Raw genomic sequence first — 115,343 nt, 5'->3', positions numbered from 1 at the left:
ATGAGTAAGAATATAATTGACCATAACGGAAGTATAGTTTTAAAATCTGTAATATTTGAAGAAAATGGAAAAGAATATATATTTCATGTAGATGATACAAATAAATTCTTTTACACAATACAAGTTAAAAAGGCTCTGGTTGAGAATTAAATAAAAAGTCAAAAGACTCATTAAAAAGCTTTTATTGAGCGAATTAGCAAGAGTTTAATTGTGAATAAAGGGTTTTGAAAGTAAAGGTTTACTTTTAGAACCCTAAAAATTTGCTTTGAAATCAATAAATTTTCTAAGTAGAATATATATACTTTTATCTAGATGATTTATATAGTAAAATATAAATTGACATGTTCAGATAAAAAGGGTATAAATAGATTTGGACTTTGATAAAAAATAAAATTTAAAATATAGCATACAACTTTATAATAATAGATGATGTGGGACAATTAGAGTCCGGCAGGTTAAAAATGGATGAAAAAAGCGATTTATATTTGGAAAATCGAAAGGAATGAACAATTTGGCTCATATTCTAGTGAGAAAAAGCGGACCATTAAAGGGTAATGTAAAAATCAGTGGAGCAAAGAACGCAGTTCTTCCAGTAATAGCAGCTACACTTCTTGCAGACGGTGTATCTACAATTAAGGGAGTACCAAACTTAAGAGATGTACATGTAATGAGTGATTTACTTCGCCACTTAGGTGCAAAGGTTGAGTTTAAAGATGAAACTTTGGTAGTTGATGCTACTAACATAAATAGCTATGATGCTCCATATGAGCTAGTTAGCAAAATGAGAGCTTCATTTTTGATTATGGGGCCACTGCTTGCGAGATTTAACAGATCAAAAATTTCAATGCCTGGAGGATGTGCTATAGGTACAAGACCTATTGATTTGCATCTAAAAGGGTTTAAAGCTATGAATGCACTTGTAGATATGGAGCATGGCTATGTAGAAGCACACACTAAAGGGCTAGAGGGTCATAAGATTTATCTGGATTTCCCTTCTGTTGGAGCTACAGAAAATATAATGATGGCGGCAGCTCTTGCAGATGGCGTTACTGTTATTGAAAATGCTGCAGAAGAGCCAGAAATAGTAGATCTTTCTAACTTTATCAATGAAATGGGTGGTAAGGTTAAAGGAGCTGGAACAAAAACCATAAAAATAACTGGAGTAAAAGCCCTTCACGGCGCTGAGCATATAGTAATTCCTGACCGTATAGAAGCAGGAACCTACATGGTAGCTGCAGCTATTACCAAGGGTGATATTGTGCTGGAAAATGTTATTCCAGATCACCTTAGACCGGTAATGGCAAAACTCATAGAAATGGGTTGCGTGGTAGAAGAAGGTGAATCTACTATAAGAGTTATTGGGCCGAAAAACATAATGCCTACAGATATCAAAACTATGCCTCATCCAGGTTTTCCTACAGATTTGCAGTCTCCATTTATGGCACTGCTTAGCATTGCTGAGGGCAATTCTATGGTTATAGAAACTGTATTTGAAAACAGATTTATGAATGTTCCTGAGCTAAACAGAATGGGAGCAGATATAAAAATAGAGGGAAAATCAGCAGTAATTCAAGGCGTAAAAAATCTTGAAGGCTCAAATGTTGTAGCTACAGATTTAAGAGCTGGAGCAGCGCTTATTCTTAGTGGAATGGTAGCAGAAGGACAAACTAGAGTTACTGAAATTTATCATGTCGAAAGAGGATATGTAGATATAGTGAAGAAGCTTTCCTCATTAGGGGCAAATATTGAAAAAATAGAGGACTAATTCTTTCCAAATAATGTTAAAATGATTAGAGAATAATTTATTGATGAAAAGGAGAATATAGAAATGGGATTTTCGCCAGATATTGGAATAGATTTAGGTACCGCGTCAGTACTAGTATATGTAAAAGGCAAGGGGATAGTACTTCAGGAGCCATCAGTTGTAGCTATAGACACTAGCACTAATAAGGTGCTTGCTGTCGGTGAAGAAGCTCAAAGGATGCTAGGTCGTACACCTGGAAATATAGTTGCAATTCGTCCATTAAAAGACGGAGTTATTTCTGATTACGATGTTACAGAAAAAATGCTAAAGCATTTCATAGAGAAAGTTACTGGAGGAGTAGGTCTATTTAGATTCTTCAAGCCTCAGATTATAGTTTGTGTACCATCAGGAGTAACGGAAGTTGAAAAAAGAGCAGTAATAGATGCTACTATGGAAGCAGGAGCTAGAGACGTATTCTTAATTGAAGAGCCGATAGCAGCAGCTATAGGAGCTGGAATAGAGATTTCTCAGCCAAACGGAAGTATGGTAGTAGATATCGGGGGAGGAACCTCTGATGTTGCAGTTATATCTCTTGGAGGTATAGTTGTAAGCACCTCAATAAAAATCGCTGGAGATAAGTTCGATGAGGCGATAGTGAAGTACATGAGAAAGAAACACAGCATATTAATCGGAGAGCGTACAGCTGAAGAAATCAAAATCAACATCGGTTCAGCTTTCCCAAGAGATACGGAAGTAACTATGGATGTAAGAGGAAGAAACCTAGTTTCAGGACTTCCAGAAACAATCAAGGTATCTTCAGAAGAAACATTAGAAGCGCTTAGAGAAAGTGTAGCACAAATAGCTGATGCAGTTCACTATGTGCTTGAAAAAACACCACCGGAGCTATCAGCAGATATCAGTGACAAAGGAATCCTTATGACTGGTGGAGGGTCTCTTCTTTGGGGACTAGATAAGCTTATTGCTAAAAGAACGGGTATAAGTGTATATATAGCAGACGATGCTATTTCTTGTGTTGCAAAAGGAACGGGAGAAGCACTTAATTCTATAAAGGTATTACAGCGCTCAACTAAAAAAAGGTACTAAAGAACTATAGGTAAATTCTATAGAAATGTCGATAAAGGTTACAGGGCTATATCCTGTAATGCATTAATCTGAATTAAATTAGATGATGTACATAAGGAGTCTATTAGCCTAGCTAATAGACTTTTTGTAAACTTGGAGGGAATTATGTTTAGAGGTATTTATACAGCTACAAATGGCATGAGAACGGACTCAAAAAGAATAGATGTAATCACGAGCAACATCGCAAACTCTCAAACTACTGCATTTAAAAAAGATGTTCTAGTTACAGAGTCTTTTCCAGAACAGCTCATGGTAAAGCTAAATGGAGTAGAAAATAATCTGAGACCTACTAGGCAACTTGTAAACGTAGATCCACCAGCAGATTTTCAAACAAATGACTCGATTGTGTCCATAGAAATAACCTCGGGATATTTTAGAATGGAAGATAGACATGGCATAGGATATCATAAATCTGCTAAAATAACTAGAGATGAGGAAGGATACCTTAGAACAGCTTTGAGAGATTCAGACAGCAATACTCATGCGAAGTTTGGAGCCTACCTTTTAGATGTAAATGGCAATCCGATTTCAGCGCCAGACGGTGCGATTACCCTACTTCCAAACGGCATACTGCAAGCAGGCGGACAAGACGTAGCTAGAGTTATAACAGCTGTAAATGCTCAGGTCATAGGAACGATGAATGGTGGAGCACTAGCTGACAGGTCTATGATTAACTTTAATCAAGGTAATTTAGACCCTACAGAAAATCCTCTTCACGTAGCAATAGAGGGTAAAGGATTTTTCAAAATATTAGATATGCAGGATAATCAAATAAAATATAGCAGAAATGGTGGTTTTTCTATTAATCCAGAAGGAATTTTAGTGGATTATAGTGGAAATGTAGTGCTTTCTGCCAGCGACAATGAAATTTCAGTTCCTGAGGGAGCTTCAAAAATAGACATAGATAAATTTGGAAACATAGTGGCAACCGTAGATGGCGAGCCAGAGGAAATTGATACACTTGGAGTAGTAAACATAGCAAACACGGAGAGCATGATAAAGCAGGGAGAAAGCTACCTTACAATGGCAGATGGCATCGAAGCGGATGAAGCTGAGTTTGATGGACAGGTGCTCCAAGGATATTTAGAAGGCTCAAACGTAGATATAATATCAGAAATGGCTGAAATGATAAATTTGCTTAGAGGCTACGAAAGCGGTCAAAAAGTTATAAGATCATATGATGACATAATGTCAAAAGCTGCAAATGAAATAGGCAAAATATAATATATATTGAGGATTAATGAAGATATAGGAGAAAAAATATTTATATAACTAAAATAAGTATATATATTTAAAAATAGAGAGGAAGATACATATGAGAGCACTTTGGACTGCGGCTAGTGGAATGAGAGCACAACAGCTAAATATGGATACAATATCAAACAACCTTGCAAACGTAAATACGACAGGATTCAAAAAACAAAAAACAGAATTTAAGGATTTACTTTATACATCGATGAAAAGCGTATCAAACGACCCTGAGCTAGGAGAACCTGTAAATCTTCAAATAGGTCACGGGGTAAGACCTGTTGCTACTTCTAGATTGTTCACAAATGGAAATCTAGAAAAAACTGAAAATCCTACAGATGTTGCTTTAGAAGGCCCAGGATTTTTTGTAGTTGAGAACCCAACTGGCAATCCAGAGCAGCTGTTTACTAGAGATGGAAACTTCAAGTTTTCTGTGGATGGAGATGTTATGACTCTAGTTACTTCTCAGGGCTATACCGTACTATCTACAGACGATGATGTAATAGAAGTGGAATCTACTATGAGAAACTTCTCTATATCTGAGGGAGGGATGGTTACGGCTCAGGATGAAGCAGGCGAGATAGTAGAGCTAGGAGAGATTCAAATAGTTCAGTTTATTAATCCAGAGGGACTTCAGGCTATGGGAAATAACTTCTTCTCTCTGACTGCAAACTCAGGCGAGCCAGTAATAGAAGAAGATGAAAGTAAAGACACTAAACTATACCAAGGATTTTTAGAAACATCTAACGTTCAGCTAGTTGACGAGATGGTGAGAATGATTATGGCTCAAAGAGCCTACGAAATAAACTCAAAATCCATTCAGACAGCAGACGATATGATGCAGACAGTAAACTCACTTAAAAGATAGGAGGTAGACTATGGACATTAAGCCTTTTATACCTACTAACATCCCAGTAAGTTACAAGGATGAACAGATGAGCGAGATGGAAAAGGAAAAGCTTAAAAAAGTTGCTGGAGAGATGGAAGCGGAATTTCTAAAAATCATGCTCAAGCAGATGAAAGCTACTATTCCTGAAAATGAAGACGAAGAAAAAGCTCCAGGCAAGGATATCATGACGGATTTTATGCTAGAGAGATATGCGGAAGATGTGTCAAAGAATCAATCTATGGGTATAGCCAAGATGATATATGAGCAATACACTAAGGCCTACAAGAAATAAGAAGGATTATTAAGAATTATTAAGAAATAAGAAGAATTATTAAGAAAAATAAAAAAAGAAATATAAAGAAAATTATAACAACTAAAAAAACCATTTAGATTTGTCTTTTTTATGAGATAATAATCTAAATGGTTTTGTTTTATGTATACAAGTTTTGAAATTAAAAACAGGCTTATTTTCATGGTAGTAAAGATAATTGTGATTTTGTTCCTAATTTATAAAAAGTGACGGTGATAAAAATGGACTTTTGGACGATTTTTTCTCAAGTATTAGTGCTGTTTCTGCTGATATTAGTTGGATATATAGCAGGAAAACAGCAGATGATAACAAAGCATGGAGCTAAAGAAATTAGTACTCTAGTTTTATATATTACGCTTCCAGCTCTTATAATAAGAGCTATGCAGTTTGATTTTTCTATAGAGCTACTAGGTCAGAGCTTAAAGATGATAGGAATGGCTATAGCTGTTTATGCAGGTACGATTTCGCTTTCATATCTATTTGCCAAGCTACTTAGAGCAAAGGGTAAGGAAAAGGACGTATTTCAGACAGCTATGATATTTCCAAACGTAGGCTTTATGGGATACCCTATAACTCAGGGACTTTACGGAACTCAAGGAATATTCTATACTTCATTATTTAATATGCCGTTTGACCTTTTGATGTGGACAGTTGGAGTTCATATGCTCAGCAGATCCTCTGATAGCTCAGCATCTAAGAAAAAAGGTCTTGCAGCCTTGCTTAATCCAGGGACAATAGCAGTAGCTATAGGGTTTACTTTGTTTATACTTTCAATTAAACTTCCACCGATACTAGATAGTACGCTACTATATTTAGCCTCAGCAACCACTCCTCTTGCCATGCTGGCAGTTGGAAGCACACTAGCTAGAACTAGAGTAGATGCAATTTTTGCAAACAAAAAACTGCTACTCACAGCAGTTATAAAAGTTGCAGTAATTCCAGCGATAATGATTGTTCTTTTTACGATATTAAAGCTAGATGGTTATTTTTTAAAGATTCCTATAATAATAACTGCTATGCCAGTAGCTGCAAATGTAGCAATATTTGCTACTCGCTATGAAAGCGACGAGCTTCTAGCATCTCAGCTTATATTTTTAACAACCTTAATGTCTCTAGTTACTATACCTCTCATAGCTCTGTTTTTAGGCTAGAGCATTATAGCGTGTGAGAGCATCATCATGATAAAGCCTGCTGTCATGTTTCCAAAAAATATGGCAGGAAGAGCATACTTCATACGAATATTTAAAATGGAAGCAAGTGCTGAGCCTGTGTAGGCTCCAGTAGAAGGCAGTGGAATAGCGACGAATACATAAATTCCGAGTATATTCGCTGCCTTTAGTTTTTTTGATTTTTTGTAGATATGGTTATTCAAAAAATCAGTAAACCATTTAAAAATGTTCTTCTCTTCCATAAATTCTAAAATTTTTCTGAAAAACAGAATGAGAAAAGGAGCAGGAAGTGTAGAGCCTGCAACAGAAATCCAGTAAGCTTCCCAAGGACTCATTCCAAGCCCTATTCCTAGTGGAATAGCTCCCCTGAGCTCGATTAGAGGTACTGCTGCGAGCAAAAAAACGTAGACCTCGTGACTGAGGTTTACAAAAAAATCATTCATATATATTATCCTCCGATATACTCTAGTAGGTTTAGAGCAAGTTTTTAATATCACTATATAACAACATCTGTATTATATCATAGGAAGGCTAACTGAAACAGAACTGTAATCACTATGTAATTGTATCTTTTTTGCTTTTGACTTAAGATATAGTGCGAGAAGGTATAACTAAAACCATTAACAGATTTTTTGACATCAAAGTATGTCTTTTGTATGTAAGAAGGAGATGTAAGGCATGAAAAAACAATTTGCGGCTCTTATGCTAGCGATGCTAATTGGATTAGCTCCAGCAGTATCCTTTGCAAATGTAATAGATGAATCAAGGTATCAGATTCCCTTAAGTCAAGGGGTAAATCTAAAAAAGGTATCTAGCTTTTACGAGTGGGGAGTCCAAAACGTAAATATACTTGAAGTAGATTTAAACAATCCATCTGTAAAGCTAGATGTTTTATTTAATAAAAGTGGTTTTATAAACAGAACAACACTTAGCAATATGGTAAATCAGGAGCAAGGCGTAGTTGCGGCAGTGAATGGTGATTTTTTCTCAATGTCTACCCCAGCATTTTCCATAGGGCCTATAGTAAAAGATGGAAAGCAGCTTTCAAGTCCTCATTATGAGCTTAATAAATACGCTTCATTGCTAGTTGACTCTACAGGCAACGCACTTCTTGCTTACCTTTATTCAAATATTCAAGTAGAAAATAGCTCAAGAGGTATAAATGTAGATATATCAGCAATAAATAAACCGAGTAAAGACTATGGAAACATAGTAATATACACTAAAGAATACACTCCTAACAGCCCAGGCGCTAATAAAACTTATTTTGACCTTACAGAGATAGTAGTAGAAAACGACATCGTAAGAGAAGTAAGATGTGGACAGCCTAGTGTGGCAATTCCTGAAAATGGTTACGTGATACTAGCAGCTGGAGCAAATAGCTTTGTACTTCAAGGAGCTTTTACTCCAGAAGAAAAGGTCAAGCTAAAAACAGATATAAACTTAAATTACAACAATATAAAAACTGCAATAGGTGGAGGTACTATGCTTCTTAAAAATGGAGTAGAGACATCCATAACCCAGAGTGTGAGCGGAAAAAGTCAAAGAACAGCTCTAGGAATCACAGCGGACAAAAAAATGCTCATAGTCACTGTAGACGGAAGAAAATCTCCGTTTATAGGAATGGATGAAAAAGACATGCAAGCGTATATGAAAGCGCTAGGAGCAAAGGATGCCATGATGCTTGACGGAGGAGGCTCTACTCAGCTGATGGCAGACGGCAAAATTCAAAATACTATGGCATCTGCAGAAAGGTCACTCGTAAATGGGCTTACTATCAAAAATACAGCTCCAAAAGGTAGTATCTCTCAGATTGAAATTTCTGTGCTAAATGAAACTATTTTCCAAGGAGACAAGGTAGAGCTTGCTATAAGAGCCTTTGATGCTTCTAAAAATCCTATAGACATAACTACTCCTAGTTTTCAGGTTTCTGGAGAAGGAATATCAGGGAGCTTTGATGGCAGATATTTCACGCCGACTTCATCAGGAAGTGGAAATATAGTAGCTTCATATGGAGGAGTTACTGGAAAAATTCCAGTAGAAGTACTTAAGAAAAATGCACCTGATACTAAAATGGTTCAAACTCTTCCGGATTCAGGAACAGCAGCAGTATTTGGAAACATGTCAGGTGGAGAAAGCATAATTGATCAAGCATTTAAGGCAAAGCTCGCAAGCTCAGCCAGCTCAAACCAAGCTGTAATGACTCTAGGTGCTGGGGATAACGCATTTTTAGGAGCGGTGTCAGCGCCAAAGGAAGCCTTTAATGGGGCATATAAATATAAAACCGTTGGAAATACAACATTTATAAGCGTGGACAACAGAAATGGCGGAGTATACAAAGTAAAAGGTCAATGGGACTATTTAAAAGGACTAATGTCAAAAAGTGCTGGGAATGTAGTCATAGTGCTTCAAGGCAGTGACAAGTCCGCAGACAGTATAGACCAAAATGCATTTGACAAAATCATCCAAAAAGAAGCAAAGACTAAGAATGTATATGTCGTATATTCAGGTAAGAGTTTTTCCTCTAGAGTAGATGGAAATGTAAGCTATATCAGTGTGGTAGACTATGCATCTATGCCAAAAACCAATATATATCAAGATATAAAATACCTTCAGTTTGCTGAAGCAGATGGAAAATTGGTATATGGATTCAAGCCTGTGCTTACTCCATAAAACTGATACAAAAATAGTAAAAAATATTTTTCAAAAACATATTGACATATGGTTTTGGCTAATATAAAATAAAATCCGTTGCACAATAAATGAATAAATTCTTGAACCTTATCAAGAGAGGTGGAGGGACTGGCCCTGTGAAACCCGGCAACCAGCACAGCAATGTGAGATGGTGCCAATTCCTGCGAGATATATTCTTGGCAGATGAGGTAACTTTAGTAGTTATGCCTCTTCTGCGTATGTGTATGAAGAGGCTTTTTAATGCAAAAAAGTCTACATTATGTACGATGTGCCACCTTGGCATATACAAGTGATACGGTTTACAGCATTTAATGCTAGAGATGAGGAGGATTTATTAAATGAGAAGATTATTTACATCAGAATCTGTTACTGAGGGCCATCCAGATAAAATGTGTGACCAGATTTCAGATTCAATACTAGACGCCCTTTTAGTTCAAGACCCTAATTCACGTGTGGCGTGTGAGACAGCAGTTACTACAGGTCTTGTTATGGTAATTGGAGAAATAACTACTAACGCATACGTAGATATCCAAAAAGTAGTAAGACAGACAGTTAAAGAAATCGGATACGATAGAGCAAAATATGGATTTGACTTCGAAACGTGCGCAGTAATTAATGCTATAGACGAGCAAAGTGCAGACATAGCTATGGGTGTAGACGAAGCCCTAGAGCACAAAGAAGGGACTATGAAAGATGAAGTAGAAGCAGTAGGAGCTGGAGACCAAGGTATGATGTTTGGTTTTGCTTGCGACGAGACTCCAGAGTTTATGCCACTTCCTATTTCACTAGCTCATAAGCTAGCTAAAAGGCTTTCAGATGTAAGAAAAGACAAAACTCTTGATTACTTAAGACCAGATGGAAAAACTCAAGTAACAGTAGAGTATGAAGATGACAAACCAGTAAGAATAGACACTATAGTAATATCTACACAGCACAACCCAGAAGTAACTAGAGAGCAAATTGAAAAAGACTTAATCGAAAACGTAATTAAGCCAATAGTAGATAGCAAGTTACTTGATGAAAACACTAAGTACCTTATCAACCCTACAGGAAGATTCGTAATCGGAGGACCTCAAGGAGATTCTGGACTTACAGGAAGAAAAATCATCGTAGATACTTACGGTGGATACGCTAGACACGGTGGAGGAGCTTTCTCAGGTAAAGACTCTACAAAGGTAGACCGCTCTGCAGCATACGCAGCTAGATGGGTTGCGAAAAACGTAGTAGCAGCAGGACTTGCTAAGAAATGCGAGATTCAGTTAGCTTATGCAATCGGTGTAGCTGAACCGGTATCAGTACTAGTTGATACATTTGGAACAGGTGTTATCGCTGAGGAAAAGATTTCTGAAATCATTTCTAAAAACTTTGATCTTCGCCCAGGAGCTATAATTAGAGACCTAGGACTAAGAAGACCGATATTCAAGCAAACAGCAGCTTACGGACATTTTGGAAGAACAGATGTAAGCCTTCCTTGGGAAGAGCTAAACAAAGTAGACGACATTAAAAAAGACGCTGGATTATAAAAATATCATAAATAATAAATTCAGCAATTTAAACCATTATAAGTTGTTTATGGAGCTTAAAAGCTTATAAAAATAAAGGATTAGTACTCAGGGAAATCTGTATACTAATCCTTTTGTTATTTATATTTAAATTTTGCTTCTTCAAAATTTAAATACGATATAATTTTTAAATTCGATTAGTTGTATCTGTTGAAACATTGTTAAGATTATGAGCTTATAGTATATGTTATAATAAATCATATTCAAAATACATTTGGAGTGTATGCTTATGCCTATAGAATTAAAAGGAAAAATTTCAGATATAATATTTCAAAACGATGAAAATGGCTACACTATAGCAAACCTAATCAGCGATGAACTTGGAGAAGTTACAGTGGTGGGCTGTATGCCATCTGTCAGAGAGCTCGACAATATACAGGTCAGTGGAGAGTGGAAGACTCACGATATATATGGCAGACAGTTTAGTGTTATGAGCTTCACTCATATGGCTATAGATTCGCTAGATGGAATCATAGCCTACCTAGCATCTGGAACGATAGAAGGCATAGGTCTTAAAATGGCACATAAAATCACAGATAAATTCGGGATAAAAGCTATAGAAATCCTAGAAACTAATCCTAATAGATATTTAGAAATAGAAGGCATAGGCAGAAAAAAGCTCGATAAAATGATAAGCTCTCATATGGAAGGAAGACAGCTAAAATCCATAATAACAGCATTTTCGCCATATGGAATAAGCCCAGCCTACTGCATGAAAATCTATAAAAAATATGCAGATAAATCCATAGATATGGTCATGAACAATCCCTACGGTCTATGTAAGGATGTAAAAGGGATAGGGTTTAAAAAAGCTGATGAAATAGCAAAAAAATTAAATGCTGGACTTGATTCTTTAGAAAGAATAGAAGAAGGCATTAAATACCTGCTTCAAGAAGCTGCATATAGTGGACATACATATATGCTAATGCCTCAGCTAGTATCAAAAGCCAAGGAACTGCTATCAATAGATGAAGAAGAAATTCTATCTTGCTTGAATCAGATGGCTATAAATGGAGGCATAACCATAGAAGAAGTAGATATAGAGCAAAGAATCTATTTGGATTCCTATAACCTAGCAGAGACAAGAGCAGCTAGCAACCTAATAAAGCTGGCATATATGAACGAGCTTGAAAATCAAGAAAAAACCATAGAGCAATTAGAGCTAGAAGAAGATATAGAGCTGTCAGAGCTACAAAAAAAAGCTGTGACTATGGCACTTGAAAACAAAATGATGATATTAACTGGTGGCCCAGGAACTGGAAAAACGACTACTCTTAGCTTTATAATCAAAAGCTTTGAACAGATGAAGAGAAAAATTATCCTCTGCGCACCGACAGGAAGAGCAGCGAAGCGTATGTCGCAGGCAACCTTGAGACCAGCCTCTACGATTCATAGACTACTAGAGGCAGTATATAGTGAAGAAGCAGATGGTCTTATATTTCAAAAAGACGAAGACGACCCTATAGCCGCTGATGTAATAATAGTAGATGAGGTTTCTATGATGGACGTGATGCTCCTAGATAGCTTGCTTCTTGCCGTATCAGAGAACACGGCGGTTATATTTGTAGGAGACAAAGACCAGCTTCCATCAGTAGGAGCTGGAAGAGTCCTACAGGATATGCTAGAGAGCAATACCATACCTAGTATAGAGCTTACAGAAGTATTTAGACAGGCAAAGCAAAGCATGATAATAGTCAATGCCCACAAAATAAATAAAGGTGAGCTTCCGATCACAGACCAAAAAAATACAGACTTCTTTTTTATGGCAAAGAAAACTCCGTCTCAGATAGCAGAGCTAATAGTAGAGCTAGTTTCAGATAGACTGCCAAAGTACTATAAACTATCATCAAATAATATTCAGGTACTGTCACCTATGAGAAAATCAGAAGCTGGAGTACTTAATCTAAACCTCTTACTACAAGAAGCACTCAATCCAGCAAGACAAGGCAAAAGAGAGCATAAAGCGGGAAATAGAACTTTTAGAACGGGCGATAGGGTAATGCACATAAAAAATAACTATGAAAAAACCTGGGAAAACTTAGAAGAAAATATTTCTGGAGAAGGAATATTTAACGGCGATTTAGGATATATAGACTTCATAGAGCCTAGTGAAAAAAAACTCTATATTCAGTTTGACGATGGTAAAAGAGCGGAATATGACTTTACAGAGCTAGATCAGATAGAGCATGCATTTGCTACTACTGTTCATAAAAGCCAAGGCTCTGAGTTTGATTGCGTAGTCATGCCAGTATCAGCTTTTCCTCCTATGCTCATGAGCAGAAAGATTCTCTACACAGCACTTACAAGAGCAAAAAAACTAGCAATACTAGTAGGTGACGCAAAATACCTAAAGGCTATGATATCCAATGTCTACGAGGAAAAGAGAAATACCGCCCTATCTGATAAGTTAAAACTTTACAAAGAAACTGGTATGCTACTGGAGGAGAATAATGGAGCTACTGTACCCTTCTAATATTAAATGCATCGGGTGTAACAGCATAATCCCAAAGACAAACATATACTCGCTTTGCAGAGCGTGTTTTTATAAAATAGATTTTTTAGATATAAACTGTATGTCGTGTGGAGCTGCATGTGATGAGGATTTTTGTGAAGCATGCGCAGAAGAGACGAAGCTGAAGTCACCTATAGATAGAACCTATGCATGTACAGTATATGATGGTGTAATGGAGACAATGATTCACGGTTTTAAATACAGCAGTAAAACCTATCTAGCTAATGAATTCTCAGATATTCTTAAGGACAAATATAAATCTCTAAAGCTAGAGATGGACTACATAACTACTATACCATCCACCAAGAAAAGAATTCAAAAAAGAGGCTATAATCATACAGAGCTTCTTGCTAGTCAGCTTTCAAAAAAACTACATCTACCATACATCAAGCCTCTTATAAAAATAAAAGAAACAAAGCCCCTAGCAAGCTTAAATCCACTTGAGAGATTTCTGGAAATAAATGGAGCTTTTCAAATCGATGAGAAAACGTTAAACTTAGACTATAAAAGTATTTTATTAATTGACGATATCTTAACTACAGGAACTACAGCAGTGGAAGTAGCAAGAGCTCTAAAAGAGACTTATCCTGAGTGCAAGATTTACCTTTTGGTATTAGCAACAGCTAAAAAATAGAAAAAATATATTTTGAATCTAGTGATTCTGATATTTAGAATCTGAATCAAATATAGTATTGAAATTAATAAAATAAAAATCGAAAACCTGAAAGGAAGATAAATATGGAACTTAAAAATTGTGAAAAATGTGGGAGAAAATTTGGAGCTATGTCATCAGAAACTCTATGTACTAAATGCTCAGCTGAAAATATTGAAAGTGATTTCAAAAAAGTAAGAGATTATTTATACGATAATCCAGGAGCAAGTGTCACAGAAGTCTCAGAAGAGACAGGAGTTGCGGAAAGAATAATTTTAAAGCTACTTAAAGATGAAAGAATAGAGATAATAGATGAAAATAATGGACTGCTGAACTGTGAAAGATGTGGAGTTAGTATAAAATCTGGTAAAATTTGTGATGGATGTAAAAACGAACTTGCGAAAGATTTGATGGGAGCGGCAAAAAATCTGAAACCAGAAGATAAAGCTCCGGAGAAAAAGGAAACAAAAAATAAGGGAGCAAACTTCCATATAAAACAAAGACATTAAAATAACTATACTGAAATTGTAAAGAAACTTTAACTTAAACTCCTATTAAGACTTTGTTAATTCTTACGATATATATATTGTGAAGTCATACAAATTAAAAACAAGGAGGGCTGACAATGAAGATATACAGCAGCACAGTCGTGCAAAACGTATACCAGGCATATGGTAAAAACAAAGTAGGTAAGACCCAAAAGTCTGGGGAAGTTGGCAGTCCCGGATTTGATATACAAATATCCAATCAAGGGAAAGACTACCAGCTAGCCATTGAAAAACTAAAGCAAATTCCAGATGTGAGAGCAGATAAAGTATCTGCTATAAAGCAAAGCATTGAAAATGGAACCTACACTATAGATAAAACAAAGCTTGCAAAATCTATCTACAGTGCTATAAGTACAAGTGAAATAGGATAATGATAATATGACTACCTATCAAGAAATACTTGAGACATTACAGTTACAGCTACAGCTTAATATTGAACTATTGGATTTGGCGAAAGAAAAAACCCAAATACTTAAAGACAACGAAACATCTAGACTTATGGCTCTTTCTCAGCAAGAGGAAAGACTTGTGAGAGCTGTAATAGATGCTGAAAAAAAGCGAGGAAAGCTCGTTGCAAAGCTGAATTGGGGAAAAGATAGACTTGAAAATCTAGTAGAAATGTCTTTAAAAGATGCGCCAGAGTTAGCTAGAGAAATTCAGATGACGGGGGAGCAGCTAAAAACAGTATTAGAAGAGCTAGAACTTATCAATAATTTAAATGATAAAATCATAGGATTTGTACTAGATCAAATAGAATTCACTAAAAATGTTTTGCTATCAGATGATTCTCCTACTACGTATAAAAAAAGTAAAGGGAATTATGCTGCTGAAGCTCAAAGATTAGACAAAAAATTATTTGAGGATAAATTTTAATTTAGGAAGGATTCCTAAAATGCTTTTGATTTTCCATGACGGAGAGAAATCTCCGTTTTTTTATTGGAAAAATCCAAGGAAATATAAACAATCAATAAAATACATAATCGGTATAATGAATCGGAGCATATAAACCAAAAACAATTTATAGAGAAATATACCTATAAAATATTTATATGATGAAACCGATACATATATTGTATTTAGGAAATCTAAGCGAATAAGGCTTAAAATATATGAGGTGAGATAATGAGATCTACATTTGCAGGACTTAGTATAGCGAGCTCGGGACTTTTTGCAGCGCAAAGGGCTCTAGATATAACAGGACATAATATATCAAATACCAACACTAGAGGATATACGCGCCAAAGACTTAACCAGTCTGCTCAAGATCCAATGAACATTCAAGGTGGCCAAGGCCAGCTAGGGTTAGGAGTAAAAATGCAATTCATCTCTCAAGTAAGAGATGAGATGCTTGACATTAAATATAGACAAGAAGTTAACACATTAGGGGAATGGGAAGAAAAATATAACTCTCTTACTCAAGTAGAGTCAATATTTAATGAACCTAGCGAAACTGGAATAAGGAAAGTTGTAGATGGCTTTTTTGAAGGAATAAATTCCCTTACAAAGGATCCGTCAAATCCTACAAATAGATCTGTGTTCTTACAAAAAGCAATTGGATTAGCTCAAAATTTTAATGATATGTATTCTAGATTTGAGAAAATGGTTGTAGATTCAAACGAAGAAGTTGAGGCTTCTGTACGAGCTATCAACTCGATGGCAACTCAAATTGCAAAGCTAAATAGACAAATACTTGAATCAGAACTAGACGGAAGTAGAGCTAATGACTTAAGAGATGCTAGAAATTTACTTGTTGATGACTTATCAAAATTAGTAGATTTAGAAGTGAAAAATGTTCCTATAAATAACGGGAAATCATCTACACTTACAATATTGATTCAAGGAACACCACTAGTTAATCATGTAGATACTAATGTGCTAGAACTAGAAACTGGGATGGACCATCCTATGTTTACAGATGGACAAGATATTCAGCCTGTATCCTCTAGGAAAGACTTAGAAAATATAAAAGTAAGCAATATAAAATGGGCATCAGGATCAACACTAGTTCAAGAAAAACTTGGTGGTGCAATAGGTGGACAACTACAACAAAGAGATGGATATAAAGACGAAACTAAAGGGGCACCGTATTACGTTAGATTTTTAAGCGAATTTGCCAATACCTTTGCTCAGGCTTTAAATGATATTCATGACGATGGATATTCTTTAAATGGAGCAGCAGCTTCAGGACTACCTCTTTTTACAACTAAAAATGGTTCAACTAATTTTATAAGTGCATCAGAACTTAAAGTTAACCAAGCTTTGCTTGATGACCCAACGAAGCTCTCGCTTGGATTAGGAGACGGTGCACCTGACAATAATAAAAATGCTATTGCTATGCTTAATTTAAGAAGCAAAAAAGATTTTGAGATTAGGCTTACTTATGACACTTCAGGAGCTCAAATCGTTTTAGGAGAGGGAACGCCAGAAGACGTACTTAAAACTATGATAGCCTCATTAGGAGTTGATGCTCAAGAAGCTAAGCGTATGTTTAATAATCAGCAATACTTAACTGAAGAAGTGGATTCATTCAGATTGTCAGTTTCTGGAGTAAGCCAAGATGAAGAAATGTCAAATATGATTAAATTTCAGCATGCGTATAATGCAGCTGCGCGTATGATAACGACAGTAGATGAAATGATAGATGTAATAATAAATAGAATGGGTAGAGTAGGCCTATAACCTAATAAATAAGAGGTGAAATATGAGAATAACAAACTCGATGATGATTATGAGAACTATGCGAGATCAAAATACTAACCTAAGCAAAATGAGTAAGTGGAATCATGATTTGTCATCATTAACAAACCTTCACAGACCATCAGATGACCCTATAAGAGTAGCTAGAACACTTAGATTAGAATCCGATATAAACATGAGCCTTGAATATAAAGAAAATATCCAAGCGGCAAAGTCATGGCTTGAAAAAACTGAAACCGCTATGAATGAAATAACTTCCGTGTATCAGAGAATTAGAGAACTTGGAGTTCAAGGTGCAAATGGAATATTAAAAGAGGAAGACACTCAAAAAGTGGCTCAAGAGATAAAAGAGTTAAAAAATCACTTAATTCAAGTTGGTAATGATACCTATATGGGAAGACAAATTTTTACAGGATTTAAAACGGACATTAAATTATTAGATTCCTCTGGGAACTACAATACTGCAGACGGCTTAGTTCTAGCAACGCTTCCTTCTGAATTAATTGAATATAAAGTAGGGGATTCACAGCAGATTAGTGTTAATATTACTGGCGACAGGATTTACGGACCGCTTGTAGGAGGAAAACCTAAACTTTTTGATGATATTGATAAATTACTTACGGCATTAGGCACTGCAAATCATGAGGATGCATCTGCATCACTTGCAGATATGGATAATCAGCTTAAGACACTTCTTCAAGTTAGAGGAGAAGTAGGAGCTAAAGTTAATATGATAGACATAATGAGCGAAAGAATGACAGATGTAAGCATAAACCTTAAGGAATTACTTTCAAAGACTAAGGATACAGATGTAGCAGAAACTCAGATTCAATTAATTACAGCTGAAGCCGTTTATAAAGCGTCTTTGTCAGTTACAGCTAGAATCATTCAGCCTACACTTGTAGATTTCTTAAGATAATAAATAACTAATCAGAGCTATATTTGCAAAAATGTAGCTCTTTTTTTAACTTTTATATTATAATCGAATTAAGTAAACCGTCTATATAGACAAAAGGGAGTGAAAATAGTGAAAATAAATACGAACTATTTTGGAGAACTAGAAGTAGATGAAAATGAAATATTAGAATTTGAAAAAGGCATGCTTGGATTTGAAGAACTAAAAAAATTTGTAATAATAAAAGACAGCGATATATTCATAGAGTGGCTTCAGAGCGTAGAAGACACAACTTCATTTGCTATTATGGACCCATTTGTAGCGGATAACAATTACAGCTTTGAACTTCCTGAAAAAATAATGGAGCAGTTAGATATAAAAAGTAAAGAAGATGTGATGATTAGAACTGTAGTAATAATTCCAGAAGACATAACTAAAATAAGAACCAACCTACAAGCTCCAATAGTTATAAATGCAAAACTAAAAAAAGCCATACAAATAATTCTTGATGACTCCTATCCTATAAGATATGAATTCTATGATAAGGCGGGGGTGTAAAGATGCTAGTACTAAAAAGAAAAGCAGGAGAAAGTATAATAGTAGCAGATAATATTGAAATAAAAATAATAGAAGTAGAAGAAGGCAGAATAAAAATAGGAATAGACGCCCCTAAGGAAGTAAGCATAATAAGAAAAGAAGTACTAGACGAAACAAAATCAGAGAATAAAACTGCAGCCGAGAGTAGAAACATTGATAAATCAGCACTTACAAAAATGCTAAAAAATAAAAAATAAAAATTTATAATTTTTTTTCAAAAAAACTATAAAGTAATCAAAATTTACTTCGATATATAGAATGTAAGTGATAATCCTAAACGGCCGAAGGATATATCACATAATCCAATTAACCAATATAACTTAATCAGGCATGGATGCCGATTAACAAAATTTCAAGGAGGAATATAAAATGATAATTAATCACAATATGATGGCTATGAATTCACACAGATCTGGTGGAGTTAACTCTGCTGGAATGGGAAAATCAATCGAAAAACTTTCTTCAGGTATGAAGATTAACCGTGCTGGAGATGACGCAGCTGGACTATCTATCTCTGAAAAAATGAGAGGCCAAATTAGAGGTCTTAATATGGCATCTAAAAATGCTCAAGATGGTATTTCTCTTATCCAAACAGCTGAGGGAGCTCTTGACGAAGTACATGCTATGTTACAAAGAATGAGAGAACTTGCTGTACAGGCTGCGAATGATACTAACGTTACAATAGATAGAACTTCTATCAAAGATGAGTTAGACCAACTTTCAGCTGAAATTGAAGCAATTTCTGGAAGAGCAGAATTCAATACTCAAAAGTTATTAGATGGAACATTCACAGGAAAGAAATTCCACATCGGAGCTAATGATACTCAAACAATAGACGTTGAAATAGGAACAATGACAGCAGCTTCACTAGGAGTTACAGCAGCATCTATAGCTGTTACAACTGCTACTACAGCTGGAAAAACTGTTACTCAAGTTAACGACGCTATAACAAAAGTTTCTTCTCAAAGATCTAAACTTGGAGCAATTCAAAACAGACTTGAGCATACTATCAAAAACTTAGATAACTCTGCTGAGAACTTACAAGCAGCTGAATCTAGACTTAGAGATACAGATATGGCTAAAGAAATGAGTTCATTTACTAAGAGCAATATCCTTGCTCAAGCATCTCAAGCTATGCTTGCTCAAGCTAACCAATTACCACAACAAGTACTACAATTACTAAGATAGTTATTATATCCTATAAAGAAAATCGGCAGAAATGCCGATTTTTTTTATGTTGGATAAAAATATAAAGTAGGTGAGCGCTATATGAAATATAAGCTTAGTATTTGTATGATGGTAAAAAATGAAGAATTACATTTAAAACGTTGTTTGGACTCTATCAAAGAAGTCGTAAAAAGAGATGATGTTGAGCTTATCATTGTTGATACAGGTTCAATAGATGATACTAGAGCTATTGCAGAGCAATATACAAATAAAGTTTATTTTAAAGAATGGTTTCATGATTTTTCAGGAATGAGAAACGTTACTTTATCGTATGCCACTGGAGAATGGATATTTATTATAGATGCTGACGAAACTGTAGAAAATATAGAAGTATTTAATGATTTTTTAGATAATAAAATTAATGAGTCTATCAAGACATATTTTGTTAGAGAGAAAAATTATGTTAACATAAAGAATTTAGATGCATATTCTATGATTATAACTCCTAGATTTTTTTATAATGATGGAAGCTTTAAATATGAAGGGACAGTTCATAATCAACCAATATATAAACAACCTGTAGCATATTTAGATATAATATTAGGTCACTATGGATACATAGTATTAGATAAAAAAATTATGGATGAAAAATTTAATAGAACCACTCAGTTGCTAATTAAAGAATTAAAAAAGAAACCAGATGATATGTATTACTTATTTCAACTTGCTACATCTTATAACATGCACGGAGATACAGAGGATTCTTATGAAATATCGAAAAAAGCATATGAACTTATAATGAAATGTACTAAAAAACAACAGATAGAAGGATTTGCTATATTTAGTGTCCACTTATCAAATTGTTTAGTATTGAAAAAATATAATGAAGTCTTAGATGTTTCAGAAAAATCTATAAAATTAAGAGAAGATTATATAGATGGATATTTTTATTTGTTATTTTCATATGAAAAATTAGGAAATTTAGATATTGCAAAAAAATATGCAGAAATATTTATAGATTTAGTAAAAAGATTTGATACCTTGCCGATATCCAAAGATGATAGTATAGCTATATACAGAACTGATAGGGCAACGGTTAATAAGATTAAATTTTTTCTAGTAAAATATTATATTAATAGAAATGAGCATCGAAACGCTTTGAAGTATCTAAATGAGAATAAAATTGATTCTAAAAATATTAACGTATTTATAGATATATATATAGAGACTAATCAATATAATAAATTGAAGGATTTGTATTATAAAATAGAAGATTTAGATTTAAAATTGATATTGTTTGAAAAAATTGAAGAAAAAATCGATAATTACAAACCGAATAAGAAAAAACAAATTAGGAGTTTATTCACTGATATAAATGAAGATTATTCACAATTTTGTAGATTTTCAGTGGATATCAATATAAATACGGAAGATAAATTAATAATTGCAAATAAAATTTTTGCAAATATGAAAAAAAATACTACTAACTTATATTACGCAGAAGTGATGTCTTTTATATGCGAAAATATGACTTTGAATCTAAGCTTTTTTAATAAATTTAATCGCTCAACCACTTTTTATTATCTTAACTATTTTTACAATAATAAGTATAGTGAGGTATATTTGAAAGTCTTTGATTGGATAAAAAATATAGATGCAAATCAGCCTTCATTTAAAAATGAAGTTGCTCTGAAAAACTTGTTAGAAGGGATTATTCTTAGAATGGCATCTGAATACAAAAATACTGGTATTGAGACTGCAATTAGTAGTAATGTTTTTGTATTTGATAAATATATTCAAGTTGGATTGAGCGTTATTAATAAATTATATATAACTAAAGGAATGAGTTTGAAGTATGAGTATATTGCAGATGTTGAATCAAAATTTCTAATCCTTATGAATTTGTATTACGAAAATCTTAATAATGCAAATACTACAGCAGCTTTAAAATACTATAAATTAGCTGCAGAAGCATATCCAGAACTAGCTGATTTTTTAGCAACTTTCTTAAAAAAGGAATTTATTAATTAATATTTTATCTAATGGAAGGATATTTATTATGTACCAAAAAGATGATTTTAAGTTACGTATTAAGAATTCAATTGAAGAAAATGATATAAATCAAGCTAAGATATTAATTGATAAATATTATAAGGATTACGAAATAGATATCGAATATTTTTCGCTCTTAGGTATTATTGAAATACTGGAAGGAAACTATTCAGAAGCAAAAAAAACTATTAAATCTGGATTGGATATTAAACCAGATAATTATGATTTATTATTTAATATGAATTATCTTATGAAAAACATTTTCACTGATATTTCAGAGGAAAAAAGATATTATATTTGGAGTAGGCTCTTTAATGTTAATTTAGAATGTGAAAATCCTTTTATGAATATGCAAAAAAAAATATGTGATGTTACAACTAGTAATATTTTGCATGGAACCATAGAAATTGCAAATCAAATGAATACATTAACTAGAGGATTATCAAATATGGGATTTAGTGCAAAATCTTTAAATTATTATCCTTCTTATTTGAAATATAAAGCAGATTATGAAATTGATTTGTATAAAGGAAACGATGTTAATGTAGCGAATAATATAAGCAAGAAACTAGCCTCTAGATTTATTAATGAAAATGATATATTTCATTTCCATTTTGGGACAAGTTTGACTTTGGATTATTCAGATTTACCTTTACTAAAAGAGCTACAAAAGAAAGTAGTAATGCAATATTGGGGTTCTGATGTAAGACTATATTCAAAGGCTGTAAAGCTTAACCCTTATATAAAAGTAAAAGATATGAATGAAGATATGATTAAGAGGAAAGTAGAACTGATTTCAAAATATATCCCTGATTGTATAGTAGATTATGAGCTAGCCGAATATGTAAAAGAATTTCATGATAATATTCATTATACAAAAGTAGCAATAGATTTAGAAAAATATGAGTATACTTATGATGATAATTTAACTAATAGTAAATTTATGATAGTACATGCGCCAACATCACCAGAGCATAAAGGAACAGACTATATCATAAAAGCTTTAAGTGAGTTGAATGTTGACTTTGATTTCGAATTAAAACTAGTTCAAGGGATGTCAAACGAAGAAGCAACAAAAATATATATGAAAGCAGATTTAATTATAGATCAAATATTAGCAGGATCTTATGGAGTTTTTGCAGTTGAATCAATGGCTATGGGAAAACCTGTTATTAGTTGGATTAGTGATTTCATGAAAGAAAAATATCCTGATGACTTGCCTATTATATCTGCAAACCCTGATAATATAAAGAATACTTTAGAATATATTTTGAAGAATAAAGATATATTAGCAGAGATTGGGCATAAAGGAAGACTTTATGTAGAGAAATATCACGATATGAATAAAATATCTAAGAACATGGTTGATATATATAAAAAAATATAATTTTAAAAGGAGTTTGAAATATTATGATATTAAATAAAAGAATTTTATTGACTGGCGGAGCTGGTTTTATTGGAAGCAAGCTATGCGGATTATTGTGTGATAAAAATCAGATTTTACTGTATGACAATTTGAATAGAAATTCAATAAAAAATACAAATTTATTAAGCCATAATAATGTAAAGTTGATTCAAGGAGATATTTTAGATTACGGGAGCTTAAAAAAAATTGTTTTGGAGTTTCAACCACATATTGTTATTCATTTAGCTGCGGTAGCTGGGATAGATACAGTTATAAAAAGTCCTGTTAATACAATGAAAGTAAATATGATTGGCACATATAATCTTTTAGAATCGTTAAAAGATAATTTGACGAACCTTGAGAAAGTAATTGATTTTTCTACATCTGAGGTATTCGGATCTTACGCATATAAGGTTAATGAAATGAATACAACAAATTTAGCACCTGTTGGTGAAGCAAGATGGACGTATTCTGTATCAAAGCTTGCGGCCGAACATTTGTCTCACAGCTATTATAAAGAATATGGAATGCCAGTGGTTACAGTAAGACCATTTAATATTTACGGCCCTGGCCAAGTTGGAGAGGGTGCGATACATCAATTTGTTGTGAGGGCGATAGCTGATGAACAAATGCAAATACATGGAGATGGTGACCAAATTCGTTCATGGTGTTATGTTGAAGATTTTATCCAAGGAATTATGCTTTGCTTAGAGAAAGAAGAAGCAATAGGACAATCATTCAATATTGGAAATCCAAGAGCTACTGTTACTATAGCTATGCTTGCAGAAACTATAAAAAGAATCTCTAATTCTAATTCCGAAATAAAATATGTGAGTAAAAATTATGTGGATGTTGAGCTAAGAATACCAAGCATAGAAAAAGCAAAAGAATTATTAGGGTTTAGTCCAAAATATGATTTAACTGAAGGACTTACAAAAACGATTGATTGGTATAGAGGTGCAAAAAAATGATTAAACTTTCGATGCCTGATGTTGGATTAGAAGAATTTGAACAGATTAAGGAAGTTTTAGATTCTGGATATTTAGTACAGGGAGCTAAAGTTGATGAGTTTGAAAATTTAGTTAAAAATTATTTAAAGGCTAAGCATGTTGTTGCTGTAAGTAGTGGAACCGCGGCACTTCATTTAGCATTACTTGCATTAGATATAAAAGCGGGAGATGAAGTGATTATTCCAGATTTTACTTTTCCAGCAACTGCAAATGTAGTTGAAATATTAGGAGCGACACCTGTATTTGTAGATACTGATTTGGATAGCTTTTGCATTGATACAAAAAAAATTGAAGAAAAAATTTCATCTAGAACAAAAGCTATTATGCCAGTTCAAGAATTTGGACAATCATCGGATATGAATAAAATATTAGAATTAGCAAATCACTATAATTTAAAAGTTATAGAGGATGCAGCATGTGCGTTTGGGTCAGAATATAAATCTTATAAAGTAGGGACTATAGGAGAAATAGGTTGCTTTAGTTTGCATCCTAGGAAAGCAATAACTACTGGTGAAGGAGGATTGTTAGTCACTAATAATGATGAGTATGCAGAAAAAATCAGAATACTTAGAAATCATGGTATAAAAAGTATAAATGGGAAAGCAAATTTTGTTATGCCAGGATTGAATTACAGACTTACTAATATTCAAGGGGCTATTGGGGTAGCTCAAATGGCTAAGCTAGAATCTATAAATAAATCAAGAAAAACTATTGCAGATTTATATTATAAGTTATTGAAAAATAATACGAAGATAATCTTACCTAAAGAAATGGATTATGGAAAACATGTATGGCAAACTTATCATATATTAATTGATAAGAAATATATTAGAGATGAAGTAATAATGAAACTAAAACAAAAAGGTATTGAAACGAATTTTGGAGCAAATTCTGTTCATATGCAACCATACTATAAAGGTAAATATAACTTGGATAGCAATACATTCAATAACTCGGTTTATTCATTCAATCAAGGATTAGCGCTTCCGTTACATCCGAATTTAAATGAAGATGATATTAATTTTATTGTAAATTCTTTATGTGAAATACTTACATAAAATGAGTTTAAATTGAACAGGGGTGATTATAATGTATAAGGAGCTATTCGAATATATAAACACATCTCGAAGAGATATGAAAAATAACTACAATAGAGTTTTACCAACAAATGAGTTGTTATATGATAGATGGGACAAAGCTAAATTTTTGGGCTGTGGAGAAAAAACTAGTATATATGATTCTAGCGTGATAATGGGAGATGTAGAGATAGGCAAAAATGTGTGGATAGGACCGTTTACTTTAATTGATGCTGCACATGCCAAGCTAAAAATAGGAGATTTCTGCCATATTTCTTCTGGAGTCCATATTGTTACTCATGATACGGTTGATTATGTCTTGTCATCTGGAGGGTTGCCAATAGCATCTGGAGATGTAATTATTGGTAACAATACTTACATTGGAGGTATGGCAATAATAACAAAGAATGTTAATGTTGGAAGTTACTGTGTTATTGGAGCTAATAGTTTAGTAAATAAAGATATTCCTGATTTTTCAGTAGCTTACGGAACACCAGCTAAAATAGTGGGCAAAGTTATTTTTGATTCTGATGGCAAAATAACAATTGATTATTTTGAGTAAGTGAATAAAGGTACTATTATTTGAAATATTTAAAGAGGTGATACTTTGGATTTTAATTTTACATATAAAGACTACATTCTTCTTATTTTTAAAATGATGAAAATTTCAAAAATAAATACATTCAAATCTCATGCTGAATCAAACCCGCAAAATGGGTATATATTAAGACATGATGTTGATATTGATTTACATTGTGCATATAAAATGGCATCCATAGAAAGTGAAATGGGTATTTCTTCAACTTATTTTATTTTATCTACATCTGATTTATATAATATTAATTCAAAAAAAAATAGACAGCTTATAAAAAAGATGGATAAAGATGGATTTGAGATAGGGTTGCATTTTGATCCTACTATTTATGGAGATGTTTCAGATGAACAATTATATATGCATGTATTAAATGAAACAAAAATTATTGAAGATATTATAGGCAAAAAAATAGAATCTATAAGCTTACATAATCCATCGGTACATAACAAATATCCCATTTTTATGAATTATAATAATGCATACGATAAGCGTTTTTTTTCTGAAGAAAATTACATATCTGATTCTTGTAAATCTTTTAGAAATAAGAACATAAACAAATTTATAAAAAATGGAGACACAAATGTTTTACAAATGGTATTACATCCTATTCATTTCTCGGATAGTGGAGAAAGTTATTATTCATCATTTTTAGATATCATATGTAACAAAATTGACGAGATAGATCAAATTATGGAAGTGAACAGCAATTATTTAGAAGGTTTGAGAATTACAAGCCTAACAAATATTATTAAAAGTAAAAAGGAGATATATGTATAAGAATCAATTCGAGTTTAATAGTAAAGAACTATTAAAGTTCAATGAATATGATAAACAGATTTTTTTTGACACTACTGTTTATTCCGTATCATCTGTTAATAAGGCAATGAATTCAACACTTATTTTTGTAGATAAATTATCTGAAGAAGATTTATATAGATTAGGTAAAGTCGAGAACTCGATAATAATATTAAACAATAAATATTTAGATACTACTTTTGGGAATAATCATCTATTATATGTTGATAGACCAAGAAAAGAATATGCTAAGATTTTAGGTTATATTTTGAATAGAAATGCTAAAACAGAGATTAAATCATGTCATAACAACTCTTATTATTTTTCTGAAAGTATTGGTGAGAATACAATAATTGAACCATTTTGTTTGATAGATTCGACTGTAAAAATTGGGAAAAATTGTTTAATAAAATCGGGAGCAAAAATTAGAGGAAACGTTAATATTGGAGACTATTGTATTATAAAAGAGAATTGTGTTATTGGTGCTGATGGGTTTGGTGTAGAAAGAGATGAAACTGGAGACACTTATAAAATTCCTCATGTAGGAGGAGTTTTGATAGGAAATAACGTAGAAGTGGGCTCATGTAGCGTTATTGCTCAAGGAACAATAGAACCAACTGTTATAGAAGATTATGTTAAAATAGATGACTCGTGTTTTATAGCACATAATGTACATATTTCAAAAGGGAGTCTTATAATTGCTAATTCAGAGATAAGTGGAAGTGTATTTATAGGAAAGAATTCATGGATTTCGCCTAATGTTTGTATAAAAGATGGAGTAAATATTGGAGATAATTGTACCATCGGGATGGGAAGTGTAGTTTTAAAAAATGTAGAGCATAATACTACAATAATAGGTAACCCTGGGAGACCGTTAAAAGGTAAGAACGGAGGAAAGTGATGAAAGAAAAATTGATATCGAAAATAAATCAAAGAACAATAAAAGTTGGTGTTGTTGGTTTAGGATATGTTGGACTTCCGCTTGCTGTTGAAAAAGCCAAGGCTGGATTTAAGACTATAGGATTTGATATACAAAAAGAAAAAGTAGACATGGTAAATGCAGGGAAAAATTATATTGGAGACGTTGTTAATGAAGATTTACAGAGTATAGTTCAATCTAAATACCTGTCTGCAACATCAGATTTTTCTTTTATTAACGATGTTGATTTTATTGCAATATGTGTTCCAACGCCGTTAGACTCTCATCAGCAACCAGACATTAGTTATGTTGAGTCATCAACTAAAGAAATTGCAAAATATCTAAAAAAAGGTAGTATTGTGGTGCTTGAATCTACTACATATCCGGGTACGACAGAAGAAATCCTTAAACCTATATTAGAAACTGGTTCTGGACTCAAATGTGGAGAAGACTTTTATTTGGGTTTTTCTCCTGAACGTGTTGATCCTGGGAATTTAATATACAAAACTAAAAATACACCTAAAGTAGTGGGAGCTATAGGCAAAGATGCAGCTGAGGTTATTGCAGCTATGTATAGATCAGTTTTAGAGAGTGAAGTTCATGTAGTATCCTCACCAGCAGTAGCTGAGATGGAAAAAATTCTAGAAAACACATATAGAAATGTTAACATAGGACTTGTGAATGAGCTAGCCATGCTTTGCCATAAAATGAATATCAATTTTTGGGAAGTGATTGATGCAGCAAAATCTAAACCATATGGATTTCAAGCTTTTTATCCTGGCCCAGGTCTTGGTGGTCACTGCATACCACTTGACCCTTACTATTTATCATGGAAAGCTAGAGAATATGGATTTCATACTTCTATGATTGAAGCTTCTATGATGGTAAATGATAGGATGCCAGAATACTGCGCGGAAAGAGCAAGTAAAATTTTAAATAGATTTAAAAAGGCTATGAATGGTTCTAAGATTCTAATCTTAGGGGTAGCATACAAGCAAGATATAGATGATTACAGAGAAAGTCCAGCAATTAGAGTAATAGAAGAGCTTGAAAAAGAAGGAGCTACAATTTCTTTTTACGATCCTTTTGTTTTAGAATATAAAGAGCATGGGGTAATGAAAAAAGGAGAGACTAGTCTCACTGCTGAATTAATTGAAAGCTCAGATTTGGTTATTGTTACAACAGCTCATACTAATGTAGACTACAGCTTTGTTCAAAAACATGCGAAAGCAATCTTTGATACTAAAAATGCTATGAAGATGATAGACAAGCGAGAAAACATAGAACTTTTGTAAGGAGGGATTAGTATGAGATATGCGATTATTGGCTGCGGAAGAATTTCTCCAAATCATATAGCAGCAGCACTTGAAAATGGTTTAGATGTTGTAGCTTTATGTGATATTGAAGAAGCGAAAATGGATGAAACAATTGAAAAGTTTAATCTTTCTAAAAAAATAAAGAAATATTTAGATTATAAACTGATGCTCGAAAACGAAAAACTTGAGCTTGTGGCAATTTGCACAGAAAGTGGAAAACATGGAAAAATGGCATTAGACTGTATTGAGGCTAACGCCAACCTTATTATTGAAAAACCAATTGCACTTTCTCTTGAAGAAGCAGATTTGATAATAGAAAAAGCTAATAAGAAAAATATTAAGGTAAGTGCATGCCATCAAAATAGATTTAATAAGTCTGTTCAAAAGATTAGAGAGGCTGTTGAAGCTAATCGCTTTGGAAAGCTAATGCATGCTACTGCTCATATCAGATGGAATAGAGGAGAAGACTATTACAAGCAGGCACCTTGGAGAGGGACATGGGAGCAAGACGGCGGAGCCTTGATGAATCAGTGTATTCATAACATAGATCTACTTAGATGGATGATGGGCGATGAAATTACTGAAGTTGTAGGGATGACTGATAATTTAATTCATGGATATATAGCTGCAGAGGACCTTGGAATGGCTCTTGTAAAGTTTTCAAATGGAAGCTACGGAATAATTGAAGGAACCACTAATATTTATCCTAGGAACTTAGAAGAAACTTTATATATTTTTGGAGAAAAAGGAACAGTCAAAGCTGGAGGAAAGTCTGTAAATCTAATTGAAGAATGGCAGTTTGCAGATAATCTTGATAATTCAGATGAGGTTAAACAAAATTATTTTGAAAATCCTCCAAATGTTTATGGATTTGGGCACAAACCTTTATACAAAGATGTCATTGAAGCTATTGAAAATGATAGACAGCCCTATGTTACTGCAATTGATGGTAGAAATGCACTTGAATTAGTTCTTGCAATTTACAAATCGGCAGCTGAAGGAAAAAGCATTAAGCTACCGCTTGATAAATGCAGTACTATAGATTTCAAAGGAAGGTTTAATAGATGAGTTATTTCGTACATGAAAGCAGCTATATAGATGAAAATGTAACTATAGGAAATGGCACTAAAGTTTGGCATTTTTGCCATGTACATAAAGGTGCAAGTATTGGAGATAACTGCTCTTTAGGTCAAAATGTTAACATATCCAACAACGTAAAAGTTGGAAATGGTGTCAAAATTCAAAACAATGTATCTGTTTACGAAGGTGTTGAGCTTGAAGACTATGTGTTTTGTGGTCCATCTATGGTGTTTACAAATGATTTAACACCTAGAAGCAAATATCCAAAAGGATCCGAAGGATATAAAAGGACTTTGGTTAAATACGGAGCATCCATTGGAGCGAATGCGACTGTTGTATGTGGAAATACTATTGGAAGCTGGGCTATGATAGCATCTGGCGCTGTAGTTACAAAAGATGTACCAAGCTACGCACTTATGGCTGGAGTTCCAGCTAAACAAATTGGATGGGTATGCGAATGTGGATATCCTTTAAAAGACACTTATACATGCAAAGAATGTAGCAGAGAGTATGTATTAGAAGGCAAACTACTTAAAGAAAACAAATAAGGAAGTGCTTTATATGGAATTTAGAGATTTAAAAGCTCAATACAATAAATATAAAACTCAGATTGACTTAGCAATACTAGAGGTTATACAAGGCGCTAATTTTATTGGTGGAAAGCAAGTGACTACTTTAGAACAGCGATTAGCTGAATATGTAGGAGTTAAACACTGCATATCTTGTGCCAATGGGACAGAGGCTATGACTCTTCTTATGATGGCATGGGATATAAAAGAGGGAGATGCAGTTTTTGTTCCAGATTTTACGTTTTTTTCAACAGGAGAAGTAGTTTCTTTTAGAGGAGCAACTCCAATTTTTGTAGATGTTGATAGGGATACTTTTAATATTGATACTATAAAGCTTGAAAAGACTATACAAAAAGTGATAGCTGAAGGGAAACTCACTCCAAAGCTTATAATACCAGTAGATTTATTTGGCCTTCCAGCAAATCACATTGAGATAGAAAAAATAGCTGAAATATATGACTTGAAAATTCTGGAAGATGCAGCTCAGGGATTTGGAGGAAGCATTCATGGAAAAAAAGCGTGTAGCTTTGGCGATGCTGCAACAACTTCATTTTTTCCTGCAAAGCCGCTAGGCTGTTATGGTGATGGCGGAGCTATTTTTACAAATGATGATGAATTAGCAAAGCTTTTAAATTCTCTTAAAGTTCACGGCAAAGGCGAAGATAAATATGATAACGTTAGAATAGGAGTAAACTCCAGGCTAGATTCTATACAAGCAGCTGTTTTAAATATCAAGCTCACAGCTTTTATAGAGCATGAGCTTGAAGACGTTAATAGGATTTACAAGCTCTACAATGAAAAGCTTAAAGACATAGTAGAAACTCCATTTATACCACAAGGATATGTATCAAGCTTTGCACAGTATACAATAAAGCTAAAAAATAAAGAGCAAAGAGATAATCTTCAATCTTATCTAAAAGATAAAGATATTCCTAGTATGATTTATTATGTGAAGCCAATGCATAAACAAGGAGCTTTCGCAGATTATATTTATGATGAAGATGACTTTGAAATTACAAATGAGCTTTGCGATACGGTATTATCTCTTCCTATGCATCCGTATTTGAGTGAGAATGATATTGGTAAAGTATTGGCGTACATACTAGATTTTATAGGAAAAAATTAATTATAGTAACGAAGTTTATTATTATGTAAGCTTTTAAATTAAGGATTACTTTTATAGGTATAATGATATCTTGTTATGTTGCCGATATATTTCGTAGAAAATTGAATATGATAGGAGGTATATTTGTGAGTATAGAGCAAATAGGCAGTGCAGGGATGCAGTACAGTGGGGATACTGGAGTTAGGGTACAAAGTGCTCCTGAAAAGGCACCGGTTGTAAAGAGGGACTCAGCTTCTAATCAACAGCAACAATATAACGGAGATAGGCCATCAGAAAAACAAATTCAAGATGCAGTAGATACTACAAACAAAGAATTGATTAAATTAGAAACTAATTTAAGGTTTAGTGTTCATAAGAAGACCAGACAAATAATGGTGAAGATAATAGATACAAACACTCAAGAAGTAATAAAAGAGGTTCCGCCAGAAAAGATACTAGATATGGTGGCATCTATGATGGAAAGAGCAGGTCTTATTGTAGATAGAAGAGGTTAAGGAGGTATTAAAATGGTAAGCGGAATTAGATTTGGAGGACTAGCATCAGGCATGGATACTGAAGGTATGGTAAAACAGCTGATGCAATCAGAAAGAATAAGGGTAGATAAGTTTACCCAACAGAAAATTTTGAAACAATGGCAACAAACAGAATATAACTCTATGAATAAATTAATGGCTAATTTTATTTTAGATTCTAGAAAAAAATTAGAACTTACAAAGACTACATCTTCTGGAGCTTTAGTCTCTGGAGGAATAGATTCTGTTACTTGGGCTAAAAGCGCAGTATCTTCTAACACATCGGCATTTGATGTAACTGCTAGTGCAAGTGCTCCATCAGGAGTATCAACATTAGAAGTTGTACAATTAGCAACTGGAGCAAGTGTATCAAGCCAAACTTCTCTTGATACGGATAAAACTACAGCTGGACAGCTGTTAGGATTTAGTGGAACAACTAAGACAGTTAGAATAAATGAAAAAGATATAGTTTTACTAGAAACTGATACTTTAAGTGATATTGCTCAGAAAATTCGTACTGAAACTGGGCTTAATGCCAATTATGATGCTACAGCTAATAGGTTTTTTATTAGTTCAAAGACGACAGGAAGTGCAGATGCAAAAATAACATTTGACAATGCTGATGCTGAAAACCTTAGAGATGCTTTGAAATTTACAAATTTATCAAACACTATAGGAAAAGATGCGATTATTAAGTATAACGGTACTAATAATTTAACTTATTCTTCAAATAATATATCAATTAATGGGCTGAATATATCATTAAAAGCTACATCAGGAGTAGAAACTATTAGAACGGACACTAATGTTGATGGAGCCTACAATAAAATAAAAGAGTTTATAGATGAATACAATAAGCTTATAGATGTATTTAACGTTAAGCTAGGAGAAAAAACATATAGAGATTTTCCTCCTCTTACAGATGAACAAAAGAAAGAAATGTCAGAATCTGATATAAAACTTTGGGAAGAAAAAGCAAAATCAGGTTTAATCAGAAACGACTCTACTATTAACAATATGCTTATTAAAATGAGACAAGATATTTATCAGTCAGTAACTGGTGCAGGCTCTATATATGAGTTTGGGATAACTACTGGCGGTTGGAGAGATAACGGAAAACTTCAAATTGATGAGACTAAACTTAAAGATGCTCTTAGAAATGATTCAGAAAAGGTTCTAAATACCTTATTTAAAACTTCAAGTACACCTGAGGTGACCATAAATGAAGGCGATTCTGATGCTGACAAGACAGCAAAAAAATTATTAATTGCGCAAAGACAAGCTGAATCAGGGGCATTCATAAGAATTTATGACAATATGACAAATGGAATCAAGGACATTGTTTCAAAATCAGGTCCTGGCTCTGAATCAACACTTCTTCGTTCTATCAAAAGTAATATTTTGGTAGATTATGTAACAAAAGGTTCAAAAAGCCTTCTTGATAGTGATATAGGTGATATTGATAAAAGGATAGATAGAGAAAATCAAAGACTGATAACAATAGAACAACGTTATTGGAAACAGTTCACAGCAATGGAGCAAGCAATGTCTCAGATGAATAGCCAAAGTTCATGGTTATCTCAGCAATTCGGAGGCCAGTAATCAAGGCTGTGATAGGAGGTAGTGATATTGGCAATGAATAACCCTTATGCAAAATATAAAGAGCAATCAGTGACTACTGCTACGCCAGAAGAGTTGACACTAATGCTATACAATGGATGCATTAAATTTATTAATCTAGCAGAAGTATATATTGAAGAAAAAGATTATGCGAAATCAAATCTAAATATTCAAAAAGCACAAGGTATAATCCAAGAATTAAATATAACATTAAATATGGATTATGAGATTTCGCAAAATCTTAGACAGTTATATACTTTCGTAAATGAAAAACTATTAGATGCAAACATTAAAAAAGACAAACAAGCACTTTTCGATGCAAAAGAAATTGTCTCAGACTTAAGAGACACTTGGAAAGAAGCGATGGCACTTTCTCGAAAGGGGAAGTAATATATGGAGAATGTTATTGATATTGCAAAATCTAAGATAGATGATTTAATCAAACTAAACAATAATAAATGTAACCTTTTGAAAAAACTTTATGAGGTAACTAAACTTCAAAGTATAGATATATCTTCCAATAGCTTGAATTCTTTGCTTGATCATATAAAACAAAAGCAAGATATTATGAACGAAATCGATGATATTGATAAAAAGTTCTATACTCAATTTCAGGATTTAAAGCTTCATCTTGGAATAAAATCTTTGGAAGATGTTGATATTAACGAATATCCTGAAGTAGCAAGTCTAAAATTTTCTGTAAAAGAAGTGATGGATTTGTTAGGCGAAATAGACAAGCAAGATAAAAATAATATCAGTGAAGTTAAAACAGAGATGGATAAGCTAAAAGAAGATATGAGAGATTTACAAACTCAAACTAAAGTAATAAAGAATTATGGAACTTCTTCAGTATCATCTTATGGAAAAGATTATCAAGGGTTTTATATAGATGGGAAAAAATAAATAGAATTTAGGTGATTTTATTGAAAGCACAATCAGTTGAAGCGTTAGAAACAGCTGTGGAATATTTAGGTAATATTTCAAACGCTCTGCCATCTATAATTGAAGATTATAGAGAACAAAATATTAGTACAGTGTCTGAAAAAATGATTGACTTATCAGATGGACTCAAATGGCTTTATGATGTAGCTAAATTAACTAAAGAATATCATTCTTTAGATGAAGATGAAATGTTAGGGTGCTATACGGAAATAGTTGATGCTATGGAGATGAAGGATTATATTCTAATTTCGGATCTTATAGAGTACGAATTATTACCCCTTGTTGATGGTTGGAAAGCAAGCTTAAGTGAATCAGTAAAAAATCTTACAACCAATTAACAACTTGATTTTTTGAATGGTTTAATTTTACTATGTATATTTAAGGAGACTATTTATGGATATAGCAGGATTATCAATGAGCTTAAGCCAAATGAAAGCAGCACAGCAAGTAAGTATATCAGTTATGAAGCTTTCTATGGATACAGCGAAAAATCAAGGCTCAGAAATGGTTCAAATGATACAATCAAATACTGGAATGTTAGAGCAATCAGTAACGCCTCATTTAGGGGCGAGTATAGATATAAGACTTTAATCAGCATAATCCAAAGCGCAATCGGTTAGGTTGCGCTATTTTATTGTTTATATACCTATAGATTATAAATCCCAAAATTTCTATTAAATAATTTTTTGAAATAGATATTATAGAGTAATTTAAAATTATATTGTATAATATTTAACATAAGAATGGTAAAATATATTTAAGATGTTTTTTTAAAACGTTTTAACTAAGAGATTTAGGGGTGGGTTGTTGTTATGAAGAAGATTTCTGTTATGGTAGTAGATGATCACGTAATGATGAGAGAGGCTATAGTAAAAGGATTTGAAGGTAATCCTTGTATCGACGTAATATATCAAGCGTCAAGTGGAAAAGATGCATTGAAGTACTTAGAAAACAATAATGATAGTTTAGATGTTATCTTACTTGATGTAATTATGCCCGATGAAAATGGTACAGAAATTCTTAAATTAATTAAGGATTTATGCCCGAATATTAAAGTGATTATGCTAACCAGCATGACAACTTCTAAATACATAATTAAAGCATTAGAAAATGACGCAGATGGATATGTAACCAAAGGGGTAGATTTTAATCAGCTTCTATCTATGATAAAATCTGTTTGTGAAGGAAAATTCTGTAGTGATGAAAAAATAAATGATGAAGTTTGCAAATGTAGGGAATATATAAAACAAAAGAGTAAAATACTCAAGGATTTTGATTTATTAACTAGAAGAGAATATGAGATTGTAGGATTAATATCTCAAGGCAAAAGTAATTTGGAGATTGCAGATGATTTATTTTTAAGTGAAAGAACTGTTAAAAACCATATCCACAATATACTTAAGAAAGTAAATTTGCAAGACAGAACTCAAATTGCTATTGCAAATTTAAGATATAGAATTGTTGAAAAACAGTTAGGATGATGATTATGAGCACTGATGATAAGTTAGAAGAAGCTATGAGAAGGTTTGTGGAAAAAGATGACACACAGACTTATCAAAAAATTAGGGAGTATTTATATGAGCACCCTAATTCTACTGTGATGCAAGTTGCTGAAGCTACAAACATTCCTAGAGGAAAGATTCTAAGATACCTAAAAGAAGGTAAGCTTATAGATAACTCTGCTCCTATAAAGGAAGTAGTGGAGCCTAGAGCAATTTATAGTGACAATCCGACTGAATCAAGATATAAGCCAAAGACTAATTTTAGAAGAAGTAGCAGAAGAAAATAATTTTATAAATAAATATATTTTAAAGAGTATTTAATAAATAAAACTAAAGTCCTCTATTTTTTAATATTTCAATGTAGTAGAATGAAATTACCTGAAATATATAGGAGGATAAAAATGCAAAAGGTTGTTAATGCTGGACAAGCTAACTCTAAAGAATTTTTAAAAAAGTATGATGATTTTTTAAATACGACATTATCAAAATTATCTAATGTATCAATATATAATGATTTTCTTATTGAAGAAGTGCTTTCAGATATTGCAAAGATTACGAATGCATCACGAGCATATGTTTTTATGTTCAGAGAGTGCATGACTGTCATGGATAATATTTATGAGTATTGCAGTAAAGGAATAAGTGAAGAAAAATATAATCTTCAAAATTTAAAATGCGATTATTTTCCTTGGTGGATAGACCAGCTAAAAAAACGTCAGTGTATTATTATTGATGATATTAATAATATGTCTAGTGATGCAGAGATTGAAAAGGAAGTCTTAGAGGAACAAGGGGTAAAATCTCTCATTGTAGTTCCAGTTGTATATGAAGATGAACTATTGGGTTATGTTGGACTAGATTACGTTTTTGAAAAGAAAGAAATTGATAGTGATATAGTAAGTATTTTGAATTTATTTGCTAAATTCATGGGAAAAGTTCAACATGATTTATATAATCAATTTTCGTTTTACAATATGAAAAAAGTAATTAATCAAAATTTAAATCATATTAAAGGATTGAAAGCGCAGATACAGAATCAAGAGCAAATTATTTTGAAATCTTTACAGTGTGAAAGAGCTGATTGCAAAATAGGTCAAAATAAAGAAAATTTGAATGATATTCTTGATTATATTCTTGAAATATTAAGCGCTGATTTGAATCAAATATCGAAGTTTGAAGTAAATAAAGATACTGAGATTAAAGATGTAATCTGTAATAAAATAGAAATTGGTCAAGTGATTTTAAATATATTGAATAATTCTTTATATGAGCTTAACAAAAAGTATACTATAATTGAGCCGAATGATAAGAAAAATAATAGCTATTTATCAGTAAGAACATATGAAGATGAAAATTATGTTATATGTGAAGTTACTAATAATGGAACACCAATTCCTGAAAAACTTTGGGTCAAAGTCTTTGAACCTTTTTATACTACTAAAGAGATTGGCGAAGGAACAGGCTTAGGTTTATCTATAGCATATGATATTGTCGTAAATAAATATAAAGGAGATATATTTATAAAAGACAGTAATCATACTAGTACTACTTTTGTATTTAAGCTACCTAAATTTTAATTTTTTAGAAGGAGGTTATTATGCTTTTGAAAGATTTGCTTTCAAGAAGAGATAAATTAAAGACATACCTACACGCACTCAAGCGTTCTATCAATTATTTTGAAGTTGTACTTTTAGATGAAGAAATGGGCAAGGAACTCAGAGACCTTTATAATGAGGTTATGGCTGAATTCAAAGAGTTAGATAATTCTATGAAGCCTCTTGAAGAGATGGAAATGTAAAATATTTCTAGACACTTTATAAATAATCTGTTAGACTATTTATTGTATTTCTCAGAGTCTGTGGTTGCAAGTCCAAGCCAGATGCGGGCAAAAGGACCCACGTAAGCTGTACAAAAATGATATAGTGAGCATGGCGCATCTTAGAGGTAAGTCCTGCCGAGAAAATCGAGAGGGTCAGTAGTGAGGCGATCCCGAGCAAAATCCCCAGCAGGCGAGTGTGGGGGCAAAGACCAGGTCAGTCTGAGAAACGAAACGAAGATATATATTATATGTATCTTCTTTTTTTATACAAAGTATTATTTAACACAACTTAAATATCTTATTGGAAGAAATATTGAAGAACATATTTGCTTTATAAATTTATATATATAAGTAGCTATTTAAGATAAAGCTAATAATACAGGTTTTATCCACAAAAAAATACAGTTATTAGAGGTTATGCACAAACTTATCCACATTATCCACAGAAATGTATCCACATTGCTGTGGATTTTATAGTTGTCAATAAAAGTAAATTTATATGAATTTTAATATTTTATTGGCTAGTATTTATGAAGTTTATACGTTATTTTTCGAATTTTTAAGATAATTTGAGCTAAACTGAGATTAAGTCAGATAAAATGACTAAATCAGGTATAGAATCAAGTTTTATCAAGAATTAGAGGTTCTTTCAAATTTTAGGTCGCACGATAAAGGGTATATAATGAAGAAGTTCAGTCTTTTTTGCTAAATATTTGCTAGGAGGTGAAGTCATGGAGGAAATCATCAAGAATATTCTTCAGATTGATAAGGAAGCTATAGAAAAGCAAGAAAGAACAAAGCAGGTACTTGAGGAAAAGGAAAACCAAAAAAAAGCCTTGCTAAAAAAATTGAAGGATGACATAAGCTTGGGCATGAAGCAAGAGATTGAAAGCGCAAAGCTGTCAGCTCAAAATGAGATTGACAAGGAATCCGAAAAGATTAAATCAGAATCATCAAAAAAGCTCGAACAACTAGAAGCTAGATACAAAGAAATTTCAGAGAGTTTGGCTGATGATGCTTTTGAGATAGTGATAAGAAGTCTGGAGGGATAGTAATGGGTAATGTGGCTAGATTTGCTGCGCTGAGCACAAAGCTAGATGCTATTTCAGGCAGGTTTCTTCAAGAAGATGATTATGAAGCTCTGCTTCATAAAGAAAAGGTTACAGAGGTTGCTAGGTATCTTAAGGAAAATACCCACTATGGAAATCTTCTAGCTGATGTAGACCCAGATGATGTACATAGAGGGGATCTTAATCTTCTGCTCAGCAAAAAGGTAATTGAAATAACAGAAAAGATAGCTCATTTTACGAGTCACAATTACAAAGAGCTTATGAAGGCATTACTAATTCGCTACGAGGTAGAGGATTTGAAGTTAATTCTAAGGGCTATAAGTAGGAACGAGGATGTAAGGTCACTAGACCCACTATTTATTCACTCTAAAAAGTTCTCTCATTTAGATTACGAGCAGTTACTTAGCGTGTCTAGTATAGAGGATATGGTAGCTCTGCTAAGAGGAACTATTTATGAGGAAGCTTTTAGAAGTATAACTCAAGAGGATTTAGCGGTAAGAGAATTCCACGCAGAGATGAACTTAGACTTTGTGTATTTTAAGAATCTACTTAAGAAGTCTAAGAGTTTATCAAATGAAGACAGAAAGATTTTGGAAGAGCTTATAGGTATAAATATTGACCTTATAAATCTACAGTGGCTATATAGAGCACACAAATATTACGGTCTATCACCTGAGGAAATTTTGAACTATACTTTGCCAGGCGGCATCAGATATAAGTTTTCTCAGCTAAAAGACATAGTATATCAAGAAGATCCTGTAGAAGCTGTAATATCCTCTGCGAAATACACTTATCCAAAGATAGTTGCTATGAAGGATATATATATAGAACGGAAAATCTACCAATATCTTTATGATATGTTCAAAAAAGCAAACAGAGAAAACCGAATGAATATTGCAAAGCTAACCTCGGTGCTTCACTTTTTGGAGTATGAAATCAGAGATATCATAACGATAATAGAGGGGATAAGATATGATATGCCTGTTGAGGCTATGAAGGACTTTTTGATTAGAAATTTTGATTAAATCCCTTGCTTAGATAAATATGAAAAAAAAGAAGGTGAGTACGTGGCAGTTGAAAAGATGCAAATGATGAACCTTGTCGCTCCTTTAGATGACATGCATGATTTGCTTCAAGAAATAGTCCTGATAGAAAAAATCCATATTAAAAATGCGGTAAAGGAAATTCAGGATTCTAATTTTACCCTAGCGGTATTAGAAGAACATCTAGATTCCATTGCTGATATGGGAACTATAGTCAAATATAAGGCTAATAAGAGCAGTTACAAGACCTATCAGGATAAGCTAAGTTATCTGGCAAATGCCCTCGATATGATACTAGAGCCTAAAACGGATCTAGATAGGAAGCGAGATATTGAGGATGCAGTAGCTGAGCTTGATAGTATAACTAGGAAGGTTGCTCCTATTCAGGATAAATTAACTGAAAGAGAAGAAACGCTTCACAGATATGAGGATTTTCTTGAGAGCATAGAGTATCTCAAGGATATCAATATAGATGTATGTGCTCTTTCTAGGATGAAGCATTTTAACTATCATATAGGGACGCTTACAAAAGACAAGAGACTAAAGCTAAGAAACAACTATGAGAACATCTCGGCTATTGTACTTCATATAGGAAGCTCTGTAGATGGAGAAGCATATCTGATTTTTTCTCCTGCCCAGCTAGAATATGAAGCTGAAAGGATTTTAAAATCCCTTAATTTCAAAGAAATTCCTCTACCTGCACAGTTTGAAGGAGTTCCTAGTGAGATTTATCAAAAAATCCAAGATGTTATTATGGATGTGAAGCTAGATATTGAGGATTTAAAAAATCAAATCATGCAACTTAAGAAAGACTATGAGGATAGAGTAGACAGAATTTATTCGAGAGTATTATTGGAAGAACGTATAGAAAATTTGAAGGATCATGCAGCTATTTCAGAGCATTTCTTTTATTTTTCTGGATGGATTCCAGAAGTGGAAACTGAGAAAATAAAGCAAAAACTAGAAGAGGTATGTTCTAGAGTAATCGTTGTATTTTCAGAGGTGGATGCTGTTCCCAAAAGAGTGGTTCCGCCTACAAAGCTAAAAAACAGCTGGATACTAAAGCCTTTTGAGCTTTTAGTAAACCTCTACGGAGTTCCAAACTATAAAGAAATGGACCCTACCATATTTTTAGGAATGACTTATTTGATATTATTCGGTGCTATGTTTGGAGATGTAGGGCAGGGAGCAATATTGTTTTTAGCTGGTTGGATGATTAGGAAAAAGGAATCGCTTAAGACTCCTGGAGAAATTATGCTGAGAATAGGACTTAGCTCTGTATTCTTTGGCTTTATGTATGGAAGCGTGTTTGGATTTGAGGAATATCTGCCAGCACTTTTAGTACATCCTATAGAAAATATAGATTTTGTACTTTATTCATCCATAGTATTTGGAGTAGTGCTACTTCTTATCAGTTTTGGAATATCAATTAGCAATATGCTCAAAATCAAGGAATATGAACAGGGAGTATTTGGCAGAAATGGTATTGTAGGACTTTTATTTTATGTAGTGCTTTTAGTTGGGGTTTTGGAGCTTGTATTATCTGACAAAATCATTCCAATTAGCATGCTTATAATAGTGGGAATAGTGCTTCTAGCTATGATGTTATTTAAAAAGCCACTTACAGCGTTATTGTTTAGGCAGCCTGCTGTATATCATGAAGGCAAGAAGGAATATTATATCGAGGGTGGCTTTGATTTAGTGGAGACCCTACTTAGTCTTCTTTCTAACACGATATCCTTTATCAGAGTAGGAGCCTTTGCGTTAAACCACGTTGGACTGTTTTTAGCATTTACAACTATGGCAAATCTCAGTAATAACAGAGCCATAGGAGCTGTTATACTCATTGTAGGAAACATAATTATTATAGGACTTGAAGGCCTAATAGTTTTCATTCAAGGCTTAAGATTAGAGTATTATGAATTATTTAGCAAATACTATACAGGAGACGGGATAGCCTATTCTCCATTTAAGTTAAATTTAGAAACGGAGGAAAGAAAATGAAAATAATACTTGCACTTATGATTTTATTTGTTATGTCTACCATCGCTTTTGGAGTTAAGCTATATGTCAAAAACGAGCAAAGCTCAGGAAGCTTAAAGAAACTCCTTATAGCAAATATCACAGGATTTGCTCCTCTTGCAGCTATGGCTATTTTATTAATGGTTCCTGATTTAGTGTTTGCAGCGACAGAGGGTGCCGCAACTAGTAGTTCAGGGCTAGGCTATATAGCAGCAGCTTTATCTACAGGGATGGCTACTATAGGAGCGGGATATGCAGTTGGAGCGGTTGGTTCATCAGCTCTAGGGGCTGTATCTGAGGATGAAAAAATTCTTGGTAAGACACTTATTTTCGTAGGTCTAGCAGAAGGTATCGCTATTTATGGACTTATTATTTCTATTTTGATTTTAGGAAGACTTTAGGAGTGGATAGTTATGATGAAATCCTTCCTCATCAGTGATAACAGGGATACCTATGTAGCTATGAGACTAGCAGGTATAAACGGAGTTATCGTGCATGAAAGAGAAGAAATTTTAGAAGCTATGAAGCAGGCTCTAGATGATTCTAGTATAGGAATATTAATCCTTACTGAGCTTATTCTTGAAAAAGTCGAAAAGGAAGTTATGTCCCTTAAGCTTCATAGGAAATATCCTTTGATAGTTGAAATTCCAGATCGCCATGGACAAAGAAGAGATGCAAATTATATTACTAAGCACATCAACGAATCCGTAGGTATAAAAATATAGAGGTGATTAAATGGTAACCTTAGAACAAAAACTGAGTTTGTTTAAAAAACTAGTAGATGAGAAGGTTCAAAAAGAGATAGATGAGCAGATATTAAATAAAGATGATGAGATAAAAGAATTTTTGGAAAAGGAAAAGCAGGTTTTAGAGTCAAATGCAAACCGTACTAAAAAAGCTGCGATAGAAAGAATTAAAAGACAAAAATCAGAAGCGATTTCTACTATGATTCAGCAAGAGAGAAAGCTGTATCTAAAGAAGAACGAGGAAATATTAAGAGACTTGCTTGCAAAGATAGAAGACAAGATAAGAGATTTCATGCAGACAGATAAGTATAAGGAGCATATAGAAGCTACTATGCTTACTTCTCTTGAGGCTTTTTTAAGCGAGGAGCATATCTATGTTTCCATACCACCGACTAACTTTAATAAAGCAAAGGAAGCGGCAGAGTCAGCTCTTAAAAAAGCAGGGTTTGAAAATTACACAATAATTGAAGCAGAGCTTAATTATATAGGAGGCTTTGTACTAGAAAACGAAAGACAGACTATCAGGCTTAACAAAACCTTTGCAGAGGCTCTATATCTAAAAAGGGAAGACCTAGGGCAGATGCTTCACGATGCGATAAGAAGAGGTGAGACTCTATGATGGAAAAAACAGCTATTACCATTTCCGTCAATGGTCCTGTTGTAGGGGCAAAAAACATGACAGGATTTAAAGTAAGAGAGATGGTTATGGTAGGAGAAAAGAAGCTTCTAGGCGAAGTTATTTCTCTAGATGGGGACACAGGCACTATTCAGGTTTATGAAGAAACCGAGGGACTAAAATCTGGAGAAAACGTATATTCAACAGGCAATCCTCTATCTCTTACTCTTGGACCTGGTATGATAGGGAATGTATTTGATGGAATTCAGCGTCCACTTGAGGCTATAGAAAAAATATCAGGTGGGTTTATAGCAGAAGGAATAGGACTTTTATCTTTGGACAAGGAAAAGCTCTGGGATGTAACTATTCTAGTATCAGAAGATGATTACGTGGAAAGTGGAGAAATCTATGCTACAGTTCAGGAGACTTCTCTTATAGTTCATAAATTGCTAATTCCACCAGGAGTAAGCGGAAATCTGAAAGATGTGAAGCCTTCTGGTCAATATACTATAGACGAGGTAGTTGCGACTGTTTCATGCAGCGATAGGATGTATCCACTTAAGCTTCATCAGGTGTGGCCAGTAAGAGAAGCAAGACCTGTAAAGGAAAGAATGGCTATAGATAGATTATTGATTACTGGGCAAAGGGTTCTTGATATTTTCTTTCCTATAGCAAAAGGAGGAACTGCGGCTCTTCCTGGAGGTTTTGGAACAGGAAAAACTATGACTCAGCATCAGCTCGCAAAATGGTCAGATGCAGACATAATAGTCTATATAGGCTGTGGGGAGCGTGGAAATGAAATCACTGAGGTACTAGAGGATTTTCCTAAGCTGATTGACCCTCGCTCTGGAAAGCCGCTTATGGAGAGAACTATATTAATTGCAAATACCTCTAACATGCCAGTTGCGGCTAGAGAGGCGAGCATATACACAGGAATTACTATGGCTGAGTATTTTAGAGATATGGGGTACCATGTTGCCATAATGGCAGACTCTACATCTAGATGGGCTGAGGCTCTTCGTGAGATTTCAGGACGTCTTGAAGAGATGCCAGCAGAGGAAGGCTATCCAGCTTATCTTCCTTCTAGACTAGCTCAGTTTTATGAAAGAGCAGGCTTTGTAAGAAGCTTATCAGGAGTAGAAGGCTCTGTTACTATTATCGGCGCTGTATCGCCTCCTGGAGGAGATTTCTCAGAGCCTGTAACGGAAAACACAAAGCGTTTCGTAAATGCGTTTTTAGCTCTAGATAGAAAACTAGCTTATGCTAGGCACTATCCTGCTATAGGATACCTTACTAGCTATAGTGGATATAGCAAATCTCTTCGCAACTGGTACTATGAAAATGTAAGCGAGGATGTGCTGGAAATAAGAGAAAAGATGCTCTTTATCTTGCATGAGGAAGAAAAGCTTAACTCTATAGTTCAGCTAGTAGGTGAGGATGTGCTTCCTGATGACCAAAGGCTTACACTAGAGATTGCAAAGGTTATAAAAAGAGGATTTTTACAGCAAAATGCAATGCACAAGGATGATACCTTTGTGCCTATTCTCAAGCAGTATGAGATGCTAAAGGTAATCTACCATCTTCATACTAGAGCACTTGCGGCTGTAAAGGCAAACCTGCCGTTATCAGAAATCAGAAATCCAGAGATTTTTGATGAGGTTATAAAAATGAAATACACAGTGCCAAATGAGGATTTGTCGCTGATAGACGATCTTCATTATCGTATTGATTCGTATTTTGATGAATTAGCTACTAGATACGCATCGATTACGGAGGTGATATAGATGAATACAAAGGAATATTTGAAGCTAGATACTGTGGTAGGCTCGCTTATATCTCTTTCAGGAGCTGAGGATGTAGCCTACGGTGAGATTATAGATATAGTAGTAGATGGAAAGAATAAAAGAAAAGGCAAAGTGGTTATGGTAGATGAAAAAGCTATCATAGCTCAGGTATTTCAAGGCACTCAAGGAATATCTACAGAAAACACCTCGGTAAGATTTACAGGACATCCCCTAGAAATTCCGCTATCAAAAGATATTCTAGGCAGAACCTTTAATGGAATAGGGATGCCAGTGGATGACGGACCTCAGGTATATAGTAGTAAAAAGCACAATGTAAACGGTAGACCTATGAATCCGATTTCTAGACGTTACCCTAGAAACTATCTGGAAACTGGAATATCGGCCATTGATTCACTTATGACTCTTATAAGAGGACAAAAGCTTCCTATATTTTCTGGAAACGGTATGCCACACAACGAACTTGCGGCTCAGATAGCAAGGCAGGCTAGGGTAAGAGGAGAAGAAGAAAACTTTGCTATAGTATTTGCAGCTATGGGTGTAAAGCACGATGATGCAGATTATTTTAGAAAGAGCTTTGAATCTTCGGGAGTGCTAGAAAGAGTTGTAATGTATTTGAACCTGGCTGACGAGCCTGTAGTTGAGCGTATTACTACGCCTAGATGTGCACTTACTGCGGCTGAATATTTAGCCTATGAAGAGGGCATGCATATTCTAGTTATCATGACTGATATGACAAGCTACGGAGAGGCACTTCGTGAGATATCCTCTGCTAGAGAAGAGGTGCCTAGTAGAAAGGGCTATCCTGGATATCTATATAGTGACCTCGCTCAGCTTTATGAGCGTGCAGGAATGCTAGATGGAGCAAAGGGCTCTGTTACTCTTCTTCCGATACTCACTATGCCAAATGACGATATAACCCATCCGATACCTGACCTTTCTGGATATATAACAGAAGGACAGATAGTGCTATCAAGGGATTTATATCAGAAAAATATTTATCCGCCTATTAATATCTTACCTTCGCTTTCACGTCTTATGAAGGATGGTATAGGAGAAGGCATGACAAGAGCTGACCACGACGAGGTTTCATCTCAGCTGTTTTCTTCGTATTCTAGAGTGCAAGAAGTAAGGAGCCTTTCTCAGATTATAGGAGAAGAAGATCTTTCTGATATAGACCAGAAATTTATGGAATTTGGAAGGCAGTTTGAAACTAGATTCTTGACTCAAGATGTAGATGAAAGCAGAAGTATTGAGGAGACTCTAGATATAGCCTGGGAAGTGCTAAGAGTACTGCCAAAAGAAGAATTAGAGCGTATTTCACCTGAATTCATAGATAAATACTATGGGAGCTGATGTAAATGTCACAAGAATTTACTCCTACAAAAGCTAATTTATTGAAGTCTAAGGACGCCCTTGATTTTTCTAAAAAAGGTTTTTCTTTGCTGGATAAAAAAAGAACCGTACTTATTAGAGAAGTAATGGGGCTAGTTGAAAAAGCAAATGAAATTCAAAAATTAGTTGAGGAAAAGTTTGAAGAAGGTTATAGAGCTCTTCAGGTCGTAAATATGACTATAGGAATCAATAATGTGCAAGAGATTGCTCTTTCTATACCAAAGGATGAGACCTTTGAAATTTTGTACCGCAGTATCATGGGATTAGAAGTCCCTACTGTAGAGTATGAAAAAAAAGAAGATCATCCGACCTACAGCTTTTATCGTACGAACCCTGCTATGGATATAGCGGCAAAAAAATTTCTAGAAATAAAATATTTAATTTATGAATTAGCAGAGATAGAAAATGCCGTTTATAAGATAGCGATGGAGATTAAAAAAACCGGCAAAAGGGCTAATGCACTGGATAAGATACAGATTCCACGATATGAAGAAGCAGTCAAATATATCCAAGATGTACTAGAGGAAAAAGAGCGTGAAGATTTTTTTAGATTAAAAAAAGTTAAAGATAGGTTTTAAACCTTCGATTTTGTGGTAAATAATATCTAACCAGTAAAATATTTAACGTAAACTTAACGCACTTACTGGTTAGTATATGCAATTGAAGGGAGAGGCTTTTATGAGAGTTATCCTAAGCGGCAAGCAAATCGATGTTACAGAGGCAATGAGAAATTCAATTGATACAAAACTCTCAAGACTGGATAAGTATTTTAACGAAGAGGTGACAGCAAAAGTAACTGCTAGTGTATTTAGAAACCTTCACAAAATTGAGGTAACGCTACCTGTAGGAAAAACTGTTATGAGAGCAGAGGCTGTTGATACAGATTTATATAACGCGACTGATATCGTAGTTGATAAATTAGGCAGACAGATTCGTAAGCATAAGACAAAATTAATGGATAGAGGCAACGATACCATTAGATTTGAAAATATCGAAGCTTATATTCCTAGGGAAGAAGAGAAGGAAGAAGAACTTCACGGCAAGATTGTAAAGAGAAAGAGATTTGGTTTTAGACCTATGTCAGAGGAGGAAGCTATACTTCAGATGGAGCTACTTGGACATAATTTCTTTGTATTTACAAGTGCTGAAACAGATGCCATTACTGTGATTTATAAGAGAAAAGACGGTAACTACGGTATCTTGGAACCAGAGTAAAATATTAACCAAAAGGTTTATATAAAGGGTGAGCTTACTAAAAGAGGAACGAGAGTTCCTCTTTTTTAGTGAAAAAATTTAGAAAATATTACAAAATGGTAAAGATTGTGGAGACTTTGTATGATAGATTTCACAAAATTATTTTATGTGATATACTAAAATGTAGCGAATTAGACAGTGATTTTAGATTGAAATAGTATGAATATGTAATGTAAAAAAGATTAAGAAAAGAGGTATTTTACTTGGGATTTTTTGATAATTATCTAACCAAAAAAGAAATTAAGGCCTTACAAAAATCAGTAGATATCATAAACTCATTAGAAGATAGCATAGTTAAGCTTACTGATGCAGAGCTTACAGGCAAAACTCAGGAATTTATGAAAAGATATGAAAATGGTGAGACACTAGATCAGCTTCTTCCAGAGGCTTTTGCAGTTGCTAGAGAAGCATCAAAGCGTGTACTAGGTATGAGACACTACGATGTACAGCTTATGGGTGGTATGGTTCTTCATCAAGGACGTATAGCTGAGATGAGAACTGGAGAAGGTAAAACCCTAGTTGCGACTCTTCCTGTATATCTTAATGCTCTTTCAAAAGAGGGAGTACATGTAGTAACAGTAAACGACTACCTTGCAAAAAGAGATATGGAGTGGATGAGCAAGCTTTATAACTTCCTAGGGCTTACTACTGGGGTTATACTTCATGGAATCACTCCAGACCAAAGAAGAAATGCATACAATGCAGATATAACTTACGGAACAAACAACGAGTTTGGATTTGACTACCTAAGAGATAACATGGTAATTTACAAATCTCAAATGGTTCAAAGACCTCTTAATTACGCTATCGTCGATGAGGTCGACTCTATACTAGTGGATGAGGCAAGAACTCCTCTTATCATTTCTGGTCAGGGAGATAAATCTACTGCACTTTACACTATGGCAGATAGCTTTATTCGCATGCTAAGAAATGAAACAGATTATATTATAGATGAAAAAGGAAATTCAGTTGCACTTAATGAATCAGGTGTAGAAAAAGCAGAGAAATTCTTTGCAGTTGAAAATATAACAGATATAGCAAATATGGAAACCTATCACCATATCAATCAGGCTCTAAGAGCTCACACTATGATGAAAAGAGATGTTGATTACGTAGTAAAAGACGGAGAAATTATCATAGTAGATGAATTTACTGGACGTCTTATGTTTGGACGTAGATATTCAGAAGGCCTTCATCAAGCTATAGAGGCTAAAGAAGGGCTAAAGGTTCAAAGAGAATCAAAAACTCTTGCAACTATAACTTTCCAGAATTACTTCAGAATGTACAAAAAACTTTCTGGTATGACTGGTACTGCAAAAACTGAGGAAGAGGAATTTAAGTCTATTTACAGAATGGACGTTGTTCAAATTCCTACTAATAAGCCAGTTGTCCGTGATGATATGGACGATGTAGTATACAAAACTGAGGCAGCTAAATATAAGTTTGCAGTTGATGAAATAGAAGAAAGACATAAAAATGGACAACCTATACTAGTTGGTACTATTTCAATAGAAGATTCAGAGATGTTATCTGATATGCTTAAAAAACGTGGTATTCGTCACGAGGTTCTTAATGCAAAGAACCACGAAAAAGAGGCAGAAATAGTAGCACAAGCAGGTCGTTTTGAGCAGGTTACTATAGCTACAAACATGGCTGGTAGAGGTACTGACATCATCCTAGGTGGTAACCCTGAGTTTATGACAGTAAAAGAAATGAAAAGACTAGGCTATGCAGATGAAATCATCACTCAAGCTAGCGGATTTGGCTATACTGAGGATGAAGAAATAAGAGAAGCGAGAGAAAAATACCATTCAATCCTAGAAGAAAAGAAGGAAGAATTAAAGGAAGAGCAAGATAAGGTAAGACAAGCTGGAGGACTTTGTATCATAGGTACTGAGCGTCATGAGTCAAGACGTATAGATAACCAATTAAGAGGTCGTGCAGGAAGACAAGGAGACCCTGGTACATCTAGATTCTTCATATCTCTAGAAGATGAGCTGATGAGACTATTTGGCAGTGATAGACTCATGGCTATGGTAGAAAAAATAGGTATGGACGACGATATGCCTATCGAGCATAAGATGCTGTCTAAATCTATAGAGGGAGCTCAGAAAAAAGTAGAGGGCAAGAACTTCTCTATACGTAAGCACGTACTTCAGTATGACGATGTTATGAACAAGCAAAGAGAAATCATCTACAAGGAAAGAAGAAATGTACTTGAAGGTGAAGATGTTCATTCGGAAATCTTAGACATGATAGATAAAACTATCGACAAGGTGTTAAGCTATTACATTCCAGAAGGTTCGTATCCAGAATCATGGGATTTAAAAGCACTAGAAGAAAGATTTGTAAACATCTTCCATCCAGACAAAAAAGTCGAAGTAGGCAATGTTGAAGATTTAACTAAAGATGGCTTAAAGGAAATAATTAAAAATGAAGCGCTTAGACTATATGATGAAAAAGAAAAATTAGTAGGCGAAGAGCGTATGCGTGAGCTTGAGCGTATTATTCTGCTTCAGGTAGTAGATTCTAAGTGGATGGATCATATAGATGCTATGGATCAGCTAAGACAAGGTATAGGGCTAAGAGCGATAGGACAGGAAGACCCAGTAAGAGCTTACCAAATTGAAGGCTTTGATATGTTTGATGAAATGATTCAGTCTATCCAGGAAGAGACATTAAACTATATCTACGGCTTCCAAGTGAGAATCGAGGCTCAGACTATAGAGCGTAAGCAAATGGTAGATATGGATAAGCTTGAGCAAAAAGGTGGCTCTGAGACTGAAGAAGAAGGGCCAAAGCAAATTAAAACAGACAAGGTAGTGGGCAGAAATGATTTATGTCCATGTGGAAGTGGCAAAAAATACAAAAAATGCTGCGGAAAGGATAGGGTTTAGTTGCTAAATATCCAGGAACATAGAGAACGTCTGGACAATATGTCCAAATCTATTGAAGAATTGAGGGTTTCTCTTTGACATACCAGGATTAGCCCTTCACAAGCAGGAAATAGATAAAGAAATGAGCGAGCCAGAGTTTTGGAACGAGGTAGAAAAAGCTCAGCAGACCATGCAAAAAAATAAAGTGATAGAAGATAAACTAGAGCAGTTTGCTTCTTTGGAGTCAGAGCTAGAGGATGCTTTTGTCCTCTTTGAGCTGGCTGATGAGGATGCAAGCTTAGAAAAAGAACTTCACAGCGCCCTTAACTCTCTAGAAGAAAAAATAGATGAGCTTAAGATAGCAACCCTGCTCAGTGGGCAGTATGATATGAACAATGCAATAGTATCCATACATGCAGGTTCTGGAGGGCTTGATGCTCAGGACTGGACTAAAATGCTACTTAGAATGTACGACAGATTTGCTCAGAGTATGGGATTTAGAGTAATTGAGCTAGATATGATAGCAGATCCAGAGGCAGGAATAAAAAGCGTTACTCTAAAAATCGAAGGTGCTAATGCCTATGGTTATCTGAAAAGTGAAAAGGGAGTTCATAGGATTGTGAGAATTTCTCCTTTTGACACCTCTGGCAAGCGTCACACCTCTTTTGCATCTGTGGACGTAATTCCAGAGCTAGATGACAGCATAGAAATTGATATTAATCCAGCTGATTTGAAAATAGATACGTATAGAGCGTCTGGAGCTGGTGGTCAGCATGTCAACAAAACAGAATCTGCTATACGTATCACCCACCTTCCTACAGGAATAGTGGTGCAATGCCAGAACCAGCGCTCTCAGCATTCAAACAAAGAAACAGCAATGAAAATGCTCATGGCAAAGCTCATAGAGTTAAAGGAGCTAGAGCATAAGGATAAAATAGAGGACCTTCAAGGTGAATATTCACAGATAAGCTGGGGTTCTCAGATTAGATCCTATGTATTTCAGCCCTATACTATGGTAAAGGATCATAGAACCAATACTGAGATAGGACACGTACAATCAGTAATGGATGGAAATATAATGCCTTTTATCAATGCTTATCTTAAAGAAAACCAAGTTAAGCCTAGCTAAAGACAGATGAATTGTAACATATGAGGAGGAAAATGCATGGGTACTAGAGTTATCGCTGACAGTACCAGCTATATGGGAAAGCAGCTCCTTGAAAAATACAACATTAATCAGGTGTCTCTAAGTGTTGATTTTGGAGATGAAAGCTATAGAGAAACCGAAATTTCAAATGAGGACTTTTACAATCTCATGGATAAAAAAGGGATACCTAAATCCTCTCAGCCACCTATAGGAGAGCTAGTAAAGGCTTTCTATGATATAGTTTCTAGTGGAGATAGTGCAGTTGGAGTTTTTCTTTCATCGGATATGAGTGGAACCTACCAAAGTGCACTTATGGCAAAAAACATGGTATTAGAAAAGCTTCCTGATGCAGAAATAGAGGTAGTAGATTCTAAATCAAACTGTATGCAGCTGGGATTTGCAGTGCTTGCTGCGGCAAAGGCAGCTATAGAGGGGCTTTCTTTAGATAAAATAGTAGAAAAAGCCAAAGACAATATAGACAGAAGCAGATTTTTATTCATACCTGATAATCTGGTGTATTTAGAAAAAGGTGGAAGGATAGGAAGAGCTGGAGCTATACTTGGCAACCTTCTTAAAATCATTCCAATCTTAACCGTAGAAGATGGAATAACTAGCATATACAAAAAAGTGAGGACAAAGCAAAAAGCTGTAACTCAGATGATTGAAAAAATCCTTGAGGATGCCAAAGACTTTGGAGGGCTTGAGGAACTAGTGGTTCATCATATAAACTGCATAGATGAAGCAAAGCTAGTAGCAGAAAAGTTAAAAGAAATTCTTCCTATTAAAACCATAGCTATTCACGATATAGGCCCAGTTATAGGGCTTCATGTAGGCCCAGGAGCTATAGGGATAGCCTATTATACAAAAGAAAAAATGAGATAAAATAAAAAGCCATTTATATTGAGGAGCGTCCTCTTATAGATGGCTTGAATTATATAATTCTATAAATAGATATGAAGTTAATAATATGGTTTAGAATGGTTACATCATAATATCTAATAGCATTCCTCTGATATCGTCGATTTTTTTTAGGACTCCCATATGGTCTATCTGACCATTAATAAATTCTCTAGTTAGAGTATCGAGCTCTCTATCTACAGTTTTTACTATAGAGTAATTTCTATGACGACCTCTTCTATCTAAAAAATTCTGATTTTGGAATTGATGAGAATTTTGGGTTGCAACATTTAGAAACTCTTTTACGAGCTTTTTATATTCCAAAATATCCTTTAAATACATCTTTTCACCAATCTTATCAGCTTGCTCAGTAATTTTTCCAAATATATTTTCAAGCTCTTCTTTTACATTTTCAGATTTTATCTTCTCGAATTTTTCCAAAAAATCAGACCTAGAAGCCTCTTTGATGGCTGACTTACCTTCTAATTTTATATTAGTAGCTAGGGGAAGCTGTTGTATACCCTTAATTCCTACTCCGTTAGCTCCTTGCATGGTATCCTCCTAGTTTTAAAAATACTTTACATACATATTCGTAAATATTTATCGGCACTTTAAAGAATATTCTTTAATCCATTTATAATCAATAGTCCAATATGCCTAGCATAGGACAAAGGTTGATATCAAGAGATTTGAAAGAGTTTCCGATAAAGATAGTGTGGATTTATTCAAAACAAAAGAAGGTGATAGTTAGTGATTCAAGGATACTCGTCAACGGGCAATATCTCATCAAAAAATATAAGTGAAGCATATATGAGCTTGCCATCTAACAGGGTCATTGAGGGCCAAGTAATTTCCAAGGATGGAAAGAATTTAAGAATAGAAGATAAAAATGGAACAGTAATGGATTTAGTTCTTAAGAAAGAAGTAGAAATTTCTAAAGGACAGTTACTGGAAATTAAAAGAAGAGATATAGAATCTCTAAAAGTAGTAAGCGAGGATAAAATTACAGAAGAAAAAGAAGAAGAAGTGACTGACGAAGCTAAGCTAAAGGATTTGGGACTAAAAACAACTGACGAAAATAAAGATGCAATAAAAAACTTAAAAAGATTTGAAATCCCTATAACCAAAGAAAATATTGAAAGATATGTGGCCGTGAAAAAAACTATGGAAAATCTTAGAGCAAATCTTACTCTAGATGCTATAGCAAAGCTTCAGGGCGCAGGATACGACCTAGATAATATGTCTGTATGGGAAATAGAATCAGCTATGAATGATATATCTAAAAATGATATTACATCATTAGAAACTGAAGTTTTCAAGGCATATATGTCGAAAGATATGTCTTATGATGAAGCGAGAAAACTAGCTAAAGAGATTTATGGTGTAGATATGGGCAAGGATGTTCTAGATTCAATTAGAGCATTGTCAAAAATGGGCATTGAGATAAATAAATCGAATATTGATAATATACACGATGTATTTTCAAAGCTTCACAATATTAAAGATATTGACAATAAGACTTTGATTGATGCGATTAAATTAAATGAAGATGTGAGTATAGATGTGCTTTACAAGCTTAAAAACTATATTCAAAGCTCATCAATTGCATCAGCCTCGTCAAATAGCGTGGCTTACGGTGCATCTTCAGTGAGACCTCTAAGCGAAAATGATTTAAGTAATATGGAAAATGAAATAAAGAGATTTATAAAGGATATAGGGCTTAGTGAAGCTGATATTGATATTTCTAAGGATTTGCTTAGAAATAATCAAGGTATAACTAAAGAAGCAGTAGAGAGTATAAAAGAATTACGTGAGATTCTATCAGAGCTTCAAAAACTCATGGATAAGGATACGGCTGCTTACCTTATAAAGCAGGGATTAGATTTAGGCTCCAAGGATTTAAAAAGCTTGCTAGATATGGTGAAAGAATTTCAGCAAGAACTAGAGCTGATAAGCTTAAACCAGTTTACTCAAGAAGAAATATTAAAAGCCAATAAGCTGATTCAAGCTGTAAATAGTATTTCAAAGGATAAAATAGTAGACGAAAACGTAAAGCTAGTGAATTTAATTTCTGACAAGAAAAACAGCGATGGATATGAATTTTTATTTAGTCAAGCTAGAGAGCTAAAAGTGCTGTCTCATGCAGATACAGTAGTGCTAAGAGCAGCGGCTATAATTCAAAGTGTAGAATCTCTAGATACTGCGCAGATTAGTTCATATACCTCAAATATTAGTCTACTTGATATAGGAAGAGGAGCGAATATAGTACCAAGAGCCTTTAACTATCAAGTAAGCTTGACTTCTATGGAGTTTGAAGTAAGTACAGATACAGCAAATATTAATTCATTAACTTCAGGAGATAGCAATAAAACTGAAGCATATAAGCATTACCAGTATCTAAGAGTCAATATAAGAGCAGTTCATATTTATTCTATGGTAAACGAAGGGATTGACCCTCTAAGAAGCGATATAAGAAATATGAGTGCTTATGTCGAGCAGTACGAGTATAGAAGTAGTCAATATAGCCTTTCTACTATGAGCAGTTTTGATAGTTCTAAGCTAAGTGCAGATATAGTAAAAAACCCTAGCATAAATAGTATGCGCTCAGTAATGAGCATGGCAGATAATTTAAAACCAAAATCAATGGTTACCCAGCTAGTAGATAAAATTATTGAAGAAGCTGAAAGAAAAGATTTAGGAGATTTGACCAAGGTCATGAAGACAGTAGTTAAAACTCTTGAAAACAATAACAATCTTACGAAAGAAACTACTAAAGAGAATATGACTATGTTTTATCAGCACATGAAAGAAGCTGAAGAAATAGTTAAAACTCTAAAAAAAGAAGATAAAGAGGTTTTTGAAAAATATTTAAGACAGATGAGTGAACACATAAAAGAAAGCAGCAAAGCCTCAAAAGGAGAATCCATGCTACAGATTCCATTTTATATGAATCAAGAAGGTTCTCAGGCCAATGTTTTTGTAAAAACACCTAAGCAAAAAGATAAAATTGACCCAGAGGATATGAGCATACTCATGGATTTAAGCACTAAAGGACTTGGAGATCTCGGATTTTATTTGAAAGTGGAGCATAAAAGCGTAGCTGTAAAGATTTCAGCAGGAGAAAATGTACTTTCATCAATAAAAAATGAAATGACTTCGCTGGAAAATCTTCTGCAAAATATAGGTTATGAGCTCAAGAAAGTTGAACTTTCAGGTGATGAGGATACAGCAAAAATATCATTTGTAGAAGAAACTGCTAAGCAGCTTCCTTCAGGACTGGATTTGAAGGTGTAGCTATGAAAGCAAATAAAGAGAAACTAAAAAAAGCTGTAAGCGTAACTTATGAGGATGAGCTACGAGCACCCATAGTATCAGCAAAAGGTCAAGGCTATGTAGCAGAGAAAATAATAGAAAAAGCTCAGGAAAGCGGAGTGGCAACGTATTTTGATGAAGAACTCCTCGAATCCTTGATGGCAGTAGCTATAGGGGATGAAATACCTGTAGAGCTTTACGAAATAGTTGCAAAGGTACTCGCTTTCATAGAAAAAATAGACAATTTAAACCATATGAACGTTAAGAAATAGACTATAAATGTCGATAGATAAACCAGTGATTAAAACTTAGGAGGAAAATTAAAATGAGAATAAATACAAATATAGCAGCACTTAACTCACATAGAATGTTAGAGAGAAGCAGTATGGCTTCTGCTAGAAACCTTGAAAAGCTTTCTTCAGGAACGAAGATTAACAGAGCTTCTGATGATGCGGCTGGACTTGCTATATCTGAAAAAATGAATGCTCAGATTAGAGGCCTTAAAATGGCATCTAGAAACTCTTTAGATGGAATTTCTTTAATTCAAACAGCTGAAGGCGCTCTTAATGAGGTACATGCTATGCTTCAAAGAATGAGAGAATTAGCAGTACAGGCTGCAAATGATACAAACCAAAATGTAGACAGAGATGCTATTGCAGATGAAATAGATCAGCTTATTCAGGAAATTGATAGAATTGGAAATAATACTGAGTTTAACGGTATTAATTTATTTAATGGAAATCTAAGCATCACATCAACGGCTGTGCCATTTACAGGAATGCAAGTATTAATTCAAAATGGAGCGAATGCCAATCAGATGGTAGCTATAGATTTGTATAAAATGAATGCTGAAGAACTAAATTTAAGAACTTCTGCAGCTACAGTGCTTATACAAGTTGATTCAAATACTACAGCTAATAATGCTATTATTACGCTAGAGGCCGCAATTTCAAAAATATCTGATCAGCGTTCTAAGCTTGGAGCATACCAAAACAGATTAGAAAAAACTATTGCAAACCTTGATAACACTGCTGAGAACTTGACTGGAGCTCGTTCTAGAATTCTCGATACTGATATGGCACTTGAAATGTCCGAGTTTACTAAGTTCAATATACTTCAGCAAGCGGGAACGGCTATGCTTTCTCAAGCGAATCAGCAGCCACAGATGATGTTAAAGCTTCTTAATGCTTAATGAATTAATTTAAGATATATTAAAATGTGATAGTAAACTGGAGGTAAGTTTTAATGTCATATAAAGATGAACTGGCGGTAAAAATAGCTACCTATTCAGGCGAACAAATGGTTGCTTTGGCATATGAAGCACTTATTGAAAATCTTCAGGATGCAAAAGAAGCTATAAATTTAAAAGAAAAAGACATATTGAATGAAAAAGTAGACCATAACAGAGAGATTCTAGCTCATCTTACGGCAACGCTTGGAATAGAGGAAGATGAGGTGTCTCTTACTACAAAGCAGCTTTATCTTTATATCAACAAGTTGATGACAGACGGAGTTATGAGGTATAATATAGCTGCGATTGATGAAGCTATAAAGATAATTATTCCTCTTAGAGATGGCTGGAGAGAGCTATCTCTAAAGCTAATGGAATTAGAATCACAAAAAGTGCAAAGTAACCAATCTAAATCTGAAAAAGCCTCTGTATATACGGGTATGACTTATGGAAAGAGCGATGTTTCTGTCTATTCAGATTCTAAGGATTGGGAAAAGGGCTAAAAAATTTAAGAGCAAATCTAGCATCTGTCGCAAAAGGAGCCAGTTATGGATATAGTTAAAATATTGCAGCAAGAGTTTAATCTTAAGCCTTTTCAGGTAGAAAACACACTTGCTCTTATAGACGAAGGAAAGACGATTCCTTTTATAGCCAGATATAGGAAAGAACAAACAGGTGAAATGACTGATACTGTTCTTAGACAATTTGATGAGAGACTTAAATATCTAAAGAATCTCACCGAGCGTAAAGAGCAGGTAGAAAGACTAATCGAAGAGCAAGGGAAACTAACTGAAGAGCTACAAAAATCTCTAGAGTTAGCAACTACTCTTCAAGAAGTCGAAGATATTTATGCACCATTTAAGCAGAAAAAGAGAACTAGAGCCACTGTTGCTAGGGAAAAAGGTCTTGAGCCTCTTAGTGAAATTTTGATTCTAGGACAAAAGGATGTATATAAAGAAGCAGAAAGTTTCCTAGATGAAGAAAAAGGTGTAGCTAGTATAGATGATGCAATAGCAGGAGCTATGGATATAGTTGCTGAGACTATTGCTGACGATTTTGAGCTAAAAAAGAAGCTTAGAGCTATAGTATTTAAGGAAGCGGTACTTGAAGCATCTGCTAAAAAAGGAAGTGAAGAAAAAGAAGACTTCCTAGTATACAAAATGTATCATGAATACTCTGAGCTATGCAGTAAGATGCCAGCCCACAGAGTACTTGCAGTGAACCGTGGTGAAAAAGAAGATATCTTAAAAGTTAAGTTAAACTATCCTCTAGAAAAGATAACTGAGGTATCAGAAAGAGCTTACATAAAATCTGATATCCATAAAGCTGTCATGGCAGATACTATAAAGGATAGCTTAAATAGATTGATGCTTCCCTCTCTAGAAAGAGAGCTAAGAACTAGCATAACAGAGATGGCAGAAGAGAGAGCTATTGCTGTTTTTGGCGAGAATCTTAGAAACCTTCTTATGCAGTCTCCACTTTATGGAAAAACTGTACTTGGCTGGGATCCGGCTTACCGTACTGGCTGTAAGATAGCTGTAGTTGATGAGACAGGGAAGGTTCTAGATACCACAACAGTGTATCCTACAGTGCCACAAAATAAAGTAGCGGAAACTAAGAAAGAAATACTTAAGTTAATTGATAAACACAATATAGATATAATTGCGATAGGTAATGGAACAGCATCTAGGGAATCTGAAGCTATAGTTGCTGATATAGTAAAAGAAAGCTCAAGAAAAGTAAGCTTTATAATAGTAAGTGAAGCTGGAGCATCAGTTTACTCAGCATCTGCACTAGGAGAGGAAGAGCTTCCAGAGCTTAACGTATCAATTCGTGGAGCTGTATCTATAGCAAGAAGATTGCAAGACCCTCTATCAGAGCTAGTAAAAATAGACCCAGAGCATATAGGCGTAGGCCAGTATCAGCACGATGTAAATCAAAAGAGACTTTCAGAAGTGCTTACTGGAATAGTAGAGGACAGTGTAAACCGTGTAGGCGTAGATTTGAACACAGCATCTTATGCTATTCTTTCATATGTAGCTGGTATAAATAAAACGATAGCTAAAAATATCATAAAATACAGGGATGAAAATGGAAAGTTTTCTACTAGAAAGCAATTGCTTAAGGTTGCAAGATTAGGCCCTGCTGCATACGAGCAGTGTGCAGGCTTTTTAAGAGTAAAGGAATCTGGCGAGGTTCTAGATAGAACTGGAGTGCATCCAGAATCTTACAAGGCGGCTTATGCCTTACTTGAAAAGATGGGCATATCTAAAGAGGATGCTCAGTATCCAGAAAAAACTGAGTTTACTTCAAAAGTAGAAGAGCTAAGCCTAAGAGATATAGCGCAGGAGCTGGAAATAGGACTTCCTACACTTAGAGATATAGTAAAAGAGCTTTCTAAGCCTGGGCGTGATATCAGAGATGAGGGAGCAATGGCGCCTATACTTAGATCTGATATTTTAAAGCTAGAGGATTTAGAAATAGGAATGATACTTCAAGGTACAGTTCGTAATGTAGTAGATTTTGGAGCCTTTGTGGATATCGGTATCAAAAACGATGGTCTAGTTCACATATCCCAGCTATCTGACAAATATGTGAAAAATCCTATGGAGGTTGTGTCTGTAGGAGATGTAGTTGAGGTCAGAGTAATTGATATAGATAGACAAAGAGGCAAGGTATCACTTTCCATGAAAAAAGCTTAATAAGATTAAGTTTGACTAATGATTATCATTGACAATTATAGAGCAAATAGGTATACTATAAATATACAACTTAATATTTCTTCAGGGCAGGGTGAAATTCCCGACCGGCGGTAAAGTCCGCGAGCTGCATAGGCAGTTGACTTGGTGAGATTCCAAGACCGACAGTAAAGTCTGGATGGGAGAAGATAAGCTATTTATTACGCTATTAGTAAGCCTGGAGATAATTTTATTTCCAGGCTTTTTTAATTTTAAATAGTAAAAGGGTTTCTGACATTATTTGCAATATGTGGTTGCGTATAGGCAGAGACTTATCTTCTTAATTATATCTTACTTATATTTTTTAGGAGGAATTATAATGGAAAAAGCAGTAACAAAAAAGCAAGCTATCAGTACATCTAACATGGTAAAGATTTCTATACTTGGAGTAATGTCTTTTATACTAATGTTTATGAATCTACCACTACCTATATTTCCAGCTTTTTTAAAGATTGATTTTGCAGATATCCCATCAGTTATTGGTGGATTTGCTCTAGGTCCAGTAGCAGGAATAATGATTCAGCTGATTAAAAACATTCTACACTTTATGTTTGATAACAGCACAGGCGGAGTAGGAGAGATATCTAACTTTATAGTTGGAGGCTCATTTGTATTAGTTTCAAGCAGTATATACCATGCTATGAGAAGTAAAAAAGGTGCAATAATCGGAAGTATAGCAGGAACTATAGTTATGGCTATGGTGGGAGCACTTTCAAACTATTTCCTAATCATTCCTTTTTACTCAAATATCATGCCGATAGATGTTATTATCAACCTAGGAACAGTTGTAAACTCAGCAATCCACGATAAATTAACTCTAGTGCTTTACGGAGTAATTCCGTTTAATATCTTCAAAGGTATAGTAATATCAGTTGTTACTGCCTTACTTTATAAAAAGGTTACGCCGATTTTAAAGAAAAGATAAGCAGCTACTGGATTAATAAAGCTATTAATCACAGAATCAATAGATTTAGTAGTTGATTAAACTATAGACAAGGTTATTATTTTTAAACTTTATATTTGCACCAACAGCTCTTTTTATTAAGACTAGTTATCTACTCTCCATAGTCTAAATTAAGAAGAGCTTTTATTGTGTAAAAAATTGGTTATAAAAACTAGGTTTTAAGTATATTCTGGCTTACTAAAATTAATTATAAAGAGAGTGGATGTTATTTTTTGCCTATTTTTGTTATAATACTAAGGTTAAGGTTTAATATGTTTGATTTTTGAAAACTAGGAGAAGATATGATTTATTTAATAGATGAGCAAATGACTAAATATATAGGTGAAAAGATAGGAAAGCTTCTAAAGCCCAATGATGTTTTAGCTTTAACTGGAGATTTGGGCGCTGGAAAGACTATGATGACTCAATCTATAGCGAGAGGAATGGGGATAGAAGACTATATAACCAGTCCTACCTTTACTATAGTTCAGGAATATGAAGGAAAGCTTCCACTATTTCATTTTGATGTGTACAGAATAGCTGATGAAGAGGAAATGTATTACATAGGCTTTGATGAATATCTAGCTAGAGGAGGAGTCTGCATCATAGAATGGGCAAATTTAATTGAGAGCATTCTTCCAAAGGAAAGGCTAGATATAGAGCTTCTATATACGGAAAAAGAGGGCAGAAACATGAGACTTACACCTCATGGAGCAAGGTATGAGGATTTAGTAAAGGAGCTGATTGAGGAGTGAAGATATTAGGAATAGATACTTCATCATCGTCCTTATCTGTTGCGGTGATGGACGATGATTTATTAAAGGGTGAGTTTACTTTAAATCACAAGCTGACTCATTCTGAGCAGATGATGCCGCTTTTAGACAGCTTGCTTTCTCATTTAGAGCTTAAGATGTCAGACATAGACCTTATAGGGGTAAGCGTGGGGCCTGGCTCATTTACAGGAATTAGAATAGGTGTAGCCGCGGCAAATGCTATGGCTATGGCTCTAGATATTCCAGTAGTTGGGATATCTAGTCTAGAGTCTATGGCATATACAGCAGGAGAGACAGCTTACACAATAGTATCGACTTTCGATGCTCAAAGAGATAGGTTCTATTTTAATGCATATAGATTTGAAAATTCAGAGCTTAAGGCTTTAGAAGCTGAAGATGTACTTGAAAAGGAAGATCTAATTAAAAAGCTGGAATCCTATGATAAAGTGCTACTACTAGGAGATGCTGTTTTTATAAATGAAGAGCTACCACTCAATGTAAAAAAAGCAAAAAGAGCAGTAAGGTATGTAAGAGCATCTAGCGTATGTGAGCTAGCACAGAGGGACTATTTACTTGGAAAGACTGGTTTTGCAGTTCCTGTCTACCTAAGAAAATCTCAAGCAGAGATTCAATTTGAAGAGCGTATGAGCAAAGAGGTAAACAATGGGTGATTTTAAGATTTACGATATGAATAAGGATAATGTAGATGGAGTTTATGAAGTCGAAACTTTATCGTTTACAGATACTTGGAGCAAAAAGGCTTTTGTAGATGAGCTAAAAAATAATCTGGCATATTACAAAGTAATAGTAGACGAGGAAATTTCAAAGGTAGTTGCCTTTGGGGGACTTTGGAAGGTGCTAGATGAAGCCCATATCACGAATATTGCTGTTCATCCTGAGTATAGAGGAAAAAAACTTGGAAATATGATAGTAGAGGCTTTGATTGAAAAGGCTAGGGAAATAGATATAGCTGAGATGACATTGGAAGTCAGAGCATCTAATGAAACTGCCAAGAATTTATATGCCAAATACGGATTTAAGATAGCAGGTATTCGTAAGGAATACTATCAAGATAACAAGGAAGATGCGATTATCATGTGGAAGTCTATGAAGGAGTTAGGTTAAATGAAGGATATACTGAGTCTTGCTATAGAGACTAGCTGTGATGAAACCTCAGCTGCTGTGCTTAAAAATGGCAGAGAAGTAAAATCAAATATTATAATGAGTCAAATTGATATACACAAAAAATTTGGGGGCGTAGTACCTGAGGTTGCTTCTCGTAACCATGTTCAAGATATAAATCCAGTGATAAAGGAAGCTCTTGATACTGCAGGGGTTAGCTTTAGAGATTTGGATATCATAAGTGTAACCTATGGACCAGGGCTTGTGGGAGCACTTTTAGTGGGTCTAGCAAGTGCAAAGGCTCTAGCCTATGCCTTAGACATCCCACTGGTAGGAGTCCATCATATAGAGGGGCATATAGCGGCCAATTACATCGCTCATGAAAAGCTAGAGCCACCATTTATTTGCCTTGTGGTATCTGGGGGACATACTCATCTTGTAAAGGTCGCTGATTATGGCAAATATGAAATACTTGGAAGGACAAGAGATGATGCGGCTGGAGAGGCCTATGATAAGGTAGCAAGGGCAATAGGGCTAGGCTACCCTGGAGGACCATTAATAGACAAGCTTGCAAAAGAAGGAAATCCTCATGCTATTAGCTTTCCACGTACCTACCTAGAGGAAGGCTCCTATGATTTTAGTTTTTCTGGATTAAAGTCAGCAGTGCTAAATTATCTAAATGGTATGAAAATGAAAGCTGAGCCTATAAATGAAGCTGATGTTGCGGCATCCTTTCAAGAAGCTGTAATAGAAGTGCTATCAGCAAAGCTCATTCGTGCTTGTAAGGAGCATGGGCTAAAGCAAGCTGCCATAGCTGGAGGAGTGTCTGCAAACAGCGCTCTAAGAGAGAGGTTAGAAACTATGTGCAAAAAAGAAGAGATAGATTTTTATTATCCACCTCTTATGCTTTGCACTGACAATGCTGCTATGATAGGCAGTGCAGGATATTATGAATATGTTAATGGTTATACTTCTTCTCTAGATTTAAACGCAAAGCCAGGACTTAGGCTAGGCGACAAATAGATATTTAATCCTGCTGGGCTTCGAGTAGCATTTCCCAAGTGCTCATAAGCTCATGCAGGATTTTTTCTTTGTCTGATTTTTGCTCTGTCACTTCTTTGACTTTTTCTGGATTTGAATATATTTCCTCAAGGCAAAGCAGTTCATTTAGATTTTCGATTTCTAGCTCAGTATTATGAATAGCTTCTTCAGTTTCTGTGATTTGTTTTTTTAGTTTTTTCTCTTCTTTTTCTTTTTCCTTATCCTTCTTGCGCTGGATTTTAAGCTGAGTTTTGGTAGTAGTATCCTCGCTTTGATTAGCAAATTCTAGAGCAGCTTTTTCAGCTGCACGTTTTTCGATATAGTAATCGTAGTTGCCTAGATAGCTTTTTACGCTCTGGTCTTCTAATACTAGGATTTGATCAGGTACCTTATTTAAAAAATATCTATCGTGGGAGATTACAAACACAGTTCCTTCATAGTTAGTGATAGCATCCTCAAGAACTTCTTTAGATTCTATATCAAGATGGTTTGTAGGCTCGTCTAGAAATAAAAAGTTTGAATCTGAAAGCATGAGCTTAAGCAGCGAAATCCTAGCTTTTTCGCCTCCGCTCAAGGTTCCTATTAGCTTGTATACCTCGTCTCCTGTAAACAGGAAAGCTCCTAGCATATTTCTTACTTTTGTTTCTGTAAAGTTAGGATAGGTAGACCACACTTCTTCAAGCACAGTTTTATCAGGCTGTAAATCATCTCTTTCCTGGTCAAAATAAACTGGATACACATTGGTTCCAAAATCTATATCTCCATCAAAGCTTTTGTCTACTCCAAGAAGTATATTAAATAAAGTTGATTTTCCAGCTCCATTGGCTCCGATGAGTGCAATTTTTTCTCCTCTGTATATATCCAAATCCACGTTTTGAAATAGACATCTTTCTCCGTATGACTTACTTAAGCCTCTTGCTTTTAATACATCCTTACCGCTTTTAACTGAAGGCTCAAAAGTAATCTTAGCTCGTTTTTTCATGTAGTTTGGCTTTTCTACTACATCCATTTTATCAAGAAGCTTTTCTCTACTTCTAGCACGTTTTACTTGTTTTTCTCTTCCAAAAGCCTTTAGCTGGTCTATTACTTCTTGTTGGCGTTTTCTCTCGGCTAGATTTTCTTCGTAGGCTTTTTCATCTAGCTCAGCTTGGATTTCTCTTTGCGAAACATAATAGGAATAGTTGCCATTATATACTCGAATAGACTTGTTAAAAAGCTCAAAGGTTCTATTTGTAAGCTGGTCTAGGAAATATCTGTCATGGGATATCACGAAGATAGTTCCTCTATATTGACGTAGAAAAGCCTCTAGCCACTGCACAGAATCGGTGTCTAGGTGGTTTGTTGGCTCATCAAGCAGTAGTATATCAGGCTTTTTTAGAAGTAGCTTTCCTAGCATTACTCTAGTTTTTTCTCCTCCTGAAAGCATTCTTACCTTTTTGCTTAAATCCTCTTCTTTAAAGCCTAAGCCGATAAGTATGCCTTTTGCTTCTGAATTATATGCATAGCCGTTAATTTTTGTAAACTCATCGGTTTTCTTTGTGTACTGCTTCATAAGTCTGTCTAGCTTATCGTGGTCTTCTAAAGAACCAGCTTCAGCTATGTCGTGCTCTAGCACTCTGATTTCCTTTTCTAGAAGCATAACCTCTTCAAAAACCGTAAGCACTTCTTCTATTAAAGTGTTGTCGTTTTCTATATCCACATGCTGAGAGAGATATCCAATGGACAAATCCTTTGCATAAAAAATATCTCCTAAGTCATAATCTACTTCCTTGGTTATGATTTTAAAGAGGGTGGTTTTTCCTGTGCCGTTTGACCCTACTAGTGCCACTCGTTCGCCTTCATTTATTGTAAACGAGATATCCTCTAGTATGACATCGACCCCAAAGCTCTTTTTTATATTATTCATTGCTATAGATATCATAAAATTTAACCTAAACCTTTCAATTTGTGATAAAATATTATCAATTGCTACTAATATTTATACACTTTATAAAATATATATTTATAAATAGTTATCAGATTATTGAAAATAATAACTTTTTATTGTAAACACAATCAGGTTCCAGAAACTCATTATCCCCTTAATGAGTGAAGGTCTTATTGTACGTTTTATCAAGTAGTATATTTATTTTGTAAAAAGTTTTCGTTTTAACGTTAACGATACTATTTTACAGGGTAATAACTCTAGTATCAAGCAATATTATATCATATGGCCGGTTTATATAGTAAGAAGTCATCACTGAGAGTCATAAGTAAATGAAATTGACAAAGTTATGTTAAATCTTTATAATTGTAACAAAATAACAGAAAGTTCATATCGATATGGAGGAAAAATAAATGTCTAAAAAAGTATCAATGGCTGTTATTAGGAGACTGCCTAAATATCACAGATATTTGGCTGATCTTTTGGATAAGGAAGTGTACAGAATTTCATCTAAGGAGCTTAGTGAAATTATAGGGTTTACAGCTTCGCAAATCAGGCAAGATCTTAATAACTTTGGAGGTTTTGGACAACAAGGATACGGCTACAATGTAGAAGAGCTATATAATGAGCTAAGCAAAATTTTGGGACTTGATAAATCTTACAACACAATAATTTTAGGAGCAGGAAACTTAGGACAGGCTCTTGCTAATTACAGTGGCTTTAGAAGATCTGGCTTTAAAGTAAAAGCCTTATTTGACATCAACCCTAGATTAGTAGGAATCAAAATCCAAGACCTAGAAGTAATGGATGTAGAAAAAATGGAAGAGTTTATTAAGAAGGAAGACATCACTATAGCAGTGATTTGTACTCCTAAAGAAAAAGCTCAAGAATCTGCCAACAAATTAATCGAGTACGGCATCAAAGGTATTTGGAATTTTGCACCTATGGACATCACTGTGCCAGAGAATATCAAGGTAGAAGAAGTAAATTTATCAGAAAGTTTATATGTGCTATCATATATGCTGAACGATGGTTTAATGTAACATACTATTAAAATAAAAAAAGGACTCATTTGAGTCCTTTTTTTATGCTGTGTATTGTATACAATGATAATTATAATCACTTAAATAACTTAACTTAAATTTTAATTTTCCTATAGAAATTCTATATAGCAATCATGGTTAAATATGATATACTAAAGCTAGATATACCGTATTTAATTTATAGTAAGTGAGGTGTCGATATGGCATGCAATTGCAGCAATAAGGTAGAAGAAGTACGTGAGCTAGTGGATCTAAGCCTTATAGATCCGATTATCGAGAAATATGGTAAGATTAAAGGCGCGACTATAACAATACTTCAAGGTGTTCAGGAAGAATATGGTTATATTCCGTCAGAGTCACTTACATATATTGCTCAAAAAACCGGTATGAAAGAAGCCAAGCTTTACGGAGTGGCAACTTTTTACACGCAGTTTAGAATGAATCCAGTCGGTAAAAATCTTATTTTGCTATGTCAAGGAACGGCTTGTCACGTTAACGGTGCAAGTACAATAGAAAAAGCTATATGCGAAGAACTTGGAATAACAGAAGGTGAAACGACCCTGGATAAAATATTTACATTTACTAACGTGGCCTGTCTAGGATGCTGTAGCTTGGCTCCTGTTATGATGATTAACGGGGAAACTTATGCTAAGCTTACTCCAGAAAAGACAGTAGAGGTTCTTAGAAATTTAAGAAAAGAAGCCCAAAGCGAAATGGAGGGTAAATAAATGAAGGTTCTTGTTGGTGCAGGGAGCTGTGGTTTTGCAGCAGGAGCTCACAAAGTAATGGATGAGCTAGAGCAAATCAAAGACATACAGTTCGAATATGAAATCACTGGATGTATAGGTATGTGTCACCTAGAGCCAATCATGGAGATTCATGACAATGGCGAGATGTACAGATTTGTAAAGGTGATGCCTGAAGATGTACGCCCTATATTAGAAGACTATAAAAATTTTGCTGATAAGATGATCAGTGAAATAGATTCTGAAGGATTAGAAAAGCAGCCGAGAGTAGTGCTTAGAAACTGCGGAGTTATTAATCCAGAATCCATCGACGATTACATAAACATCGGTGGGTATGAAGCTATAAAAAATTGCTACGAATCTAAATCTCAAGATGCAGTAATAGATGAAATAAAAAAATCAGGACTTAGAGGCCGTGGAGGAGCAGGGTTTCCTACGTGGTTTAAATGGGATGCGGCTAAAAAATCAGCTGGACAAAAGAAATACGTAGTTTGTAATGCCGATGAAGGAGATCCAGGAGCATTTATGGACCGCTCTGTACTTGAGGGAGATCCACATAACCTAATAGAGGGTATGATGATTTGCGGATTTGCGATAGGAGCGGATGAAGGCATTGTTTACGTGCGTGCAGAATATCCTTTAGCAATTCTAAGACTTCAAAAAGCCATAGAGGATGCAACTGAAAGAGGCTTTTTAGGAGAAAATATCTTTGGAATACCTGGAAGAAACTTCAGTCTAAGAATAAAAGCAGGTGCAGGAGCTTTCGTATGTGGTGAGGAAACAGCTCTTATTGCATCACTTGAGGGCGAAAGAGGAATGCCTAGACTTAAGCCGCCATTCCCAGCTCAAAAGGGTTACTGGCAGCTACCTACAAATATAAACAACGTTGAGACTTTTGCTAACGTACCTTGGATTATTAAAAACGGTGGGGAAGCGTTTGCAAAGTATGGAATAGAAACAAGTAGAGGAACAAAGGTATTTGCTCTTACTGGTAAGGTTAAAAAAGGTGGACTTGTTGAGGTTCCTATGGGAATATCTCTAAAAGAGATTATCTATGGAGTAGGTGGAGGAATCGTAGGAGACAGACCATTTAAAGCAGTACAGCTAGGGGGACCATCTGGTGGATGTGTGCCTGCAGAGCTTATAGACACAAAAGTAGATTATGAATCAATTACTAAAACTGGAGCTATAGTAGGTTCTGGTGGAATGGTTGTAATGGATGATACTACTTGTATGGTTGATATGGCTAGATTTTTCCTTGATTTTACTTGCAAAGAATCTTGCGGTAAATGTACTTACTGCAGACTCGGAACAAAGCGTATGCTTGAGATTCTTGAGAGAATCACAGCAGGTGAAGGTAGAGAAGGCGATATAGAGCTACTTGAAGAACTGAGCTACAAGGTTAAGGACGGTTCTTTATGCGGACTCGGACAAACAGCACCAAATCCAGTTCTTACAACTATCAAATACTTTAGAAATGAATATGAAGACCATATATATAATAAAACATGTACAGCAAAACAGTGCAGTGCATTAATCAAATATGTGATTGATCCTGAAAAATGCGTAGGGTGTACAGTGTGTGCTAAAGCCTGTCCTGTATCTTGTATTTCTGGTGAAAGAAAAGAGCCTCATCTAATCAATCAAGATGCTTGTATTAAGTGTGGACAGTGTTACCAAAAATGTAAATTTGACGCAATCAGCGTTAACTAATGAGCGAAAGGAATGAGAATATGCCTCATATCAGAGTTAATATAGATGGGAGAGAAATAAAAACCTATCCTGGGCACACAATTCTAGAGGTTGCTAAGCAAAATCAAATAGAAATCCCTACATTGTGCCACGATGAAAAAATTAAAAACTATGGTTCCTGTGGAATCTGTGTAGTAGAAGTTGAAGGAAATCCTAGACTTGTTCGTTCATGCTCAACTGAAATAGCAGATGGCATGGTAATTAGAACTAGTACTCCTAGAATAGTAGAAAGTAGAACTACTACTTTAGAGCTTTTACTTTCAGACCATACTGGAGACTGTAAAGCTCCATGTACTCATGGATGTCCTGGACATGTTGACGTACAAGGTTATGTTGGGCTTATCGCAAACAAGCAGTATGAAGAAGCAATCAAGCTCATAAAAAAAGAGCTGCCACTTCCTGCAAGTATAGGAAGAGTTTGTCCTCATCCATGCCAGACAGCATGCAGAAGAGGCATAGTAGATGACTCTGTATCTATAGCTTGGCTAAAATATTTTGCGGCTGATATAGATTTGGCTAAAGATGAGCCATTTATGCCTGAGATAAAACCAGATACAGGTAAGTCTATCGCTATAATAGGCGGGGGACCAAGTGGTCTATCTGCTGCTTACTATCTTAGATCTCAAGGCCACAGCGTAACTATTTACGAAGCAATGCCTGAGTTTGGAGGTATGCTAAAATACGGTATCCCTCTATATCGTCTTCCAAAAGAAGTGCTATTATCAGAGATAGATATCATAAGAAACATGGGAGTAGAGCTTAAGCCTAATGTTCGTATAGGCAAAGATGTATCTCTTTCTTACTTAAGAGAAAAATATGATGCAGTTTATGTAGGTATAGGTGCATGGACAAGTACAAAGCTGGATTGTCCAGGTCAGGATTTAGATGGAGTTATAGGAGGAATTAAATTCCTTACTAACTTCGCAATAAACACACCTATCAAAACAGGAGATAGAATTGCAGTTATTGGCGGCGGAAATACAGCTATGGATGCTGCAAGAACTTCAATAAGACTAGGTGCTAAAGAAGTTTATGTAATATATAGAAGAACTAAAGAGGATATGCCTGCAGTTGACGTTGAGATAGTAGAAGCTGAAGAAGAGGGTATCACATTCAAATTCCTTCTTAACCCAATAGAGTTCATCGGAGATGAAAATGGCAGAGTGAAGCAAATCAGACTTCAAAAGATGGAAGTAGTTGGAGGAGGAGCAGACGGACGTAAGAAAGTCGTTCCTGTAGAAGGCGAAGAAGAAATCCTAGATGTAGATTCAGTAATCATGTCCATAGGTCAAAGATTAAAAGGCGACGGCTTTGAAGAGCTAGAGCTTAATAAAGGTGGAAATATAGTAAGCGACCCTGAAACCTTCATGACTAACCTAGAGGGAGTATTTGCAGGTGGAGATGCTACTAATAAAGGAGCAGCTATTGCTATTCAGGCTATAGCTGATGGAAAATACGCAGCTAGAGTAATGGATTCATACTTAAAAGGAAACCTTATTCCTCACAAAGAACCGTTCTTTGTAAAAAGAGATGATATAACAGCTGACAGCTTCCCAGAGGTAGTAAGACAAGGCAGAACTCATATGGGACACGAGGCTCCTGAGCTTAGAAGAAACAACTTTGAAGAAGTGGTGCATGGCTTTACTGAGCAAGAAGCTATAACTGAGGCTACTAGATGTCTAGAGTGCGGATGCCACGATTACTTTGAATGTGATTTAATCCGTCATTCTCAGGAATACGATGTTAAGCCTGAAAGATTTGCGGGAGAAATGCACAAGCGTTTGGATGAAGACAACCATCCATTTATCAAGCGTGACCCTAATAAATGTATCCTTTGCGGACAATGTGTTCGTATTTGTGATGAGGTAATGGATAACACAGCTCTTGGACTAGTAAGCAGAGGCTTTGACACTATAGTTAAGCCAGCTCTTGAAAAGAACTTAAGAGAAACTGATTGTATCTCTTGTGGACAGTGTATCAGCGTTTGTCCTACTGGTGCTCTAATGGAAAGAGTTCCTGTACACAAGCCAGTTCCTGTTAGAACAACTCATACAAATTCAGCGTGCTCAGCGTGCTCAGTAGGCTGTAACCTAGATTTAGAAAGTAGAGGAAGCTTACTTCTTAGATCTCTTCCTACTAGAGAAGAAAGTGTAAACAACGGACTGCTTTGTTCAAAAGGTCGTTTTGGATTTGCTTCTTATCTAGGCGAAGGAAGAATTACTAAGCCACTTATAAGACAAAATGGTGAATTGGTAGAAACTACTTTCGAAGAAGCTATACTTTATGTAGCTAGAAGAGCTCAAAGTATATCACTACTATATGGAGCTAACTCTATGGGACTTAGCATCAGTGGAAGATATACAAATGAAGAAATTTTCATGGCTAAGAAATTCGCAAAAGAAATACTTGGAACTGAGCAGATATTCTCTTTTGGAGCTAAAAGAAGTGGCTTAAAAGACAGCCTGTCATATGATGCATCTCCAAATCTAATAGAAGAGCTATCTAATACTAACTTTATCATGGCTATAGGTGGAGATTTCGAAAGAGATTACACCATAGCAGCACTTAAGATTAAAGAAGCAGTAGGTAAAGGCGCTCACTTAATTCATGTAAATAATGCTAAAAATAAACTGGATGATTGGGCTCAAAAGAGTATAATCACTGACAGTAGCTTTGAAATGTTAAAGCAAATTGCTAAGTACCTAGCTGATAACAGCCAAAATGCTATAAATGCACAGGGAATGGAAGAGCTAAAAGCATATCTTGATAAGGTAGTTGTATCAGATGAGGCTGCTGAGATAGCTTCTATGTACCTAAAAGCTAAGAAAGCTATGATAGTATATGACAGTGTTCATGTTACAGCTGATGCAGAAAGATTGATTTCTGCAATAGTAATGCTATCTGGACACATTGGTTCTGCAAGAGAAGGCTTTATAAAGCTTAGACCATACGCAAACAGCCAAGGTCTTGTGGATATGGGTATTAGTATTGACAGCGAAGCAAAGCTTGCACTTGTTAAAGACAATTCAATAAAAGGGCTTATGGTATTTGGGGAAAATATCAGTCCTGAAGAAATTTCAGCAGTAGAGTTCCTTATGGTTCATGATACTCATATGACTGATCTAGCTAAAATAGCTGATGTGGTAATCCCTGCGGCTGTTATGGTGGAATCTGATGGAACTATAACTTCTGCAGAAAGAAGAATCCAAAGAGTATCAGCTGCTATAAAACCAGCAACTGGTTTATCAAACTGGGAAGTTCTAAAGAGACTTATGAATACCTATAGCACAAACTGCAAGTATGCTAGTGTAGATGAAATTACAAGAGATTTAAGTCTTGAAATTTCAGGATATCATGGATTACTAGAAAATCTTGATAAACCTGTATTCTGGCCTATCAACGAATCACCTCAGCTATACAGTAGAGCGATGCTTGAAGCACAAGCTAAATACAGCTTGCCTCAATCAGAAATACTTTATGCTGAAAATGTAGAAACAAATTATCATAGAACTTTGTTTAACGATTTTTTAGCTAATAAAAACCTATAAAATAAGAACTTCTATATAAACAACAAAATTAAGACCGAATTTCTATATAAATAAAAAAGGAGACTGTTTAAAAACAGCTCCTTTTTTACGAAAAATTTTTTATAGGGATATTTAACTCTAAAATTAATATTTATTTACAATAAAAAGCACAGGCAAATTCGCCTGTGCTTTTTGAAATTCAATTATGAATTAATTAAATATTAATAATCTCCTTGTGCACACATAGCATCTGCTACTTTAACAAAACCAGCGATGTTAGCTCCAGCAACAAGGTTATATCCGAATCCAAACTCTTCAGCTGCTTTAGCTGCGTTGTCATGGATGTTGATCATGATTTGATGTAATTTAGCGTCAACTTCTTCTGCAGTCCAGTTGTATCTCATTGAGTTTTGAGACATTTCTAGAGCTGAAGTAGCAACTCCACCAGCGTTAGCCGCTTTAGCAGGTCCGATAAGAACTCCTTTTTCTTGTAGGAAAGTAAGAGCCTCATTAGTAGTAGGCATGTTAGCAGCCTCAACTAGGAATTTGATTCCGTTGTCAACGATTAGTTTAGCATGCTCTAAGTGAATATCATTTTGAGTTGCACAAGGCATAACGATATCAACTTTTCTGCCCCATGGTTTTTCGCCAGGGAAGAACTCAACACCAAACTTGTCAGCATAATCTTGAACTTTATCTCTACCAGAGTTTCTCATTTCTACCATGAAATTGATTTTCTCATCAGTAGTAATACCATCTGCATCATATATATATCCATCTGGACCAGAAAGAGTAACAACTTTTCCGCCTAGATCTCTAACTTTGATACATGCTCCCCAAGCAACGTTTCCGAAACCTGAAACAGAAACAGTTTTACCTTCGAAATTCATTCCTTCATGCTTTAACATTTCGTTAGCGAAGTAAGTAACTCCAAACCCTGTAGCTTCTGGTCTGATTAGAGAACCACCATAAGACATACCTTTTCCAGTAAGAACGCCGTTTTCGAAAGCTCCACGGATTCTTCTGTATTGTCCGTACATATATCCAACTTCTCTTCCACCAACTCCGATGTCTCCAGCTGGAACGTCTACATCTGGTCCGATGTGTCTGTATAGCTCAGTCATGAAGCTTTGGCAGAAACGCATAATTTCAGCATCTGATTTTCCTCTTGGATCGAAGTCAGCTCCACCTTTTCCTCCACCTATTGGAAGTCCAGTAAGTGAGTTCTTGAAGATTTGCTCGAAACCAAGGAATTTAATGATTCCTATGTAAACAGTGTGATGGAAACGGATTCCACCTTTGTAAGGTCCGATAGCTCCGTTAAATTGTACTCTATAACCTCTGTTAACTTGAATAGCTCCATTGTCATCTACCCAAGGTACTCTGAACATGATTTGTCTTTCAGGCTCAACAATTCTTTCAAGAATGTTAGCTTTAACCCACTCAGGTCTTTTTGCAAGTACTGGCTCAAGAGAAACAAAAACCTCTTCTACTGCTTGTAGGAATTCAGGTTCATGCGCGTTTCTAGCTTTAACCTTTTCGAAAACACCATTAATATACTGTTTCATTCCGATCTCTCCTCCATTTATTAAAGTATTATCATAAAGATAAATTTTTAAAGAGTGACACTTATAGCCACAAGAAGTTAATATATAACGTTTTCCCACTCTTGACTTAGATTATAACATATAGGATATGTATTTGTAACAGCTTTTTAAAAGAATTTCTTCGCCATAGTGGGTTTATGAATAAAGAAATTGCAAACTATTCAGTTAGTTAAATATTCAAAATATACAGCTGAATTAGATAAACATACTTTACTTAAATGTATGACACTTTCGGATTAAATATGAGTCATATAAAAACATAGATATGTATAAAAATTATAAGTTATTGCAAGTTTTATAAAATTTTCCTTCACTAATCCTATAAATTTAATATGGATTTATTTAATTTATTTCAAAACATAGTCACACAATTGAAACTTTTTATCGATAATCGTCACTCAAATGAGAAAAATTATCGCTAGAATACAGTATTTACAGACATTATAAGGCATGATATAATCAACCTAAGTTAATTATTCTATAGAAAATTGAAGGAGGAATTTAATATGGCATACGTAATAAATGATTCTTGTATCAGCTGTGGAGCTTGCGAGCCAGAGTGCCCAGTAAACGCAATTACTGCAGGAGATGACAAATATGTTATCGATGCAGCTACATGTATCGACTGTGGAGCATGCGCAGGTGTTTGTCCAGTTGACGCTCCTCAACCAGAGTAATATTGTTACATAACGAGGTCTTAGACCTCGTTTTTTTTGTTTATTTTTATTCATAATGGGGTAAGTAAAGGTTAGATGAATAATAATGAGGTGATATGAGATGACTCATGTGTATGACGTGCTAACTGAACATCGCTCAATAAGGAAATACAAGCAAGAACCTGTAGATGAAAAACATCTTGAGATGATTTTAAGAGCGGCTCAAGCAGCTCCTTCATCTGTAAATGGTCAGCAGTGGAGTATTATTTTAGTAAAGGACCAAGAAAAAAAGGATAAATTAGCCTCGCTTACAGGAGACCAAAGCTGGGTAGCAGAAGCACCTGTGTTTTTAGTTTTTGTGGCTGATTACAATAGGGCTAAATTGGCAGCGAAGAAAAATGATAATGAATTGAAAATCACAGAGTCAGTTGAATCCATTATGGTAGCCTCTGTAGACGTAGGACTAGCCGCAGGAAATGCAATAGCGGTAGCGGAGTCTCTAGGATATGGAATAGTTCCTATAGGAGGAGTAAGAAGAGAGCCTGAAGAAGTCATAGAATTACTTGAGCTTCCTCAGTATGTTTATCCTATAGTGGGACTGTGCATAGGAATTCCAGAAAGCAAAGAAGAAAAGAAGCCTAGACTTCCTCTTCAAGCAGTGGTTCACAACGAAGCCTATAATAAAGACCAGATGATAGACATTGATGTATATGACGATATAATCCATAATTATTTGCTTGAACGCTCAGCAGGAAAAAAAGATACCAACTGGAGTAAACAGCTATCGGATTTATATAGCAGAGTTTATTACCCTAAAGTATATCCTTCACTTAAAAAGCAAGGATTTGATAATGACAAATAACTAGGTTTAATCCTCCCCCATTCATAAGAACTGGGGGAGTTTTTCTTTGGATTTATATATGAATTACTTTACAAAATTGGTATAATAAAATCTTAGTGTATAAATTGAAATAGGAACTTTAAATAAATTTTTTTGAGTAGGAGTTTAAGTTATGAATTTGTTATCAACAGAAAGTCTCTCTAAGGCATATGGAGAAAAGAAATTATTTGATAAAGTAGCCTTTGGCATAGATGACAGCGATAAGATAGGTCTTATCGGGATTAATGGGACAGGAAAAACAAGTTTTTTAAAAGTAATTGCAGGTATAGATGAAGCTGATGCAGGAAGCTTTATAAAATCTAGCAATTTAAAAATAGAATATCTAGCTCAAAATCCTGATTTTGATTTTGAGATTACTGTTTTAGAGCAAGTATTTGAAGGTAGCTCGCCTCTTATGGTGCTACTAAGAGAATATGAAAATGTAAGCTCGAGCCTTGAAAAAAATCCAAGTGATACGAAGCTTCAAATGAGGCTTATGGAGCTAAATGCAAAGATGGATTTGAATGAAGCTTGGCAGATAGAGCGTGAAGCTAAAACAGTACTTATGAAGCTTGGGATTATGGAGTTTGATAAAAAAATAGGGAAGCTTTCTGGTGGACAAAGAAAAAGAGTTGCAATGGCAGGAGCCCTTATTAGACCTTGTGACTTACTGATACTGGACGAGCCTACTAACCATATAGACAATGAAACCATAACCTATCTAGAAGACTATCTTTCAAACAGAAAAGGTGCACTTTTGATGGTTACCCATGATAGATATTTCCTAGATAGAGTAGTAAACAAAATATGGGAGCTAGATGAAAGCAAGCTACATGCTTATCAAGGAGCCTATACTAAGTTTCTAGAGCTAAAAGCTCAAAGAGAAGCTGATGACAAGCGTATTCAAGAAAAAAAGCAAAGCCTGTATAAAAGCGAGCTTGCTTGGATGAGAAAAGGTGTAGAGGCAAGACGTACCAAGCAAAAAGCTAGAAAAGACAGATTTAAGGTACTTGAAACTGAAATAGACAAATCATCTGATGAAAAGCTAGATATATCTGTGGCAGGAAAAAGACTAGGCAGAAAAATAATTGAGATAAATGATATATCAAAATCCTTTGGAGACAAGGTAGTATTAAAAAACTTTGCTTACACAGTGCTGAAAGGTGACAGAATAGGAATAGTAGGAAACAATGGTGAGGGAAAATCTTCATTACTAAACGCAATAGCTAAAAAGCTAGACCTAGATAGTGGAACTATAGAAATCGGAGAGACTATAAAGATAGGTTACTATTCTCAGGAAAATATAGATATGGACACTAGTCTAAGGGTTATAGAATATATTAAAAATAAAGCTGAATATATAGAAACCTCAGATGGAACAAAGATTACTGCGGCTATGATGCTTGAAAAATTTCTATTTACTGGCGATATGCAGTGGTCATTTATTTCTAAGCTCTCAGGAGGAGAAAGAAGAAGGCTGTATTTATTGTCAGTGCTTATGGAAGGCCCAAATGTACTTTTGTTAGATGAGCCTACAAATGACCTGGATATTCAGACACTAGCTATATTAGAGGATTATATTGACGAGTTTAATGGACCAGTAATCACTGTTTCGCATGATAGATATTTCCTGGATAAAATAGCAGATAAAATTTTTGCTTTTGAAGGTGATGGTAATATAGAGATATCTTTTGGTGACTACACTGATTACAGTGAGAAGAAAAAACAGACTATAGAGGATACAGCATCTGAGACTGTTAAGGCCTCACTTAAGGATAAAGATAAAAGCAGTGAAGCTAAACCGAAAGCAAAAACTAAGTTTAGCTATAAAGAACAGCAGGAATTTGACACTATAGATGAGAAGATAGAGCAGACTGAAACAAAACTTGCTCAGACAAAAATAGATATGGAAAAAAATGCAGCTGATTTTGTCAAGCTAGCAGAGCTTACAAAGGAAGAAGAACGATTAAATTCATTACTAGAAGAGCTGATGGAAAGATGGGCATATCTTAATGAACTAGCTGAAGAACTAGGAATTTTATAAATTCATATAATTTGAACAATTCATAAAAATAATATTGTATGGATAAATTATTTAAAGTAATATAGTTTTAAAGCTTATAAATAAGATGTTTCTAGGAGGAGATATTATGGGATTTAAAGATTATGCTTATGAAAGACCTGATATGACAAAAATTGAAGCTGATTTTAACATTCTTTTGGACAAGTTTGTAAAGGCTGACAGCTTTGAAGAGCAAGACAGCGTTATGGAGAAAATAAATGAGATAAGAAGAGATTTTGAAACGGCAGCGAGTTTAGTTCAGGTAAGACATACGTTAGACACTACAGATGAGTACTATGAAAAACAAAATGATTATATAGACGAAATTAGCCCGATATATGAAGGACTGATTAGTAAATACTATGAAGCTTTAGTGAATTCGAAATTTAAAGCTGAGCTAGAAAAAAAATGGGGTTCATATATATTTGATATAGCTCAGACGAAATTAAAAACTTTTTCACCTGAGATAATCGAGGATATGCAAAAAGAAAATAAGCTAGCAAGTCAGTATACAAAGCTTAGAGCCTCTGCTAAGATAATGTTTCAAGGTGAAGAAAGAAACCTATCTCAGATGACACCTTTTATGGAATCCTCTGATAGAGAGGTTAGAAAGTCAGCAAATGAAGCTTACTGCAAATTTTTCTTAGACAACGAAGCAGAATTTGATAGAATATATGATGGGCTTGTTAAAGTACGTCATGAGATTGCTACAAAATTAGGTTACAAAAATTTTGTGGAATTAGGCTATGCAAGGCTAACTAGAACAGACTACGATGCCGATATGGTAAAAGGCTATAGAAAACAAGTGAAAGACCATCTAGTGTCAGTAGCTCAAAAGCTAAGAGAGCGTCAAAGAGAAAGACTAGGCTTAGAAAAATTATTGTACTTTGATGAGCCTCTTGAGTTCTTGACTGGAAACGCTACGCCTAAAGGAAATCCTCAGTGGATTATAGACAAGGGAGCAAAAATGTATCAGGAATTATCAGCTGATACTGATGAGTTCTTTAACTATATGAGAGACAATGATTTACTTGATTTAGTTGCTAAAAAAGGCAAAGATGGCGGTGGATACTGCACATTCTTCCCTAAATATAAATCGCCATTTATATTTTCGAATTTCAATGGAACTTCTGGGGATGTAGATGTACTAACTCATGAAGCAGGACATGCTTTTCAGGTATTTAAAAGCAGAGATTTCAAGCTGCCAGAATACGTGTGGCCTACATTAGAAGCTTGCGAGATTCACTCTATGAGTATGGAGTTTTTTGCATGGCCATGGATGGAGCTGTTCTTTGAGAAGGATGTAGATAAATACAAATTCTCTCACCTTGCTTCAGCGCTTTTATTCATTCCATATGGAGTGACAGTAGATGAATTCCAGCACTGGATATATGAAAATCCTGAGGCTACTGCTGATGAGAGAAAAGCAAAGTGGAGAGAAATAGAAAAAAATTATCTTCCATGGAGAGACTATGCAGGAAATGAGCTGTTAGAAAAGGGTGGGTACTGGTTTAGACAAGGACATATATTTTCAAATCCTTTCTATTATATAGACTACACTTTGGCTCAAGTATGCGCACTTCAATTCTGGATTAAGCAAAATGAAAATAAAGAAAAAGCTTGGAGCGAATACGTAAGACTATGCGAAACTGGTGGAAGCGAGTCTTTCTTAAAGCTAGTGGAAGTTGCAAATCTAAAGAATCCATTTGTGGATGGAACCATAGCTTCAGTAATTCCGCAAATTAATGACTACCTTGATAAGGTAGATGATAAAAAGCTATAAAAAGTAAGATAGGATAATGTAAAGAAGGAGAAAATTAATGAGTATTTTAAATGTAAAAAATTTGAGTCATGGATTTGGAGACAGAGCTATATTTGACAATGTGTCATTTAGGTTATTAAAAGGAGAGCATATAGGATTAATCGGTGCCAATGGAGAGGGAAAATCCAGCTTCATGAAGATAATCACTCACCAGATTGAGCCAGATGCTGGAGTCATAGAGTGGTCAAAACGTGTGAGGGTAGGTTATCTAGACCAGCATACAGTTCTTGAAAAAGGTATGACTATAAGAGATGCATTAAAAGGAGCGTTCAAATATTTATATGACCTAGAGGAAGAGATGAACCAAATCTATGGGAAAATGGGAGATGTCGATGAAAACGAGCTAAATATAATGCTTGAAGATGTAGGAAACATACAGGACATTTTGGACCATAACGATTTTTACATTATAGACTCAAAGGTTGAAGAAATAGCAAGAGGACTAGGAATAGCTGATATAGGACTAGATAAGCAAGTAAACGACCTAAGTGGTGGTCAAAGAACAAAAATTCTGCTTGCAAAATTGCTGCTAGAAAAACCTGATATTCTCCTTCTAGATGAGCCTACGAACTACTTAGATGAACAGCATATAGAATGGCTTAAGCGTTATCTTCAGGAATACGAAAATGCTTTTATTTTGATATCGCATGATATGGCGTTTTTAAATAGTGTAATCAACTTAATTTACCATATGGAGAACCAAAAGCTAGATAGATATGTGGGTAGCTATGATGACTTTATGAAAGTATATGAAGCCAAAAAATCCCAGCTAGAATCTGCTTACAAAAAACAACAGCAAGAGATAGAGGACTTGAAGGATTTTGTTCAGAGGAATAAAGCTAGAGTTGCAACTAGAAATATGGCTATGTCTAGACAGAAGAAGCTAGACAAAATGGATGTAATAGAGCTAGCAAAAGATAGACCTAAGCCAGAGTTTAACTTCAAAATGTCTAGAGCATCAGGAAAGCTTATATTTGAAACAAAAGACCTTGTGATAGGATATGATGAGCCACTTTCAAAGCCACTGAACTTGCGTATGGAAAGAGGTCAAAAAATAGCTCTTATGGGAGCTAATGGTCTTGGAAAGACTACTCTTCTAAGAAGTATACTAGGTGAGATTCCGCCTGTTTCTGGCTCAGTTGAGATGGGGGACTATTTGTATATAGGATATTTCGAGCAAGAGATGAAGGAAGCAAACTATAATACTTGTATAGAAGAAGTATGGGGAGAATTCCCTTCGATGGATCAAAGAGACATAAGAGCAGCTCTTGCAAAATGTGGGCTTACTACCAAGCACATAGAAAGTAAGATAGTGGTGCTAAGTGGTGGAGAGCAAGCGAAAGTAAGACTTTGTAAACTAATCAACAACGAAACTAATCTACTAGTTCTAGATGAGCCGACAAATCATCTTGATGTAGATGCAAAGGATGAGCTTAAAAGAGCACTAAAGGCGTACAAAGGAAGCATACTTTTAATTTGTCATGAGCCTGAGTTCTATCAAGATATAGTATCTGATGTATGGAACTGTGAGACATGGACTACAAAAATTGTATAGATATAAAAAGTATTGCATTATTATTAATAACATGATAATATATTAACATAATAAGAGCCATGAAGGCTACTGAGGATGAACCTCGTAGCCCATGGCTTTTTTGTTTATCTCCATAGCATAAATTGAGATAAAACCCCAAACCCCACAAAACAGAACCTTTGCTCAAGGTTCTGTTTTAATGTATAGGGTTATTTTTCCATAAAAAGGGTATTATAGTGTTAATATCTTATGTAAAGAGGAGGGGCTTATGATTAATCTGTTTAATAGAATGGACAAGGTGGAGTTTCTAAGGAAAAGCAATGAAGCGAGTGACTATATAGAAAAATTGAAACTATTAGAAAACAAAGCTTCTGGAGATATAAAATCCAAAATTGAAAAAGAAATAAAAATTTGCACATGGGGAATGCTCGGAGAAAAAAATATAGCATTTGAATTAAGAAATAGTGGGATACCGATGTATGTGCTTCATGATGTAAATATTGAAATTGAAGATTTGACTGCACAAATAGATTATATAGTTGTAACAAGAAAGCTTAATTTTATTATTGAGTGCAAAAACTTAATTGGGGATATAGAAATAGACAATAATGGTAATTTTCTTAGAAAATATACCTTCAAAGGGAAACAAATTAAAGAAGGTATTTATTCTCCTATAACTCAAAATCAAAGACATTTAGAAGTACTAAAGAAAGTAAAAAAAAGCTCTAATAATTCTAATATAATATCTAGAATGGCTATTGATAAGTTTTTTGATCAGTATCATAAGTCAATCGTGGTTTTATCAAATCCAAAAACTATATTAAATGCTAAATATGCTAAAAAGGATGTCAAAGACAAAGTAATAAGAGCTGACCAGCTAAATGCTTATATTAAGAACAAAATGAGTGAATCTAAAGAGGCTTCTTCTAATGACAAAGAACTTTTAGAAAGAGCAGAACGTTTTTTAAAACTTCATAATCAGAGTAAATCTTCTTTTGAAAAGCGCTATCAGGAATTTGCTAGTGCAGTTGGAGTGGATTATGCACAAAATTTTGGGATTGATAACATAACTAAAGATACTAGTATTAATAAATCAGCAAATTCAGCCTACCTTAGTAACAGTGGATATAATAACTTTTTTGATAATGCTGTTGAAGAAAATTTAAATGATATAGAGCCAAAACAAGAATTAGAAAATAAAACTATAGATATCGATAAATTACGGGCGGAACTTAAAGAGATGAGATTAAAAACTAGCAGAAAAGAAAATATAAAACCCTATTTTATTTTTAATGATAAACAAATGGATGACTTAATTGATAAATATCCTAAAAGCAAAGAGGCTTTGGTAAAAGTTTCTGGATTTGGAGAGAAAAAAGCTGAAAAATATGGAGAAGAGATTTTGAGTATCTTAGCTAAATTTGATTGTAATTAAAAATAATCTTACATATGAGGAGGACTAATTAATGAATGAGCAAAATGATAAAAATGAAATTTCATCACAAAGAAAAGGACTTTATTATACTGGATTAGTGCTTGTGGTGATAGGGATAATGATGTTTATGTCTACCTTTGTGCTATCTATGATGAATCCTTTCGGTGGAAATCCGTTTATGAATGCAGTTATAGGGATGATTATGATAATGATAGGAAATATGCTTATGGCTGTGGGAAGAAGAGGATTAGCAGGGAGTGGTATAATTCTTGACCCAAATCAAGCTAGAGAAGATTTAAAACCTTATTCTAAACAAGCTGGTGGAATGATAAATGATGCATTAGAAGAAGTGGATGTGATTCAAAATACAAGAGATGATTCGCAGGCTATAAAAATAAGATGTAGGAATTGCAAAGGGCTAAATGATGAAAATGCTAGATATTGTAATCACTGCGGCAAAGAACTATAAGATAGAGAACTCAAAAAAATAGAACCTATGTTTAAGGTTCTATTTTTTGAGATAATTTTTAATTAGATAGTTTTTATATTAATGAAATTGTTGATAAATTTTATAAACCAGTGCAGCTGTTTCTGCGCGAGTTATATTTGATTTTGGATTTATATATCCGTTATCACCAGTAACAAGACCATTATTAACCAAACAAGCAATGCTATCAATTGCGTATGGAGAAATTTCATTGCAATCATAAAAAGAAGAAAGTGATGATGTATTTATATCAGAGTCTAGTCTATTTAGCTTTTGCAGACAGTTTGCAGTCAATACCATCATGTCTTGGCGAGTGATTAGCTTATCTGGGGCAAAATAATTATCACCGATACCTGTTGTTAGACCAAGAGCTCTAGCAACATTAATTTCATTTCTGTACTTACAAGATATTTCGATATCATCAAATTGTTCTCCTTCTTTTGCATGAAGATCCATTGCTTTTACTAAGGCTGATAAATATTCGGCTCTTGTTATTGGAGAAGAAGGTTCAAAATTGTTTTCATTTCTTCCATCTAGAATACCTTTGCTTGCTAATATTTCTATAGGTTTTTGAGCCCAAAACCCTGATGCTACATCTTGAAAATGTCTATGATGTAAACTTGCTCCAAATTGACTTAGGTGTGTAGTTGTAAAGCTTATGGTGTCAGCTTCTAGATTGTATTTTGTACTAGAAATAGGTGTAGCTTTATTTTCGTCATCAATATACCAAGCTACAATTTTTTCGGGATTTTCTAGCTCCTCTTTTGTGGCTTGAAAGCTTGATACAATTTTGATTGGAGCAGATGGATTTCTCCATGAAAATTCTTTGCCATCTAATTTAATTCCAATATCTAAAATAGGTCTTTCTCCAAAAATTGATTTTAATTCTTTGGATAGCTCTATATTCGTAATAGGTCGTGCATAGAAGGTTGCTATTTTTGCATTGCCTACCATTTCTGGTGTGAACATGTTGGCAGGAAGTAAAAATTTTGCCATTCTAGTTTCAAGGGTGATAATTTCGTTACTTGATTTTGTTAGTGAAGCCACATCTATTGAGACCTCTAAAGGTTTCTCTAAAACTATATCAGGCTTCTCTTTTTTATCCCGAGTATAAGGTATTGGAGTATCAGGAATAATAGGGATATCAGGGATAACTGCAAGTGGAGTATAAGTAGTTTTATTATTTGCATTATCCTTTACGATAACATTAAAATAGCAAGGCTTTGCATTTGAAATTCTTGGAATATCAAATGAAGTTTGGTCTTTGGTATAATCCATCATTACAACTCCATTTACTTCAGCTTCATCTAAAGTTGTAATATTGTTTTCTAAAGAGTAATAAAGAATATATTCTAATTGACTAGCAGGAGTAAGAGAATCCTCTGCCTTACTCCACTCTATACGCTCCTTATCGCTACCAGAAACTACGCTTCTTTTTAAAATGCTATCTAAAACTAAAGGTCCTTGATTGTCACACAAAAAGAGCTTTCCAGTAGTTGAGGATGCATCCATAGGAGTGCCTTTGTCATCAAATAAGGAGTTACCATCTAAAGGTATAATTTCAATGGACTCTAATCCATCGCTTACACCATCTACATTTATAAATACTCTAATAGCATTTCCCCCTCCAGTCAAATCTGTTTCATTTAGATTTGTTATAGAGATGATTTCAGCATTTGATGCTATACCTTGGTTTCGATTAAACAATAGAGTAAGCATTTCTTTTGATATAGGAGTATTTTGGCTAGAGTCTCCGTATAATCCATCACTAAAGAAAATATCTATATAGCTATCATCTGTAGCTTTTTCAACTCGGATTATACCAGGAGTAGTTAATTCTGGACTCACTAAATTAACAGCGTCATAGCAAGCCTTATTTCCGGCTTCATCTTTTACAATAACAGTAAAGTAATATTCAGTTAATGATAGTAATCCAGATAAAGTCTCTTGATTGATATTTTTTCTATATCCAAATCTAGAATGACCATTTTGCTCAGCAGACTCTACAGAGCCTATGTTATCTGATATAGATTGATATACATTGTACTCTAGATTATCTGCAGTAGTACCTAAATCTGTAGCTTGCTCCCAAGTTATTGATAGACTGCTAGATGTTGTAACGTTGAGAATAGCATTATTAATACTAGGAGCTTTTTTGTCTGGGAGAGTAACGGTTTCTGATTCTTGACTTTGTGCCATTGGATCTCCATTTTGGTCAAATATTACATTATCTCCACTTGGGCGTATTTTTATAGTCTCTACACCTTCAGGCATACTACTTAAGTCAAGAGATATGCGAATAATATTTTCGCCTCCAACTAATGGAGTATTATTTGTAGTAGTTAATTCTTCTACCCCTATGCTCGTTAAGGTACTTCCATTACTATCAAAGTCTAAGTCTAAATCGTTTTTAGATAGGAGAGCCCTTGCAGCCCCATTTGAGTAAACTCCCTTGTTAAAAGTTAAGTCTATATATGATGCATCTTCAGAAATGTTTATTGATTCAATAGTTGTAGCTGTATTTGAATCTAGATTTAAATTTATTAGTGGATGTATTTTTTCTGTAGGAGTTATTGTTCCAGTAGAAGCTAAAAACATAGATTTCCTAGCATTATAAGTTAAAGCTTCATTTAACTTTACAAAAAGAGTGCATATGCCTTGGGAATCAGTTTTATAGGTTCCTTCACCACAGACATCACTTTGAGAATTGATACTTATATCAACATCTTCTAGAGGACCTTCACTTCCTACAGTTTTTATCTCTAGTAAAGATATATCAGTAATATTGCTAAGAGAGTCTTTGTATTTAAAGCTACCTTGGTCTGCTACTGGTTGGTCACCATGAGCACCTATTAAAGGGGAATTTGTAGGAACACCTTCTTTAGAAAGTAATAGTGAAGGCTTGCCTTGAATAATTATATTTGCTCCAGCTCCATTATGACCACCACCAAGGGGAACGGCACTTATAGCTTGACCGTTATAATTAATTCCTTCTGCAATAGCTCTAATAGTTCCTCCACTAAGAGTAATATCTCCACCACTCGCTCTATTCCCGCCGCCTATTGCTGCACCAAAGCCAATTCCTCTAGCTGTTATATCTCCACCGCTAATATGTATCTTACCTCCACTAGAACCAGTACTACCACCTATACCGGCGCCCCAACCATTACCTATGGAAATGATGCTACCGCCACTAATTTCTATATCAGAAGTCTCGTTTTTAGGGTTAGCAAAATTGTCAGTACCAGTTCCAATACCAGAACCATGTATTCCGCCAGTAGCTAGAATTTCTCCACCACTAATTCTAATTTTTCCACCAGAAGAGTTATATCCACCACCAATTCCTGCGGAAAAATACCCGCCTTGAGCAGTGATTTTGAGAATATCAGCAACTTTAGAAATATTAATTTCATCTACTGAACTTAGAGAATCTCCATTTCCACTACCTATCCCAGCAGCTCCAACACCACCAGTAGCTTCAATTTCTCCACCGGTAATATTGATTGTGCATCTGTTACCACCTTCTCCGCAACCGATTCCAGCTCCGCCATGAGGGTTATGTTCATCACCATAATACCCACCATAAGCAGTTACATTACCACCGCTTATATTGATTGTCCCGCCTGGAGAGCCTTGTGCTCCACCGATACCCGCATTACCATTATATGTACCACTGTTTATAACTCCTCCTGAAACTATGTTTCCGCCACTAATATTAATCGTACTACCAGGCTTGTTAATATCGTTTAATGCTCCGCCGCCGCCAATTCCCGGGCCGTAGCCTCCGCCCTCTGCTGATATTTGACCACCACTTATATTAATAGTGCATGCATCACCGCGATAACCACTTCCGATACCTGCGCCACCAAAGGAACCATTCCACGCATGACCAGTAACAGTTCCGCCAGTGATATTGATTTCACAAGGTCCTCCATGTGTAGAACCGCCAATTCCAGCACTAAAGGAATCATTATGTGCGTGTGCGAGCACCGAGCCACCGTTAATATAGATTTTACCTCCTTTTTTTGATTCATGGGCAGCTCCTATGCCAGCACCACCATGAGAGGAACTGTATCCTTCTACGATTCCACCGTTAATTATTATATCGCCAAAACCCGTTACTGAGGTTGCGCCAATCCCAGCTCCGTTTCCTTGGCCAGTTGCAATTATTGTTCCTCCTTGAATAGTTATCTTACCACTTCCATAGTAGAAATTTCCTGGCAAAAGAGGAGACCCACCAATCCCTGCGGCTCCAGTGTAAAAATTGCCAGGAACAGTTTTTTCTGTTGCTCTAGGACCTGCTTGAGCAATCAATTTAGCTGTATTATCATTTTCACCTACCGCTTTATCGATGATAAGATGGCAATTATAATCTACACCGATTCCTGAACTAAGATATCCGCCAGTAAGTTTGTTTTGCCCTTTAATATAAAGGTTAACTGTAAATGAAGTTGAACCATTGCCAATCAACATAAGTGGAGCATATTGAACATTATCTTTTAAGCTACCATTAAAATTCACATTTTCTAAAGTCAAATTAAGATTAGTTGTTGTTTTAACTAATATGACAACTTTTTGTTGTCTATCTGGATTAAGAGGGTCATAGTTTCCTCTTATTGTTACATTTTGAGCACCATCTGAAATAGTTATTGCATAAATATCTGTTTCTCCTGCTGGGAGTTGAAATACTTGGTCAGTATTGATAGTAATCTCATTTTCAGCAGCATATACCGGAATTGGTGGTATAGTAACCCAAATCAGCAATATTGATAAGATTATTATTTTTAGATTTTTAAATTTTTCCCAATTCATAAATTTCCTCCTTCTTTAGATAAAAACTTTAAGACACTAAAGACAAATGACTAAACTATGAGTAACTATGATTTTAAACACTCATACAATTATTATATTTTATTTCAAAGATTCACGCCCCACCCGAAAAGATAGAACTATCTATTAAATAAATTACTGAATTTTCAAGAGTTACTAAATATATCAAGCTAGTTAAAAACGGTTTCTGTACGTCTATACGAATAATTTTATTTTGATAAGAGTTTAATATGAGCTCCACAAAGTTTCGAAATAAAAGATTATACTAAATCTTGGAACTTGTTATTATTCACAAAAAAACACTCTACAACTTGGTAAAGTGATTTTTAGTAAGGTCTAGAAGTGTTTTGTGTTAATAAATATAGTTTTTAGCCACTAAAGTACGGTCTATAATACATTTAATTTTTCGGCTAGTTTGTTTCTTCTATCAACATCAAGTTTCTGAAATATGCTTCTAAGATGATATTTTACTGTATTTTCGCTTATCATAAGCTTTTCTGAGATTTCTGTGTTACGTAATCCTTTGCTTGCAAGAATTGCTACTTCTTTTTCTCGAGCTGTTAAATCTGAAGGGAATGTTTCTCCATATTCTTGACGCAATGAGTTATAACCTTCCAAAAATTGATTTTTAATTTCTAAGTATTTAGCTAGATGGATAGGGTAGCGGTCACGGATGAGTCTTTCAGGAATATTATTTAACCCCCAACTATATACAGAAAGAAGAAATAAAAAGTCATCTTGAATTATGAGCTGGGATGTTTCTACAAGTAGTTCTTCTGATTTTTCTATATTACCTATTCCTAGATGACCTATAGCACATAGCAATGTAAATAGAGTGCGGATATAGAAATCAGTAGGAGATAAAAGCTCTAAGAAAGCTTTTGTACATCCAACCAATTTAGCATATTCTTGTTTGTGCATTAAGTAGTTAGCATGAATAAAACAAAATCCTTGATAAAGATGAGATGGCAGTTTCTTTGATAGAGTTCCAGTTTTTATCCAGTCAGGAAGCCTATCTGGAAGATTGAGTTCATTTAAAAGACATGAACGTAAAAGCTCAACCTCGATATGTAAAAAATTATTCTTTGGGTGATTGATTATTGCTTGCTCCATAAAGTTTATAGCTTGCTCCCAAGTCGAGGGATTAGATTTAAAAATGGATATTTCTGCAAGTAGAAATGCAGAGCCTAATTGAATTATTGTTTGATTTTTACTTTGTGCTAGAAAGCTTGCTTGATAAGATAGCATTTCTGAAGCTTGAAAATTTCCTTGCATATGAGCTATTTCAGCTTGCATTAAAACATCTGCTCCAGTACCATGACCTTGAGTTAATGGTGTATAGAGTTTTAGAAAATAAGAGAGATTTTCAAGTTCTTCGCTTAGATTGCCAGGGATATAATGAAAAAGCGATAATTGAGTATGTACACCGAACCCCCAAGGAAATTCAGGAGTAATTAATCTTGAATGAGAGCTGCCTAGCAAGGAGGTAGCTATTTTTACATGTTCAATCATTTTTGGAAGATAAGGAAGTTCTCTCCACGCTAATAGCAGATGCAAATCGGCTTTTAAATAGTCAATATCTTTAGTTTTTTCTTGGATATTTAGTTTATGGCTAATTTCATTAATAAGGTCATCAAACTCTTTGTAATTTTTACCTGTAAGAAGAGCTAATGCCAGTCTTAAAGCAGAAATGGGTTTAATATTATCAAGGTTATATTTGATTTCCTTATATATGTCAAGAGCTATTTCTAAAAATGAAACAGAATCAATTTCTTCAAAAATCCAAGGGGTAAAATCTAAAGAAAGTATTTCGGTATATTTCTTTGACTGGATATATTGTATAAGCTTATCTCTTGGAATAACTTGGTGCTCTGATATATTTGACAACGAGTTATTTATTTTTGATGTAGTTTTTTTTCTAGGATCAGTAGGCTGAGTGGCACTTTCAGGAATCAGCCATGAATTTCCTAATCTATATGCTCCAGAAATTCTTCCTTCGCTACAGAGCTTTTGTATGCGTCTTGGTGAAATGTTCCATTTACTCGATACTTCTCTAACTGACATATATCCTTTAGTAATTAGATTAAGATTCATGCTATTTGGTCCTTTCAAAACTATTATATATAAATTATATAGTTAAACAATAATGCTTTCAATTATTCTCGATAACTAAGAAAATAAAACTAAAAATCAATAAGACTATTTTACCATAATATCTATTATTAATAGTCCTAATATGATAGAATTATAATCAAAGATAAAAAAATTTTACTTATTTTATTGAAACGAATTCCGTGTTTAATAATATCCAAATATTTCTGGAGGTTAGTTATGATAGATTTATTTAGTTTTCTTATAGGAGGATTTGTAGTAGGAATATTTTTAACTTTTATTCTAAACTATTTCATAAATAAATTTAAAAAAGAAAAGTTAAAATTTATGACTATAATAGAAACTAGTCCAGATTCTGTTGTTGTTACTAATCTAAGTGACGGGAAAATTGTTATAGCGAATAATAATTTTATGCAAAAAATGCAGTATTCTATGGAAGAGCTTTTAGATGAGACTACTGTATCTATAAAAATATGGAAAGACCAATGTTCAAGAGAAAATTTTCTAAATGCCATAAAAAATAGTGAAAACATAGAAAAATATGAAGACTATTTATATGCTAAGGATGGTAGTAAATTTCTTGGATGTATTTCAGCCAACAAAATGAGTATTGATGGAGAGGAATATATAATCTCTATTATTAGAGATGTCACAAAGGTAAGAGAAACAGAGAAAAAGCTTTTGGAAAGCGAAAGAAAATATAAAGAATTAGCAGAACAGTTGAAGCTTGAAAAAGAAATAGCGGAGAAGAATTCTTTGACGGATGGACTTACAGGACTAGCCAATAGAAGGTATTTAGAGGATAGGATTTTCTATGAATTTGCAAGGATGAAAAGAACTTGGATGGAGCTATCCATCATAATGATAGATGTAGATTACTTTAAACTATATAACGATACCTATGGTCATATGCAGGGTGATGAATGCTTAAAAATTGTTGCGAATGAACTTAATAACAGTGTTAAAAGAGCTACGGATTTGGTTGCTAGATATGGAGGAGAGGAATTTGTAGTGTTGCTTCCAAACACAGGCAAAGAAGAGGCTCATATGATGGCAACTAGCATGAAGAAAAATATTGAGAATCTAAAAATAATACATGAGCTTTCGGATGTTTCTAGCTATGTAACTGTAAGCGTAGGGGTAGCAACGTTTAATAGAGATACAAAGTTGCCATGCAATATGCTAATACAGCAGGCTGACGAAGCTTTATATCTTGCAAAGGATTATGGAAGAAACCAGGTTGTTGCAGCAAATTTGTAAAGAGGTAATATTACACCTCTTTATTTTTTTATAAAAGATGTTATAGAGTAAATTAAGAATTTTAATTTTGAAATAGAGCATATGATTTGTGATTTATAAACATATATTAAAGTCAGTTTTATTCCGATAAATTATGGTAGAATGAATTATAAAGTTAATTAATTGAGTATTAAAGATGGTTAAAAACTATTTTAAATTATAAATAGAGGAAGAATAAGTTTAAGGGGGTAGAATATTGAATTTTGATGTATACAGTGCAACAATAGGGATAACTATTGCTATAGTATTTCAATTTATAGCACTTATTTTTCATGTTAAAATGCATAAAAAAGAGCAGTTTATAATGTGGTGGGTTCTAGGGATGGGACTTAGAGTTGTAGGTTTGTTGACTATATATTTAAGGACGTTTCCTTCTTTAAATAGAGGAGCTCTTATAGTATCAAATGCACTTACGATTTTTGGTCAAGGAGCTTTTTTTATAGCAATTGAATCGTATTTAAATAAAAATATAAAAGTAAATAAATTAAAAACAATTCTAGCCACAGGAATTATAGTATTGATATACTTTTCTGTATTCTCAGAGATTACAGTATTGCGCATGTTAACCACATCTATAGTGTTGTTAGTTTTCTCTGTTTTAATAGTCAGAAGACTTTATTTATCCAAGTCGGATGACAACAAAGATAATATGAATTTTATGATAGCAACTTTTTCACTTAATGCTATTTACTGGATTACTAGAGCTGCGATTGTGATTTTTATTTTACCAACTCATCCCGAAATCTACGACATAATATTGATATTTAGCTATATTATGGTGCTTTTAGTTTGCACTTTAGGAACTTTGGGCCTAATACTTCTTATTAATAAAAATCTTGTAGAGAGAGAAGAAAAAGAGCGTTTGAAGGCAGAAAAAGAAAGACTTAAGTTTTTAACTATAATTGAAACAAGTCCTGATTTAATATTAGTATCAAAACTGTCTGACGGAGAGATAATACTTGCAAATAAAGTTTTTCTAGATACTTTAGGATACGAGACTGATGAAGTAGTTGGTAAAACTACTCTGGAACTAAATATATGGGAAAATAGTGAGACGAGAGCAAAATTTGCAAATGATTTAAAAATAAATAAAAAATTAAGTCATTATGAAAACAGATTTGTAAGAAAAAATAAAACTAAATTTATAGGAAGCATGTCTGTTTCTACTATTACTATAGAGGATGAAGTTTTTATTATCAGTATTGCAAGAGATGTGACAGAGCTTAAGGAAATAGAGGAAATACTTCAAGAAAGTAAAAATAAGTTTGAAACTATTGCCATGAGCTCCGCTTCTTGGGAAGCTTGGTTTGATGAAAAAGGAGTACTAGTTTGGACCAATGATTTGGTAGAAGAAATTACAGGATTTACTTTAGAAGAGAGTTTTGAAAAGGATGATTTAATCAGGAATCTATTAATTTCAGATGATAGCCAGGAGATTTTAGACCAGAAATTTAAAACTACTCTTGAGATGCAAAAAAACGGGACATCTGAAGCTAGAATAAAAAGTAAGGATGGAAGCTGCAAGTGGATATTGATAAATTGGAGACATGTAATTAGTGATAAAAAAGAGTTTAAGGGATTCAGAACGAGTATAGTTGATATAACAGAAAAGAAAAAAGCTGAATTTGCAGCTACAGAGTTAGCCCAGCAACTTAAAAAAGAAAAGGAAGTAGCTGAAAGAAACTCACTTACAGATGGTATGACAGGACTAGCAAATAGAAGATATCTAGATGAACAGATTATGCTTGAATATTTTAGAATGAAGCGTACTGGTGAGAAATTATCGATTATTATGCTTGATGTAGATTTTTTCAAGCTATACAACGACGCCTATGGACACCTGCAAGGCGATGAGTGTTTAAAAACAGTAGCGAAAGTTCTAAAGACAACTATAAAAAGAGCCACAGATATAGCTGCAAGATATGGAGGAGAGGAGTTTGTAGTTCTGCTTCCCGATACCGATGAGATAGGAGCTATAAAGGTGGCTGAAACTTTAAGAGCAAATGTTGAGGCTATGAAGATGGAGCACAAGGATTCGAAAATTTCTGATGTAGTTACAGTTAGTATAGGCGTGGCTACTTTTGATAAGCATAGCCTTGTTGCACCTGAAAATTTAGTTCAAAAAGCAGATGAAGCTCTTTATGAAGCAAAAAATTCAGGAAGAAATAAGGTGATGCCGCGTGCTGAGGAATTAAAAGTACTAGATTCATCAGATTTTTTAAAGGTGGTATGGTCATCGAAGTTTGAATCAGGACATGAAGGAATAGATGCTCAGCATAAGGAGTTGTTTGATGACTCTAATGAAATATTTGAAACGATACTTTCTATCAAAACTAAAGAAGAGCAACTTGAATCTCTTATGAAGATTATAGATGATTTGAAGGAGCATTTTGATTATGAGGAAGAAGTTTTAAGAGAAATAGGTTATCCTGAAGTGAATTATCACGCAGTATCTCATATGAATTTAATGAACAATGCTAAGCTTTTTATTGATAAGTTTCAAAAAGATGAAGTTGAAATTATAGAGGTGCTTAACTTTATTATATTTGAAGTAATAGCAGATCATCTTTATAGACAAGATAGACTGTATTTTCCATATCTAGAAAAAGTATAACCCTAAAAATATTTTGCCCTTTCTGGCTCGAGTTGGTCAGTTAGGGTTCTTTTTTTGAAAAAAAGGTGTATTATAGAAATAAAATATGTATTGGAGGGGATGTAATGAAAAGCAAGAAAAAATTAATTTCAATTGTAGCCTCATTATTTTTAGTAGTTTCTTTAGCTGGATGCAGTCAAAGCCAGCCAGTACCTGAGGCTACACCGGAGCCAGAGCCTGAGCAAGTCGAGGTTCAAAAAGAAACTATGAAAATAGCAGCTCTAAAAGGACCTACTGGTATGGGAATGGTACAGCTGATGGAAAATGATGAGCTAGGAGAATCTGCGATTGATTACGATATCAGTTTACTAGAAAGCCCTGATGATATAGTGGGAAAAGTTATAAGCAAAGAAATAGATATTGCAGCTGTTCCTACGAATTTAGCGCTTACTTTATATAATAAAACTCAAAGAGAAGTACAGCTTCTTGCAGTAAACACTCTTGGTGTTGTATATGTACTTGAAAATGGACAAGAAGTAAATTCTATAGCTGACCTTAAAGGAAAGACTATGGCGGCAAGTGGAAAGGGAGCTACTCCTGATTTCGTAATGCAGTACATATTAAAACAAAATGCTATGGAGCAAGATAAAGATGTGATGGTAGATTTTACACTTCAGCATGCTGATTTAGCTGCGGCAATGGCATCTGGAGATGTGAAGCTAGGTATGCTTCCTCAGCCTCATGTTACTACGGCTATGATGAAAAATCCTGATTTGAGAATAGCCCTTGATATTACTGCTGAATATAAAGCAGCATCAGGAACAGACTCGGATCTTCCTATGGGTTGCATTATAGTTCAAAAAGGATTTGCAAATGAGCATAAAGAGTTAGTTCAACAGTTTATGGATGAATACAAAGCTTCTGTAGATTTTGTAAATAACGAGTCAGAAAAAGCAGCAACCTTGATGGAAAAGCATAAAATCCTGCCAAATGCAGCAGTTGCTCTAAAAGCTATTCCTTATTCTAATATAGTATATATTGAAGGAATGGATGCAAAGGATTCTCTTACTTCTTACTACCAGATACTGTTCGATTTTGAACCTAAGTCCATTGGGGGAAAATTAGCTGATGATGGATTCTACTATCAAAACTAAAAGCTATATAAAAACTATATTAATTATAGGATTTTGGATAATGGTGTGGCAGATAGGCTATATCATAGTGGGTAGGGATTTATATCTCCCTGCCCCTTTTCAAGTGTTTTCAAGATTAACGGAGCTTGGAGCTGAAAAGGCATTTTGGATGTCCATAATGTATTCAGTGTATAGAGTAGGTCTAGGAGTTATCTTGTCGATAATCTTAGGGATAGCTGTTGGAATAATCTCTGGAATGAATGATTTGGTCTATGAAATATTGAATCCAGCTATGGTTGCTATTAAATCTACGCCTGTTATGTCTTTTATAATACTTGCATTGATTTGGTTTTCATCTACAAACTCACCTATATTCATTTGTTTTCTGATGTGTTTTCCTCTAGTGTGGACAAATACTGTTGCAGGGATAAGGAATGTAGATAAAAAACTGCTTGAAATGGCACATATATATGATGTAAGCAAAAAACAAATCATAAAGAAAATATATCTTCTTTCATTAAAACCTTATTTTGTATCTAGCTCCGTGCAGGCTCTCGGTCTAGGGTGGAAGGTGACTGTTGCGGCAGAAGTGCTAAGCAATCCGAGACATTCCATAGGAGGGAATCTATATGCAGCAAAGGCATACCTTGATATACCAGGGTTATTTGCTTGGACTATCACTGTGATAGGTCTTAGCTATGTCTTTGAGGTTTTCTTTGTAAGCCTTATGAAGAAAAAAATGGGAAGTGAAAGATTATGATAGCTCTTAATAACATCAATATAAGCTACGGGAATCTAAAAGTACTAGAGAATTTTTCTATCTCTCTTGAAAAAGGTAAAGTTCACTGCATATTTGGAGCTTCAGGCTGTGGAAAAACAACTCTTTTAAATGCTCTTACTGGTATAAATAAGATTGAGTTAGGCGAGAAACTCAACCTTGATAATAAAAAATTCTCATATGTGTTTCAAGAAGACAGGCTACTTCCTTGGGCTACAGCTTTAGAAAATGTATTGTTTGTGCTAAGGGACAGGTACTGCGATGAAGAAGCAAAACAAATTGCAGAAAAATATCTAAATATAGTTGGCTTAGGGAAATTTATTAATGCTTATCCAAGTGAGCTATCTGGAGGAATGCAAAGAAGAGTGAGCTTTGCAAGAGCGCTTTCTTATAGGGGAGAGGTATTTATTTTAGATGAGCCATTTAAAGGGTTAGATTTTAAATTGAAAACTGAGCTTATAAATTACTTGCTAGAATCGGATATAAAAGAAAACTCATATATAGTCTTTGTTACTCACGATATGCAAGAAGCTCTTAGTTTTTCTGATTACATCTATATTGTGGATGGACCACCTCTTAAAATAATCGAAAAAATTGAAATCCATAAGAACAAATAGAAAATAATAAGAAAAATAATTAGAAAAATAATTAGAAATTTATAATTAATAATCAGACCGAATAATATAATGTTGCAACGCAAACCAATAAAATGAATAAAAAGATTTTAAAATTGCAAGAATGCATTTTCTGAAAGTCAAAAAACGCTCGTTATTAGTTATAAAAATTATATTAAATATATAAAAACGAAATTATATTGATTCAAAACTGCATTTACCGTATAATATGTTCTAAATTGAGATTGGGAGGGTCTAATATATGGTAAAAGTTTTTGCTGATGGTGGATATATTTATAAAGGTAGAGAGATTGTTTGCATGGCAGAGGATTTCTCATCTGATAGAGTAAGTAATTTCTTGACTGCTCAAGGTGAAGATATAGTAAGCAAAGATGAAATGATAAAAAATACTATGACATATTCAATTCTTGAGGCTCATAACGTTAGCGATAACGTGAAAGGCTTAAGACTTAAATTTGATGCTTTGGCCTCTCATGATATAACCTATGTGGGAATAATTCAAACGGCTAGAGCAAGTGCCTTAGAACAATTTCCAATCCCATATGTACTTACAAATTGTCACAACAGCTTATGTGCAGTAGGAGGAACAATAAACGAAGATGACCATATTTTTGGACTCTCAGCGGCAAAAAAATATGGAGGAATCTATGTACCTGCACACCAGGCAGTAATCCATCAATATATGAGAGAGATGATGGCAAAATCTGGCAGTATGATTTTAGGTTCTGACAGCCATACTAGATATGGAGCTCTTGGGACACTAGCTATAGGTGAAGGTGGGCCAGAGCTTGTGAAGCAGATTCTTGGCAAAACTTATGATATAGCCTATCCAAAGGTAGTAGGTATTTATCTTGAGAACAAACCGAAAAAGGGTGTAGGACCTCAAGACGTAGCTCTTTCGCTTATTAAGGAAGTATTTTCAAAGGGTATTGTCAAAAACAAAGTGCTTGAATTTATAGGCCCTGGAATTTTCGATTTATCTGTAGACTTTAGAAGTGGTATAGATGTAATGACTACTGAAACCACTTGTCTTTCATCGATTTGGATGACTGATGATAAGGTTAAGGAGTATTATGAAATTCATAAAAGACCTGATGCATATAAAAAAATGGAGCCTAAATCAATTGCTTATTATGACAGTATAATAAAAATAGATTTAAGCAAAATAAAGCCTATGATAGCATTGCCTTTTCACCCTAGTAATGTATACAGTATGGAGGATTTAATAACAAATCCATATGATGTGCTTAGCATAGCTGAAAAAGAAGCAAATCTTCAACTAGAAGACTCGGCTTTAAAGCTTAATCTAGTGGATAAAATAGTAGATGGAAAAATTAAAGTTGACCAAGGAATAATTGCAGGGTGTGCAGGCGGAAGCTACGAAAATATAGTAAATGCCGCTAATATTATAAAAGGAAGCTTCGTGGGAGATGATTACTATAATATAAGCGTCTATCCTGCTAGCCAGCCTATTTATATGAGTTTGATTAAAAATGGTGTAATTCCTACTCTTATGCAAGCTGGGGCAAATATAAAAACTGCTTTTTGTGGACCATGCTTTGGAGCTTCTGATGTTCCGGGCAACAAAACATTAAGCATTAGACATACTACTAGAAATTTTCCTAGCAGAGAAGGATCTAAACCGTCTGATGGACAGATTTCAAGTGTGGCACTTATGGATGCCCTATCAATTGCAGCTACATCTGCAAACAAGGGCTATCTGACTCCTGCTACTGATATTGATTTTGACGATTACATTCCAAACTATGAATTTGATGATGCGATTTATAATAATAGAGTGTACTTCGGATTTTCCAAGCCTAACAAAAATGAAGACCTTCGATTTGGACCTAATATCAAAGATTGGCCTAAGATGAAGAGCCTAAGTGAAAATATCATGCTAAAAATTGATAGTGTAATTTTAGACAGCGTTACTACGACTGATGAGCTTATTCCATCTGGAGAAACCTCTTCATATAGATCGAATCCTTTAAAGCTTGCCGAGTTTACTTTATCCAGAAAAGACCCTGGATATGTAGATAGAGCTAAAGCTTCTAAGAACTTTGATTTAGAACTTGAAGCTGGATATATGAATCTTCGTGAAGAGCTTAAAGCTATAGTGGATAAGGTTATGGATGCAAAGGGTATAAATGAGGATGAGAGAGCAGATTTTCTGAGCAAAACAAATTTTGGAAGCTGCATTTTTGCTTTGAAGCCTGGAGATGGTTCAGCTAGAGAGCAAGCGGCATCTTGCCAAAGAGTGCTAGGAGGACTTGCGAATATATCAGTAGAATATGCGACAAAGCGTTATAGAAGCAATCTTATAAACTGGGGGATGCTTCCGTTTACTTTAGCAAAAGGAGAAGCTGTAAATTTTGAAGTAGGAGATATTATCTTGATAGAGGGTATAAAAGAGGCTCTTATATCAGGAGAATCAAAATTTGAAGCTCTTTGCATAGGAAAGGATAAAAAAGAAAAAGTGTTACTTGAGCTAAATGACCTTACTAAGCCTGAAAAAGAAATACTTTTAGCTGGCTCGCTGATAAACAGCTACCAAAAATAATAGGGATGTAAATCCTTATAGTAATATAAATTCGAAGTAGATAATAGAGATTATATTGTATTTACAAAAAGAAAGCATCTGCAATTTGCAGATGCTTTTTCGATATTATAGTCCTAAGATTGAGTCGATTTTTTCTTTGTCAAAACCAACAATAACCTCTGTGTCATCGATGATGATTGTAGGAACTGACATGATTCTTCTTTGAATTAATTCTTTTCTAGCTTCCATGTCTGCATTGATATCTTTCTCTTCGAAAGGTACGTTTTTCTCTGTTAGATAATTCTTAACAGCAGGACAGTGTGGTCAAGTTTGGCTAGTAAATACTTTAACATTTTTCATATAACATGCCTCCTATATAAAACGTAATATTTGAATATATTAATATAATAACATTTCGAGAAATAATAGTCAATATAGAAAATGTTAATAATAAATAAATTTTAAAAATTATTTGACAGTAGTTAATATAAATCATAAAATGTAATTAGCAAATGCCAATAACGAAATGGAGGTATATCCATGGAAGATGATAGAAATAATAAAACAGGTTCTGCTTGGAGTAATGAATTACAGAAGATTAAGAGTATAATAGAGAGAGAAAACTTGAAATTTACTATACAAAAACAGCTCATATTAGAAGCCTTGCTTTCTTCGAAAGAGCATATGACTATCAATGAGCTCCATGAAAAGTTGAAGGTTAATAATATTGGAATAGCTACTTTATATAGAAATTTAGATTCTTTCAAAAATTTAGGGATAATTACTGAAATAAATGTAGAAGGAAAGGCTTATTATGAGATGAAGATATTTGGTGGAAAGCCTATACATATTCATTTCAAATGTACGAATTGTGGAAAAATAATGGATATTGAAGATAATAAGCTATACTATGAATATCTTAAACTAAATAGATTAATAGAAGAAGGGGATTTATTAATCTATGATTCTGTGTTTACTTTTAAAGGTATTTGCAGTGATTGCAAGAAATTAAAAGAATAAATTGTTTTATTTACGTAAGGAGTAGATTATTTTGCCAAGACCAAAGATATATAGAAGAGTGGAGTTTTTTCCTGATTCTACTTATTTTGTGCCGATGGGAGTACCCTCGTGCAAGCTAGAGCAGATAGATATAATGATGGAAGAGCTAGAAGCTATGAGGCTAAAAGATATTGAAGGATTAAATCAAGAAGAATGTGCAAAAAGAATGAATGTATCTAGACAAACATTTCAAAATATAATAGACAGTGCTAGAAAAAAAGTGGCTATGAGCCTAACCGAAGGCAAAGCGATTAAAATAGGAGGCGGAAATTATATTTCTGCAAGGTGTGAGTTTTACTGCGATAAATGTAAAAAAAGTTATAAAATAACTAAATTAGAGGATAAAGAAGTATGTCCAGTGTGTGGGACTACTGAGGTGCTTTGTACTAAAAAAATAGAAGGCTGTAGAAAATGGTGCAGAGGAGATATTAAGATTCAAAAGTAGAAGGCTATAAAAAACAATATATATATATGAAAGGTTTAGGTGGTATAAATGTCATCATGCAATACTTGTCCGTCAGCTTCTGGCTGTACTCAAGATTCAGCTTCATGTATGGTAGAAAACAATGTTCACAATCAAGTAAAAAATGTAATTGCTGTTATGAGTGGAAAAGGTGGAGTTGGTAAATCTACAGTAACTGCACTACTTGCAAAAAAACTTACTAAGTTAGGTTACAAAGTAGGGGTACTCGATGCAGATGTAACAGGACCTAGTATTCCTAGACTATTTGGGATAAAGGATGGTCAGGCATTATCTACAGAATATGGGGCGATGCCTGTTATGTCCTCTGAAAATATAGCAACCATGTCACTTAATTATTTAGTGGACGATGAAGAAAGCCCAGTGCTATGGAGAGGGCCTATAATTTCTGGAACTGTAAAGCAGTTTTGGACTGATGTTTACTGGGGAGAATTAGACTATTTACTTATAGATATGCCTCCAGGAACTGGAGATGTATCACTTACTGTTATGCAGTCTATCCCTCTTACTGGAGCTGTGGTAGTGTCTACACCTCACGATATGGTATCTATGATAGTTGCAAAATCTATAAATATGGCTAAAAAAATGAATGTGCCTATCTTAGGGCTAGTTCAAAATATGAGCTATGTACTTTGCCCAGATTGCACTACAAAAATAGAATTATTTGAAAAAAATGATATTGAATCATATCTAAAAAGACTAGACATAAAGTTACTAGGAGAGCTTCCAATGTCTTCAAAGGTTGCAAATATGTCATCTCATGTGATGTACGAAACAGAAATCCATTCTTGTATGGATAGCGTTTCAGATAAAGTGATAGAATTTGTCAATTCTAAAAAAACTACTCCGGTTAGCGAAAAAAAAGAAAGTCTTAATCCTCTTTTATAAAAAAAGCTGGGAATAATTTCCCGGCTTTTTTTAATCAAATCTTTTGTATTCAGTAAAGCAATCTATACATACTGGTTTATTATCTTGGATTCGAGCAAAATGCTCTGCTAATTTTTCACCGCAATTACTACATGTTACATTATTAAATATTCTAGCTCTTTCAGGTATTTGATGTCTAACTTCAGTGTAATCAAATAATTCTTTACTATCATGGTTAAGAAGATAGTTCTGCTTTTCTTCTCTTGTCATATCTTTGTTCATATCTTTTAAAACTAATCTAATCGAACGATTTTTAGTGCGATCAAAGAAGTTGTAGGCAGATTTTCCTCTCATTTTTATAAGGAGATTTCCCTTACCGACTGTACATTTTAGTAAGTACTGAATAGCATCGATTCCACAGGCATCGTTTTCTGAAATACAAACTAAATCTTCGTCATCAGTGCTACTGATTTCAAAATATTCTCTAGCTGCAAGTGCTGCTTTAAATCCAATTGCTAAACCTTGGCACTGATGGCCGTGAAATTTAGCAGTATCTTTCCATAATTGTTCCATACTTAATATCCCCCTCAATAGAAATGCATAAATAGTAAATAATGTTAAAAAACAATGAATAATAATGCATTAATATAATCTGAAAATTTAATTGACAGATTAAAATATTAGACTTATTTGGTGTAAAATGGTAAAAGAAAAAGTCTGAAGGAAGCCTTCAGACTTTTGGAAAAGGTGCTTCATACACCATAGATATATCTTAATTTATTTTAGCAATTTAGTCAATGGTTTAGCAATGCAATTTCACTTGGATATAGAATAATTAATGCCTTAAGAGTTGTGATTATTTATACAATACTTATTGACAATTAAATAACATAAGAGTATGATTTAAATGTAGCCACGAAGGTTATTAACTGTCTAGAAAGACAGGGAATAAATTCGTGGTTTTTTTGTACGATAAAAATACTCGCAACATATTATAATTAGGCAAATATATATTTGTGCTTATATTAAATTAGAAGATAATTTATAAAATAGCTTAGGAGTGATTAGATGAATAATTTTAATGAGACTTTTATAAAAAATTGGAGAGAAGAAAGGAAAATGAATATAGAAGAAACTAGAGTTTTTTGGGATACAAAAGCTCACAGCTATAATAAAGGAGTGTATGAAAAAAATCAGAGAAAATCTCAGCTTGCAGAAGCTTTTTTTGGAAAAGGAATTATAACTAAAGATAGCAAAGTACTTGATATAGGAGCAGGACCAGGCAATTATGCTATACCATTCGCAAAGCTTGTAAGTGAGGTGACTGCTTTAGATATCTCCGAGGAAATGGTCAAATATCTAAAAGAAAATGCACAAAAAGAAGGATTAAAAAACATATCAGCATTTCAATCGAGTTGGGAAGAACTTGACACAGATACAGACAGGTTTACTAAACAGTATGATTTGGTATTTGCATCTATGACGCCGGCTGTTAGTAGCTATGAATCTCTTATTAAGATGATTGATGCATCTAGAAGCTATTGTTATCTTAGTGGATTTGTTTATAGGCAAGATAGTATTTGGGATGAGATAAGAGAAAAAATACTAAAAAAAGACAAAGACGAAGAAAAGCAAAATAAAATCTACTATGCTTTTAATATTCTTTGGAATATGGGAATGCATCCTGAGATTGAATATTACGAAAGAGAGCATGTACATACATATGAAACAAGAGATTTGATAGATATGTATACTCAAAAAGCAAAATCAAGTGCTAAAGATATAAGTAAAGAAGAGATAGAGCAAATAGAAAAGTTTATCAGGAGTAAAGAAGATAATAATATAGTAGAAGAAAATATGAAGTCAAAATCTGCTGCACTTATATGGAAGGTTTTATAAAAAAAACAAAGATTATATAGGCCTATATAAAATTGCTAATGAAAGTTTACATATGATTGGAGGTATTGTTTTATGAAATTCAAAGCAATGAAATTCGTGGGAGCTATAGCATTATCTTGTATACTAGTGCTAAGCGGATGTTCACAAGCAATTGATTCAACTGAAAAAACAACTGAGGAAGCGAAGGAAGAACAAGGTGTGGTTGAAGTAATTAAACTTGCAACTGAAGACTGGGGATATCCTAGTCCATTTACTCATTACTCAAGAGGGCCAGGAATATACAAAATGCAAATGATTTTTGATTCTCTTTTAGAAAGAGATGAAAATGGACTTATTCCATGGATGGCGAAATCATATGAGGTATCTGAGGATGGATTAGAGTATAAATTTTTCATGAATGAAGGTATGAAATGGCATGACGGTGAGGATGTAACCGTAGATGATATTAAATTCAGCTTTGAATATTTTGCAAAATATCCACCAGTATCTAATGGAGTAATGATGAATGGCAAAGAGTTTATAAAAGAGATAAAGCTAGAAGATGACAACGCGGTGACCTTTGTACTAGAACAAAAAAGTGCAGTTGCACTTGACACTATTGGTAAGGTGAAAATTATTCCAAAACATATTTGGGGAAATGTAACCGACCCTAATACATTTACAGCACCAGAAGCTACCATAGGGTGTGGACCTTATAAGCTAACAAATTACAATATGGAGCAAGCTACATATGAATTCACAGCTTTTGAAGATTACTACGGACCAAAGCAAAGAGTTATGAAAGTTCAGTTTGCACCAGTTAGCGACTCTATTTTAGCTTTTGAAAATCAAGAAATTGATATGGTATCAGTAGGAACAGACTTACTTGATAGATATAAAGCTGATGAGAATTTTACAGTAGTTGAAAATCCAGCTTTTTGGGGATACAAAATGGTGTTTAATATAGAAAAAATTCCAGCACTTAAGCAAGCTGATGTTAGAAAAGCTGTTGCTCATGCAATTGATGTAAATGAACTTATTGATAAAGTGGAAAGAGGAGCTGCTAAACCAGGAAGCAGTGGCTATCTTCCCCCTGACCACATCTGGTATAACAGCGATGTGCCAAAATATGACTTTGATATAGAAAAATCAAAAGAATTATTAGGAGAAAATACTCTTGGTTTTGAACTACTTATTGGAAATTCAAGTAATGAAATCAAACTTGCAGAGCTTATGAAAATCAGCTTAGAAAAAGCAGGAATTAAAATAGACATAAAACCGGCAGATACAAAAACTAGAGATGCAGCTGTAAAAAATGGAGATTTCCAAGTCGCTATTATAGGTCATGGTGGCTGGGGAGCAGATGCCAATATGCTAAAAACTTCATTTTTCTCATCAGCTAAAGGAGGCTCTGGTTCAGTAGCGACAAATGTTATTCCAGGATATGAAAATGAAGATATTAAAGCTTTGGCTGATATGCAAAGTAAAGAGTTAGATGAGCAAAAGAGAAAAGAGATGGTGTTTGAGCTTCAAAAAATGATAGGAGAAGATCTTCCTATGCTACCGATTTATTATACTTCTGGATATACAATATATAATAAAACCAAGTATGATGGTTGGATGAACATGTTTGATCACCATAGTTTAGAACATAGTAAATTATCGTACCTTGAGAGGTAGTGACTTTTATAATGAAGAAAAAAAGCTATAAATTACAGCAATATTTAATAGCGCTATGCTTTATACTATCGATCAATTTTCTGATTCCAAGACTAATGCCTGGGGACCCTTTTACTTTCTTGTCATCTGATGAAGGACAAGTGAACTCGGTTTTTGCTCAGGAGGATATAGAAAAATATAAGGCTTATTATGGACTAGACAAGCCTATGATAGCTCAAGCAGGAAGCTATATTAAAAATCTACTAAAAGGAGACCTTGGCTACAGTATTTTTTATAAGGAAAAGGTAGCTAAAATAATAGTAGATAGGTTAGGATGGACATTTTTTATAGTAATAAGTGCTTCTTTTTTGTCTGCTTTATTTGGAATAGCTTTTGGATGTATTAGTGCATATTATAAAGGCTCTAGCTTAGACAAATTGCTTAACTTTTTATTTGTTGCCTTATCAGAAATCCCTTCATTTCTGATAGGGCTTTTGCTACTATTTATATTTGCAGCAAATTTAAAATGGTTTCCGCTATCTGGAGGGATGACTCATTTTAGTGAAGGAGGTAGCCTTACTTTTAATCTATACGATAAAATAAGACACGCTGTACTTCCTGTTACTTCACTTGCGATCGCAATGATGGGTCATTACTATCTGCTTAGCAGGGCTAGTTTAATTAAAGTTATGGATAAAGCCTATATAAAAACAGCTAAGGCTAAGGGCCTTAAAAATCATAGAGTGTTATTTGTACATGGCCTTAAAAATGCGCTTTTGCCTATGGTTACTCATTTTTTTATGAATATGGGAACTATGATGGGTGGAGCTGTACTTGTTGAAAATGTATTTAAATATCCAGGACTTGGAACTATGATGAGATCAGCTATAGCTATGAGAGACTATACACTTATTCAAGGTATATTTTTATTTATGACAGTTATAGTTCTTGCTATGAATTATTTTGCTGACAGGGTATATAAGCAAATTGACCCTAGGATAAGAGAAAGCTTAAGATAAGGGGAAGTTATGAGCGTTTTAAAATACTCAAAATCAAATTCAATGGTGATTAATAATATCAAAAGCTTGTTTAGAAAAGCTAATCATAGATTAAATAAACTTAGCGTATTAGGTAAGCTTTCATTATTTTGGTTAATAGCTCTTCTTGGGATAGCTATATTTGGAGAGCATTTAATACCACATAGCCATAAAATTCCAGAATTTCAGACTTTGCTTGAGCCAAATAAAGTTAATTTGCTAGGGACGGATGATTTAGGGATAGATTTGCTGTCTCAGATTTTATATGGAGAGAGAATAAGTATGGGGGTTGGATTATCTGTTGCTTTTATTTCAGTTATTATTGGCTCTGTAGCTGGAGGGCTTGCAGGATATTATCAGGGCAGGGTAGATGGAGCTATAATGAGAGTTGCTGATGCTATGCTTGTGATACCTAGATTGCCACTGACTATCGTAATTGCAGCTTTTATGGGACCGAGTATTTACAATATAATTCTAGTACTTAGCATTTTTTCATGGGCATCAGTTGCTAGGATAGTGCGCTCATTGGTATTAGCTTTGATGCATGAAGGCTATATAATTATGGCAAAAACATATGGAGGAGGATTTTGCTACATATTTAGAAATCATATTATTAGCAAAATAGCTCCTGTTTTGGCTATAAATTTTATGAAGGTCATGGGAAGTGCAATAACTGCAGAAGCAGGACTGGCTTTTATTGGTTTAAGTGACCCTACAACTAGAAGCTGGGGCGTTATACTAAATCATGCTATGGCTTTTAAAGGGATATACTTTACTGAGTTTTGGAAATGGTGGATAGTGTCGCCAGTAGTATTTATGACACTTACTATGGTTAGCATAGCATTTTTTGGCAGAGAGTTAGAAGGGAAGAACAGTTATGGGAAAAGCAAATAAGCTTCTTAGTATAAAAAATTTAAATGTTACATACAAGGACAGCTTTGACTATACAGCCCTAAAGGATTTCTGTTTGGATGTATATGAAAAAGACTCTATTGGAATAGTAGGAGAGTCTGGAAGCGGAAAAACTACAGTTGCAATGTCACTGATGAGGCTAATTGATAGTCAAGCTACGACTCATGGCGAAATAGAGTATCAAAGTGACTCGATAATGAAATATAATGATGTAAAACTATCGGAGTATAGGGGGATACAAGTTGGATTTTGTCCACAAAATTCTTTAGAAGCTCTTAATCCTCTTATGACAATAGAGGAGCAGATTACAGAAGGAATCAAGAGACATTTTGACTATGACTCTGTTACTATAAAAGGAAAAGTTGAGAGTTTATTTGAAAAAGTTGGATTATCTAATGACTTTATGAAGGCATATCCTCATCAGCTTTCTGGAGGCATGAGGCAGAAGGTTCTAATTGCAGTTGCTATTTCATTAAACCCCAAAATTCTATTAGTAGATGAACCTACCTCTTCTCTTGATATAGATTCTAGGATTGAAATTGTTAATTTGCTTAGACTATTGAAAGAAGAAAATGAAATTGCACTTATAGTTATATCCCATGATATGGAGGTTATAGCTCAGCTTTGTGATAGGTGCGCTTTATTATATCAAGGAGAACTTGTCGAAAGTGGAATTACAAAAGAGATTTTTTCTTATCCTGAGCACCCATATACCAGAGGATTAATTTCAGCTTCACTTGAAGTTAACCCATATCAGGATTTGTGGGGAATCCCTGGTGAGATAGGACTTCACGATGTGCCTGGCTGTAGCTTTTACTCAAGATGTACTCAAAGAAGCACAAAATGCAAGTTTGAAAAGCCCAAGCTTTTATCTATTTCATCAGCTAGGCTAGTAGCCTGCAATAGAGGAGGAATAGTGAAAGTTCTAAAAGCAAAGGAGCTAAACAAAACCTATAATATGGGAAAGAAAAAAATAAATGCTTGTGTAAATGCAAATATAGAGCTTAGAGCTGGAGAAATTGTAAGCATAGTTGGACCCTCTGGTTCAGGAAAAACTACTTTAGTAAGTATGTTATGTGGTATTCTAGAAAAAGATAAAGGTGAGATTGAGGTTTTTGATGAAATTCTAAATACTTTAAATATGCATAGGAGCTTTCATGGTATGCAGATGGTATTTCAAGACCCATATTCATCTATAAATGGAGATTTCACTATAGAAAAGGCTGTAAGTGAGCCACTGATTATAAATAAGCTCTGCAGTAAGGATGAGTCATATATTTATGTAAAAAAGGCTCTTGTGGATGTTGGACTATCTGATGAGGATTGCTTTTTAAAAACTAGAACTGGGAGTCTGAGTGGTGGACAAAGACAAAGAGTAGCAATAGCTAGAGCCATGGTAATGAAACCTAAAATATTAATTGCTGATGAAATTAGCTCGATGCTAGACCCGTCTACAAAAGCAAATGTTTTAAGGCTTATGAAAGAACTGCAAAACAAAAATGGATTCTCTATGATCTATGTGACGCATGACTTACAGCTAGCTAGAAAAATTTCAAATAGGATATATGAAGTGGATGCGGGACAAGTAAATGAGAAAACTATTTGCTTTTTGTAAATATCTGTGATAAAGTAGAGAAGTAAAGAAATTGGAAACTAAAACAATTTTTCGGCCTCAGTATCATCAGTATCAAATGTTATTGAAAAGGTTAGGACGTAAAGTGTTTTAAGTAAGTTCCATCTTTAAATATTTTTTTAGGAGGCCGTAAAATGGTAGGTAAAGTAAAATGGTTTAACGCAGAAAAAGGTTTTGGATTCATCGAGAGAGAAGATGGAGACGATGTATTCGTACATTTCTCAGCTATTCAAGGAGACGGATTTAAGACATTAGAAGAAGGACAAACTGTAGAGTTCGAAATAACTCAAGGAAACAGAGGACCTCAAGCATCTAACGTTGTAAGAGGATAGTCCTATAGTTAATCTGTAGATAATCAAGGCGTATTCCGCGCAGTAAAGAGGAATATGCCTTTTTTTATGTAAGTATTTAGTTACACAAAAGGAGATAGATATTATTGGCATTATTTAATGAATTAGGATTACAAGAAGAATTATTAAAAGCAGTACTTGATATGGGTTTTGACAGTCCAACTCCAATTCAAGAGCAAATCATTCCACTTGCTATGCAGGGGATAGACTTAATAGGACAAGCACAGACTGGTACTGGAAAGACAGCTGCATTTGGAATACCTCTACTTAGCAAAATAGAAAAAGGCAATAAAGCAGTTCAGGCGCTTATACTTGCACCGACAAGAGAACTTGCTCTTCAGGTATCACAAGAGATAAACAGACTGGCAAAATACAAAAACGTAGAAGCTATTGCAATCTATGGTGGAGAAGATATAGGCAAACAAATCAGAGGACTAAAAAAGAATCCTCAAATAGTAGTTGCTACTCCAGGTAGATTTATGGATCATATGAGAAGAAACACTATAAATCTAGCAAATATACAAACAGTAATTTTAGATGAAGCAGATGAAATGCTTAGCATGGGTTTTATTGAAGACATAGAAACCATACTTCAAGAAGTACCTTCAGAAAGACAAACTCTTCTATTTTCAGCTACTATGCCTAAAAGAATTCAATCAGTTTCTCAAAAATTCATGAAAAGCCCACAAACTGTAGCAGTAAAAAATAAAACTATGACTGTTGATACAATAGAGCAGAGATATTTGGATTTAAAGGAAAGAGATAAATTCGATGCGCTTTGCAGACTTATGGATATTCACTGTCCTGAGCTATCTATTATATTTGGTCGTACAAAGCGTAGAGTAGATGAATTATCAGAAGCTCTTAGCATAAGAGGCTACGATGTAGAAGGTATTCATGGAGATATGAAGCAAGAAAGAAGAGAAAAAGTTCTTAGAAGATTCAAAAGAGGAAGTATTAAGATTCTAGTTGCTACAGACGTTGCGGCAAGAGGACTAGATATAAGCGGAGTAAGCCATGTATTTAACTTTGACCTACCTCAAGATCCAGAAAGCTATGTTCATAGAATAGGAAGAACGGGAAGAGCAGGACAAAAAGGTATATCTTTTACTTTTGTAACACCTAGAGAAAGAGAATACCTAGAGCTTATAGAAGATACTACTAAAAGCAAGATGCTAAAGCAGCATGTGCCTAGTATAGGCGATGCAAAAGACGCTAGATACCGTCAAGCAGCTCAAAAACTAATAGGGATAGCAGAAAGTGCTAAAACTCATGATTTAGAAGAAGCAGCTCAAAAATTACTAGAAGAATACGATGCAGTAAAACTGGTATCGGCTGCCTTAAAAATGGTTACAAAGCAGTCAAGTGATGCGCCGGTTACGCTTACTGACGAAAGTCCAGTGCGTATGAAGAAAAAACCTATGAAATCATCAGGTTCAAGATATTCAAAGGATTCTAAACCAGGATCGGGATCTTCATCATACAAGGGTAAAGGAAAGAGTTATTCAAACTCTTCAAAAAAATATCCAGCATCTAAAAGCCAAGGCTCAAGTAAAACTGAAAGAGCTGAAAAAAGTGATAACTACAGAAAAAGAAAAACTTCACATAATCACAGTAACAAAGCTACAATTTAAATAGTAAACTGGCTGACAAGGCGTGCTGATATCCGTAGGGTAAGAGGACGCCTTTTATATTGGAAAAATTCAATGAAAAGCAAACAATAATGAATTACTTAGATTAACTAGGTAGATTATTACAAATGAAATTATTATTTTTATATATAGGGCTATTTATTTACTTAGAATATTTGCAATATTGCTAATTTGCTCAATCTTATGCAAGTTTTGCTTGAGTTAGCAATAATTTACATATATTATTATAGATAAGAAAAGTATAAATCCCGAAAACTACAACCATGAGGAGCCTATAATTCATGTATTCAAAACAGAGAATGAAATTGCTAGAGGTAGCTTTGGACTTTGTTCCTGAACCGATATTTGCAATAGATTTAGATAAAAAAGTCATCCTTTGGAATAAAGCAATGGAAGAGCTTTTTGGCGTGGAAAGAAAAGATATTCTAGGTAAAGGGGATTATGAATATTCATATATATTCTATAAAGAAAGAAGACCGACTCTTATAGATTTAGTTTTAGAGCCAAATGAAGAGTGCGAAAGTTTATATAAAAATTTTAAGAGGTATCCAAGTGGCGATATAGAGGGAGAATCTTATATAAAGGAAAAGGGTTATTATGACTGGGGTAAAGCATCTAAAATATTAGACGATGAAGGCAAGGTCATTGGAGCTATAACAATATCGAGAGATATGAGTAATTATCGCAGAATCCAAGCTGAGATGGATGACAATAAGCGCAGATATGAAGTTCTGTTTGAAAATAGTCCTGATGCAATAGCTTATTTGGATTCTCTTCACAGAATTGCAGATATAAATTTAAGCTTTACAAGAATATTTGGATACACACTAGATGAATGTAAAGGCAAAGACTTAGATGAAATAGTTTCTAAAGAAGGTAAAAGTGAAGAAGCAAAAGCTATAACAAAGGTTCTCTTTGAAACAGGAGATGTTAAACAAACAGTAGTAAGGTATACGAAAGATTCAAAACCTATAGATGTTCAAGCTAGGGGAATCCTAGTGAAAAATAAAGATGCTGTAATAGGTGCTTACGGCATGTACACAGATATAAGAGAGCTTCTAAAAAAAGAAATAGAGCTTCAGGAGATAAATGAAGAGCTAGAAGCTTCAAATCAAGAACTAGAGGCAGCTCTCAATCAGCTAAAAGCAGCAGAAGCAGAGCTTAGATATCAATATGAAAAGCTAGAATACATGCTTTATCATGATCAGCTCACAGGAGTGTATGACAGAATTTCTTACGATAAATGCATTAAGCAGGTTGATGTAAAAAGCAATCTGCCACTTACTATAATAATTTCTGATTTGAATGGTCTAAAGCTTGTAAATGATGCATTTGGACTTAAAACAGGAGATAAGCTATTGAAAAGAATAGCTAGGATATTGAAGAAGAACTGTCCAGAAGACTCTAAAATTGTAAGAGTTGGGGGAGATGAGTTTTCTATTTTACTTCCTAAAACCGATGAGTTTTTAGCAAATGAAATAATAGAAAAAATAAAATCAGATATAGAAAAAGTAAAAATAGAATCCCTTAAGCTGTCTATGTCTTTTGGGAGTTTTACCAAATATAATAAGAAGCAAAATATTTACGAGATTCATTCTAATGCGGAAGACAAGATGAATAGAATGAAGCTTTTTGAATCGCCTAGTATGAGAGGTAGAACTATATCCACAATAATTAAAACTCTGCATGAAAAAAATACTAGAGAAGAACAGCACTCTCATAGAGTTTCGGAGTTATGTGTAAAGATGGGTATGGTAATGGGACTTCCATCTGCGGATATTCAAGAACTTAAAACCGTAGGGCTACTTCATGATATAGGTAAGATTGGTATAGAGGAAAGCATATTGAATAAACCAGGAAAGCTTACAGAAGAAGAAATGACCCAAATGAAAAAGCATCCTGAGATAGGCTATAGAATTTTGAGCTCGGTAAATGATATGGCAGAAATGGCAAATTATGTTTTAGCTCATCATGAGAGAATCGATGGAAAAGGCTATCCAAAAGGTCTAAAAGGCATGGAAATACCACTTCAAGCTAGAATAATAGCCATAGCAGATGCATATGATGCGATGACTAGTCATAGGTCATACAGAACAGCGATGAGTGAAAAGGAAGCTACTGCTGAGCTTTTGAAGTCAGCAGGAACTCAACTTGACTCATATTTGGTGGATGTATTTGTAAACAGGGTGATTAGACGATGATTTCTAATCTTATTTTAATCTTTCTCTAATATTCATCTAAGACTTTAAGTGTATTCTTAATATCATAGAAGCTTCGGTAATGTATTTTGATTTAAGAATTAATTTTAAAGGAGAATATGAGATGAAAATAACTTTAGAACAAATTGATTTAGTAAGGAAAAGAACAAATGCTAGCTATAAAGAAGCAAAAGAAGCGCTAGAGCGTTTTGATGGGGATGTAGTTGAGGCTCTTGCGTATCTAGATGAATCAGGAAAAGCTCCGAAAACTGAGTTTGGTTCAAGAAGAGCTTTTATGGATAAAGTAAGAGACCTTATTCATAAAGGAAATATAACAAAATTTTTAGTTACCAAAGATTCTAAAACTGTACTCAACATACCACTCAATCTAGTAATTATTCTTGCATTAGTTGGAAATTATGTATTTGCAGCGGCACTTTTAATTGCCTTGGTGCTTGGATACAAGTTCAATATAGTGTCACCAAATGAACAAAACAATATGTCAGTAGTTCCTAAAAACCCAGAAAGCTCAGTTCAAAATCAATCATCAAACAATGAGAACCAATAAGGACTGATAATAAATAGAGAGATTTTAGACTAAATAATTTTTAATCTAGAATATAGTATCAAAAAGTCTTCGATACAGTTAAATGTATTTGGAGGCTTTTTTTATAAAAATTTCCCAATTAAGCCTGTTATTAAAGTATAATTAAGTTAAAATATGGGTTTTAGGGGTGGTATCGTTGCCTGATAAGAAAATACTAATCATTGAGGACGAATACAATATAGCGAGATTTTTGCAGCTAGAGCTAGAGCATGAGGGTTATGAAGTGGGGATTTCACACGATGGAAGAGAAGGCTTGGACAAAGCGTGCAGCGATTATTTTGACTTGCTGATTTTAGATGTAATGCTACCTTCTTTGAATGGAGTTGAAGTACTTCGAAGACTCAGGCAAAAATCGGATATGCCTGTAGTCATGCTAACTGCAAAGGATGAAATGAATGATAAAATTTTAGGCCTTGATATTGGGGCTGATGATTATATGACAAAGCCATTTGCAATTGAAGAGCTTTTAGCAAGAATAAGAGTTATATTTAAAAGAATGGACAATTACAAAGCTAGCAAACCTCAAAATGATTCTATATTAAGAATTAAAGGGGTTAATCTAGACATCGACAGATATACTGTAACCTATAAAGAAAAAAATATTGATTTGACTAAAAGAGAATTTGAGCTTTTAAAATATATGATGCAAAATAAAAATCTGGTAATTACAAGAGAAATGATTTTAGCCAAAGTGTGGGGATACGAGTATATGGGAGATACAAATGTAGTGGATGTATATATTCGATATCTACGAAGTAAAATTGACGACCAATTTGGAATCAAGTTAATCCATACTATTAGAGGAGTTGGATATCAAATAAAAGATGAATAATATAAAAGCGATATTTAAGGGAATATATAAAGTTATAATTTTGACTTCAAAAGTTATACTATATATTTTTTCAACTTTATCAAAAGTACTAATAAGTTTAAGAGATGGTTTTATAAACAGACTTAGATTTTCTATACATTTAAAGCTTATGCTGAGCTATTTATGGACATTTACCTTAGTTTTTTCAGTACAAGCTGGGGTTGTAATTCTAGGCTTATATCTTTCCTTGCCAGAAGAGCAATTTATAAGTCATATAAATCTAATTAAGGAATCTCTAGTTATATCAGGGCTTATCTGTTCGGGATTAGTTCTACTGCTTGCGAGAAAGTCATCAAAAAAATTGATTGAGCCTATAGATCAAATGAATTACGCAGTTAAAAATATTACTATTGATGATTTATCAACTAGACTAGATATATCTGGCGCAAAAGATGAGCTAAAAGATTTGGCACATACCTTTAATAATATGATGGATAAAATAGAGTATTCTGTAGAGCTTCAGAATCAATTTGTATCAGATGCATCTCATGAGCTAAGAACGCCAATATCTGTAATAAAGGGATATACTGACTTACTCGACAGATGGGG

General features: G+C 34.3%; 101 protein-coding genes, 1 pseudogene and 2 riboswitches (2 of these 104 cut by a window edge). Of the genes and pseudogenes, 94 read left to right on the top strand and 8 right to left on the bottom strand.

The window, feature by feature from the left end; all coding sequences use genetic code 11:
* The 7 genes from CLOST_RS11870 to CLOST_RS11840 form a co-directional block, all read left to right on the top strand.
* Positions 1 to 150 carry the final stretch of a hypothetical protein gene (locus tag CLOST_RS11870; protein ID WP_013362573.1) on the top strand. The gene continues 549 nt to the left of window position 1, outside the view, so 150 of the gene's 699 nt are visible here — the last part of the coding sequence; its start codon lies beyond the left edge, outside the window; the stop codon is at positions 148 to 150.
* A 361-nt stretch (positions 151 to 511) separates the two neighbouring features.
* The gene (gene murA / locus CLOST_RS11865; RefSeq protein ID WP_013362572.1) at positions 512 to 1,765 is read left to right on the top strand and encodes a UDP-N-acetylglucosamine 1-carboxyvinyltransferase; all 1,254 of its coding nucleotides are present in this window, start codon (positions 512 to 514) and stop codon (positions 1,763 to 1,765) included.
* A gap of 63 nt (positions 1,766 to 1,828) precedes the next feature.
* Positions 1,829 to 2,848, top strand: coding sequence for a rod shape-determining protein (mreB, locus tag CLOST_RS11860; protein WP_013362571.1), 1,020 nt, complete (start codon positions 1,829 to 1,831; stop codon positions 2,846 to 2,848).
* Between the two features lie 144 nt (positions 2,849 to 2,992).
* Positions 2,993 to 4,111: a flagellar hook-basal body protein gene (locus tag CLOST_RS11855; protein ID WP_013362570.1), complete on the top strand. Its 1,119-nt coding sequence runs from the start codon at positions 2,993 to 2,995 to the stop codon at positions 4,109 to 4,111.
* A 91-nt stretch (positions 4,112 to 4,202) separates the two neighbouring features.
* Complete coding sequence (gene flgG, locus CLOST_RS11850) at positions 4,203 to 5,003, top strand: flagellar basal-body rod protein FlgG (protein WP_013362569.1); 801 nt, start codon at positions 4,203 to 4,205, stop codon at positions 5,001 to 5,003.
* A 10-nt stretch (positions 5,004 to 5,013) separates the two neighbouring features.
* Positions 5,014 to 5,316 carry a rod-binding protein gene (locus CLOST_RS11845; RefSeq protein ID WP_013362568.1) on the top strand — a complete coding sequence of 101 codons (303 nt, stop codon included), beginning with the start codon at positions 5,014 to 5,016 and terminating at the stop codon, positions 5,314 to 5,316.
* A 239-nt stretch (positions 5,317 to 5,555) separates the two neighbouring features.
* Entirely contained in the window at positions 5,556 to 6,485 is a 930-nt protein-coding gene (locus CLOST_RS11840; protein ID WP_013362567.1) for an AEC family transporter, read from the top strand.
* Here CLOST_RS11840 and CLOST_RS11835 read toward each other — a convergent pair.
* Entirely contained in the window at positions 6,482 to 6,946 is a 465-nt protein-coding gene (locus CLOST_RS11835; RefSeq protein WP_013362566.1) for a COG2426 family protein, read from the bottom strand. The genes CLOST_RS11840 and CLOST_RS11835 overlap by 4 nt on opposite strands.
* A gap of 235 nt (positions 6,947 to 7,181) precedes the next feature.
* Between CLOST_RS11835 and CLOST_RS11830 the strand changes: the two genes are divergently transcribed.
* The 46 genes from CLOST_RS11830 to CLOST_RS11605 all read left to right on the top strand — a co-directional run bounded on the left by CLOST_RS11830 (position 7,182) and on the right by CLOST_RS11605 (position 53,018).
* On the top strand, positions 7,182 to 9,176 hold the full coding sequence (locus tag CLOST_RS11830; protein WP_013362565.1) for a phosphodiester glycosidase family protein: 1,995 nt from the start codon (positions 7,182 to 7,184) through the stop codon (positions 9,174 to 9,176).
* Positions 9,177 to 9,281: 105 nt separating this feature from the next.
* Positions 9,282 to 9,387: riboswitch (SAM riboswitch) on the top strand.
* A gap of 148 nt (positions 9,388 to 9,535) precedes the next feature.
* Positions 9,536 to 10,720 (top strand): methionine adenosyltransferase, encoded by a 1,185-nt coding sequence (gene metK / locus CLOST_RS11825; RefSeq protein ID WP_013362564.1) that lies wholly within the window; start codon positions 9,536 to 9,538, stop codon positions 10,718 to 10,720.
* Positions 10,721 to 10,988: 268 nt separating this feature from the next.
* Positions 10,989 to 13,232, top strand: a complete 2,244-nt coding sequence (gene recD2, locus CLOST_RS11820; protein WP_013362563.1) for an SF1B family DNA helicase RecD2 — start codon at positions 10,989 to 10,991, stop codon at positions 13,230 to 13,232.
* Positions 13,210 to 13,905: a ComF family protein gene (locus CLOST_RS11815; RefSeq protein WP_041487214.1), complete on the top strand. Its 696-nt coding sequence runs from the start codon at positions 13,210 to 13,212 to the stop codon at positions 13,903 to 13,905. Before recD2 ends, CLOST_RS11815 begins: the two co-directional genes overlap by 23 nt.
* A 104-nt stretch (positions 13,906 to 14,009) precedes the next feature.
* Positions 14,010 to 14,432: a flagellar protein gene (locus CLOST_RS11810; RefSeq protein ID WP_013362561.1), complete on the top strand. Its 423-nt coding sequence runs from the start codon at positions 14,010 to 14,012 to the stop codon at positions 14,430 to 14,432.
* Between the two features lie 116 nt (positions 14,433 to 14,548).
* The gene (gene flgM, locus CLOST_RS11805; protein ID WP_013362560.1) at positions 14,549 to 14,842 is read left to right on the top strand and encodes a flagellar biosynthesis anti-sigma factor FlgM; all 294 of its coding nucleotides are present in this window, start codon (positions 14,549 to 14,551) and stop codon (positions 14,840 to 14,842) included.
* Between the two features lie 7 nt (positions 14,843 to 14,849).
* Complete coding sequence (gene flgN, locus CLOST_RS11800; RefSeq protein ID WP_013362559.1) at positions 14,850 to 15,344, top strand: flagellar export chaperone FlgN; 495 nt, start codon at positions 14,850 to 14,852, stop codon at positions 15,342 to 15,344.
* Positions 15,345 to 15,593: 249 nt separating this feature from the next.
* Positions 15,594 to 17,150 carry a flagellar hook-associated protein FlgK gene (gene flgK, locus CLOST_RS11795; RefSeq protein WP_013362557.1) on the top strand — a complete coding sequence of 519 codons (1,557 nt, stop codon included), beginning with the start codon at positions 15,594 to 15,596 and terminating at the stop codon, positions 17,148 to 17,150.
* Between the two features lie 22 nt (positions 17,151 to 17,172).
* The gene (gene flgL, locus CLOST_RS11790) at positions 17,173 to 18,087 is read left to right on the top strand and encodes a flagellar hook-associated protein FlgL (protein WP_013362556.1); all 915 of its coding nucleotides are present in this window, start codon (positions 17,173 to 17,175) and stop codon (positions 18,085 to 18,087) included.
* A gap of 108 nt (positions 18,088 to 18,195) precedes the next feature.
* Positions 18,196 to 18,621: a flagellar assembly protein FliW gene (fliW, locus tag CLOST_RS11785; protein ID WP_013362555.1), complete on the top strand. Its 426-nt coding sequence runs from the start codon at positions 18,196 to 18,198 to the stop codon at positions 18,619 to 18,621.
* 2 nt (positions 18,622 to 18,623) lie between these two features.
* Positions 18,624 to 18,857, top strand: a complete 234-nt coding sequence (gene csrA / locus CLOST_RS11780) for a carbon storage regulator CsrA (RefSeq protein ID WP_013362554.1) — start codon at positions 18,624 to 18,626, stop codon at positions 18,855 to 18,857.
* A gap of 172 nt (positions 18,858 to 19,029) precedes the next feature.
* A complete protein-coding gene (locus tag CLOST_RS11775; RefSeq protein WP_013362553.1) occupies positions 19,030 to 19,848 on the top strand; it encodes a flagellin N-terminal helical domain-containing protein in 819 nt (272 codons plus the stop codon).
* Positions 19,849 to 19,929: 81 nt separating this feature from the next.
* Positions 19,930 to 21,858, top strand: coding sequence for a tetratricopeptide repeat-containing glycosyltransferase family 2 protein (locus CLOST_RS11770; RefSeq protein ID WP_013362552.1), 1,929 nt, complete (start codon positions 19,930 to 19,932; stop codon positions 21,856 to 21,858).
* 28 nt (positions 21,859 to 21,886) lie between these two features.
* Positions 21,887 to 23,266, top strand: a complete 1,380-nt coding sequence (locus tag CLOST_RS11765; protein WP_013362551.1) for a glycosyltransferase — start codon at positions 21,887 to 21,889, stop codon at positions 23,264 to 23,266.
* A 23-nt stretch (positions 23,267 to 23,289) separates the two neighbouring features.
* Positions 23,290 to 24,255 (top strand): NAD-dependent epimerase/dehydratase family protein, encoded by a 966-nt coding sequence (locus tag CLOST_RS11760; protein ID WP_013362550.1) that lies wholly within the window; start codon positions 23,290 to 23,292, stop codon positions 24,253 to 24,255.
* Positions 24,252 to 25,352: a DegT/DnrJ/EryC1/StrS family aminotransferase gene (locus CLOST_RS11755; protein ID WP_013362549.1), complete on the top strand. Its 1,101-nt coding sequence runs from the start codon at positions 24,252 to 24,254 to the stop codon at positions 25,350 to 25,352. Before CLOST_RS11760 ends, CLOST_RS11755 begins: the two co-directional genes overlap by 4 nt.
* 31 nt (positions 25,353 to 25,383) lie before the next feature.
* Complete coding sequence (locus CLOST_RS11750) at positions 25,384 to 25,932, top strand: acyltransferase (protein ID WP_013362548.1); 549 nt, start codon at positions 25,384 to 25,386, stop codon at positions 25,930 to 25,932.
* Positions 25,933 to 25,977: 45 nt separating this feature from the next.
* The gene (locus tag CLOST_RS11745) at positions 25,978 to 26,742 is read left to right on the top strand and encodes a polysaccharide deacetylase family protein (protein ID WP_013362547.1); all 765 of its coding nucleotides are present in this window, start codon (positions 25,978 to 25,980) and stop codon (positions 26,740 to 26,742) included.
* Positions 26,735 to 27,661, top strand: coding sequence for a UDP-3-O-(3-hydroxymyristoyl)glucosamine N-acyltransferase (locus CLOST_RS11740; RefSeq protein WP_013362546.1), 927 nt, complete (start codon positions 26,735 to 26,737; stop codon positions 27,659 to 27,661). Before CLOST_RS11745 ends, CLOST_RS11740 begins: the two co-directional genes overlap by 8 nt.
* On the top strand, positions 27,661 to 28,974 hold the full coding sequence (locus CLOST_RS11735) for a nucleotide sugar dehydrogenase (RefSeq protein WP_013362545.1): 1,314 nt from the start codon (positions 27,661 to 27,663) through the stop codon (positions 28,972 to 28,974). Before CLOST_RS11740 ends, CLOST_RS11735 begins: the two co-directional genes overlap by 1 nt.
* 12 nt (positions 28,975 to 28,986) lie before the next feature.
* The gene (locus tag CLOST_RS11730) at positions 28,987 to 30,063 is read left to right on the top strand and encodes a Gfo/Idh/MocA family protein (RefSeq protein ID WP_013362544.1); all 1,077 of its coding nucleotides are present in this window, start codon (positions 28,987 to 28,989) and stop codon (positions 30,061 to 30,063) included.
* Positions 30,060 to 30,623 carry an acyltransferase gene (locus CLOST_RS11725; protein WP_013362543.1) on the top strand — a complete coding sequence of 188 codons (564 nt, stop codon included), beginning with the start codon at positions 30,060 to 30,062 and terminating at the stop codon, positions 30,621 to 30,623. The genes CLOST_RS11730 and CLOST_RS11725 overlap by 4 nt, the downstream gene beginning before the upstream one ends.
* A 13-nt stretch (positions 30,624 to 30,636) precedes the next feature.
* Entirely contained in the window at positions 30,637 to 31,770 is a 1,134-nt protein-coding gene (locus CLOST_RS11720) for a DegT/DnrJ/EryC1/StrS family aminotransferase (protein ID WP_013362542.1), read from the top strand.
* Positions 31,771 to 31,895: 125 nt separating this feature from the next.
* Entirely contained in the window at positions 31,896 to 32,264 is a 369-nt protein-coding gene (locus CLOST_RS13665; protein ID WP_013362541.1) for a flagellar protein FlaG, read from the top strand.
* A gap of 12 nt (positions 32,265 to 32,276) precedes the next feature.
* On the top strand, positions 32,277 to 33,884 hold the full coding sequence (gene fliD, locus CLOST_RS11710) for a flagellar filament capping protein FliD (RefSeq protein ID WP_013362540.1): 1,608 nt from the start codon (positions 32,277 to 32,279) through the stop codon (positions 33,882 to 33,884).
* Between the two features lie 33 nt (positions 33,885 to 33,917).
* Positions 33,918 to 34,292, top strand: coding sequence for a flagellar export chaperone FliS (gene fliS, locus CLOST_RS11705; RefSeq protein ID WP_041487532.1), 375 nt, complete (start codon positions 33,918 to 33,920; stop codon positions 34,290 to 34,292).
* A gap of 3 nt (positions 34,293 to 34,295) precedes the next feature.
* Complete coding sequence (gene flgN, locus CLOST_RS11700) at positions 34,296 to 34,805, top strand: flagellar export chaperone FlgN (protein WP_013362538.1); 510 nt, start codon at positions 34,296 to 34,298, stop codon at positions 34,803 to 34,805.
* Between the two features lie 20 nt (positions 34,806 to 34,825).
* On the top strand, positions 34,826 to 35,182 hold the full coding sequence (locus CLOST_RS11695) for a DUF8042 domain-containing protein (RefSeq protein ID WP_013362537.1): 357 nt from the start codon (positions 34,826 to 34,828) through the stop codon (positions 35,180 to 35,182).
* Positions 35,183 to 35,237: 55 nt separating this feature from the next.
* Positions 35,238 to 35,435, top strand: coding sequence for a YjfB family protein (locus tag CLOST_RS11690; RefSeq protein WP_013362536.1), 198 nt, complete (start codon positions 35,238 to 35,240; stop codon positions 35,433 to 35,435).
* Positions 35,436 to 35,656: 221 nt separating this feature from the next.
* Complete coding sequence (locus CLOST_RS11685; RefSeq protein WP_013362535.1) at positions 35,657 to 36,325, top strand: response regulator; 669 nt, start codon at positions 35,657 to 35,659, stop codon at positions 36,323 to 36,325.
* Between the two features lie 5 nt (positions 36,326 to 36,330).
* Entirely contained in the window at positions 36,331 to 36,633 is a 303-nt protein-coding gene (locus CLOST_RS11680; protein WP_041487213.1) for a hypothetical protein, read from the top strand.
* 114 nt (positions 36,634 to 36,747) lie between these two features.
* The gene (locus CLOST_RS11675; protein ID WP_013362533.1) at positions 36,748 to 37,923 is read left to right on the top strand and encodes a GAF domain-containing sensor histidine kinase; all 1,176 of its coding nucleotides are present in this window, start codon (positions 36,748 to 36,750) and stop codon (positions 37,921 to 37,923) included.
* 20 nt (positions 37,924 to 37,943) lie between these two features.
* Positions 37,944 to 38,144, top strand: a complete 201-nt coding sequence (locus CLOST_RS11670) for a hypothetical protein (protein WP_013362532.1) — start codon at positions 37,944 to 37,946, stop codon at positions 38,142 to 38,144.
* 752 nt (positions 38,145 to 38,896) lie between these two features.
* The gene (locus tag CLOST_RS11665; RefSeq protein ID WP_013362530.1) at positions 38,897 to 39,217 is read left to right on the top strand and encodes a hypothetical protein; all 321 of its coding nucleotides are present in this window, start codon (positions 38,897 to 38,899) and stop codon (positions 39,215 to 39,217) included.
* Positions 39,218 to 39,219: 2 nt separating this feature from the next.
* Positions 39,220 to 40,260 (top strand): V-type ATPase subunit, encoded by a 1,041-nt coding sequence (locus CLOST_RS11660; RefSeq protein ID WP_013362529.1) that lies wholly within the window; start codon positions 39,220 to 39,222, stop codon positions 40,258 to 40,260.
* A gap of 42 nt (positions 40,261 to 40,302) precedes the next feature.
* Positions 40,303 to 42,282 carry a V-type ATP synthase subunit I gene (locus CLOST_RS11655; protein WP_013362528.1) on the top strand — a complete coding sequence of 660 codons (1,980 nt, stop codon included), beginning with the start codon at positions 40,303 to 40,305 and terminating at the stop codon, positions 42,280 to 42,282.
* Positions 42,279 to 42,701 (top strand): ATP synthase subunit C, encoded by a 423-nt coding sequence (locus tag CLOST_RS11650; protein ID WP_013362527.1) that lies wholly within the window; start codon positions 42,279 to 42,281, stop codon positions 42,699 to 42,701. Before CLOST_RS11655 ends, CLOST_RS11650 begins: the two co-directional genes overlap by 4 nt.
* Positions 42,702 to 42,713: 12 nt before the next feature.
* Entirely contained in the window at positions 42,714 to 43,025 is a 312-nt protein-coding gene (locus CLOST_RS11645; protein WP_013362526.1) for a V-type ATP synthase subunit F, read from the top strand.
* A gap of 10 nt (positions 43,026 to 43,035) precedes the next feature.
* Complete coding sequence (locus CLOST_RS11640; protein WP_013362525.1) at positions 43,036 to 43,665, top strand: V-type ATP synthase subunit E; 630 nt, start codon at positions 43,036 to 43,038, stop codon at positions 43,663 to 43,665.
* Positions 43,665 to 45,446, top strand: coding sequence for a V-type ATP synthase subunit A (locus CLOST_RS13945; RefSeq protein ID WP_157858348.1), 1,782 nt, complete (start codon positions 43,665 to 43,667; stop codon positions 45,444 to 45,446). Before CLOST_RS11640 ends, CLOST_RS13945 begins: the two co-directional genes overlap by 1 nt.
* Entirely contained in the window at positions 45,447 to 46,820 is a 1,374-nt protein-coding gene (locus CLOST_RS13940; RefSeq protein ID WP_013362523.1) for a V-type ATP synthase subunit B, read from the top strand.
* A gap of 5 nt (positions 46,821 to 46,825) precedes the next feature.
* Positions 46,826 to 47,437, top strand: coding sequence for a V-type ATP synthase subunit D (locus tag CLOST_RS11625; protein ID WP_013362522.1), 612 nt, complete (start codon positions 46,826 to 46,828; stop codon positions 47,435 to 47,437).
* 100 nt (positions 47,438 to 47,537) lie between these two features.
* Positions 47,538 to 48,074 carry a ribosome hibernation-promoting factor, HPF/YfiA family gene (gene hpf / locus CLOST_RS11620; RefSeq protein WP_013362521.1) on the top strand — a complete coding sequence of 179 codons (537 nt, stop codon included), beginning with the start codon at positions 47,538 to 47,540 and terminating at the stop codon, positions 48,072 to 48,074.
* A 242-nt stretch (positions 48,075 to 48,316) separates the two neighbouring features.
* Positions 48,317 to 51,010, top strand: coding sequence for a preprotein translocase subunit SecA (gene secA / locus CLOST_RS11615; RefSeq protein WP_013362520.1), 2,694 nt, complete (start codon positions 48,317 to 48,319; stop codon positions 51,008 to 51,010).
* Positions 51,011 to 52,118, top strand: a protein-coding gene (gene prfB, locus CLOST_RS11610; protein WP_417203909.1) for a peptide chain release factor 2 whose coding sequence is annotated in 2 segments (ribosomal slippage) — positions 51,011 to 51,085 and positions 51,087 to 52,118 — 1,107 coding nt in all. Because the reading frame shifts where the segments join, the coding sequence is not laid out codon by codon here.
* Between the two features lie 36 nt (positions 52,119 to 52,154).
* Positions 52,155 to 53,018 carry a DegV family protein gene (locus CLOST_RS11605; protein ID WP_013362518.1) on the top strand — a complete coding sequence of 288 codons (864 nt, stop codon included), beginning with the start codon at positions 52,155 to 52,157 and terminating at the stop codon, positions 53,016 to 53,018.
* A gap of 99 nt (positions 53,019 to 53,117) precedes the next feature.
* Here CLOST_RS11605 and CLOST_RS11600 read toward each other — a convergent pair whose 3' ends face one another.
* The gene (locus CLOST_RS11600) at positions 53,118 to 53,585 is read right to left on the bottom strand and encodes a YaaR family protein (RefSeq protein WP_013362517.1); all 468 of its coding nucleotides are present in this window, start codon (positions 53,583 to 53,585) and stop codon (positions 53,118 to 53,120) included.
* 198 nt (positions 53,586 to 53,783) lie between these two features.
* Between CLOST_RS11600 and CLOST_RS11595 the strand changes: the two genes are divergently transcribed.
* The 10 genes from CLOST_RS11595 (at position 53,784) to tsaD (ending at position 64,175) form a co-directional block, all read left to right on the top strand.
* Complete coding sequence (locus CLOST_RS11595; RefSeq protein ID WP_013362516.1) at positions 53,784 to 56,327, top strand: DUF6240 domain-containing protein; 2,544 nt, start codon at positions 53,784 to 53,786, stop codon at positions 56,325 to 56,327.
* 2 nt (positions 56,328 to 56,329) lie between these two features.
* Positions 56,330 to 56,617 (top strand): EscU/YscU/HrcU family type III secretion system export apparatus switch protein, encoded by a 288-nt coding sequence (locus tag CLOST_RS11590; RefSeq protein ID WP_013362515.1) that lies wholly within the window; start codon positions 56,330 to 56,332, stop codon positions 56,615 to 56,617.
* A 53-nt stretch (positions 56,618 to 56,670) separates the two neighbouring features.
* Positions 56,671 to 57,537, top strand: coding sequence for a flagellin N-terminal helical domain-containing protein (locus CLOST_RS11585; RefSeq protein ID WP_013362514.1), 867 nt, complete (start codon positions 56,671 to 56,673; stop codon positions 57,535 to 57,537).
* A gap of 53 nt (positions 57,538 to 57,590) precedes the next feature.
* On the top strand, positions 57,591 to 58,079 hold the full coding sequence (locus CLOST_RS11580; protein ID WP_013362513.1) for a flagellar export chaperone FliS: 489 nt from the start codon (positions 57,591 to 57,593) through the stop codon (positions 58,077 to 58,079).
* A gap of 45 nt (positions 58,080 to 58,124) precedes the next feature.
* The gene (locus CLOST_RS11575; protein ID WP_013362512.1) at positions 58,125 to 60,278 is read left to right on the top strand and encodes a Tex family protein; all 2,154 of its coding nucleotides are present in this window, start codon (positions 58,125 to 58,127) and stop codon (positions 60,276 to 60,278) included.
* Positions 60,279 to 60,351: 73 nt separating this feature from the next.
* A riboswitch (FMN riboswitch) is annotated at positions 60,352 to 60,469 on the top strand.
* 164 nt (positions 60,470 to 60,633) lie between these two features.
* Positions 60,634 to 61,239 (top strand): ECF transporter S component, encoded by a 606-nt coding sequence (locus CLOST_RS11570; RefSeq protein ID WP_013362511.1) that lies wholly within the window; start codon positions 60,634 to 60,636, stop codon positions 61,237 to 61,239.
* Between the two features lie 320 nt (positions 61,240 to 61,559).
* Complete coding sequence (tsaE, locus tag CLOST_RS11565; RefSeq protein ID WP_013362510.1) at positions 61,560 to 62,012, top strand: tRNA (adenosine(37)-N6)-threonylcarbamoyltransferase complex ATPase subunit type 1 TsaE; 453 nt, start codon at positions 61,560 to 61,562, stop codon at positions 62,010 to 62,012.
* Positions 62,009 to 62,701, top strand: coding sequence for a tRNA (adenosine(37)-N6)-threonylcarbamoyltransferase complex dimerization subunit type 1 TsaB (gene tsaB / locus CLOST_RS11560; RefSeq protein WP_013362509.1), 693 nt, complete (start codon positions 62,009 to 62,011; stop codon positions 62,699 to 62,701). Before tsaE ends, tsaB begins: the two co-directional genes overlap by 4 nt.
* Positions 62,694 to 63,155, top strand: a complete 462-nt coding sequence (rimI, locus tag CLOST_RS13980) for a ribosomal protein S18-alanine N-acetyltransferase (RefSeq protein WP_013362508.1) — start codon at positions 62,694 to 62,696, stop codon at positions 63,153 to 63,155. The genes tsaB and rimI overlap by 8 nt, the downstream gene beginning before the upstream one ends.
* Complete coding sequence (tsaD, locus tag CLOST_RS11550; protein ID WP_013362507.1) at positions 63,156 to 64,175, top strand: tRNA (adenosine(37)-N6)-threonylcarbamoyltransferase complex transferase subunit TsaD; 1,020 nt, start codon at positions 63,156 to 63,158, stop codon at positions 64,173 to 64,175.
* 4 nt (positions 64,176 to 64,179) lie between these two features.
* Here tsaD and abc-f read toward each other — a convergent pair whose 3' ends face one another.
* Positions 64,180 to 66,114, bottom strand: a complete 1,935-nt coding sequence (gene abc-f, locus CLOST_RS11545) for a ribosomal protection-like ABC-F family protein (RefSeq protein WP_013362506.1) — start codon at positions 66,112 to 66,114, stop codon at positions 64,180 to 64,182.
* A gap of 416 nt (positions 66,115 to 66,530) precedes the next feature.
* Between abc-f and CLOST_RS11540 the strand changes: the two genes are divergently transcribed.
* From CLOST_RS11540 to CLOST_RS11525, 4 genes are all read left to right on the top strand, one after another.
* Positions 66,531 to 67,160, top strand: coding sequence for a redox-sensing transcriptional repressor Rex (locus CLOST_RS11540; protein ID WP_013362505.1), 630 nt, complete (start codon positions 66,531 to 66,533; stop codon positions 67,158 to 67,160).
* Between the two features lie 200 nt (positions 67,161 to 67,360).
* Positions 67,361 to 67,888 (top strand): NADH-quinone oxidoreductase subunit NuoE, encoded by a 528-nt coding sequence (gene nuoE / locus CLOST_RS11535; protein ID WP_013362504.1) that lies wholly within the window; start codon positions 67,361 to 67,363, stop codon positions 67,886 to 67,888.
* On the top strand, positions 67,889 to 69,619 hold the full coding sequence (locus CLOST_RS11530) for an NADH-quinone oxidoreductase subunit NuoF (protein ID WP_013362503.1): 1,731 nt from the start codon (positions 67,889 to 67,891) through the stop codon (positions 69,617 to 69,619).
* Complete coding sequence (locus CLOST_RS11525) at positions 69,619 to 73,206, top strand: FAD-dependent oxidoreductase (RefSeq protein ID WP_013362502.1); 3,588 nt, start codon at positions 69,619 to 69,621, stop codon at positions 73,204 to 73,206. The genes CLOST_RS11530 and CLOST_RS11525 overlap by 1 nt, the downstream gene beginning before the upstream one ends.
* A 200-nt stretch (positions 73,207 to 73,406) precedes the next feature.
* On the opposite strand, the gene gdhA is transcribed toward CLOST_RS11525, so the two are convergent.
* Complete coding sequence (gdhA, locus tag CLOST_RS11520) at positions 73,407 to 74,753, bottom strand: NADP-specific glutamate dehydrogenase (RefSeq protein ID WP_013362501.1); 1,347 nt, start codon at positions 74,751 to 74,753, stop codon at positions 73,407 to 73,409.
* 545 nt (positions 74,754 to 75,298) lie between these two features.
* Between gdhA and CLOST_RS11515 the strand changes: the two genes are divergently transcribed.
* The 7 genes from CLOST_RS11515 (at position 75,299) to CLOST_RS11485 (ending at position 83,650) form a co-directional block, all read left to right on the top strand.
* Positions 75,299 to 75,469 (top strand): DUF362 domain-containing protein, encoded by a 171-nt coding sequence (locus CLOST_RS11515; RefSeq protein ID WP_013362500.1) that lies wholly within the window; start codon positions 75,299 to 75,301, stop codon positions 75,467 to 75,469.
* Between the two features lie 100 nt (positions 75,470 to 75,569).
* Entirely contained in the window at positions 75,570 to 76,310 is a 741-nt protein-coding gene (locus CLOST_RS11510) for an NADPH-dependent oxidoreductase (protein WP_013362499.1), read from the top strand.
* A 151-nt stretch (positions 76,311 to 76,461) separates the two neighbouring features.
* On the top strand, positions 76,462 to 78,372 hold the full coding sequence (locus CLOST_RS11505) for an ABC-F family ATP-binding cassette domain-containing protein (RefSeq protein ID WP_013362498.1): 1,911 nt from the start codon (positions 76,462 to 76,464) through the stop codon (positions 78,370 to 78,372).
* A gap of 106 nt (positions 78,373 to 78,478) precedes the next feature.
* Entirely contained in the window at positions 78,479 to 80,173 is a 1,695-nt protein-coding gene (locus tag CLOST_RS11500) for a M3 family oligoendopeptidase (RefSeq protein ID WP_013362497.1), read from the top strand.
* Between the two features lie 37 nt (positions 80,174 to 80,210).
* Positions 80,211 to 81,767 carry an ABC-F family ATP-binding cassette domain-containing protein gene (locus CLOST_RS11495; RefSeq protein WP_013362496.1) on the top strand — a complete coding sequence of 519 codons (1,557 nt, stop codon included), beginning with the start codon at positions 80,211 to 80,213 and terminating at the stop codon, positions 81,765 to 81,767.
* A 247-nt stretch (positions 81,768 to 82,014) separates the two neighbouring features.
* Positions 82,015 to 83,181: an HRDC domain-containing protein gene (locus CLOST_RS11490; RefSeq protein WP_013362495.1), complete on the top strand. Its 1,167-nt coding sequence runs from the start codon at positions 82,015 to 82,017 to the stop codon at positions 83,179 to 83,181.
* Positions 83,182 to 83,212: 31 nt separating this feature from the next.
* Positions 83,213 to 83,650: a zinc ribbon domain-containing protein gene (locus CLOST_RS11485; RefSeq protein ID WP_013362494.1), complete on the top strand. Its 438-nt coding sequence runs from the start codon at positions 83,213 to 83,215 to the stop codon at positions 83,648 to 83,650.
* A 78-nt stretch (positions 83,651 to 83,728) separates the two neighbouring features.
* Here the strand turns inward: CLOST_RS11485 and CLOST_RS13660 are convergent, their stop codons facing one another.
* Entirely contained in the window at positions 83,729 to 88,480 is a 4,752-nt protein-coding gene (locus CLOST_RS13660) for an S-layer homology domain-containing protein (RefSeq protein ID WP_013362493.1), read from the bottom strand.
* Between the two features lie 405 nt (positions 88,481 to 88,885).
* Positions 88,886 to 90,592: a LuxR C-terminal-related transcriptional regulator gene (locus CLOST_RS11475; RefSeq protein WP_013362491.1), complete on the bottom strand. Its 1,707-nt coding sequence runs from the start codon at positions 90,590 to 90,592 to the stop codon at positions 88,886 to 88,888.
* A gap of 237 nt (positions 90,593 to 90,829) precedes the next feature.
* Between CLOST_RS11475 and CLOST_RS13655 the strand changes: the two genes are divergently transcribed.
* The 6 genes from CLOST_RS13655 (at position 90,830) to CLOST_RS11445 (ending at position 99,611) form a co-directional block, all read left to right on the top strand.
* Entirely contained in the window at positions 90,830 to 91,870 is a 1,041-nt protein-coding gene (locus CLOST_RS13655) for a sensor domain-containing diguanylate cyclase (RefSeq protein ID WP_013362490.1), read from the top strand.
* Positions 91,871 to 92,105: 235 nt separating this feature from the next.
* Positions 92,106 to 94,523, top strand: coding sequence for a diguanylate cyclase (locus CLOST_RS13650; protein WP_013362489.1), 2,418 nt, complete (start codon positions 92,106 to 92,108; stop codon positions 94,521 to 94,523).
* A gap of 104 nt (positions 94,524 to 94,627) precedes the next feature.
* Positions 94,628 to 95,656, top strand: a complete 1,029-nt coding sequence (locus CLOST_RS11460; RefSeq protein WP_013362488.1) for an ABC transporter substrate-binding protein — start codon at positions 94,628 to 94,630, stop codon at positions 95,654 to 95,656.
* Positions 95,631 to 96,395: an ABC transporter permease gene (locus tag CLOST_RS11455; protein ID WP_013362487.1), complete on the top strand. Its 765-nt coding sequence runs from the start codon at positions 95,631 to 95,633 to the stop codon at positions 96,393 to 96,395. Before CLOST_RS11460 ends, CLOST_RS11455 begins: the two co-directional genes overlap by 26 nt.
* A complete protein-coding gene (locus tag CLOST_RS11450; RefSeq protein WP_013362486.1) occupies positions 96,392 to 97,030 on the top strand; it encodes an ABC transporter ATP-binding protein in 639 nt (212 codons plus the stop codon). The genes CLOST_RS11455 and CLOST_RS11450 overlap by 4 nt, the downstream gene beginning before the upstream one ends.
* 259 nt (positions 97,031 to 97,289) lie before the next feature.
* Positions 97,290 to 99,611 carry a hydratase gene (locus CLOST_RS11445; protein WP_013362485.1) on the top strand — a complete coding sequence of 774 codons (2,322 nt, stop codon included), beginning with the start codon at positions 97,290 to 97,292 and terminating at the stop codon, positions 99,609 to 99,611.
* A 105-nt stretch (positions 99,612 to 99,716) separates the two neighbouring features.
* On the opposite strand, the pseudogene CLOST_RS11440 reads toward CLOST_RS11445, so the two are convergent.
* Positions 99,717 to 99,902 (bottom strand): annotated as a pseudogene (locus CLOST_RS11440) (glutaredoxin family protein); the annotation flags it as partial.
* Positions 99,903 to 100,130: 228 nt separating this feature from the next.
* Here CLOST_RS11440 and CLOST_RS11435 point away from each other — a divergent pair.
* The 3 genes from CLOST_RS11435 to CLOST_RS11425 are packed head-to-tail and all read left to right on the top strand — an operon-like array spanning position 100,131 to position 102,018.
* Positions 100,131 to 100,610 carry a Fur family transcriptional regulator gene (locus CLOST_RS11435; protein ID WP_013362483.1) on the top strand — a complete coding sequence of 160 codons (480 nt, stop codon included), beginning with the start codon at positions 100,131 to 100,133 and terminating at the stop codon, positions 100,608 to 100,610.
* Positions 100,611 to 100,641: 31 nt separating this feature from the next.
* Positions 100,642 to 101,094, top strand: coding sequence for a DUF134 domain-containing protein (locus CLOST_RS11430; protein WP_013362482.1), 453 nt, complete (start codon positions 100,642 to 100,644; stop codon positions 101,092 to 101,094).
* A gap of 48 nt (positions 101,095 to 101,142) precedes the next feature.
* Complete coding sequence (locus CLOST_RS11425) at positions 101,143 to 102,018, top strand: Mrp/NBP35 family ATP-binding protein (RefSeq protein WP_013362481.1); 876 nt, start codon at positions 101,143 to 101,145, stop codon at positions 102,016 to 102,018.
* 30 nt (positions 102,019 to 102,048) lie between these two features.
* Here CLOST_RS11425 and CLOST_RS11420 read toward each other — a convergent pair whose 3' ends face one another.
* Positions 102,049 to 102,570, bottom strand: a complete 522-nt coding sequence (locus tag CLOST_RS11420; protein WP_013362480.1) for an FmdE family protein — start codon at positions 102,568 to 102,570, stop codon at positions 102,049 to 102,051.
* Positions 102,571 to 103,065: 495 nt separating this feature from the next.
* On the opposite strand from CLOST_RS11420, the gene CLOST_RS11415 reads away from it, so the two are divergent.
* The 11 genes from CLOST_RS11415 to CLOST_RS11365 form a co-directional block, all read left to right on the top strand.
* Complete coding sequence (locus CLOST_RS11415) at positions 103,066 to 103,896, top strand: class I SAM-dependent methyltransferase (protein ID WP_013362479.1); 831 nt, start codon at positions 103,066 to 103,068, stop codon at positions 103,894 to 103,896.
* A gap of 72 nt (positions 103,897 to 103,968) precedes the next feature.
* The gene (locus CLOST_RS11410; protein ID WP_013362478.1) at positions 103,969 to 105,555 is read left to right on the top strand and encodes an ABC transporter substrate-binding protein; all 1,587 of its coding nucleotides are present in this window, start codon (positions 103,969 to 103,971) and stop codon (positions 105,553 to 105,555) included.
* An 11-nt stretch (positions 105,556 to 105,566) separates the two neighbouring features.
* On the top strand, positions 105,567 to 106,553 hold the full coding sequence (locus tag CLOST_RS11405; protein ID WP_013362477.1) for an ABC transporter permease: 987 nt from the start codon (positions 105,567 to 105,569) through the stop codon (positions 106,551 to 106,553).
* 9 nt (positions 106,554 to 106,562) lie between these two features.
* Positions 106,563 to 107,465 carry an ABC transporter permease gene (locus CLOST_RS11400; protein WP_013362476.1) on the top strand — a complete coding sequence of 301 codons (903 nt, stop codon included), beginning with the start codon at positions 106,563 to 106,565 and terminating at the stop codon, positions 107,463 to 107,465.
* Positions 107,449 to 109,098 (top strand): ABC transporter ATP-binding protein, encoded by a 1,650-nt coding sequence (locus CLOST_RS11395; RefSeq protein WP_013362475.1) that lies wholly within the window; start codon positions 107,449 to 107,451, stop codon positions 109,096 to 109,098. Before CLOST_RS11400 ends, CLOST_RS11395 begins: the two co-directional genes overlap by 17 nt.
* A gap of 152 nt (positions 109,099 to 109,250) precedes the next feature.
* A complete protein-coding gene (gene cspD / locus CLOST_RS11390) occupies positions 109,251 to 109,448 on the top strand; it encodes a cold-shock protein CspD (RefSeq protein WP_013362474.1) in 198 nt (65 codons plus the stop codon).
* A 104-nt stretch (positions 109,449 to 109,552) separates the two neighbouring features.
* The gene (gene cshA / locus CLOST_RS11385) at positions 109,553 to 111,100 is read left to right on the top strand and encodes a degradosome RNA helicase CshA (protein ID WP_013362473.1); all 1,548 of its coding nucleotides are present in this window, start codon (positions 109,553 to 109,555) and stop codon (positions 111,098 to 111,100) included.
* A 299-nt stretch (positions 111,101 to 111,399) separates the two neighbouring features.
* Entirely contained in the window at positions 111,400 to 113,319 is a 1,920-nt protein-coding gene (locus tag CLOST_RS13645; RefSeq protein ID WP_013362472.1) for a sensor domain-containing diguanylate cyclase/phosphohydrolase, read from the top strand.
* A 121-nt stretch (positions 113,320 to 113,440) separates the two neighbouring features.
* Positions 113,441 to 113,884, top strand: a complete 444-nt coding sequence (locus tag CLOST_RS11375; RefSeq protein WP_013362471.1) for a DUF4342 domain-containing protein — start codon at positions 113,441 to 113,443, stop codon at positions 113,882 to 113,884.
* Between the two features lie 175 nt (positions 113,885 to 114,059).
* Positions 114,060 to 114,755 carry a response regulator transcription factor gene (locus CLOST_RS11370; RefSeq protein WP_013362470.1) on the top strand — a complete coding sequence of 232 codons (696 nt, stop codon included), beginning with the start codon at positions 114,060 to 114,062 and terminating at the stop codon, positions 114,753 to 114,755.
* Positions 114,748 to 115,343, top strand: the 5' portion of a protein-coding gene (locus tag CLOST_RS11365) for a sensor histidine kinase (protein ID WP_013362469.1). The gene runs 586 nt beyond the window's last position; only the first 596 of its 1,182 coding nucleotides appear in the window; it begins with the start codon at positions 114,748 to 114,750; its stop codon lies beyond the right edge, outside the window. Before CLOST_RS11370 ends, CLOST_RS11365 begins: the two co-directional genes overlap by 8 nt.

Origin of the sequence: Acetoanaerobium sticklandii (assembly GCF_000196455.1) — a bacterium.
In the GTDB taxonomy this organism is placed as follows: domain Bacteria; phylum Bacillota; class Clostridia; order Peptostreptococcales; family Filifactoraceae; genus Acetoanaerobium; species Acetoanaerobium sticklandii.
This window is presented reverse-complemented; position numbering and strand designations above follow the sequence as displayed.

Bases quoted from the DNA above. Each gene is read 5' to 3' on its own strand.
- mreB (WP_013362571.1), top strand. From the start codon at position 1,829: ATGGGATTTTCGCCAGATATTGGAATAGATTTAGGTACCGCGTCAGTA.
- CLOST_RS11855 (WP_013362570.1), top strand. From the start codon at position 2,993: ATGTTTAGAGGTATTTATACAGCTACAAATGGCATGAGAACGGACTCA.
- flgG (WP_013362569.1), top strand. From the start codon at position 4,203: ATGAGAGCACTTTGGACTGCGGCTAGTGGAATGAGAGCACAACAGCTA.
- CLOST_RS11845 (WP_013362568.1), top strand. From the start codon at position 5,014: ATGGACATTAAGCCTTTTATACCTACTAACATCCCAGTAAGTTACAAG.
- CLOST_RS11840 (WP_013362567.1), top strand. From the start codon at position 5,556: ATGGACTTTTGGACGATTTTTTCTCAAGTATTAGTGCTGTTTCTGCTG.
- CLOST_RS11835 (WP_013362566.1), bottom strand. From the start codon at position 6,946: ATGAATGATTTTTTTGTAAACCTCAGTCACGAGGTCTACGTTTTTTTG.
- CLOST_RS11830 (WP_013362565.1), top strand. From the start codon at position 7,182: ATGAAAAAACAATTTGCGGCTCTTATGCTAGCGATGCTAATTGGATTA.
- metK (WP_013362564.1), top strand. From the start codon at position 9,536: ATGAGAAGATTATTTACATCAGAATCTGTTACTGAGGGCCATCCAGAT.
- recD2 (WP_013362563.1), top strand. From the start codon at position 10,989: ATGCCTATAGAATTAAAAGGAAAAATTTCAGATATAATATTTCAAAAC.
- CLOST_RS11815 (WP_041487214.1), top strand. From the start codon at position 13,210: ATGGAGCTACTGTACCCTTCTAATATTAAATGCATCGGGTGTAACAGC.
- CLOST_RS11810 (WP_013362561.1), top strand. From the start codon at position 14,010: ATGGAACTTAAAAATTGTGAAAAATGTGGGAGAAAATTTGGAGCTATG.
- flgM (WP_013362560.1), top strand. From the start codon at position 14,549: ATGAAGATATACAGCAGCACAGTCGTGCAAAACGTATACCAGGCATAT.
- flgN (WP_013362559.1), top strand. From the start codon at position 14,850: ATGACTACCTATCAAGAAATACTTGAGACATTACAGTTACAGCTACAG.
- flgK (WP_013362557.1), top strand. From the start codon at position 15,594: ATGAGATCTACATTTGCAGGACTTAGTATAGCGAGCTCGGGACTTTTT.
- flgL (WP_013362556.1), top strand. From the start codon at position 17,173: ATGAGAATAACAAACTCGATGATGATTATGAGAACTATGCGAGATCAA.
- csrA (WP_013362554.1), top strand. From the start codon at position 18,624: ATGCTAGTACTAAAAAGAAAAGCAGGAGAAAGTATAATAGTAGCAGAT.
- CLOST_RS11775 (WP_013362553.1), top strand. From the start codon at position 19,030: ATGATAATTAATCACAATATGATGGCTATGAATTCACACAGATCTGGT.
- CLOST_RS11770 (WP_013362552.1), top strand. From the start codon at position 19,930: ATGAAATATAAGCTTAGTATTTGTATGATGGTAAAAAATGAAGAATTA.
- CLOST_RS11765 (WP_013362551.1), top strand. From the start codon at position 21,887: ATGTACCAAAAAGATGATTTTAAGTTACGTATTAAGAATTCAATTGAA.
- CLOST_RS11760 (WP_013362550.1), top strand. From the start codon at position 23,290: ATGATATTAAATAAAAGAATTTTATTGACTGGCGGAGCTGGTTTTATT.
- CLOST_RS11755 (WP_013362549.1), top strand. From the start codon at position 24,252: ATGATTAAACTTTCGATGCCTGATGTTGGATTAGAAGAATTTGAACAG.
- CLOST_RS11750 (WP_013362548.1), top strand. From the start codon at position 25,384: ATGTATAAGGAGCTATTCGAATATATAAACACATCTCGAAGAGATATG.
- CLOST_RS11740 (WP_013362546.1), top strand. From the start codon at position 26,735: ATGTATAAGAATCAATTCGAGTTTAATAGTAAAGAACTATTAAAGTTC.
- CLOST_RS11735 (WP_013362545.1), top strand. From the start codon at position 27,661: ATGAAAGAAAAATTGATATCGAAAATAAATCAAAGAACAATAAAAGTT.
- CLOST_RS11730 (WP_013362544.1), top strand. From the start codon at position 28,987: ATGAGATATGCGATTATTGGCTGCGGAAGAATTTCTCCAAATCATATA.
- CLOST_RS11725 (WP_013362543.1), top strand. From the start codon at position 30,060: ATGAGTTATTTCGTACATGAAAGCAGCTATATAGATGAAAATGTAACT.
- CLOST_RS11720 (WP_013362542.1), top strand. From the start codon at position 30,637: ATGGAATTTAGAGATTTAAAAGCTCAATACAATAAATATAAAACTCAG.
- fliD (WP_013362540.1), top strand. From the start codon at position 32,277: ATGGTAAGCGGAATTAGATTTGGAGGACTAGCATCAGGCATGGATACT.
- fliS (WP_041487532.1), top strand. From the start codon at position 33,918: ATGAATAACCCTTATGCAAAATATAAAGAGCAATCAGTGACTACTGCT.
- flgN (WP_013362538.1), top strand. From the start codon at position 34,296: ATGGAGAATGTTATTGATATTGCAAAATCTAAGATAGATGATTTAATC.
- CLOST_RS11690 (WP_013362536.1), top strand. From the start codon at position 35,238: ATGGATATAGCAGGATTATCAATGAGCTTAAGCCAAATGAAAGCAGCA.
- CLOST_RS11685 (WP_013362535.1), top strand. From the start codon at position 35,657: ATGAAGAAGATTTCTGTTATGGTAGTAGATGATCACGTAATGATGAGA.
- CLOST_RS11680 (WP_041487213.1), top strand. From the start codon at position 36,331: ATGAGCACTGATGATAAGTTAGAAGAAGCTATGAGAAGGTTTGTGGAA.
- CLOST_RS11675 (WP_013362533.1), top strand. From the start codon at position 36,748: ATGCAAAAGGTTGTTAATGCTGGACAAGCTAACTCTAAAGAATTTTTA.
- CLOST_RS11670 (WP_013362532.1), top strand. From the start codon at position 37,944: ATGCTTTTGAAAGATTTGCTTTCAAGAAGAGATAAATTAAAGACATAC.
- CLOST_RS11665 (WP_013362530.1), top strand. From the start codon at position 38,897: ATGGAGGAAATCATCAAGAATATTCTTCAGATTGATAAGGAAGCTATA.
- CLOST_RS11660 (WP_013362529.1), top strand. From the start codon at position 39,220: ATGGGTAATGTGGCTAGATTTGCTGCGCTGAGCACAAAGCTAGATGCT.
- CLOST_RS11650 (WP_013362527.1), top strand. From the start codon at position 42,279: ATGAAAATAATACTTGCACTTATGATTTTATTTGTTATGTCTACCATC.
- CLOST_RS11645 (WP_013362526.1), top strand. From the start codon at position 42,714: ATGATGAAATCCTTCCTCATCAGTGATAACAGGGATACCTATGTAGCT.
- CLOST_RS11640 (WP_013362525.1), top strand. From the start codon at position 43,036: ATGGTAACCTTAGAACAAAAACTGAGTTTGTTTAAAAAACTAGTAGAT.
- CLOST_RS13945 (WP_157858348.1), top strand. From the start codon at position 43,665: ATGGAAAAAACAGCTATTACCATTTCCGTCAATGGTCCTGTTGTAGGG.
- CLOST_RS13940 (WP_013362523.1), top strand. From the start codon at position 45,447: ATGAATACAAAGGAATATTTGAAGCTAGATACTGTGGTAGGCTCGCTT.
- CLOST_RS11625 (WP_013362522.1), top strand. From the start codon at position 46,826: ATGTCACAAGAATTTACTCCTACAAAAGCTAATTTATTGAAGTCTAAG.
- hpf (WP_013362521.1), top strand. From the start codon at position 47,538: ATGAGAGTTATCCTAAGCGGCAAGCAAATCGATGTTACAGAGGCAATG.
- CLOST_RS11605 (WP_013362518.1), top strand. From the start codon at position 52,155: ATGGGTACTAGAGTTATCGCTGACAGTACCAGCTATATGGGAAAGCAG.
- CLOST_RS11600 (WP_013362517.1), bottom strand. From the start codon at position 53,585: ATGCAAGGAGCTAACGGAGTAGGAATTAAGGGTATACAACAGCTTCCC.
- CLOST_RS11590 (WP_013362515.1), top strand. From the start codon at position 56,330: ATGAAAGCAAATAAAGAGAAACTAAAAAAAGCTGTAAGCGTAACTTAT.
- CLOST_RS11585 (WP_013362514.1), top strand. From the start codon at position 56,671: ATGAGAATAAATACAAATATAGCAGCACTTAACTCACATAGAATGTTA.
- CLOST_RS11580 (WP_013362513.1), top strand. From the start codon at position 57,591: ATGTCATATAAAGATGAACTGGCGGTAAAAATAGCTACCTATTCAGGC.
- CLOST_RS11575 (WP_013362512.1), top strand. From the start codon at position 58,125: ATGGATATAGTTAAAATATTGCAGCAAGAGTTTAATCTTAAGCCTTTT.
- CLOST_RS11570 (WP_013362511.1), top strand. From the start codon at position 60,634: ATGGAAAAAGCAGTAACAAAAAAGCAAGCTATCAGTACATCTAACATG.
- tsaE (WP_013362510.1), top strand. From the start codon at position 61,560: ATGATTTATTTAATAGATGAGCAAATGACTAAATATATAGGTGAAAAG.
- rimI (WP_013362508.1), top strand. From the start codon at position 62,694: ATGGGTGATTTTAAGATTTACGATATGAATAAGGATAATGTAGATGGA.
- tsaD (WP_013362507.1), top strand. From the start codon at position 63,156: ATGAAGGATATACTGAGTCTTGCTATAGAGACTAGCTGTGATGAAACC.
- abc-f (WP_013362506.1), bottom strand. From the start codon at position 66,114: ATGATATCTATAGCAATGAATAATATAAAAAAGAGCTTTGGGGTCGAT.
- CLOST_RS11540 (WP_013362505.1), top strand. From the start codon at position 66,531: ATGTCTAAAAAAGTATCAATGGCTGTTATTAGGAGACTGCCTAAATAT.
- nuoE (WP_013362504.1), top strand. From the start codon at position 67,361: ATGGCATGCAATTGCAGCAATAAGGTAGAAGAAGTACGTGAGCTAGTG.
- CLOST_RS11530 (WP_013362503.1), top strand. From the start codon at position 67,889: ATGAAGGTTCTTGTTGGTGCAGGGAGCTGTGGTTTTGCAGCAGGAGCT.
- CLOST_RS11525 (WP_013362502.1), top strand. From the start codon at position 69,619: ATGAGCGAAAGGAATGAGAATATGCCTCATATCAGAGTTAATATAGAT.
- gdhA (WP_013362501.1), bottom strand. From the start codon at position 74,753: ATGAAACAGTATATTAATGGTGTTTTCGAAAAGGTTAAAGCTAGAAAC.
- CLOST_RS11515 (WP_013362500.1), top strand. From the start codon at position 75,299: ATGGCATACGTAATAAATGATTCTTGTATCAGCTGTGGAGCTTGCGAG.
- CLOST_RS11510 (WP_013362499.1), top strand. From the start codon at position 75,570: ATGACTCATGTGTATGACGTGCTAACTGAACATCGCTCAATAAGGAAA.
- CLOST_RS11505 (WP_013362498.1), top strand. From the start codon at position 76,462: ATGAATTTGTTATCAACAGAAAGTCTCTCTAAGGCATATGGAGAAAAG.
- CLOST_RS11500 (WP_013362497.1), top strand. From the start codon at position 78,479: ATGGGATTTAAAGATTATGCTTATGAAAGACCTGATATGACAAAAATT.
- CLOST_RS11495 (WP_013362496.1), top strand. From the start codon at position 80,211: ATGAGTATTTTAAATGTAAAAAATTTGAGTCATGGATTTGGAGACAGA.
- CLOST_RS11490 (WP_013362495.1), top strand. From the start codon at position 82,015: ATGATTAATCTGTTTAATAGAATGGACAAGGTGGAGTTTCTAAGGAAA.
- CLOST_RS11485 (WP_013362494.1), top strand. From the start codon at position 83,213: ATGAATGAGCAAAATGATAAAAATGAAATTTCATCACAAAGAAAAGGA.
- CLOST_RS13660 (WP_013362493.1), bottom strand. From the start codon at position 88,480: ATGAATTGGGAAAAATTTAAAAATCTAAAAATAATAATCTTATCAATA.
- CLOST_RS11475 (WP_013362491.1), bottom strand. From the start codon at position 90,592: ATGAATCTTAATCTAATTACTAAAGGATATATGTCAGTTAGAGAAGTA.
- CLOST_RS13655 (WP_013362490.1), top strand. From the start codon at position 90,830: ATGATAGATTTATTTAGTTTTCTTATAGGAGGATTTGTAGTAGGAATA.
- CLOST_RS11460 (WP_013362488.1), top strand. From the start codon at position 94,628: ATGAAAAGCAAGAAAAAATTAATTTCAATTGTAGCCTCATTATTTTTA.
- CLOST_RS11455 (WP_013362487.1), top strand. From the start codon at position 95,631: ATGATGGATTCTACTATCAAAACTAAAAGCTATATAAAAACTATATTA.
- CLOST_RS11450 (WP_013362486.1), top strand. From the start codon at position 96,392: ATGATAGCTCTTAATAACATCAATATAAGCTACGGGAATCTAAAAGTA.
- CLOST_RS11445 (WP_013362485.1), top strand. From the start codon at position 97,290: ATGGTAAAAGTTTTTGCTGATGGTGGATATATTTATAAAGGTAGAGAG.
- CLOST_RS11435 (WP_013362483.1), top strand. From the start codon at position 100,131: ATGGAAGATGATAGAAATAATAAAACAGGTTCTGCTTGGAGTAATGAA.
- CLOST_RS11425 (WP_013362481.1), top strand. From the start codon at position 101,143: ATGTCATCATGCAATACTTGTCCGTCAGCTTCTGGCTGTACTCAAGAT.
- CLOST_RS11420 (WP_013362480.1), bottom strand. From the start codon at position 102,570: ATGGAACAATTATGGAAAGATACTGCTAAATTTCACGGCCATCAGTGC.
- CLOST_RS11415 (WP_013362479.1), top strand. From the start codon at position 103,066: ATGAATAATTTTAATGAGACTTTTATAAAAAATTGGAGAGAAGAAAGG.
- CLOST_RS11410 (WP_013362478.1), top strand. From the start codon at position 103,969: ATGAAATTCAAAGCAATGAAATTCGTGGGAGCTATAGCATTATCTTGT.
- CLOST_RS11405 (WP_013362477.1), top strand. From the start codon at position 105,567: ATGAAGAAAAAAAGCTATAAATTACAGCAATATTTAATAGCGCTATGC.
- CLOST_RS11400 (WP_013362476.1), top strand. From the start codon at position 106,563: ATGAGCGTTTTAAAATACTCAAAATCAAATTCAATGGTGATTAATAAT.
- CLOST_RS11395 (WP_013362475.1), top strand. From the start codon at position 107,449: ATGGGAAAAGCAAATAAGCTTCTTAGTATAAAAAATTTAAATGTTACA.
- cspD (WP_013362474.1), top strand. From the start codon at position 109,251: ATGGTAGGTAAAGTAAAATGGTTTAACGCAGAAAAAGGTTTTGGATTC.
- CLOST_RS13645 (WP_013362472.1), top strand. From the start codon at position 111,400: ATGTATTCAAAACAGAGAATGAAATTGCTAGAGGTAGCTTTGGACTTT.
- CLOST_RS11375 (WP_013362471.1), top strand. From the start codon at position 113,441: ATGAAAATAACTTTAGAACAAATTGATTTAGTAAGGAAAAGAACAAAT.